At 56.2% G+C, this 94,631-nt stretch carries 89 protein-coding genes and 1 rRNA gene (1 of these 90 only partly in view); 44 read left to right on the top strand and 46 right to left on the bottom strand.

From position 1 onward, the window contains the following. The 4 genes from rrf to BJ887_RS22965 all read left to right on the top strand — a co-directional run. Positions 1–88, top strand: a 5S ribosomal RNA gene (gene rrf, locus BJ887_RS22980); the annotation flags it as partial. Between the two features lie 134 nt (positions 89–222). After that, positions 223–1,251 carry a UDP-N-acetylmuramate dehydrogenase gene (gene murB / locus BJ887_RS22975; protein WP_050737721.1) on the top strand — a complete coding sequence of 343 codons (1,029 nt, stop codon included), beginning with the start codon at positions 223–225 and terminating at the stop codon, positions 1,249–1,251. Then, positions 1,248–2,210, top strand: coding sequence for a bifunctional biotin--[acetyl-CoA-carboxylase] ligase/biotin operon repressor BirA (gene birA / locus BJ887_RS22970; protein ID WP_121340495.1), 963 nt, complete (start codon positions 1,248–1,250; stop codon positions 2,208–2,210). Before murB ends, birA begins: the two co-directional genes overlap by 4 nt. Positions 2,211–2,216: 6 nt before the next feature. Continuing rightward, the gene (locus BJ887_RS22965; protein WP_121340494.1) at positions 2,217–3,212 is read left to right on the top strand and encodes a glycosyl hydrolase family 8; all 996 of its coding nucleotides are present in this window, start codon (positions 2,217–2,219) and stop codon (positions 3,210–3,212) included. A 44-nt stretch (positions 3,213–3,256) separates the two neighbouring features. Here the strand turns inward: BJ887_RS22965 and bcsG are convergent, their stop codons facing one another. From bcsG to bcsE, 3 genes are read right to left on the bottom strand one after another with little or no spacing between them, the layout of a single operon-like run. Next, positions 3,257–4,936, bottom strand: coding sequence for a cellulose biosynthesis protein BcsG (gene bcsG / locus BJ887_RS22960; RefSeq protein ID WP_020884479.1), 1,680 nt, complete (start codon positions 4,934–4,936; stop codon positions 3,257–3,259). Beyond that, entirely contained in the window at positions 4,929–5,126 is a 198-nt protein-coding gene (bcsF, locus tag BJ887_RS22955) for a cellulose biosynthesis protein BcsF (protein WP_025202797.1), read from the bottom strand. Before bcsF ends, bcsG begins: the two co-directional genes overlap by 8 nt. Next, entirely contained in the window at positions 5,120–6,682 is a 1,563-nt protein-coding gene (gene bcsE, locus BJ887_RS22950; protein ID WP_020884480.1) for a cellulose biosynthesis c-di-GMP-binding protein BcsE, read from the bottom strand. The genes bcsF and bcsE overlap by 7 nt, the downstream gene beginning before the upstream one ends. Positions 6,683–6,855: 173 nt before the next feature. On the opposite strand from bcsE, the gene bcsR reads away from it, so the two are divergent. The 9 genes from bcsR to BJ887_RS22905 all read left to right on the top strand — a co-directional run bounded on the left by bcsR (position 6,856) and on the right by BJ887_RS22905 (position 22,720). After that, positions 6,856–7,044: a cellulose biosynthesis protein BcsR gene (bcsR, locus tag BJ887_RS22945; protein WP_020884481.1), complete on the top strand. Its 189-nt coding sequence runs from the start codon at positions 6,856–6,858 to the stop codon at positions 7,042–7,044. Positions 7,045–7,055: 11 nt separating this feature from the next. Beyond that, on the top strand, positions 7,056–7,808 hold the full coding sequence (gene bcsQ / locus BJ887_RS22940; RefSeq protein ID WP_025202798.1) for a cellulose biosynthesis protein BcsQ: 753 nt from the start codon (positions 7,056–7,058) through the stop codon (positions 7,806–7,808). Next, positions 7,805–10,420, top strand: coding sequence for a UDP-forming cellulose synthase catalytic subunit (bcsA, locus tag BJ887_RS22935; protein WP_025202799.1), 2,616 nt, complete (start codon positions 7,805–7,807; stop codon positions 10,418–10,420). Before bcsQ ends, bcsA begins: the two co-directional genes overlap by 4 nt. 10 nt (positions 10,421–10,430) lie before the next feature. Further along, on the top strand, positions 10,431–12,851 hold the full coding sequence (gene bcsB / locus BJ887_RS22930; RefSeq protein ID WP_121340493.1) for a cellulose biosynthesis cyclic di-GMP-binding regulatory protein BcsB: 2,421 nt from the start codon (positions 10,431–10,433) through the stop codon (positions 12,849–12,851). Between the two features lie 6 nt (positions 12,852–12,857). Next, positions 12,858–13,964 (top strand): cellulose synthase complex periplasmic endoglucanase BcsZ, encoded by a 1,107-nt coding sequence (bcsZ, locus tag BJ887_RS22925; RefSeq protein WP_020884485.1) that lies wholly within the window; start codon positions 12,858–12,860, stop codon positions 13,962–13,964. Then, positions 13,946–17,428, top strand: coding sequence for a cellulose synthase complex outer membrane protein BcsC (gene bcsC, locus BJ887_RS22920; RefSeq protein WP_121340492.1), 3,483 nt, complete (start codon positions 13,946–13,948; stop codon positions 17,426–17,428). Before bcsZ ends, bcsC begins: the two co-directional genes overlap by 19 nt. 119 nt (positions 17,429–17,547) lie before the next feature. Beyond that, positions 17,548–19,554, top strand: coding sequence for a biofilm formation regulator HmsP (gene hmsP, locus BJ887_RS22915; protein WP_025202803.1), 2,007 nt, complete (start codon positions 17,548–17,550; stop codon positions 19,552–19,554). 159 nt (positions 19,555–19,713) lie between these two features. Further along, complete coding sequence (locus BJ887_RS22910) at positions 19,714–21,000, top strand: dicarboxylate/amino acid:cation symporter (RefSeq protein WP_014172087.1); 1,287 nt, start codon at positions 19,714–19,716, stop codon at positions 20,998–21,000. 226 nt (positions 21,001–21,226) lie between these two features. After that, on the top strand, positions 21,227–22,720 hold the full coding sequence (locus BJ887_RS22905) for a pitrilysin family protein (RefSeq protein ID WP_121340491.1): 1,494 nt from the start codon (positions 21,227–21,229) through the stop codon (positions 22,718–22,720). 45 nt (positions 22,721–22,765) lie between these two features. On the opposite strand, the gene BJ887_RS22900 is transcribed toward BJ887_RS22905, so the two are convergent. Then, complete coding sequence (locus BJ887_RS22900) at positions 22,766–23,695, bottom strand: sugar kinase (protein WP_032679197.1); 930 nt, start codon at positions 23,693–23,695, stop codon at positions 22,766–22,768. A 228-nt stretch (positions 23,696–23,923) separates the two neighbouring features. Here BJ887_RS22900 and pdeH point away from each other — a divergent pair, with 228 nt between their 5' ends. Both pdeH and BJ887_RS22890 read left to right on the top strand, forming a co-directional pair. Further along, positions 23,924–24,697: a cyclic-guanylate-specific phosphodiesterase gene (gene pdeH, locus BJ887_RS22895; protein ID WP_020884490.1), complete on the top strand. Its 774-nt coding sequence runs from the start codon at positions 23,924–23,926 to the stop codon at positions 24,695–24,697. Positions 24,698–24,762: 65 nt separating this feature from the next. After that, on the top strand, positions 24,763–26,805 hold the full coding sequence (locus BJ887_RS22890; RefSeq protein WP_121340490.1) for an AsmA family protein: 2,043 nt from the start codon (positions 24,763–24,765) through the stop codon (positions 26,803–26,805). A gap of 60 nt (positions 26,806–26,865) precedes the next feature. Here BJ887_RS22890 and BJ887_RS22885 read toward each other — a convergent pair whose 3' ends face one another. The 3 genes from BJ887_RS22885 to BJ887_RS22875 all read right to left on the bottom strand — a co-directional run bounded on the left by BJ887_RS22885 (position 26,866) and on the right by BJ887_RS22875 (position 30,425). Then, complete coding sequence (locus BJ887_RS22885; protein WP_014172082.1) at positions 26,866–28,188, bottom strand: MFS transporter; 1,323 nt, start codon at positions 28,186–28,188, stop codon at positions 26,866–26,868. A 261-nt stretch (positions 28,189–28,449) separates the two neighbouring features. After that, positions 28,450–29,475: an inner membrane protein YhjD gene (yhjD, locus tag BJ887_RS22880; protein WP_020884492.1), complete on the bottom strand. Its 1,026-nt coding sequence runs from the start codon at positions 29,473–29,475 to the stop codon at positions 28,450–28,452. A 50-nt stretch (positions 29,476–29,525) separates the two neighbouring features. Further along, a complete protein-coding gene (locus BJ887_RS22875; RefSeq protein ID WP_014172080.1) occupies positions 29,526–30,425 on the bottom strand; it encodes a LysR family transcriptional regulator in 900 nt (299 codons plus the stop codon). Positions 30,426–30,544: 119 nt separating this feature from the next. Here BJ887_RS22875 and BJ887_RS22870 point away from each other — a divergent pair, with 119 nt between their 5' ends. Then, complete coding sequence (locus BJ887_RS22870; protein ID WP_121340489.1) at positions 30,545–31,303, top strand: SDR family NAD(P)-dependent oxidoreductase; 759 nt, start codon at positions 30,545–30,547, stop codon at positions 31,301–31,303. A 173-nt stretch (positions 31,304–31,476) separates the two neighbouring features. Beyond that, positions 31,477–32,079 carry a response regulator transcription factor gene (locus BJ887_RS22865; protein ID WP_041162899.1) on the top strand — a complete coding sequence of 201 codons (603 nt, stop codon included), beginning with the start codon at positions 31,477–31,479 and terminating at the stop codon, positions 32,077–32,079. On the opposite strand, the gene BJ887_RS22860 is transcribed toward BJ887_RS22865, so the two are convergent. Together BJ887_RS22860 and BJ887_RS22855 are read right to left on the bottom strand one after the other, a co-directional pair. Further along, positions 32,058–32,396 carry a lysozyme gene (locus BJ887_RS22860; RefSeq protein WP_014172077.1) on the bottom strand — a complete coding sequence of 113 codons (339 nt, stop codon included), beginning with the start codon at positions 32,394–32,396 and terminating at the stop codon, positions 32,058–32,060. The genes BJ887_RS22865 and BJ887_RS22860 overlap by 22 nt on opposite strands. 71 nt (positions 32,397–32,467) lie before the next feature. Further along, positions 32,468–33,007 carry a GNAT family N-acetyltransferase gene (locus tag BJ887_RS22855; RefSeq protein ID WP_047742644.1) on the bottom strand — a complete coding sequence of 180 codons (540 nt, stop codon included), beginning with the start codon at positions 33,005–33,007 and terminating at the stop codon, positions 32,468–32,470. A 148-nt stretch (positions 33,008–33,155) separates the two neighbouring features. Between BJ887_RS22855 and BJ887_RS22850 the strand changes: the two genes are divergently transcribed. Beyond that, the gene (locus BJ887_RS22850; RefSeq protein ID WP_121340488.1) at positions 33,156–34,745 is read left to right on the top strand and encodes an STY4199 family HEPN domain-containing protein; all 1,590 of its coding nucleotides are present in this window, start codon (positions 33,156–33,158) and stop codon (positions 34,743–34,745) included. Between the two features lie 60 nt (positions 34,746–34,805). Here the strand turns inward: BJ887_RS22850 and BJ887_RS22845 are convergent, their stop codons facing one another. From BJ887_RS22845 to BJ887_RS22835, 3 genes are all read right to left on the bottom strand, one after another. Then, positions 34,806–36,455 (bottom strand): alpha,alpha-trehalase, encoded by a 1,650-nt coding sequence (locus BJ887_RS22845; RefSeq protein ID WP_020884498.1) that lies wholly within the window; start codon positions 36,453–36,455, stop codon positions 34,806–34,808. Positions 36,456–36,726: 271 nt separating this feature from the next. Beyond that, a complete protein-coding gene (gene gorA / locus BJ887_RS22840) occupies positions 36,727–38,079 on the bottom strand; it encodes a glutathione-disulfide reductase (RefSeq protein ID WP_032680113.1) in 1,353 nt (450 codons plus the stop codon). A 71-nt stretch (positions 38,080–38,150) separates the two neighbouring features. Continuing rightward, the gene (locus BJ887_RS22835) at positions 38,151–38,993 is read right to left on the bottom strand and encodes a 23S rRNA (adenine(2030)-N(6))-methyltransferase RlmJ (RefSeq protein ID WP_020884500.1); all 843 of its coding nucleotides are present in this window, start codon (positions 38,991–38,993) and stop codon (positions 38,151–38,153) included. A gap of 214 nt (positions 38,994–39,207) precedes the next feature. Between BJ887_RS22835 and prlC the strand changes: the two genes are divergently transcribed. Both prlC and rsmJ read left to right on the top strand, forming a co-directional pair. After that, entirely contained in the window at positions 39,208–41,250 is a 2,043-nt protein-coding gene (prlC, locus tag BJ887_RS22830; RefSeq protein WP_032680115.1) for an oligopeptidase A, read from the top strand. A 7-nt stretch (positions 41,251–41,257) separates the two neighbouring features. Further along, positions 41,258–42,019, top strand: a complete 762-nt coding sequence (rsmJ, locus tag BJ887_RS22825; RefSeq protein ID WP_121340487.1) for a 16S rRNA (guanine(1516)-N(2))-methyltransferase RsmJ — start codon at positions 41,258–41,260, stop codon at positions 42,017–42,019. 86 nt (positions 42,020–42,105) lie between these two features. Here rsmJ and uspA read toward each other — a convergent pair whose 3' ends face one another. Beyond that, a complete protein-coding gene (gene uspA / locus BJ887_RS22820; protein WP_003861223.1) occupies positions 42,106–42,543 on the bottom strand; it encodes a universal stress protein UspA in 438 nt (145 codons plus the stop codon). A 283-nt stretch (positions 42,544–42,826) separates the two neighbouring features. On the opposite strand from uspA, the gene uspB reads away from it, so the two are divergent. Then, positions 42,827–43,162, top strand: coding sequence for a universal stress protein UspB (gene uspB, locus BJ887_RS22815; RefSeq protein ID WP_003861224.1), 336 nt, complete (start codon positions 42,827–42,829; stop codon positions 43,160–43,162). A gap of 54 nt (positions 43,163–43,216) precedes the next feature. On the opposite strand, the gene pitA is transcribed toward uspB, so the two are convergent. Then, positions 43,217–44,716, bottom strand: a complete 1,500-nt coding sequence (gene pitA / locus BJ887_RS22810) for an inorganic phosphate transporter PitA (protein ID WP_121340486.1) — start codon at positions 44,714–44,716, stop codon at positions 43,217–43,219. Between the two features lie 229 nt (positions 44,717–44,945). Here pitA and BJ887_RS22805 point away from each other — a divergent pair, with 229 nt between their 5' ends. After that, positions 44,946–46,142 (top strand): NAD(P)/FAD-dependent oxidoreductase, encoded by a 1,197-nt coding sequence (locus tag BJ887_RS22805; protein WP_121340497.1) that lies wholly within the window; start codon positions 44,946–44,948, stop codon positions 46,140–46,142. A 32-nt stretch (positions 46,143–46,174) separates the two neighbouring features. Here the strand turns inward: BJ887_RS22805 and BJ887_RS22800 are convergent, their stop codons facing one another. Next, complete coding sequence (locus BJ887_RS22800) at positions 46,175–47,113, bottom strand: NAD(P)-dependent oxidoreductase (protein ID WP_025202817.1); 939 nt, start codon at positions 47,111–47,113, stop codon at positions 46,175–46,177. Further along, positions 47,113–47,805: an RraA family protein gene (locus BJ887_RS22795; RefSeq protein ID WP_025202818.1), complete on the bottom strand. Its 693-nt coding sequence runs from the start codon at positions 47,803–47,805 to the stop codon at positions 47,113–47,115. The genes BJ887_RS22800 and BJ887_RS22795 overlap by 1 nt, the downstream gene beginning before the upstream one ends. Before the next feature lie 169 nt (positions 47,806–47,974). On the opposite strand from BJ887_RS22795, the gene BJ887_RS22790 reads away from it, so the two are divergent. Continuing rightward, entirely contained in the window at positions 47,975–48,712 is a 738-nt protein-coding gene (locus BJ887_RS22790; protein ID WP_020884507.1) for an IclR family transcriptional regulator, read from the top strand. A gap of 37 nt (positions 48,713–48,749) precedes the next feature. Here BJ887_RS22790 and BJ887_RS22785 read toward each other — a convergent pair whose 3' ends face one another. Then, a complete protein-coding gene (locus tag BJ887_RS22785) occupies positions 48,750–50,084 on the bottom strand; it encodes an MFS transporter (RefSeq protein WP_014172063.1) in 1,335 nt (444 codons plus the stop codon). A gap of 334 nt (positions 50,085–50,418) precedes the next feature. Between BJ887_RS22785 and BJ887_RS22780 the strand changes: the two genes are divergently transcribed. Both BJ887_RS22780 and BJ887_RS22775 read left to right on the top strand, forming a co-directional pair. Further along, positions 50,419–50,817: a potassium channel family protein gene (locus tag BJ887_RS22780; protein WP_032680118.1), complete on the top strand. Its 399-nt coding sequence runs from the start codon at positions 50,419–50,421 to the stop codon at positions 50,815–50,817. A 165-nt stretch (positions 50,818–50,982) separates the two neighbouring features. Beyond that, positions 50,983–52,011, top strand: a complete 1,029-nt coding sequence (locus tag BJ887_RS22775) for a TerC/Alx family metal homeostasis membrane protein (protein ID WP_025202820.1) — start codon at positions 50,983–50,985, stop codon at positions 52,009–52,011. A gap of 45 nt (positions 52,012–52,056) precedes the next feature. Here the strand turns inward: BJ887_RS22775 and BJ887_RS22770 are convergent, their stop codons facing one another. Next, a complete protein-coding gene (locus BJ887_RS22770; RefSeq protein ID WP_014172059.1) occupies positions 52,057–52,719 on the bottom strand; it encodes an HAD family hydrolase in 663 nt (220 codons plus the stop codon). Positions 52,720–52,959: 240 nt separating this feature from the next. Between BJ887_RS22770 and BJ887_RS22765 the strand changes: the two genes are divergently transcribed. Then, complete coding sequence (locus BJ887_RS22765; protein WP_020884511.1) at positions 52,960–53,487, top strand: NlpC/P60 family protein; 528 nt, start codon at positions 52,960–52,962, stop codon at positions 53,485–53,487. A 4-nt stretch (positions 53,488–53,491) separates the two neighbouring features. Here BJ887_RS22765 and BJ887_RS22760 read toward each other — a convergent pair whose 3' ends face one another. Next, positions 53,492–54,286 carry an SDR family NAD(P)-dependent oxidoreductase gene (locus BJ887_RS22760; protein WP_025202822.1) on the bottom strand — a complete coding sequence of 265 codons (795 nt, stop codon included), beginning with the start codon at positions 54,284–54,286 and terminating at the stop codon, positions 53,492–53,494. Positions 54,287–54,319: 33 nt separating this feature from the next. After that, positions 54,320–55,201, bottom strand: a complete 882-nt coding sequence (locus BJ887_RS22755; protein WP_020884513.1) for a LysR family transcriptional regulator — start codon at positions 55,199–55,201, stop codon at positions 54,320–54,322. Positions 55,202–55,300: 99 nt separating this feature from the next. Here BJ887_RS22755 and BJ887_RS22750 point away from each other — a divergent pair, with 99 nt between their 5' ends. The 8 genes from BJ887_RS22750 to arnF all read left to right on the top strand — a co-directional run bounded on the left by BJ887_RS22750 (position 55,301) and on the right by arnF (position 63,519). Then, positions 55,301–55,807: a phenolic acid decarboxylase gene (locus tag BJ887_RS22750; protein ID WP_020884514.1), complete on the top strand. Its 507-nt coding sequence runs from the start codon at positions 55,301–55,303 to the stop codon at positions 55,805–55,807. 321 nt (positions 55,808–56,128) lie between these two features. After that, entirely contained in the window at positions 56,129–57,268 is a 1,140-nt protein-coding gene (gene arnB, locus BJ887_RS22745; RefSeq protein WP_121340485.1) for a UDP-4-amino-4-deoxy-L-arabinose aminotransferase, read from the top strand. Between the two features lies 1 nt (position 57,269). Then, entirely contained in the window at positions 57,270–58,253 is a 984-nt protein-coding gene (gene arnC, locus BJ887_RS22740) for an undecaprenyl-phosphate 4-deoxy-4-formamido-L-arabinose transferase (protein WP_020884516.1), read from the top strand. Continuing rightward, positions 58,250–60,232 (top strand): bifunctional UDP-4-amino-4-deoxy-L-arabinose formyltransferase/UDP-glucuronic acid oxidase ArnA, encoded by a 1,983-nt coding sequence (gene arnA, locus BJ887_RS22735; RefSeq protein ID WP_121340484.1) that lies wholly within the window; start codon positions 58,250–58,252, stop codon positions 60,230–60,232. Before arnC ends, arnA begins: the two co-directional genes overlap by 4 nt. After that, positions 60,229–61,131 (top strand): 4-deoxy-4-formamido-L-arabinose-phosphoundecaprenol deformylase, encoded by a 903-nt coding sequence (gene arnD, locus BJ887_RS22730; protein WP_020884517.1) that lies wholly within the window; start codon positions 60,229–60,231, stop codon positions 61,129–61,131. The genes arnA and arnD overlap by 4 nt, the downstream gene beginning before the upstream one ends. Next, on the top strand, positions 61,128–62,783 hold the full coding sequence (gene arnT, locus BJ887_RS22725; RefSeq protein WP_040018253.1) for a lipid IV(A) 4-amino-4-deoxy-L-arabinosyltransferase: 1,656 nt from the start codon (positions 61,128–61,130) through the stop codon (positions 62,781–62,783). The genes arnD and arnT overlap by 4 nt, the downstream gene beginning before the upstream one ends. Next, complete coding sequence (gene arnE, locus BJ887_RS22720) at positions 62,780–63,118, top strand: 4-amino-4-deoxy-L-arabinose-phosphoundecaprenol flippase subunit ArnE (protein WP_014172049.1); 339 nt, start codon at positions 62,780–62,782, stop codon at positions 63,116–63,118. Before arnT ends, arnE begins: the two co-directional genes overlap by 4 nt. Then, a complete protein-coding gene (gene arnF / locus BJ887_RS22715) occupies positions 63,115–63,519 on the top strand; it encodes a 4-amino-4-deoxy-L-arabinose-phosphoundecaprenol flippase subunit ArnF (protein WP_032679158.1) in 405 nt (134 codons plus the stop codon). Before arnE ends, arnF begins: the two co-directional genes overlap by 4 nt. Here the strand turns inward: arnF and acpT are convergent. The 20 genes from acpT to BJ887_RS22615 all read right to left on the bottom strand — a co-directional run bounded on the left by acpT (position 63,476) and on the right by BJ887_RS22615 (position 80,529). Next, entirely contained in the window at positions 63,476–64,069 is a 594-nt protein-coding gene (acpT, locus tag BJ887_RS22710; protein WP_014172047.1) for a 4'-phosphopantetheinyl transferase AcpT, read from the bottom strand. The two genes, arnF and acpT, sit on opposite strands and share 44 nt — an antisense overlap. Positions 64,070–64,071: 2 nt before the next feature. Continuing rightward, positions 64,072–65,301, bottom strand: a complete 1,230-nt coding sequence (locus tag BJ887_RS22705) for a beta-ketoacyl-ACP synthase (RefSeq protein ID WP_014172046.1) — start codon at positions 65,299–65,301, stop codon at positions 64,072–64,074. Continuing rightward, positions 65,298–66,029, bottom strand: a complete 732-nt coding sequence (locus BJ887_RS22700) for a 3-ketoacyl-ACP reductase FabG2 (protein WP_014172045.1) — start codon at positions 66,027–66,029, stop codon at positions 65,298–65,300. The genes BJ887_RS22705 and BJ887_RS22700 overlap by 4 nt, the downstream gene beginning before the upstream one ends. After that, positions 66,026–66,499 carry a hypothetical protein gene (locus tag BJ887_RS22695; protein ID WP_020884522.1) on the bottom strand — a complete coding sequence of 158 codons (474 nt, stop codon included), beginning with the start codon at positions 66,497–66,499 and terminating at the stop codon, positions 66,026–66,028. Before BJ887_RS22695 ends, BJ887_RS22700 begins: the two co-directional genes overlap by 4 nt. Then, positions 66,496–67,665 carry a beta-ketoacyl-[acyl-carrier-protein] synthase family protein gene (locus tag BJ887_RS22690; protein ID WP_047355831.1) on the bottom strand — a complete coding sequence of 390 codons (1,170 nt, stop codon included), beginning with the start codon at positions 67,663–67,665 and terminating at the stop codon, positions 66,496–66,498. The genes BJ887_RS22695 and BJ887_RS22690 overlap by 4 nt, the downstream gene beginning before the upstream one ends. A gap of 1 nt (position 67,666) precedes the next feature. Then, on the bottom strand, positions 67,667–68,245 hold the full coding sequence (locus BJ887_RS22685) for a DUF3261 domain-containing protein (RefSeq protein ID WP_014172042.1): 579 nt from the start codon (positions 68,243–68,245) through the stop codon (positions 67,667–67,669). Then, positions 68,242–70,566, bottom strand: coding sequence for an MMPL family transporter (locus tag BJ887_RS22680; RefSeq protein WP_121340483.1), 2,325 nt, complete (start codon positions 70,564–70,566; stop codon positions 68,242–68,244). Before BJ887_RS22680 ends, BJ887_RS22685 begins: the two co-directional genes overlap by 4 nt. Next, on the bottom strand, positions 70,535–71,140 hold the full coding sequence (locus BJ887_RS22675; protein ID WP_025202832.1) for an outer membrane lipoprotein carrier protein LolA: 606 nt from the start codon (positions 71,138–71,140) through the stop codon (positions 70,535–70,537). Before BJ887_RS22675 ends, BJ887_RS22680 begins: the two co-directional genes overlap by 32 nt. Next, complete coding sequence (locus BJ887_RS22670) at positions 71,137–71,559, bottom strand: thioesterase family protein (protein ID WP_014172038.1); 423 nt, start codon at positions 71,557–71,559, stop codon at positions 71,137–71,139. The genes BJ887_RS22675 and BJ887_RS22670 overlap by 4 nt, the downstream gene beginning before the upstream one ends. A 3-nt stretch (positions 71,560–71,562) precedes the next feature. Further along, positions 71,563–73,254: a glycosyltransferase gene (locus tag BJ887_RS22665; protein WP_014172037.1), complete on the bottom strand. Its 1,692-nt coding sequence runs from the start codon at positions 73,252–73,254 to the stop codon at positions 71,563–71,565. Beyond that, positions 73,245–73,598 (bottom strand): beta-hydroxyacyl-ACP dehydratase, encoded by a 354-nt coding sequence (locus tag BJ887_RS22660; protein ID WP_020884527.1) that lies wholly within the window; start codon positions 73,596–73,598, stop codon positions 73,245–73,247. The genes BJ887_RS22665 and BJ887_RS22660 overlap by 10 nt, the downstream gene beginning before the upstream one ends. Further along, positions 73,585–74,946: an AMP-binding protein gene (locus BJ887_RS22655; protein WP_121340482.1), complete on the bottom strand. Its 1,362-nt coding sequence runs from the start codon at positions 74,944–74,946 to the stop codon at positions 73,585–73,587. Before BJ887_RS22655 ends, BJ887_RS22660 begins: the two co-directional genes overlap by 14 nt. Continuing rightward, positions 74,939–75,526, bottom strand: a complete 588-nt coding sequence (locus BJ887_RS22650; protein WP_121340481.1) for a hypothetical protein — start codon at positions 75,524–75,526, stop codon at positions 74,939–74,941. Before BJ887_RS22650 ends, BJ887_RS22655 begins: the two co-directional genes overlap by 8 nt. Before the next feature lie 6 nt (positions 75,527–75,532). Further along, positions 75,533–75,784 carry an acyl carrier protein gene (locus BJ887_RS22645; protein WP_014172033.1) on the bottom strand — a complete coding sequence of 84 codons (252 nt, stop codon included), beginning with the start codon at positions 75,782–75,784 and terminating at the stop codon, positions 75,533–75,535. Between the two features lie 13 nt (positions 75,785–75,797). Continuing rightward, positions 75,798–76,055 carry a phosphopantetheine-binding protein gene (locus tag BJ887_RS22640; protein ID WP_020884530.1) on the bottom strand — a complete coding sequence of 86 codons (258 nt, stop codon included), beginning with the start codon at positions 76,053–76,055 and terminating at the stop codon, positions 75,798–75,800. Beyond that, positions 76,036–76,851, bottom strand: coding sequence for a 1-acyl-sn-glycerol-3-phosphate acyltransferase (locus BJ887_RS22635; protein WP_025202835.1), 816 nt, complete (start codon positions 76,849–76,851; stop codon positions 76,036–76,038). The genes BJ887_RS22640 and BJ887_RS22635 overlap by 20 nt, the downstream gene beginning before the upstream one ends. Continuing rightward, positions 76,848–77,570, bottom strand: coding sequence for a beta-ketoacyl synthase chain length factor (locus BJ887_RS22630; protein WP_121340480.1), 723 nt, complete (start codon positions 77,568–77,570; stop codon positions 76,848–76,850). Before BJ887_RS22630 ends, BJ887_RS22635 begins: the two co-directional genes overlap by 4 nt. Before the next feature lie 64 nt (positions 77,571–77,634). Then, positions 77,635–78,699, bottom strand: a complete 1,065-nt coding sequence (locus tag BJ887_RS22625) for a methyltransferase (protein ID WP_014172029.1) — start codon at positions 78,697–78,699, stop codon at positions 77,635–77,637. Between the two features lie 67 nt (positions 78,700–78,766). Then, positions 78,767–79,156: a hypothetical protein gene (locus BJ887_RS22620; protein ID WP_020884534.1), complete on the bottom strand. Its 390-nt coding sequence runs from the start codon at positions 79,154–79,156 to the stop codon at positions 78,767–78,769. Positions 79,157–79,479: 323 nt separating this feature from the next. Next, positions 79,480–80,529, bottom strand: a complete 1,050-nt coding sequence (locus BJ887_RS22615) for an AI-2E family transporter (protein WP_014172027.1) — start codon at positions 80,527–80,529, stop codon at positions 79,480–79,482. A 144-nt stretch (positions 80,530–80,673) separates the two neighbouring features. Here BJ887_RS22615 and BJ887_RS22610 point away from each other — a divergent pair, with 144 nt between their 5' ends. Then, positions 80,674–81,891 carry an MFS transporter gene (locus BJ887_RS22610; protein WP_121340479.1) on the top strand — a complete coding sequence of 406 codons (1,218 nt, stop codon included), beginning with the start codon at positions 80,674–80,676 and terminating at the stop codon, positions 81,889–81,891. A 4-nt stretch (positions 81,892–81,895) separates the two neighbouring features. Here the strand turns inward: BJ887_RS22610 and BJ887_RS22605 are convergent, their stop codons facing one another. Both BJ887_RS22605 and BJ887_RS22600 read right to left on the bottom strand, forming a co-directional pair. Beyond that, positions 81,896–82,453 carry a DcrB family lipoprotein gene (locus tag BJ887_RS22605; RefSeq protein ID WP_014172025.1) on the bottom strand — a complete coding sequence of 186 codons (558 nt, stop codon included), beginning with the start codon at positions 82,451–82,453 and terminating at the stop codon, positions 81,896–81,898. 72 nt (positions 82,454–82,525) lie between these two features. Further along, complete coding sequence (locus tag BJ887_RS22600) at positions 82,526–83,191, bottom strand: 7-cyano-7-deazaguanine/7-aminomethyl-7-deazaguanine transporter (protein ID WP_020884536.1); 666 nt, start codon at positions 83,189–83,191, stop codon at positions 82,526–82,528. Between the two features lie 166 nt (positions 83,192–83,357). On the opposite strand from BJ887_RS22600, the gene tusA reads away from it, so the two are divergent. The 4 genes from tusA to BJ887_RS22580 all read left to right on the top strand — a co-directional run bounded on the left by tusA (position 83,358) and on the right by BJ887_RS22580 (position 86,581). After that, positions 83,358–83,600 (top strand): sulfurtransferase TusA, encoded by a 243-nt coding sequence (tusA, locus tag BJ887_RS22595; protein WP_020884537.1) that lies wholly within the window; start codon positions 83,358–83,360, stop codon positions 83,598–83,600. Positions 83,601–83,791: 191 nt separating this feature from the next. Then, the gene (locus BJ887_RS22590) at positions 83,792–84,763 is read left to right on the top strand and encodes a TRAP transporter substrate-binding protein (RefSeq protein ID WP_014172022.1); all 972 of its coding nucleotides are present in this window, start codon (positions 83,792–83,794) and stop codon (positions 84,761–84,763) included. Between the two features lie 11 nt (positions 84,764–84,774). Further along, positions 84,775–85,284, top strand: a complete 510-nt coding sequence (locus tag BJ887_RS22585; protein WP_121340478.1) for a TRAP transporter small permease — start codon at positions 84,775–84,777, stop codon at positions 85,282–85,284. A gap of 10 nt (positions 85,285–85,294) precedes the next feature. After that, positions 85,295–86,581, top strand: a complete 1,287-nt coding sequence (locus BJ887_RS22580) for a TRAP transporter large permease (RefSeq protein ID WP_014172020.1) — start codon at positions 85,295–85,297, stop codon at positions 86,579–86,581. Positions 86,582–86,623: 42 nt separating this feature from the next. Here the strand turns inward: BJ887_RS22580 and zntA are convergent, their stop codons facing one another. Both zntA and BJ887_RS22570 read right to left on the bottom strand, forming a co-directional pair. Beyond that, positions 86,624–88,810, bottom strand: coding sequence for a Zn(II)/Cd(II)/Pb(II) translocating P-type ATPase ZntA (zntA, locus tag BJ887_RS22575; protein ID WP_121340477.1), 2,187 nt, complete (start codon positions 88,808–88,810; stop codon positions 86,624–86,626). A gap of 76 nt (positions 88,811–88,886) precedes the next feature. Further along, entirely contained in the window at positions 88,887–89,513 is a 627-nt protein-coding gene (locus tag BJ887_RS22570) for a lysoplasmalogenase (RefSeq protein WP_014172018.1), read from the bottom strand. A gap of 129 nt (positions 89,514–89,642) precedes the next feature. On the opposite strand from BJ887_RS22570, the gene BJ887_RS22565 reads away from it, so the two are divergent. Beyond that, the gene (locus BJ887_RS22565; protein ID WP_121340476.1) at positions 89,643–90,002 is read left to right on the top strand and encodes a DUF2500 domain-containing protein; all 360 of its coding nucleotides are present in this window, start codon (positions 89,643–89,645) and stop codon (positions 90,000–90,002) included. A 47-nt stretch (positions 90,003–90,049) separates the two neighbouring features. Here BJ887_RS22565 and BJ887_RS22560 read toward each other — a convergent pair whose 3' ends face one another. Beyond that, positions 90,050–90,331, bottom strand: coding sequence for a DUF1145 family protein (locus BJ887_RS22560; RefSeq protein ID WP_014172016.1), 282 nt, complete (start codon positions 90,329–90,331; stop codon positions 90,050–90,052). After that, positions 90,315–90,917: a 16S rRNA (guanine(966)-N(2))-methyltransferase gene (gene rsmD, locus BJ887_RS22555; protein ID WP_020884541.1), complete on the bottom strand. Its 603-nt coding sequence runs from the start codon at positions 90,915–90,917 to the stop codon at positions 90,315–90,317. The genes BJ887_RS22560 and rsmD overlap by 17 nt, the downstream gene beginning before the upstream one ends. A 127-nt stretch (positions 90,918–91,044) precedes the next feature. Here rsmD and ftsY point away from each other — a divergent pair, with 127 nt between their 5' ends. The 4 genes from ftsY to rpoH all read left to right on the top strand — a co-directional run. Continuing rightward, positions 91,045–92,511 carry a signal recognition particle-docking protein FtsY gene (ftsY, locus tag BJ887_RS22550; RefSeq protein ID WP_044857784.1) on the top strand — a complete coding sequence of 489 codons (1,467 nt, stop codon included), beginning with the start codon at positions 91,045–91,047 and terminating at the stop codon, positions 92,509–92,511. A gap of 2 nt (positions 92,512–92,513) precedes the next feature. Next, positions 92,514–93,179 carry a cell division ATP-binding protein FtsE gene (gene ftsE / locus BJ887_RS22545; RefSeq protein WP_121340475.1) on the top strand — a complete coding sequence of 222 codons (666 nt, stop codon included), beginning with the start codon at positions 92,514–92,516 and terminating at the stop codon, positions 93,177–93,179. After that, on the top strand, positions 93,172–94,227 hold the full coding sequence (gene ftsX, locus BJ887_RS22540; RefSeq protein WP_014172012.1) for a permease-like cell division protein FtsX: 1,056 nt from the start codon (positions 93,172–93,174) through the stop codon (positions 94,225–94,227). Before ftsE ends, ftsX begins: the two co-directional genes overlap by 8 nt. A gap of 251 nt (positions 94,228–94,478) precedes the next feature. Next, positions 94,479–94,631 carry the beginning of an RNA polymerase sigma factor RpoH gene (gene rpoH, locus BJ887_RS22535; protein WP_014172011.1) on the top strand. Its footprint extends 705 nt past the window's final position, so the window shows 153 of its 858 coding nt (coding positions 1–153); its start codon is at positions 94,479–94,481; its stop codon lies off the right edge, out of view.

The raw sequence follows: 94,631 nt of genomic DNA, 5'->3' as shown, positions 1-94,631 counted from the left end.
CTGACCCCATGCCGAACTCAGAAGTGAAACGCCGTAGCGCCGATGGTAGTGTGGGGTCTCCCCATGCGAGAGTAGGGAACTGCCAGGCATCAAATAAGTGAAGAGGCCATCCGAAAGGATGGCCTTTTTGCGTTTTTATCCCTTCCTCGTTGCTCTAAACTAATCACCTATCCCCCCGTATATACGGTAAACTATCCCGGTTTTTGTCTCAGGATAGCGTCTATGAATCACTCCCTTAAGCCCTGGAATACCTTTGGCATTCAACGTAATGCTAATAAAATTGTACGTGCCGATACTGCACAGCAGCTGCTGGATGCCTGGCAAAGCGCAACAGAACAAGACGAACCTGTACTGATTCTGGGCGAAGGAAGTAATGTCCTGTTTCTCGATGATTTTGCGGGAACGGTGATCGTTAACCGCATCATGGGAATTGATGTGGAAGAGCGCGCCGATAGCTGGCATCTGCACGTTGGCGCCGGTGAAAACTGGCATCATCTGGTGCAATACACCCTGGACAAAGGGATGCCAGGACTGGAAAACCTTGCCCTTATCCCTGGCTGCGCCGGATCATCCCCCATTCAAAATATCGGTGCCTATGGCATCGAACTGAAACACGTTTGTGAATACGTCGATTGTATTGAGCTGGCGACCGGCGCGGCTCAGCGTTTAACCGCTGAACAGTGCCGTTTTGGCTACCGTGACAGTATTTTCAAGCATGAATATCAGGATCGCTACGTGATTGTCGCCGTAGGCCTGCGTCTGGCAAAAAACTGGCAGCCGGTGCTGACCTACGGTGATTTAACGCGTCTCGATCCCGAAACGGCGACTGCCCGTGACGTCTTTGACTCGGTGTGCCATATGCGCACGACCAAACTTCCTGATCCTAAAGTGAATGGAAATGCGGGAAGCTTCTTCAAAAACCCGGTTATCAGCAGCGAAAACGCACAAGCGTTTCTTGCAGGTTGGCCTGCCGCACCCCATTACCCACAGGCGGATGGTAGCGTGAAGCTGGCCGCGGGCTGGCTTATCGATCAATGTCAGTTAAAAGGCGCCTCCGTGGGCGGTGCGGCCGTTCATCGCCAGCAGGCTCTGGTGCTGATTAATCAAAACGATGCGACCAGCGAGGATGTTGTCCAGTTGGCCCATCACGTCCGTCAGCAAGTGGGCGAAAAATTTAACGTCTGGCTGGAGCCAGAGGTCCGCTTCATTGGCCGTACGGGTGAAGTGAATGCCGTGGAGGTTATCGCGTGAAGGACAATACTATCCCTTTAACCCTGATAAGCATTCTTGCCGACGGTGAATTCCATTCCGGCGAGCAGCTGGGTGAACACCTGGGCATGAGCCGTGCCGCCATTAACAAGCATATCCAGACCCTCCGCGACTGGGGTGTCGATGTCTTTACGGTACCCGGAAAAGGCTACAGCCTGCCGGAGCCGATTCAGCTGCTGAATGAAGCGCTGATCCGCAGCCAGGTAGGGCAGGGCAATGTTGCGGTCTTGCCGGTGATCGATTCGACCAACCAGTACCTTATGGATCGACTCAGCGAATTATCTTCCGGGGATGCCTGTGTAGCCGAGTACCAGCAGGCCGGGCGTGGCCGTCGAGGCCGCAAGTGGTTTTCGCCATTTGGTGCCAACCTCTATCTCTCCATGTACTGGCGTCTGGAGCAGGGTCCCGCTGCTGCTGTTGGCCTGAGTCTGGTCATCGGGATTGTGATGGCAGAAGTGCTGCACGATCTGGGCGCTGATAAGGTGCGGGTGAAATGGCCAAACGATCTTTATCTGAACGATCGTAAACTTGCCGGTATTCTCGTTGAATTAACGGGTAAAACAGGCGACGCGGCGCAAATTGTCATTGGTGCAGGCCTCAATATGGTGATGCGCAATGTACAAAATGACGTGGTGAATCAGGCGTGGACCAACCTGCAGGAAGCGGGGATCACCATCGATCGCAACACCCTTGCCGTGCGTATGATTAAAGAATTACGCAGTTCGCTTTCGCTCTTTGAACAAGAGGGGCTGGCATCCTTCCTGTCCCGTTGGGAAAAGCTGGATAACTTTATTAACCGTCCGGTGAAATTGCTGATTGGTGATAAAGAGATCTACGGTATTTCCCGCGGCATCGACGCACAGGGCGCGTTGCTCCTGGAGCAGGATGGCGTGATCAAACCCTGGGTGGGCGGTGAGATTTCACTGCGCAGCGCGGAATAACCCATTATGCGAAAACCCGCATGCGCCGCTCTGGCCGTCATGATGAGTTTACTGTTCTCCCCCCTTTCTCAGGCGGGCCAGGCCTGGGAGAGTTACAAAGCACGCTTCTTTACGCCGGAAGGGCGGATTGTCGATACCGGCAACGGCAATGTTTCGCATACTGAAGGCCAGGGCTTCGCCATGCTGATGGCGGTGGCTAACGACGATAAAGCCACGTTCCATAAGCTCTGGAAATGGACTGACGGTACGTTAAAGAACAAAGAAAATGGTCTGTTTTACTGGCGTTATAACCCTGCCGAGTCCAACCCGATTGCTGACAAAAATAACGCCGCCGATGGCGATGTCCTGATTGCCTGGGCGCTGTTGAAAGCGGATACGCGCTGGCATGACAAACAGTACAGCGCCGCATCGGATGCGATAACGAAAGCACTCATTAGCCACACCGTGACCCGTTATGCGGGTTACCGCGTGATGCTGCCCGGCGTCCAGGGGTTTACCCTCGACGGTGAGATCGTGCTTAACCCCTCTTATTTCGTCTTCCCGGCCTGGCAGGCCTTTGCCAGCCGCAGCCATTCGCCGGTCTGGGGCAAGTTGATTCAGGATGGCCATCGCTTGCTGGCAAAAATGGGATCGGGTAAAGCCAGACTTCCCACGGACTGGGTCTCACTGGGCTCTACGGGCACGCTGTCCCCGGCCAAAGCCTGGCCGCCACGGATGAGCTATGACGCGATCCGCATTCCACTTTACCTGGCCTGGTCTGATAAGAAGAGCCCGCTGTTAACGCCGTGGCGAGCCTGGTTCGGTCAGTTCCCCCGCGAAAAAACTCCCGCATGGGTAAACGTGACGACCAATGAATATGCGCCTTACATGATGGAAGGGGGGCTGCTGGCGGTACGTGATTTAACGATGGGACAGCCATCCGGAGAACCCGAGATCACTGCAAAGGATGATTACTACTCCGCAAGCCTGAAAATGCTTGTATGGCTTGCTGAGCAGTCATAACGGAACGGGTGAGCCCTCTCCCCTGGGGGAGAGGGAAATGCGGTTTACTGCGGATAAGGCACCCAGTCTCCACCGTTCAGGCGAACGTACGGTTTGTTCTGATACTGAATCACGACCGCGTTCGCGTTCTCAGAGACTTCGGCAGTTTGCGGCAGGTTACTGGTGAGCTGATCCCAGTTCACGCTGTCTTCCACAAACAGTTTGCCGTCAACCGCGCGGGCAACCAGTTCTGAAATGGCCAGATAGCTGGTTGGCTGAGCGATCTCAATCGGTGCGCCCTGATGAGGTGCCTTCATACCAAAGAATTTAATGCCTGCCGGTACGTTGGTAATAGACGGGCTAGGGATATCACGCAGACCTGACACCTGCATTCTGTCGCCTTTCAGCGCGGCGCCGTGTTCAGGTACCACAACCACCATCACTTTACGGCCCGATTTATCCAGCTCCGTAAAGAACGCGTCCAGTTCATCGAAGAATTTCTGCGCACGAACTTTATAATCTGCCGTTTTGCTCACGCCAGGGAAGTGGTTACCATCGTGAAGCGGCAGCGTGTTGTAGAACGTTGCACTGCGCGGATTACTGTCTTTTTCGATGGTCTTCAGCCAGCGTTGCAGCACGGCGGTATCGTCATAAACAGGTGAACCGTCAAAGCCCAGCAGAGTGACCGGCAGTCCGGTTTGATCCATCAGCTGTGCCTGCATACCACCCTGTTCGCGCACCTCTTTCAGGAAGTTACCGAACTGGCCGTTATGTCCCAGCATCAGATGCTGCGTGAAGCCCAGTTTTGAGAGGTTATCGAACAGATAACACTGGTTGCCGGCGGGTTGATACAGGTTCTTATGCGATGTCTGACCGCAGCTTGCACGAAGCAGGCGAATTGCCGCCGGGCCGCTGTACGAGGTGGCAGAGTTAAAGTCTTTAAACTGGATATCGAAATGGGACCACAGCGGGTGAGACATCAAACCCGCGGCATCGACGTCAGCCCAGGAGAGTGAACAGATGTTGATCACCAGCAGCTCAAACGGCTGAGCATCCGCCGGCAGGGCTTCCGGGAATTTGGTCTGACGTTTATCTTCCGCGGTATAGAAGCTGGAGAGCCAGGCGTTCAGGTTAGTGGACGTCGGCGGTGCGGTCTGCGTCGGGATATCGCCGACCACAGGCGTATCACCTGCCGTCGTGACGGTTGCCGCTGCACTTCCCCCGGTAGTGGTCACCGTGGTCGTGGGTTGACCCGCGGGCCACAGGGAGAAGTCTGGACCTGCAAGCGTCAGCACGTTCAGCCAGATCATAATGGCGACGACAAATACCGTGACGCGGATCCATTGTGACAGGAACAGCCAGGCTACCAGCAGCACAAAGACGGCACCTATCATTTGCCAGTTAATAAAGCGCTCGGTCAGGTCAAGGACATAGCTGGCGCTAAACCCTGCCACCTGCGAACCCTGACTCATAATGCTGTCCGGTCCCGGCAGCCAGGTGTCATGCCAGAACAGAGCAAAGCCGACAGGGATAGCAATCCAGTGACGCAAGCGATGCAGCCTGATATTGGGCAAAGGCATCAGCAGGAAAGCCATAAACACCAGGTTGAGCAGGGGATGGAAATTCAGATAGCCTGCCCACAGCAGACCAAACTTCACCAGAAAGTAGAAGTTCCAGCCGGAAAGGCCGCGCCAGTATTGCCAGAGCGGCGATGGTGACGAAGCGGTATAGGTAGAATTAGTCATGTTTTCGGTCTGCCTTGACGTGTGATGCCCGTGTCAGTGTTCCGGCTGGTTTTACATAGCGAGGTTTTACAAACAGCACTCTGGCCGTATCGCGGATACGGCGTATGGAATGGCGTGCATAGTAGCCAAGCGGGAAAAAGATCAGCGCACAGAATACGACCAGTTGAATGATATCGCTGATATTCATGATGGTGCGTTCTCCCCATTCTCAGTTAACAGGCGAAGGGGTTCCGGTATTCGCCGCCAGACGTGTCCGTCATGTCGGGCGTTGAGAATCGGTTTGGCATCGCTCTTCACGGTGAGCGGTTTCGCCCATTGTTCAGGCTCGAGGGCGCGCATCTGCACCAGCTCTGCACTGATAGAATTATCTTCGAACCAGATCATACGGTTCGAGAAAATATCCCCGGTTGGCAGGGGGAAGATATGGTTAAGGGCGGTATCAAGATCGTTTATCCGGCAGAAGGACAAGAACAGCACCAGGCGGTTGTCGCCGATGGTCATGATGTCTCCTGTGCGGTTCGGACGACATAACGTGAGCGCCTGTTCAACGCGGATACCCGGTACCGGGCGCAGGGCAACCATCACCCCTTTCCCGTCTGCAGGAAGCAGCGTGTTGCTCATCATGTTGCCGACGGCGTCGCAGAAGGTATCCCATTTCTGGTATCCGCGCAGCTTCATCGGCTGCGTCATGGAGAGCAGGGTGGAGATATCTTCCGGTACGTGACGGTTGAACTGCTGGCCCTGAACGCTTTCGAGAAGCGTCAGGCAGCGTGATAACGGCGCATTCCACGGAATCACCATATTGGCACCGCAGCCCAGAAGCAGGCGCTCATCCGTGGCGCGAAGGCTGGTGTTATTTTCGCGCACCACTATTTTTAAGGCGCTTCCGCGCTGGCGACGTAAGGTGTGGATCTGTCGCGCCAGCGTTTCAATCTGGTTATTTTGCATGAGCGAAAAAACAATGGTTGCTGCCTGGGTTGTGCGAGCTTCATTAAAAAGCGCTTCGTTAGAATCAAACAACGACCAATTTTCCGAGAGCGCAGGCGCCCCCTCTAAAACGGCAATATGGCTCAGGATTCGTTTTTCATCGCTGCGCGGTTGCACCACGGTTTCTTCCTGCTGCGCCAGGTGCCATTCGCCCTCAATATGTTTAAGGGTGAGCTGTTGTCTGGCGCTTACGCCTTTTTCATTACACCAGAACGCAATATCGTAGAGATAGCTGTCTGCCTGGTTCCGAAGACTCGCCAGACCAAACAGGGAGCGATATTCGCCCATTAAAAGGGAAAACAGTTTGTCGTTATTACTGCCAGGATTGACTATCAATAGCGTGCAATTTTGAAATTTTGCCCATTTATTGATTTTTTCCAGCCAGGGCAGTAGTTTTTCAGCAGGGATATTTTGCAGGGCGTTATTTGAGCATTTCAGAATCACCAGATAGTGATCCGGATCAATAGAGCACTGAATGTCGCGGGACAAAAAGTATAGACTATCGGCCTCCGCAGGCATGGAAAATAATCGCACCGTCTGCGGACCGCGATCGTTTTCAAGGGTGATAATTTTCTTTGGCTCTTCGCCCATGCTCACGACGGCCACGCGGGAATCCTTGCCCTGAGCGGCAATTGTCTTGTTTACCAGACTGATAGCATCTTCATTACGATCCGTATTAATCCACCAGACTCCTCCGACTGGCATGTGGCTCAATTCGTCCCATAATGACTGGATGCCAATAGAAAATATGGAGTCCACGGTGTCCCTCTTTTCGTTTAATTTCTCTGTATCTCAGTTTACTAGCGAAAGCGTAGAAATAAACCTAACATTGAAATTAAAGAACATCAGATTTAGCATGTAAATGAAATTTGATAGGGCAGGAAGCCTCGCTACTTCTGATTGTGCGATTTTACTCAAAGGGATGGAATAGAATGGATAATAACGAACCCGGCACCCCAGTCGACTCTACCCTGGGTTACACATTCCAGAACGACTTTCTGGCGCTGACGCAGGCGTTTTCATTACCTGAAATAGATTACACCGACATTTCCCAGCGGGAACAGTTGGCCGCGGCTATTAAACGTTGGCCGCTATTAGCTGAATTTGCCCAACAACAATAAGGGAGCCATTGATGGCCATACTAGGATTACAGGGCGTCCGTGGTGGAGTAGGTACAACATCCGTTACCGCGGCGCTGGCGTGGTCATTACAGCTTTTAGGTGAATCGGTATTGGTGATTGACGCCTGTGCCGATAATTTGCTGCGCATGTCGTTTAATGTCGACTTTACGCGTACAGAGGGTTGGGCTCGCGCGCTGCTTGATGATAAAGACTGGCGCGATGCGGGTATGCGTTATACCTCGCAGCTTGATGTACTGCCCTTTGGCCAATTGACCACTACCGAGCGTGAAAATGAAGCTGCCTATCAGCGTCTGTTTTCCCAGTTCACCGTCGCGCTGCAGGAGCTGAAAGAAAAAGGCCATTATAAGTGGATCCTTCTGGATCTGCCGCACGGCGCCGGCACGCTGACCCGACAGCTTATGGCGCAGTGCGATCGCGTGCTGTCGATTGTGAACGTCGACGCGAATTGCCATATCCGTCTGCATCAGCAAGGGTTGCCTGAAAATGGTCATATCCTGATTAACGATTTACGCATTGGCAGCCAGATCCAGGACGATCTGTATCAGGTTTGGCTGCAAAGCCAGCGCCGTCTGCTGCCGATTGTTATCCATCGTGATGAGGGCATGGCGGAATGCCTTGCCTCCAAACAGCCACTCGGTGAATACCGCAGCGATTCCCTGGCGGCAGAAGAGATCCTGACGCTGGCGAACTGGTGTCTGCTGCACTTTGCCAAAGGGGCAGAGCCTGCAGGGAGTTCTGTATGAGCCGTCTCGCCAGCTGGTTACTCATCCCGCCGGTCAGTTCGCGTCTGAGCGAACATTACCGGCATTTTCGCCGGCACGGAGCTTCGGCATTCAGCGCCGCGCTCGGCTGCTTCTGGATGATTCTGGCCTGGACGTTCATTCCCCTCGAACACCCGCGCTGGCAGCGCATTCGTGCGCAGCACAGTGAGTTATATCCGCATATTCATCCCGACCGCCCGCGACCGTTGGATCCGGCGCGTTATATCATTCAGGCTGTCTGGCTGGTGGCCACGTCGTCCCGCTCAGAAAACAAAGCGCCGCGCTGGCGCAGCTTCTCCCGCGTGCAACATTTACGTGAGCGCTATCACCAGTGGCTGGACAGTTTGCCTGACCGCGTGGGTGATAAGACCAGCCATCTGGATAACCATAAAGAGCTCGGGCATCTGCACCCGGGCTTGCGGCGTTTTATACTCGGCGTAATCGTCGTTTTCTCGCTCATTCTGGCCCTGGTCTGTATTACGCAGCCCTTTAACCCTCTGGCGCAGTTCACCTTCCTGATCCTGCTGTGGGGCGTGGCATTGCTGGTGCGCCGTATCCCGGGACGCTTCTCCGCCCTGATGCTGATAGTGCTGTCGCTGACCGTCTCCTGTCGCTACATCTGGTGGCGTTACACCTCAACGCTCAACTGGGATGACCCTGTCAGCCTGGTGTGCGGTCTGGTTCTGCTGTTTGCGGAAACGTACGCCTGGGTTGTACTGGTGCTGGGGTATTTCCAGGTCATCTGGCCGCTCAACCGTCAGCCGGTTCCGCTGCCAAAAGACACGTCACAATGGCCGTCTGTCGATCTCTTCGTGCCGACCTACAACGAAGACCTGAGCGTGGTAAAAAACACGATTTACGCCGCGCTGGGTATCGACTGGCCGAAAGATAAACTCAAAATCTGGGTCCTGGATGACGGCGGCCGCCCGGCGTTCCGCCAGTTCGCGGAAGAGGTGGGTGTCGAGTACATCGCCCGTACCACGCATGAACACGCCAAGGCCGGGAACATCAACAACGCCCTCAAATATGCCAAAGGTGAGTTTGTCTCAATCTTTGACTGCGACCACGTGCCGACGCGCTCGTTCCTGCAGATGACGATGGGCTGGTTCCTGAAGGAGAAAGAGCTGGCGATGATGCAGACGCCGCACCACTTCTTCTCGCCAGATCCATTTGAACGTAACCTTGGCCGTTTCCGTAAAACCCCTAACGAAGGCACGCTGTTCTATGGCCTGGTGCAGGACGGGAACGACATGTGGGATGCGACCTTCTTCTGCGGTTCCTGTGCGGTTATCCGTCGTAAACCGCTGGATGAGATCGGTGGCATTGCCGTCGAAACGGTCACCGAAGATGCGCATACCTCGCTGCGCCTGCACCGTCGGGGCTACACCTCCGCGTATATGCGTATTCCGCAGGCCGCGGGTCTGGCAACGGAATCTCTCTCGGCGCACATCGGCCAGCGTATTCGCTGGGCGCGCGGCATGGTGCAGATTTTCCGTCTCGATAACCCCCTGATTGGGAAAGGGCTGAAACTCGCGCAGCGTCTGTGCTACGTCAACGCCATGTTCCACTTCCTGTCCGGTATCCCGCGCCTCATCTTCCTGACCGCGCCGCTGGCGTTCCTGCTTCTTCACGCCTATATCATCTACGCGCCTGCGCTGATGATTGCGCTGTTTGTTCTGCCGCACATGATCCACGCGAGCCTGACGAACTCGAAGATTCAGGGTAAATACCGCCATTCGTTCTGGAGTGAAATCTACGAAACGGTGCTGGCCTGGTACATCGCGCCGCCGACGATGGTGGCGCTGATCAACCCGCATAAAGGTAAATTCAACGTCACCGCGAAAGGCGGTCTGGTGGAAGAGGAGTATGTCGACTGGGTCATCTCCCGGCCGTACATCTTCCTGGTGTTGCTGAATATCGTGGGCGTGATTGCCGGTATCTGGCGCTACTTCTACGGCCCGGAAAACGAGATCCTGACCGTGTTCGTGAGTATGGCATGGGTGTTCTACAACCTGATTATCCTCGGCGGCGCGGTTGCGGTGTCGGTGGAGAGCAAACAGGTCCGCCGTGCGCATCGCGTGGAAATCTGCATGCCTGCGGCAATCGCCCGTGAAGATGGTCACCTCTTCTCCTGTACCGTGCACGACTTCTCAGACGGTGGTCTGGGGATAAAAATCAACGGTCAGGCGAAGGTGCTGGAAGGGCAGAAGGTTAACCTGCTGCTGAAGCGCGGCCAGCAGGAGTACGTCTTCCCGACGCAGGTGGTGCGTGTAGCCGGTAATGAAGTCGGTCTGCAGCTGATGCCGCTGACGAAAAAACAACATATTGATTTTGTGCAGTGTACGTTTGCCCGCGCGGACACGTGGGCTCTCTGGCAGGACAGCTTCCCGGAAGATAAACCTCTGGAAAGCCTGCTGGATATTCTGAAGCTGGGGTTCCGTGGCTATCGTCACCTTGCAGAATTTGCCCCGTCGTCGGTGAAATTAATTTTCCGGTCCCTTACTTCGCTGGTTTCCTGGATCGTATCGTTCGTTCCTCGTCGTCCCGAGCGGGATGAGGCGAAGCAGGCGGACCCGGTTATGGCTCAACAATGATGATAACGCGATGAAAACTAAACTTTCCTGGTTATGTGCAGTGGCAATGGGGGTAAGTGCACTCCCCACAACGATGGCTAACGCAGCACCCGATAACGCAGCGGCAACGCCTGCTCCGACGGTGCCTGTGGTCGCCCAGGCGACCGATCCGGTTATCACCGCGGCACCCGGTCAAACGGAAAACGTCATTCCGAACCAGCCTACGGACGGCAACACCCTGCCGGCAGACAGCAATGTCGTCGGTCAGGTGATGCCGGGCGTACAGGGAGCAAACGCGCCTATTGTCGCGGATGATGCCCCGTCACGGGACGTGAAGCTGAGCTTTGCGCAGATTGCGCCGCCGCCGGGCAGCATGGTGCTGCGTGGTATTAACCCTAACGGCGGCATTGAGTTCGGTATGCGCAGCGATGAGGTTGTCTCTCACGCCATGCTGAACCTTGAATACACGCCATCGCCGTCGCTGTTGCCGGTACAGTCTCAACTGAAGGTTTACCTGAATGATGAGCTGATGGACGTCCTGCCCGTCACGAAAGAGCAACTGGGTAAGAAAACACAGGCCCAGGTGCCAATTAACCCCCTTTTCATCACCGACTTTAACCGCATACGTCTTGAGTTTGTCGGTCACTACCGTGACGTCTGTGAGAACCCTGCCAGCAATACCCTGTGGGTAGACGTAGGACGCAACTCTTCGCTGCAGATGACCTACCAGTCGCTGGCGCTGAAAAACGACCTCTCGTCGTTCCCGGTTCCGTTCTTTGATCCGCGTGATAATCGTCAGTTAGTGCTGCCAATGGTGTTTGCGGCGTCTCCGGACGTCACCGAGCAGCTGGCGGCCACCATTGTGGCATCGTGGTTTGGTTCACGTTCCGGCTGGCGCGGGCAGAACTTCCCGGTGATGTACGACAAAATGCCGGACAGAAACGCGATCGTGTTTGCGACCAACGCGAAACGTCCTGCCTTCCTGCGCGATCACCCGGACGTAAAAGCGCCGACCATTGAGATGATGAGCCACCCGGATAACCCGTACGTGAAGCTGCTGGTGGTCTTCGGGCGTGATGATAAAGACCTGGTGCAGGCGGCCAAGGGCATTGCCCAGGGTAACGTTCTGTTCCGTGGAAACAGCGTGGTGGTGGATGAGGTTAAACCGCTGCTGCCGCGTAAACCTTATGATGCACCAAACTGGGTGCGTACTGACCGTGCCGTCACGTTTGGCGAATTGAAAACGTATGAAGAACAGCTGCAGGCGACGGGGCTTGAGCCAGCCCCGATTAGTCTGTCACTGAATCTGCCGCCAGACCTGTACCTGCTGCGCACCAACGGTATTGATATCAATCTGAGCTACCGTTACACCGCGCCGGCAACCAAAGACAGCTCGCGCATGGATATCAGCCTGAACAACCAGTTCCTGCAATCTTTCAGTCTGACAAGCACGCAGGATACTAACCGACTGATGCTCCGTCTGCCGGTGTTGCAGGGGCTGCTGGACGGGAAAACGGACGTCTCTATTCCGGCGCTGAAGCTTGGGGCGATCAACCAGCTGCGCTTTGATTTCCAGTACATGAACCCGATGCCCGGCGGCTCGGTGGATAACTGCATCACCTTCCAGCAAGTACAGAACCACGTTGTGATTGGGGATGAGTCAACCATCGACTTCTCGAAGTATTATCACTTCCTTGCCATGCCGGACCTGCGTGCATTTGCCAATGCCAGCTTCCCGTTCAGCCGTATGGCCGACCTCTCTGAATCCATTGTCGTCATGCCAAAAGCGCCAAATGAGGGCCAGGTGACGACCCTGCTGGACACCATGGCGTCCGTGGGTGCGCAGACCGGATTACCGGCAATTAACGTCACGTTGACTGACGATGGTAGCCAGATCCAGAACAAAGACGCGGACATCATGGTGATCGGTAACATCCCGGATAAGCTGAAGGATGACAAGCGTATCGATCTGCTGGTCAAAGCAGCCCAGTCCTGGGTTAACACGCCACTGCGTCAGACCGAGTTCCCGAGCATTATGCCGGATATTAACGATCGTCAGGCCAGCGTGCAGACAACCGTTACGTCTCAGGGACCAATGGCCGCGGTGGTTGGCTTCCAGTCACCTTACAACGAGCAGCGTAGCGTAGTGGCGCTCCTGGCGGACAGCCCGCGTGGGTATGCGTTACTCAACAGCGCGATGAACGACAGCGGCAAACGTGCCGCGATGTATGGTTCGGTGGCGGTGATCCGCGAGTCTGGGGTCAATAGCCTGCGCGTGGGCGATGTGTACTACGTGGGCCATCTGCCGTGGTTCGAGCGTCTGTGGTATGCGCTGGCTAACCATCCGGTTCTGCTGGCTATCCTGGCCGCCGTCAGCGTGGTGTTGCTGGCGTGGGTGCTGTGGCGTCTGCTGCGTATCATCAGCCGTCGTCGCCTTAACCCGGATGAGTAACAGGTGATGAAAGCGTTTCGCTGGTGTGTGTTAGCAGCGTTGATGCTGGCGGCGATCCCTCTTCGCGCCGCCTGCACCTGGCCTGCCTGGGAGCAGTTTAAAAAGGATTACATCAGTGAGAGCGGGCGTGTCATTGATCCCAGCGACACGCGCAAAATCACCACGTCGGAAGGGCAAAGCTATGCGTTGTTCTTTGCCCTGGCCGCGAACGATCGCAAAGCCTTTGATCAATTGCTGACGTGGACGCGCGACAACCTGGCCGGGGGCAATCTGAACGATAATTTGCCCGCCTGGCTATGGGGTCAGAAAGACCACGACAACTGGGCGATAATCGATACCAACTCCGCCTCGGATGCTGATGTCTGGATTGCCTGGTCACTGCTTGAGGCGGGTCGGTTGTGGAAACATCCGGACTATACCCGCACGGGTAAGGCGCTCCTTAAACGCATTGCCCATGAGGAAGTGGTGAAAGTACCGGGACTCGGCTCCATGCTGCTGCCCGGGAAGGTCGGTTTTGCGGAGGAGAAAGCCTGGCGCTTTAACCCCAGCTATCTTCCTCCGCAGATAGCGAGCTATTTCACGCGCTTTGGTGCCCCGTGGACGACCCTTCGTGAAACCAATCTGCGCTTGTTGCTGGAAACGGCGCCAAAGGGGTTTTCGCCGGACTGGGTGCAGTATCAGAAAAACAGAGGCTGGCATTTGCAGCAGGATAAATCGCTGGTGGGCGGCTACGACGCCATCCGCGTCTACCTCTGGGTCGGAATGATGAGTGACAAAGACGCCCAGAAAGCCCGGTTGCTTACGCGCTTCCGGCCGATGGCGACAATGACAACGAAACACGGTGTACCGCCGGAAAAAGTGGATGTGGCGAGCGGGAAGCCTGCGGGCAAGGGGCCGGTCGGCTTTTCCGCTGCGATGCTGCCTTTTTTACAGCAGCGTGATGCGCAGGCGGTACAGCGCCAGCGCGTTGCAGATAATTTTCCCGATAATAATGCCTATTACAGCTACGTACTGACTCTCTTCGGGCAAGGATGGGATCAGCATCGTTTTCGCTTCACCGCTCAAGGTGAATTAATACCGGACTGGGGCCAGGAATGCGCAACTTCACAGTAAATCTTCTCAGTTTATCGCTTAGCCTGGCACTGATGCCGCTGGCTCAGGCCGCTAACTCCCCGCAGCAGCAACAGCTGCTGCAACAGGTGCGGCTGGGTGAATCGACGCAGCGTGAGGATTTGGTTCGTCAGTCGCTCTACCGCCTTGAGCTGATTGACCCGAACAACCCTGACGTCATTGCGGCGCGCTTTCGTTACCTGCTTCGTCAGGGTGATAACGCCGGTGCGCAAAAAGAGCTGGATCGTCTGAAAGGGATCGCGCCGGGCTCCAGTGCGTATCAGTCCTCGCGCAATACGATGCTGCTTTCTACGCCTGAAGGCCGTCAGCAGTTACAGCAGGCCCGGTTACTGGCTACAACGGGGCATACTCAGGAGGCCATCGCGGCCTATGACAAGCTTTTTGACGGTAATCCGCCGGGCGGTGACGTGGCGACGGAATACTGGAATGTTGTGGCGAAAGATCCTGCCCGCCGTAGCGTCGCCATTAACCAGCTGAAGAAAATTAACGCCAGCAGCCCGGGCAATACGCAGCTGCAGGGCACGCTGGCACAGCTGCTGTTCCAGACCGGTCGTCGCGATGAAGGCTTTGCGGTGTTGCAGGAGATGGCCAAATCCAGCAATGGCCGCAGCCAGGCATCTGATATGTGGTATGAGCAGATCAAAGATCAGCCTGTCAGCAACGCCAGCGTCAGCGCGCTGCAAAAATACCTGAGCGTCTTCAGCGACGGCGACAGCGTAGCGGCGGCGCGTACTCAACTTGATACGCAGCAAAAACAGCTCGCCGATCCAACCTTCCGTGCGAAAGCACAAGGGCTGGCGGCGGTGGATGCCGGGCAGGGCGATAAGGCGGTGGCGGATCTGCAAAAAGCGGTCAGCGCAAATCATGCCGACAGCGAAGCCGTGGGCGCGCTTGGACAGGCGTACTCTCAGAAAGGCGATCGCGCCCGTGCGGTGGCGCAGTTTGAAAAGGCGATCGCCCTCGATCCGCAGAGCGATAACCGCGGTAAATGGGACAGTTTGCTGAAAGTTAACCGCTACTGGCTGCTGATCCAGCAGGGTGATACCGCCCTGAAAGCGAACAATACGGCGCAGGCGGAACGTTATTACCAGCAGGCGCGTGCCCTCGACAATACCGACAGTTATGCGGTGCTGGGGCTGGGAGATGCCGCGGCGGCGCGTAAAGACACGGCTGCGGCGGAACGTTATTACCGTCAGGCGCTGCGTATGGACAGCGGTAACAGCAATGCCGTTCGTGGCCTTGCCAATGTTTATCGTGCGCAGTCCCCGGAAAAGGCCTCGCAGTTTATCCAGTCGCTCTCTGCCAGCCAGCGCCGAAGCATTGATGACATTGAACGTAGCCTGACCAACGAGCAGCTGTCAGCCCAGGCGGAACAGCTGGAAAACCAGGGCCAATACGCTCAGGCGGCGGAAATTCAGCGTCGTCGTCTGGCACTCTCTCCGGGCGACGTCTGGATAACCTACCGTCTGTCGCGCGATCTCTATAGCGCGGGCCAGCGCAGCCAGGCGGATAACCTGATGCGCCAGCTTGCCAGCCAGAAACCGTCCGATCCGGAACAGGTGTATGCCAGTGGGCTGTATCTCTCCGGAAACGATCAGGACCGGGCCGCGCTCACGCATCTGGAGACGCTTCCGCGCAGCCAGTGGAACGCCAATATTAAGGAGCTTGCCGACCGCCTGCAGAGTAACCAGACGCTGGAAACGGCAAACCGACTGCGCGACAGCGGCAAAGAGCAGGAGGCGGAAAACCTCCTTCGCCAGCAGCCGTCCTCTACCCGTATCGACTTAACCCTTGCGGATTGGGCGCAGCAGCGTGGCGATCTGGAGGCCGCGAAAACGGCTTATAACACCGTGCTGGAGCGTGAACCGCAGAACGAAGATGCGATCCTCGGTCTGACCGAAGTGTATAGCGCCCAGGGCAACAAAGAGGCAGCCCGTGCCGCGCTGGCAAAACTGCCTGCCGCGCAAAACGGAGAGCCGCTGTCGCTCAATATGCAGCGCCGGATCGCGATGGCGCAGGCAGGCCTTGGGGATTCCGCCGCCGCAGAGCAGACGTTCAGCAAGATTATTCCTCAGGCGAAATCACAGCCTGCATCTATGGAAAACGCGCTGGTATTACGTGATGCCGCCCGTTTCCAGACGCAAAATGGTCAGCCTCAGCAGGCACTGGAAACGTATAAAGATGCGATGGTGTCGTCAGGTGTTACGACGACACGTCCGGCTGACAATGACAGCTTTACCCGCCTGACGCGTAACGACGAAAAAGACGACTGGCTGAAACGCGGCGTGCGTAGCGACGCCGGTGATTTGTACCGTCAGCAGGATGTTAACGTCACGCTGCAGCATGATTACTGGGGCTCCAGCGGCACCGGCGGCTATTCCGATCTTAAAGCGCATACCACCATGTTACAGGCGGATGCACCACTGGCGGATGGCCGTATGTTCCTGCGTAGCGATTTGGTCAATATGGATGCCGGGTCCTTTTCCACCGATAACGGTACCTACGATCCGAAATGGGGCACTTGTGCCGAAACGCCGTGTAGTGGCAACACGCATCAGTCAGCAAATGGCGCGAGTATTGCCGTGGGCTGGCAGAACAAAACCTGGGCGTGGGATATTGGTACCACGCCGATGGGCTTTGACGTTGTCGACGTAGTCGGTGGTGTAAGCTACAGCAGTGACCTGGGGCCAATCGGTTATACCGTTAACGCCCATCGTCGCCCGATCTCCAGCTCTCTGCTCGCCTTTGCCGGGCAAAAAGATACCAACACCGGCACCACCTGGGGCGGCGTGCGCGCAACCGGCGGTGGCGCGAGCATCAGTTATGACAAAGGTGAGGCGCACGGCGTCTGGTCGAGCCTGAATGCGGAAACGCTGACGGGTAAAAATGTGGAAGATAACTGGCGCGTCCGCTGGATGACCGGTTACTACTACAAGCTCATCAATAAAAACAATGAGCGTCTGACCGTCGGCGTGAGCAACATGCTCTGGCACTACGATAAAGATCTGAGTGGTTATACCCTGGGTCAGGGCGGTTACTACAGCCCGCAGGAGTATGTCTCCTTCGCGTTGCCTGTCACCTGGCGTAAACGTACCGAGAACTGGTCCTGGGAGCTGGGCGGATCGGTGTCATGGTCTCATTCTAAAACTAACGACGTGATGCGCTATCCCATTCAGGGACTGATTCCGACCGATGAGCCCGGTCGCTACACCGACAGAGGCGAAATGGAAACCGGCAGCAGCTCCTCAGGCACGGGTTATACCGCACGGGCCATTATCGAGCGCCGGGTCACGTCCAACTGGTTTGTGGGCCTCGGTGTGGATATTCAGGAAGCAAAAGATTATACCCCAAGCCACGCACTGCTTTATGTACGCTACTCTGCTGCAGGCTGGCAGGGCAATATGGACTTACCGCCGCAGCCGCTGATCCCTTACGCGGACTGGTAATCGGATTTAACTTAATCCATTTGTAAGTCTCTCTTAAAAGTACAGCAATCGGGTATACTCAGGCGCACCAGGTTTACACCCTGGTGCGCCCTGCGCTTCGAGTTTTGTGGAGAGTCATTTTGCGTGTCAGCCGTTCCTTAACTATCAAACAGATGGCGATGGTTTCTGCCGTCACAATGCTGTTTGTACTCCTTTTTTGCGTAATTTTGCTGTTTCATTCCGTACAGCAGAATCGCTATAACACGGCTTCGCAATTAGAAAGTATTGCCCGCTCGGTGCGTGGCCCGCTCTCTGCCTCTATTTTGAAAGGGGATATTCCCGAAGCGGAAACCATTTTAAAACGCATTCAGCCTGCCGGTGTCGTGAGCCGCGCAGACGTGGTGTTACCCAATCAGTTTCAGGCGCTGCGGATGAGTTTTATCCCCGAGCGCCCGGTCCCCATGATGGTGATGCGGCTGTTTGAACTGCCGGTGCAGATTTCGCTGCCGGTCTATTCGCTTGAGCGTCCCGCGAATCCGCAGCCGTTGGCCTACCTTGTTCTGCAGGCAGACTCGTACCGCATGTACAAGTTCGTCATGAGCTGGGTTGTCACGTTAGTGACCACTTGCTTACTTATGACGCTTATTCTGAGCGTGGCGCTGACCTGGTGTATTAACCGTCTGATTGTGCATCCGCTACGCCGGATTGCCCGGGAGTTGAACACGCTTTCACCGCAGGACCAGGTGGGGCATCAGCTTCCGCTGCCGCGTCTTCATCATGATGACGAGATTGGTATGCTGGTACGCAGCTATAACCTCAACCAGCAGCGGATGCAGCGCCAGCAGGATGAGCTGAACAGCAGCGCCACGCGCTTCCCGGTGTCGGAGCTGCCCAATAAAGCCTTCCTGATGGCGATGCTGGAACAGACTGTCGCCCGCCAGCAAACCACCGCGCTGATGGTGATCGCCTGTGAAACCCTGCAGGACACCGCCGGCGTGCTCAAAGAGAACCAGCGTGAAATGCTGCTCCTGACGCTGGTGGAGAAAGTGAAGTCCGTGCTGGCCCCGCGCATGGTGCTGACCCAGGTCAGCGGGTATGACCTGGTGGTAATTGCCAACGGCGTGAAAGAGCCGTGGCATGCGATCACGTTAGGTCAGCAAGTACTCACTGTCATTAATGAGCGGCTGCCCATTCAGGGCATCCAGCTTCGTCCAAGCGCCAGTATCGGTATTGCGATGTACTACGGTGACTTAACGGCGGAACAGCTTTACCGTCGTGCTTTCTCGGCGGCGTTTACCGCCCGGCGCAAAGGGAAAAATCAGATCCAGTTCTTCGACCCGGAACAGATGGAAAGGGCGCAGCAGCGCCTGACGGAAGAGAGCGACATTTTGACCGCGCTGGATAACCGTCAGTTTGCCCTCTGGCTCCAGCCGCAGGTGAATTTGCTGACGGGCGAGGTGATCAGCGCGGAAGCGCTGCTGCGCGTGCAGCAGCCGGATGGTTCATGGGAATTGCCGGAAGGGCTCATTGAGCGCATTGAATCCTGTGGCCTGATGGTCACCGTCGGTTACTGGGTGCTGGAGGAGTCGTGCCGACAGCTTGCTGCCTGGCAGGAACGAGGCGTGACGCTCCCGCTGTCGGTCAACTTGTCCGCCCTGCAGCTGATGCATCCGACCATGGTGTCTGAGATGCTGGAGCTGATCCATCGTTACCGGATCAAGCCTGATACGCTAACGCTGGAAGTCACGGAAAGCCGGCGTATTGACGATCCTAATGAGGCGGTCGCGATTCTGAAACCGCTGCGTAATGCCGGTATACGCATCGCGCTGGACGATTTCGGTATGGGCTATGCCGGGCTGCGTCAGCTCCAGCATATGAAAACCCTGCCGGTGGATGTGCTGAAAATCGACAAAGCCTTTGTTGAAGGGTTGCCGGAAGACAGCAGCATGGTCCAGGCCATTATCCAGCTGGCCCGCAGCCTGAAACTGCAGCTGATTGCCGAAGGGATTGAGACAGACGCGCAGCGCACCTGGCTGGCTGAAGCGGGCGTGGAGGGCGGACAGGGCTTCCTGTTTGCACCGGCTGTTCCATCGGATGTCTTTGAACAACGCTACCTTTCCGGTGGGGACAATAGCGCAAACGTGTAATTTTGTTGCTGGCTTGTGCGAGCCAGCTCAAAGTTCTTAACATTTGTGTTTCAAATTTGAACTGGGTTTATTTCTGTCCTGTTATACGGGTGTTATTTTAGAGCCGCAGGTTAACCATAACCTTACAAAGCCTGTGGTTTTTCTTCCCAAGGACACCCTATGAAAACCTCACTCTTCAAAAGTCTCTATTTTCAGGTCCTGACAGCCATCGCAATCGGTATTTTGCTTGGTCACTATTACCCTGAACTTGGCGCACAAATGAAACCGCTTGGCGACGCATTCGTTAAGCTCATCAAAATGGTCATCGCCCCGGTGATCTTCTGTACCGTCGTGACGGGCATCGCTGGCATGGAAAGCATGAAGGCGGTAGGCCGTACCGGTGCAGTGGCGCTTCTCTATTTCGAAGTGGTCAGTACCCTTGCGCTGATTATTGGTCTTATCATCGTGAACGTGGTGCAGCCCGGCGCGGGGATGAACGTTGACCCGTCGACGCTGGATGCCAAAGCGGTCGCGGTGTATGCCGATCAGGCGAAAGACCAGGGGGTAGTGGCCTTCCTGCTGGACGTTATCCCAGGCAGCGTCATTGGTGCATTTGCCAGCGGCAACATTCTGCAGGTGCTGCTGTTTGCCGTCATGTTTGGCTTTGCCCTGCACCGTCTGGGCAACAAAGGCCAGCTGATCTTTAACGTCATCGAAAGCTTCTCGCAGGTCATCTTCGGCATCATCAATATGATCATGCGCCTGGCGCCTATTGGGGCCTTCGGTGCGATGGCATTCACCATCGGTAAGTACGGCGTGGGTACCCTGGTGCAGCTGGGCCAGCTCATCATCTGCTTCTATATCACCTGTATTCTGTTCGTGGTGGTGGTGCTGGGCTCAATCGCCCGCGCGGCAGGGTTCAGCATTTTCAAATTTATCCGTTATATCCGCGAAGAGCTGCTGATTGTTCTGGGGACCTCTTCATCCGAATCGGCCCTGCCGCGCATGCTCGATAAGATGGAAAAGCTGGGCTGCCGTAAATCGGTGGTGGGGCTGGTCATCCCGACGGGCTACTCCTTCAACCTTGATGGCACCTCGATATACCTGACAATGGCGGCCGTGTTTATCGCTCAGGCGACCAATAGCCATATGGACATTTTCCATCAGGTTACCCTGCTGGTGGTGCTCCTGCTCTCGTCTAAAGGGGCCGCAGGTGTTACTGGCAGTGGCTTTATCGTGCTGGCGGCCACCATTTCCGCGGTCGGACACCTGCCGGTGGCGGGTCTGGCGCTGATTCTCGGTATTGACCGCTTTATGTCTGAAGCCCGTGCCTTAACCAACCTCGTAGGTAACGGTGTGGCAACGGTAGTCGTGGCAAAATGGGTGAAAGAGCTGGATCACAAAAAGCTCGACGATACGTTAAATAATCGCCAGTCAGACAGCAAAACTCCTGGTTTATCCTCTTAATATTGTCACAAATGCCCGCATTCCCTTGTCGGGATGCGGGCTCCTGCGCATAATAACTGTTCGTACCTGTCATAATTCGACAAGATTTTTTTTGGGTATATTTCACTTCTGACCGTGACGTTTTGTAGAACACGCGGTCTAATCGACGTGTTTTCATCGTCATCTTTTAGAGTGAAACGCGTCGCGAGACACTCTCTTTAACCAGGAATGTTGATCAGGGGTTCACATGCAGGGCACAAAAATTCGACTCTTAACCGGCGGTTTGCTGATGATGGCAGCAGCCAGTTATGTGCAGGCAGATGCGCTCCAGCCAGACCCGGCCTGGCAACAAGGGACACTAGCGAACGGTTTTCAGTGGCAGGTTTTAGCCACCCCACAACGTCCAAGTGACCGTGTTGAAATCCGTCTGTCTGTTAATACCGGCTCCCTCACGGAAAGCACTCAGCAAACCGGTTTTAGCCATTTTATTCCCCGACTGGCGCTCACGCAGAGCGGCAGTTTACAAGCAGTTCAGGTGCGTTCGCTCTGGCAACAGGCCATTGATCCGAAACGCCCGCTTCCTCCGGCTGTGGTCTCGTATGACTACACCATGTTCAACCTGAGCCTGCCAAATAACCGTAACGACCTGCTCAAAGAAGCCCTTACGTATCTCGCCGATGCGTCGGGCAATCTGGCGATTACGCCGGAAACCGTTAACTATGCGCTGAGCAACAGTGACATGGTTGCCACCTGGCCTGTGGACACCAAAGAGGGCTGGTGGCGTTACCGACTGAAGGGTTCAACGCTGCTTGGGCATGATCCGGCCGAGCCGCTGAAACAGCCGGTGGACGCTGAGCAGGTAAAATCGTTCTACCAGAAATGGTACACCCCGGACGCGATGACGCTTATCGTGGTGGGGAATGTGGACAGCCGTGCGGTGGTGGAGCAGATCAACAAAGCGTTTGGCGAACTGAAAGGCAAACGCGAAACACCGGCCCCTGTCCCAACGCTCTCTCCGCTGCGCGCAGAGCCTGTCAGCATTATGACGGATACCGTTCGTCAGGACCGCCTCTCCGTCATGTGGGATAACGCCTGGCAGCCAATCCGTGAGTCAGCGGCGCTGCTGCGCTACTGGCGTGCCGATCTGGCACGTGAAGCGCTGTTCTGGCACGTTCAGCAGACGCTCAGCAAGAATAACGTGAAGAATATCGGTCTCGGCTTTGACTGCCGCGTGCTGTTCCAGCGTGCACAGTGTGCCATTAACGTTGAATCGCCGGGCGATAAGCTGAATGCGAATCTGGGCGTGGTGGCAAAAGAGCTGGCAAAAGTGCGCAAAGAGGGCCTGTCGGAAGACGAGTTCAATGCGCTGGTCGCGCAGAAAAAACTTGAGCTGCAGAAGCTGTTTGCAACGTATGCCCGCGCCGATACCGACATTCTGATCAGCCAGCGTATTCGCTCACTGCAGAATCAGGTGGTGGATATCGCGCCGGAGCAGTACCAGAAGCTTCGTCAGGACTTCCTGGAGGGGTTGACCGTCGATATGTTGAATCAGGACTTACGTCAGCAGCTGTCGCAGGAAATGGCGTTGATTCTTCTGCAGCCGAAAGGCGAGCCGGAATATGACATGAAGGAACTTCAGTCGACCTGGAATACCATTATGGCCTCCGCGCCGCAGCCATCGCAGGCTGCTACGGCAGATGATTTGCACCAGGACGCAACGGATATCCCGCAGGGGCAGTAATGCCCCTCATCCAGAACCCTCTCCCTGTCGGAGAGGGTTTTGTTTTTACTGTGGCATTGCCTCACGCGGAATAATTGCCCCGCGATACTGGATCACGGTGCTCGCCGTCAGGTGTCCACGCTGGGCCGCCGCTTCAGGCGTCCCGCCCGTCAAACGCACCGCCAGATAGCCCGCACTGAATGAATCACCCGCCGCCGTCGTATCAATCACTTTCTCTTTCGGCAATGTCACCGCAGGAACGTCGATGACGGCTTCACCTGCGATGGCGACCAGACATGAATCAGCCCCGCGCTTAATCACCACTTCACTTACGCCGGCGGCCTGCGTACGCGCAATCACCTCATCAACGGGTTTCTCACCCCACAGCGCATCTTCATCATCAAGCGTCAGGAAGGCGATATCGGTGCATTGCAGTATCTGCTGATAAACCTGCTGCGTCTCTTCACGGCTGGCCCACAGGCGCGGACGGTAGTTATTATCGAAAATAACCTTGCCGCCATTGGCGCGGCATTCACGCAGTAACGACAGCAGCTTTTCACGGCTGGCTGAGCTTAAAATAGCCAGGCTAATCCCGCTCAGATAAAGATAATCAAAGGTGGCTAACGCTTCGCAGATGGCAGCCGCATCGTCGCTCTCCAGCCAGAATTTGGCCGCGGCTTCGTTACGCCAGTAGTAGAAGGTCCGCTCGCCGGTATCGTCGGTTTCAATGTAGTAAAGCCCCGGCAGGCGGTTTTCCATACGCTGTATCAGCGAGGTGTCCACCTGCTCACTCTGCCAGGCTTCCAGCATTTGCTGGCTGAAACTGTCCGTCCCCAGGGCGGTGACGTAGTTCACGGTAAGGGCCTCAGGGGCAACCTGACGGGCAATATAAACGGAGGTGTTTAACGTATCGCCACCAAAACCGCGGCTGACTTCCGCGCCTTTTTGTGACAGCTCAATCATGCATTCGCCAATCACGGCAATTTTCTTGGTCATAGTCGTGAACCTGAACAGAGTAATTTTCGGTAGTGTGCGCTGAGTGAATTATGCGGTCAACTATATTAAAACGACGTTCCATTATTTTATTTGAGCCAGCGCGTGTTCCTGTTAATTTCTGCCCGCTTAATTTCATTTTCCGGGTGAATTGAACATAAAGTTCTCAATTGCCGGGCCGATAACCCTTTGACGAGTCCAGAAAGGCCATCCAACAACAGGACATCTGAAATGAAGTCAGAGCAGGTTATCCAGCGGCTGAGCACTACGCCCGAGGCAAGTATTGAGAACTTGCAGGAGCATCGCTACTGGCTGCAATGTGAGCGTGCGTACACCTATCAGCCGATCTACCGAACGGACGGTCGACTGATGGCTATTGAAATTTTGACCGTCGTGACGCACCCGTCAAACCCCTCACAGCGTATCGCACCGGACCGCTATTTTGCCGAAGTTGCCGTGCGCCAGCGCCTGGATGTGCTGGAAGAACAGCTCCGTATGCTGGCAACCAAACAGGCCTTTTTCGAACAGCACGCCATCCTCGCCTCGGTCAACGTCGATGGACCCACCCTGCTGGCGCTGCGCCAGAACGCGAAATTACAGGAGCTGATCGCCTCCTTACCGTGGATGCGCTTTGAGCTGGTGGAGCATGTTCGTCTGCCACAGGACTCATCATTTGCCTCGATGTGCGAATTCGGCCCGCTGTGGCTGGATGACTTTGGCACCGGGATGGCGAACTTCTCTGCCCTCAGCGAAGTGCGTTACGACTACATTAAAGTGGCCCGCGACCTGTTCATTATGCTGCGCCAGACCCCGGAAGGGCGGAATCTGTTTACGCTGTTATTACAGCTGATGAACCGCTACTGCCAGGGCGTGATAGTGGAAGGCGTGGAAACGCTGGAAGAGTGGCGTGATGTGCAAAATTCTCCCGCGGCGGCGGCACAAGGCTATTTCCTCTCTCGTCCGGTCCCAATGGATACCCTCGATTCCGTGATAACGATCCTCTGATCTGCCCGCTTCCCTTTGTCTGAACTATAGTTTTACAGGTAAGGTCATCAGGAAAGGGGATAACAATGACAAAAACAACCAGGGTAATCTCCTGGACAGCAGGGATTTTATTGTTGTTGATCGTGGTCGCCGTCGTCATTATCGCGACGTTTGACTGGAACCGCCTTAAGCCGACCATCAACCAGAAAGTCTCCACCGAACTCAATCGCCCCTTCGCCATACGCGGCGATCTCGGGGTGGTGTGGGAACGTCAGAAAGAGGAGACCGGCTGGCGAAGCTGGATCCCCTGGCCGCATGTCCACGCCGACGACATCATTCTCGGCAACCCGCCGGATATTCCTGACGTGACAATGGTGCATCTGCCCCGCGTAGAAGCCACGCTGGCCCCGTTAGCGCTACTGACCAAAACGGTTTACCTGCCGTGGATCAAGCTTCAGCAGCCCGATGCGCGTCTGATCCGCCTTTCCGAAAAGAACAACAACTGGACGTTTGATCTCGCCAGCAGCGACGAAAAAGATCCCAATGCGCAGCCCTCATCATGGTCATTCCGTCTCGACAATATTCTCTTCGATCGCGGGCGGATCGCCATCGACGACAAGGTTAGCAAGGCTGATATTGAGATCCTGGTCGATCCGTTGGGCAAACCGCTGCCGTTTAGCGAAGTGACCGGCGCAAAAGCGAAGGGCGATAATGCCAAAGCCGGGGATTATGTTTTCGGCCTGAAGGCCGAAGGGCGCTACAAAGGGCAGCCCCTGACCGGCACTGGCAAAATTGGCGGCATGCTGGCGCTTCGAAGCGACTCGACGCCGTTTCCTGTGCAGGCGGATTTCCGCTCCGGGAACACGCGGGTGGCCTTCACCGGGACCGTCAACGATCCTATGAACATGGGGGGCGTTGATCTGCGGCTGAAGTTTGCCGGTGATTCGCTGGGTGAACTGTATGAACTCACTGGCGTCCTGCTGCCAGATACGCCACCGTTTGAGACGGACGGGCATCTGGTGGCAAAAATCGACACGGAAAAATCGTCGATATTTGATTATCGCGATTTCAATGGCCGTATTGGCGACAGCGATATCCATGGCTCGTTGACCTACACCACCGGAAAACCGCGTCCGAAACTGGAAGGCGATGTGGAGTCTCGCCAGCTGCGGCTGGCCGATTTGGGGCCGCTAATCGGGATTGATTCCGGTAAAGGCACGAAATCAAAAGAGGTGAAGAAAGATCGCCAGCCGGCGGGGAAAGTCCTGCCTTACGATCGCTTTGAGACCGATAAGTGGGACGTAATGGATGCGGATGTTCGCTTTAAAGGGGGCAAAATCGAACATGGCAGTACGCTGCCGATCAGCAATCTTTCGACCCATATCCTGCTTAAAAATGCCGATTTACGCCTGCAGCCGCTGAAGTTTGGTATGGCGGGTGGGACCCTCTCATCGAACATTCACCTCGAAGGCGATAAAAAGCCGATGCAGGGGCGTGCCGATATCAAGGCCCGCCGGCTCAAACTGAAAGAGCTGATGCCGAACGTGGAATTGATGCAGAAAACCCTCGGTGAAATGAACGGCGATGCGGATATCCGCGGCGTGGGGAATTCCGTGGCTGCACTGCTCGGGAGCAGTAACGGTAACCTGAAGCTTCTGATGAACGACGGGCTGGTGAGCCGCAACCTGATGGAGATCCTGGGGCTGAACGTCGGGAACTACGTCATCGGGCAAATATTCGGTGATGATGAGGTGAGGGTGAACTGTGCGGCGGCCAACCTGGATCTGGTCAACGGCGTGGCGCGCCCGCAAATTTTTGCCTTCGATACAGAGAACGCGGTCATCAACGTGACCGGCACCGCCAGTATGGCCTCCGAGCAGCTTGATTTAACCATCGATCCGGAAAGTAAGGGGATTCGTATCATCACCCTGCGTTCGCCGCTCTACGTGCGTGGGACCTTTAAAAATCCGCAGGCGGGTGTGAAACCCGGTCCGCTGATTGCGCGCGGCGCGGTGGCGGCAGCACTCGCGACGCTGGTTACGCCAGCGGCGGCGCTGTTGGCGTTAATTTCGCCGTCAGAAGGGGATGCGAATCAGTGCCGGAACATTTTGTCGCAGATGAAAAAATAACGTGCGGCTTTCGGGACCTTTACCCTCTCCCTGGGGGAGAGGGTATCAGGCCGCGGTGAATTACAGAGACTGGTGCTTCGTCTCGTGGGTCAGCAGCAGGGCTATCAGCGTCAGCGCTGCCATGGCGGCCAGGTAAACGCCCACGTAGAACAGACCATAATTTGCCTGCAGCCAGGTGGCGATATAAGGCGCAACGGACGCACCCAGAATAGAGGCAACGTTATAGGAGAACGACGCGCCGGTATAACGCACTTCCGTCGGGAACAGCTCTGGCAGCAGCGCGCCCATCGGGCCGAAGGTCAGGCCCATCAGGCTCAGACCAATGAGCAGGTACGCCATGACCAGCGCAGGGCTACCTGAACCCAGCAGCGGCGGGAAGACGAACAGGGCAAACAGAATGATCAGCGTGGTGATAACAATCATGCTTGAGCGACGACCAAACTTATCCGCCAGCAGGCCGGCAATCGGCACCATGACGCCAAACCCAATGACCGCCATCATCAACATCCACAGCACTTCGTTACGCGGCAGGCCGAGCCCAACCGGCGCGGCGGCGGTGCTGAACGTCATTGAGTAGACCGTCATGATATAGAACAGCGTGTAGGTCGCGAGCATGATAAACGTGCCCAGTACCGTCACGCGGACGTGTTTAGTCAGCAGCGTACCCAGCGGCACTTTTACCTGTTTTTTCGCGGCGGCAACTTTAGCGAAAACCGGCGTTTCGTGAAGCGACACGCGGACATACAGGCCAATCAGCACCAGCACGGCGGAGAAGACGAACGGAATACGCCAGCCCCAGCTCATGAACTGTTCGTCCGTCAGCAGCCAGGAGAGCAGCAGGAAAGTCCCGTTCGCAAAGAAGAAGCCAATCGGTGCGCCAAGCTGCGGGAATGAACCGTACAGCGCGCGTTTGCGTGCCGGTGCGTTCTCCGTGGCCAGCAGCGCCGCACCCCCCCATTCACCGCCCAGCCCCAGACCCTGACCAAAACGCGCCAGCGCCAGCAGCATCGGGGCCAGAATACCAATGGTTTCGTAGGTAGGCAGCAAGCCGATAGCGACGGTGGAGATCCCCATCGTCAGCAGCGAGGCCACCAGCGTGACCTTACGGCCGATGCGATCGCCGAAGTGTCCAAACAGGGCAGAGCCAATCGGACGCGCAACAAACGCGATCGCAAAGGTAGCCAGAGACTGCAGCGTGGCTGCCGTCGGGTCACCCTGCGGGAAGAAAATATGCGGAAAGACAATGACCGCTGCGGTGGCATAAATGTAAAAGTCGAAGAACTCAATGGCGGTGCCAATCAGCGAGGCGACGACAACTTTGTTTCGCGAGTTAACCGGCGCGGTTTCCGCGCCGGAGTCGAGTGTTGTGGCTGTTGCTTGCATAATATTTTCTTATTTTTAGTCGGACGAAAGGCCATATTACGCACAGCAAAAGCGACATTTCAATCTGTAACAAAGCCGCGCACTGGTGATAAAAGCAACAAAAAGCGGATAATGTTCAGGCCAGACAAAACACTTCTATGAAATGCTTCACAGTTTTCAAATATCAGCTGATAAAACTGGTTTTTGGTTAAATAAAAGTTACGGACTGGATTTATATGCTGAAATGATGAATCGGGCTGAAGTTTCAGCCCGGGAGAGACGTTATCGGTGTGTTTTACCCGGCATGCGCGGGTCGTCTTTGTACTCGGCGGTGGCAATCCATGCCGCGCAGAACAAGGTCAGGCGGGCGAAGAAGTAGAAGAACGCCATCAGCCCCAGCACCGAGCCAAACGCCGCGCCAGAAGGGGATTTCACCAGCGATGGCAGAGTGTAAGTCATCACAATTTTGATCACTTCAAAGCCTATCGCCGCAATCAATGTGCCGCGGATCAGCGCCTTCTTACGCGGACGATGGCGGGGCAAGCGCCAGAAGATCCAGAAGAACAGCAGATAGTTGGCGAAGATGGAAATAGCCAGTCCAATGCCGCGCCACGCGGGCTTCAGCCACTCGATGTAATCCAGATAGAGCGCAGAGATAATCATCTGCTGCGCCGAACCGGCGACAGAGGTGATGGAGAGCGTCACAATCAGCGCGACGAGCAGGCCAATCAGCGAAACAAAGTCGCGAAGATACTTAACCCAGATTTTCTCCTGGTCCTGAGGCTTACGCTCCCACACCTCGCGCGACTGGGCACGAATGGCCTCGCGGAGGTTGCCCATCCAGTTAATCCCGGAGTAAAGGGCAATCAACAGACCGACGATACCGACCGTCGTACGTTGCTGTACGGCGGTATTAATGGTGTTTTTGAGCGTGGTGGCGAGGGTCGGATCACTGACGTTATTCAGGATTTTATTGAAGATATCCTGCAGCAGCGTTGGGTGTGACGCGAGCACAAAACCGGCTGCGGCAAAGGACACCATCAGGATCGGGATCATCGATAAAAAAGAGAAATAGGTGATGGCAGCCCCAAACTGGTTACCCATGCGGTCATTAAACCGCTCTGTCGCGCGTATCAGGTGCGCAATCATGGGGAACTGCTGTATCCGCTCTGCCAGGCTGGTGACAGTCCCCAGCGCTTTGCTGGCGGTGCCTGGCATTTTTACTTCTTCAGGCCCGGTTTCCATCTTCTGGATGGGTTCGTAATCTAAATGTTGGGTAGGTCGTTGCGGGTTGTTTTCCGGCGTCACGCGACTTTTCCTTTTCGTTTGGCTGGATGTTATTGAATTATAGCTTGCGACTAATCCACGTAAGCTTTTGTGAGTGCAGTAAGCCACTCCATAAACAGATGTACCCGACGGGAGAGGTTGCGCCGGTGGGGATAAATCAGCGATACCGGCATCGGTTCCGCCCGGTACTGCGGGAGAACTTCAATCAACTTCCTGGTGCGCAGAGCGTCACGCACGCCAACGCGCGGCACCTGGATAATACCCAGTCCGGCGATGCAGGCCGCCTGATACGTTTCTGTGCTGTTGACGGTCAAAACCCCGCCCGTCTTCACCCACTGCGTCGACGTGCCGTTATAAAACTCAAAGCCCTGGGGACGTGTTCCCAGCGTGGCGGCGTAGTGAATGACGGCGTGTGAACCCAAATCTTCCAGCGTTTCCGGATAGCCAAAACGCGTGACATAATCCGGGCTGGCGCAGTTAATCACCGACAGCTTGCCCAGCGGGCGGGCGATAAGTCCCGAGTCTTTGAGCGCGCCGACGCGTACCACACAATCAAACCCTTCACGAATAACATCCACCAGGCGATCGCTGCTGCTAAGTTCCAGCTCGATGCCCGGATATTGCTGCAGAAAAGCAGGCAGTTTGGGGATGACTAAATTTCGAGCAACGCTGACGGGCATATCCACGCGTAACCGACCGCTGATGGTGGAGGGGTCATGCTGGAACATACCGTCCAGTTCATCCAGGTTTGTCAGAAGATCTTTTGCCCGCTCGTAATACACCATGCCGTCCTGCGTCAGGCTTACGCGACGCGTGGTTCGGTGCAATAGCTGGGTTCCCAGTCGGTTTTCCAGCGCCTGAATTTGCCGCGAAACACTGCCTTTCGGCAGCGTCAGTGACTCCGCCGCCCGGGAAAAACTCTCCAGTTCCGCGACACGAACAAACAGCTGCATTGCGTGAATTTTATCCATAGACGAAGCTCATTGTTGTTGCAATTGAAACAGTGAAGCGCTCTGCGACATCTTTATTGATCTTCTATCACCTAATAAGCTCTTTCTCAATCTCCACGACAGTCAAAACGAGGTTTCTTATGTCTGAACGTATTGCATTAGTCACAGGTGGTAGCCGTGGTCTGGGTAAAAACGCGGCCTTAAAGCTGGCAGCAGACGGAACGGGAATTATCCTGACCTATAACCGAAGCCAACAGGACGCGCTGGATGTTGTGCGCGAAATTCAGCAAAAAGGCGTTAACGCGGCCGCATTGCAGCTCAACGTCGGAGATGTTGCCAGTTTCGACCTTTTTGCCGCTCAGCTTCAGGAAATCCTTAATACCGTATGGCAGCGTGAAACCTTTGATTATTTATTAAACAACGCCGGGACGGGCTTGTACGCGCCCTATGCCGAGACAACGGAAGCCCAGTTTGATGAGGCGCTGAATATCCATTTCAAAGGGCCTTTTTTCCTGACGCAGCGTTTGCTTCCCTTGCTGAACGACGGTGGGCGGATCCTGAACGTCTCCAGCGGGCTAGCCCGTTTTACGCAACCCGGTTCCGGCACCTATGCGGCAATGAAAGGGGCGATGGAAGTGCTGACCCGCTACCAGGCGAAAGAGCTGGGCGCGCGCGGTATCTCCGTCAATATCATTGCTCCCGGTGCGATAGAAACCGACTTTGGCGGCGGACGCGTGCGTGACAACGCGCAGCTTAACCAGATGCTGGCATCGCAGACGGCGCTCGGGCGCGTAGGGCTGCCGGATGATATCGGTGATGCCATTGCGGCGCTGCTCAGCGATAAACTGGGCTGGATGAATGCGCAGCGTATTGAAGTATCAGGCGGTATGTTCCTGTGATGCCTTCGCTTAAGGGGATGGAACCTCTTAAGGAAATCCTCAAATTGAATGTGTCCAGATAATGGGAGATATAAATAACACTGGTGGATTTGTAACGTCTCCGTTCATTGAGTTTTTTCTTAAATAATGCCTCTGTAGAATCTCCCTTCGCGACTCTCAGAGGGAGAAAAACGATGCGGGTAATTATGTTTGACAGGCAGTCCCTGTTTATTCACGGAGCGATACACAGTCTTCAGAAATTAATTCCGGAAATAAATATTACGGGAAGCTGTCAGGCAGAAGATTTACGGGCGCAAATTTCAGCGTCACCCTCGGCTATCGTCATGATTGACGGGAATTTAATTGAGGATGAGGGGATCGCCTGGTTGGAAGCGATCATGCAGCGTTTTCCGACGATACGCGTGGTAATGGTTCTGGCTAAAAAAGAGGCCCGATGGGTTGAACAATTGCTGCAGCGAAACGTGATGGCCATTGTTCCCCGCAATGCGCACCCGGAGCGCTTTTCCGCGGTGCTGGATTCGGTCTCCCGAGGAATGGTGTGCTTCCCCGGTGAGTGGGTGAGGCAACCGTCGGCGCCGCAGGCGTTATTATCCTTAAGCGAACGCCAGCGCGAAGTCCTGAAATTACTGGCGGCGGGGGAGTCCAACAAAGAGATCGGACGCAATCTCAACATCAGCGCCGCCACGGTGAAAGCGCACCTGGAAGCGCTTTTCCGCCGCCTGGAGGTGAAAAACAGAACCCAGGCCGCGATGTACTATACCCGGGCGACGGCCTGAAGAATTGCGGTCGGGAGTGAGGTCGTCTCACCGAAACTGAGCATCATTAACACCAGCGCGTCGTGCTGCTGTTGGGTTAACGGGCGTTTAAATTTTTCCCGCAGCAGCGTTTCGCACAGCTGAATATCATCGTGAAGTAAATATTCAGCCTGTAGCGGCGTGATAAGACGCTGAAAACATTCGCCCTGGCGAATAACATGGCCATAGCCAATAACCCATAAACCGTTTTCATCACGATATTTCTCCAGAGAAAGCCCCTGGTGTTTTTTTATTAACGCAATGGCGGCAGAAGATATCTTCAGCGCATGACCTTTCATATTCGTTTCCTCTTAATGGCAATATTGTAGAGGAAACGACACGCGCAAAATATCCGCCAAATGGCTATAGATCAGGAATGATTGCTGAGATATTCCTGCTTCAATAAACCGAACAGCCAGTCATTATGCCATTGTCCGCCAAGGTAATAACTCTCGCGTAACTCGCCCTCCAGACGAAAGCCCGTTTTTTCCAGCAGGCGTCTGGAGGCGATATTCCCCGCCGTGACGGTGGCGGTGAGGCGGCGTATGCCGCCCTGATGAAAGGCGTAACCGCACAGCGCCTGCAGCGATTCGAAGCCGTAGCCTTTCCCCTGGGCCGCAGGTGCAAAAAGAAAACCCACTTCCGCGCAATCGTCATCGCGATGAATATAACCGGTGACGCCGAGCGGTACGCCGGAGGTGGCGTCACGCACAACGAGGCAAAGCCAGTGCGCGCTGCCCGGCGTCCAGGGCGTCAGACGAGATTCGAACGCCTCGCGGATCGCCTCCACGGGGCGATCTTCCGCGACAAAACGCATCACCTCGGGGTCGTGCTGTAACGCCAGGAAAAAGGTCCAGTCAAGGTCTTGCAGCGGCGAACAGATAAGACGCGATGTCGTTAAGACAGGCATTCAGATTCTCCTGAAACATTTAAAATGATTTTCGTGGTGTCACTTTATTTCAACAGAAAGTCAGGTATGGTTAACCTCGTATAAATAAAAAGAAAAACGGCCATTACGGGCCCATTCTGGTTGTCTTCGTTGTCGCTTAAGGAAAACAATGACTCTCAGCACAGCACACCCTATCCGCGAACAGTTCGAACACTGTCTGGCGGTTATTCGCCAGGCCTCGGTTGAAATTTTACTTCTCCTGAATGTACATGTTTCTGAGGGAAAAGATCCACGCTGGTTTCTGGAACAACTGGACAGCGCGCGTTTAGGCCTGGGGGGCTGGAATGCGGTTGCGAAGACGCTCAATTTGAATGACGCGGAGATGTCCGAATTCACGCTACAATTGCGTCTGCTTCAGCAGCGTGTTCCTCAGTACGAAAGCGGTCAGGATGTCAGTGAAAACCAGCTGATTGCCGCGATGCGGTTTGTGACCACCCTGGAGCACCTTCGTTTGCAGCAGCCTCTTCTGACCTACAGCACCGAAGTGGCGCCTGGCAGTGAACTCCAGCAACAACAGGCGCACAAGCAGGTGCGTACAATTGAGTTGATGATAAAAGGGCTCATCCAGCAGGCCTGGCCCGATCAGGTGCGGCTGAATAACCATCTTAAAACTCTGTTTAACGCGGACCGCGTGCGGCGCTGGCTGAAGCTTGGTGACATCAATGATGTGCTGAGCGGCATGATGTTCAGTGAGCTGGCACAGATGCTGGTGGATAAAAAAGAGTTCAGCCGCTACTACGCCTCGCTGTTTAACGATCCGTCAATGCTCACGCTGATGGTGGAACCGCGGAAAACCCTGCAAACCTTCCTCGATGATATTCGGCAAATCCGTAACAATATTACCGTGCAGAAAGCGTTAAGTTCGGCGCAAATCCAGCTGCTGGATAACTACTACACGCAGATCACCCGACCGGTTCAACGTGCTTTTGAAGAGGGGAGAACCCGCGTCAACCCGGCCGGACTGATGGCTGTGGATGCCAGCGAGCTGCATGCTTTCTGGGAAAAGGCGCAGAAAATGGATCGTGTGACCGGCGGGGATCTCTTTGAGGTTCGTGACACGATTGAAAAACCGACCCAGCGCGCACCGCGCACGCCAGAACAGCGTGAGCAGCTTATTTCCGGCGCGTTATGGGGGGCGGTTGGCGTGATGGTGATTGCCATTGTGGCGGGCGGCTTCTGGCTGGTAACCAGCAGTAAACCCCAGCCTGCAGCCGGGAACGTTGCAGAAACGGCCCAGCCTCAGGAGATGCGCGAAACCCCGTCCTCGCGCGAGACGCTGTCGCGCATGGGCGTGACCTGGGACGAGAATAATTTCCGCTCGGCGATTAACCGCAATGATACCCGGGTGGCACTGCTGTTTTTGCAGGGAGGGATGGACTGGAAGCTCTCCTGGACGGAAGAGGCGATGTCGGCTGACTATGACGACGTTCTGGAGCTGATGTTGCGCTACCGACAGAACATGGTGGAACAGAAGCCGTGCCGGCGCTTTATCAACACGCTAAGCCATGCCATGTCGAATGGCGAGTCCCTGACGTCAATGCGTAAACAGTATCTGAAAGCGTTTTGCACCGTGCCTGCCGTGGTGAAGCGCCAGCAGCATGATCTGGATATGGCGACGCGTCGGGCACAGTCACAGCCGGATGCCACCACAAAAAAATGGCAGTCCATCCAGACCGCCATTTATGAAGTGATTCGTTAATCCTGTCTTCTCCCTCTCCCGGCAGGAGAGGGATGGATACGGGCATCAGACCACAGAAGGTCACGGCTCCCCATACAACCCTATCAACCGCCGTACCACGCCGTTAGTCCAGCCGAAGCCATCCTGCAGCGGGTACTCACCCCCGCCCCCTTCGCGCGGCGTACTGCTGGCGATGTGATATTTCTCAATCAGCTTATGGTGAGCTTTATAGAAATGATTCACCGTCTGCAGCCAGCTCCAGGCAATCTCATCGCCCAGCGAGTCATTGCCGTACTGTTTGAAGCCCTGAATCGCCATCCACTGCAGCGGCGCCCAGCCGTTGGGTTTATCCCACTGCTCGCCGGTCTCGTACTCGGTGGCCAGAATCCCGCCCGGCGTCAGCAGACGTGCTTTTACCGCATCCGACAAGCGTTCAGCCTGCTCGTGGGTCGCCATGCCAACGTACAGCGGCACAATGCTCGCCGCTGAGAACAGCGCCATGACCTCGCGGCGCCAGTCGTAGTCACGGTAACAGCCATTCTCGTCATCCCACAGATACCGGTTCACCGCGGCGCGGCGATCGCTGGCTTTCTGGCGGAACAGTTCCGCGGTCTCTTTATCCCCTTTCGATGCCGAAATATTGGCGATCGCGCTTTCCAGCTTGAACAGGAACGCGTTCAAATCGATAGGAATAAACTGCGTGGTGCGGATGCTGGCAAGTCGGCCAGGCTCCCGCAGCCAGCGCGAGGAGTAATCCCAGCCGGAGGCCGCGCCTGCGCGCAAATCGCGATAAACCTCATTCGGCGGACGACCAGAGTGACGGGCGGTTTCCACATCCTCAATCCATGATTCATCACGCGGCGTGTCACGGTCGTCCCAGTAGCGGTTTAACAGCGAGCCATCCGGCATACGCACCGCGCTGCGATAGGCCTGATTAAGCAGCAGCGATTCCGCCCCGTCCATCCAGAAGGCATGCTCCATTTTGAGGTGTTCAAGGTAGCGCTTTGCACCGCGCACACCATCCTCTTCAAACAGCTCTACCATCAGGGCAAATACCGGCGGCTGGGAGCGGCTGAGATAATAGGTACGGTTACCGTTCGGGATATGGCCGTAGCGTTCAATCAACCACGCGAAGTTATCCGCCATACATTTCAGCAGATCGTTACGTCCGCTCTCTGCCAGACCCAGCATGGAGAAGTAGGAATCCCAGTAATAGGTCTCGCTAAAACGCCCGCCGGGCACGATATAGGCCTGCGGCAGCGCCAGCAGAGAAGACCAGGGGATGTGGTCCTGCGGCTCGCGCGTCAGCACGGGCCACAGGCTGTCAATGTGCTCTTTTAGCGACAGGCCGGGGTCGGAGACATATTCCGTGGTATAGGTCTCTGGCAGCCAGAAGTGGTTCTCCACGAACCGGCGCAGGTCGAAATCCCGGTGGCGCCTGACCTTGCGATAGCGGATCAGAATATCCAGAGGATCCATCTTCGGGGCACAGTCGGGGAAGGTTTTGCTGTCCGCAAACAGCCGTGTCGACTGCACGTGCTCGAACAGTTCCAGATAGCGATCGGCGGGCGTCAGAGCATCAGAGGCGGGTAGCCCCTCAATCATTTCGGGTTCCGGCTCCGCCTCAATCATTTCATCCAGTTTTAACTCGCAGGGATCGGTCTCGTAGCGCAGCTCTTCTGCAATCTCGAACTCGATGTTCTCGGCAGCCTGTAGTTTCTGGTTGAACATGGCGATAAGGACCTCCGGTTGTGTGTTCAAAATAACAGTTTTTTCCGGGCGTCTTATAAGCGTAGACATTCGCTTCGGTGTTGGCTGAGGGAAATGTGCGGTTGATCACGTTTTTAAGCGCGGGGTATTTGCGGAGTTAAAACAGTAATTCGCTGAAAAATAAAGGCTAAAAGGGATTTTTAGACAGATTTATGGGGCAAATAATTCAGAGCATTCGTTGTGCAACCATTTATGTCTGAAACAAACGCCCCTCCGCAGAGGGGCATTTTGCTTAACGCATGGTGACAAATTCCTCGGCCGCTGTCGGGTGGATCGCAACGGTGTTATCGAAGTCTTTCTTGGTGGCACCCATTTTTAGCGCCACGGCGAAGCCCTGCAGGATCTCGTCCATGCCAAAGCCAATGCCGTGGATACCGACAATCTTCTCTTCCGGACCCACGCAGACCAGCTTCATGCGGCATGGCTGACGGTGAGAGGTGACGGCGGTATACATCGCGGTGAACGCGGATTTATACACTTTCACCTGGTCGTCGCCATACTGCTCGCGCGCCTGAGGTTCTGTTAAGCCCACTGTGCCGATTGGCGGGTGGCTGAAGACCACGGTCGGAATGTTACTGTAGTCCAGATGCTCTTCCGGTTTGTTGTTAAACAGACGCTCAGAGAGGCGACGGCCTGCGGCAACCGCAACCGGCGTCAGTTCGACCGCACCGGTGTTATCGCCCACCGCGTAAATGCCCGGAACGCTGGTGTTCTGGAATTTATCGACAACGATATACCCTTTCTCATCGGTTTTAACGCCCGTCGCCGCCAGGTTGAAGTTGTCGTTAGCCGGTTCACGACCAATCGCCCAGATCAGGCAATCCACGGTCTGGCTACGGCCATCTTCCAGCTCAAGCGTCAGGCTACCGTCTGCATTTTTCACGACCGCTTTTGGCACGGCGTGGGTGTGCAGCGTTGGGCCTTCGGTATTCATCACTTCGACCAGCGTATCGACGATCAGCGGGTCAAAGTTGCGCAGCGGCGCGTGTTTACGCACGAACAGGTGCGTTTCTGCGCCCAGGCCATTAATCACACCGGCCAGTTCTACGGCGATGTATCCCGCGCCCACCACGGCAACACGTTCTGGCAGAGCAGGCAGCTCGAAGAAACCGTCGGAGTCGATACCGTATTCCACACCGGGAATATCCGGGTGGCTCGGACGCCCGCCGGTCGCGATCAGGATGTGATCGGCAGTGATCGTCTCACCGTTAACTTCGATCGTCTTCGCATCAACAAAGCGCGCAAAACCATGAATAACATCGACGTTGTTCTTGCCCAGCACATTGTCGTACGAGGTATGAATACGGTCGATATAGGCTGTACGGCTGGCGATCAGCTTGTTCCAGTCAAAGTTATTGATGGTGGTGTCAAAGCCGTAATCCGGGCCATACATATGGATTGCTTCACGGATTTGGGCCGCATGCCACATCACTTTCTTCGGTACACAACCCACGTTGACGCAGGTGCCGCCCAGCGCTTTGGCTTCGATCAGCGCACATTTCTGGCCATACATGGCCGCGCGGTTGATGGAGGCGATGCCGCCGCTGCCGCCGCCGATTGCGATGTAGTCATAATGCTTAGTCATAGCTTTTATCCTTAATCGTGAATTGCCGCGATTGTATACCTGAAATCAATAGTTTCCACCGATGACTGCGATTACTCCGGCACGATCCAACTGACGGTGGCATGGCCCGTTCCGGCCGGCACCAGCGTCTTGTGCAGCCACGGCAGCACGTTGTTCATCTGCGCTTCGAGCTTCCATGGCGGGTTAATCACAATCATGCCGGAAGCGGTCATGCCGCGCTGGTCGCTGTCCGGGCGTACGGCCAGTTCAATTTGCAGAATTTTGCGGATACCGGTCGCTTCCAGGTCTTTGATCATGCGTTTAATTTGCGCACGCAGCACCACCGGATACCACAGGGCATAGGTGCCCGTCGCAAAGCGTTTGTAGCCGTCGTTAATACCGCTCACTACCGCCTGATAGTCGGTTTTGATCTCATAAGGCGGGTCGATCAGCACCAGACCGCGACGGGATACCGGCGGCAGTTTGGCCTTCAGCTGCTGGTAGCCATCCGCCTTTTCCACACGGGCGCGGCTGTCTTTCTGGAATTCAGAACGCAGCAGCGGGAAGTCGCTTGGGTGCAGCTCGGTCAGTTGAAGGCTGTCCTGCTCGCGCAGCAGCTGGCGGGCAATCAACGGCGAGCCAGGGTAGTAGCGCAGCTGGCCGTTGCGGTTAAAATGATTCACCACACCAATGTAGGGCTCCAGCTCTGCCGGCAGGTCGTCCTGCTGCCAGATGCGGGCGATCCCTTCCAGGTATTCCCCGGTGCGTTCGGCATGTTCGCCGCTCAGCTGATAACGTCCCGCGCCCGCGTGGGTGTCCAGATAGAGAAACGGTTTATCTTTCTCTTTAAGTGATTCAATAATCAGGCTCTGAACGGTGTGTTTAAGGACGTCGGCGTGGTTGCCTGCGTGAAAGCTGTGGCGATAACTGAGCATGAATGATTGTGTTCCAGGTAGTAAACGTAGGCCTGATAAGCGTAGCGCCATCGGGCAAAAATAGAGCGTATCGCCACAGTATACAGAAAAGTTTATCCTGCCGCGAAAGCGCAACGTCTGGCATTGAAATCCTCTACACTTATCCCCATTCTAGATCGCATATGCACAGCGCCGGATGCGCGCTTCATTCATCTTATTCAACAGGACAGCGTTTATGACCAATCCATTACTGACGCCTTTTTCGTTGCCACCGTTTTCTAAAATCCGCCCTGAGCATGTGGTTCCAGCCGTAACACAGGCGCTGGACAACTGCCGAGCGGCGGTAGAAAGCGTGGTGGCGCAGGGCGCGCCGTACACCTGGGAAAATCTGTGTCAGCCGCTGGCCGAAGTGGATGACGTGCTGGGACGCCTCTTCTCCCCGGTAAGCCATCTGAATTCAGTGAAAAACAGCCCGGAACTCCGTGAAGCGTATGAACAAACCCTGCCGTTGCTCTCTGAGTACAGCACCTGGGTTGGTCAACACGAGGGGTTGTACAAAGCCTATCGCGACCTGCGCGATGGCGACCACTATGCCGAACTCAACACCGCGCAGAAAAAATCGGTCGATAACGCTCTGCGTGATTTCGAACTCTCCGGTATTGGTTTGCCGAAAGAGAAACAGACCCGTTACGGTGAAATTGCGGCCCGTCTGTCTGAGCTGGGCAACCAGTACAGCAACAACGTGCTGGACGCGACCATGGGCTGGACGAAGCTGATTACCGACGAAGCCGAGCTGGCCGGTATGCCGGAAAGCGCGCTGGCGGCGGCGAAAGCGCAGGCCGAAGCGAAAGAGCAGGAAGGCTTCCTCTTAACCCTGGACATCCCGAGCTACCTGCCGGTCATGACCTACTGCGACAATCAGGCGCTGCGCGAAGAGATGTACCGTGCTTACAGCACCCGCGCTTCCGATCAGGGCCCGAATGCCGGTAAGTGGGATAACAGCCCGGTGATGGCTGAAATCCTCGCGCTGCGTCACGAGCTGGCACAGCTGCTGGGCTTTGAGAGCTACGCTTCCAAATCCCTCGCCACCAAAATGGCGGAAAATCCACAGCAGGTCCTCGATTTCCTGACTGACCTGGCGAAACGTGCGCGTCCGCAGGGCGAGAAAGAGCTGGCACAGCTGCGCGCCTTCGCGAAAGCGGAATACGGTGTCGACGAGCTGCAGCCGTGGGATATCGCCTGGTACAGTGAAAAACAGAAACAGCACCTTTACAGCATCAGCGATGAGCAGCTGCGTCCTTACTTCCCGGAAAACAAAGCCGTTAACGGTCTGTTTGAAGTGGTTAAACGCATTTACGGGATCACCGCCAAAGAACGTACCGACATCGACGTCTGGCATCCGGACGTGCGCTTCTTCGAACTGTATGACGAGAAGAACGAGCTGCGCGGGAGCTTCTACCTGGATCTGTACGCTCGCGAGAACAAACGCGGCGGTGCATGGATGGATGATTGCGTCGGGCAGATGCGTAAAGCGGACGGTTCCCTGCAGAAGCCGGTGGCGTACCTGACCTGTAACTTCAACCGTCCGGTGAATGGCAAACCTGCGCTGTTTACCCATGACGAAGTGATTACCCTGTTCCACGAATTCGGTCACGGCCTGCACCATATGCTGACCCGTATTGAAACCGCAGGCGTTGCCGGTATCAGCGGTGTGCCATGGGATGCGGTCGAACTGCCAAGCCAGTTTATGGAAAACTGGTGCTGGGAGCCGGACGCGCTGGCGTTCATCTCCGGCCATTACGAAACCGGCGAACCGCTGCCGAAAGAACTGCTGGATAAAATGCTGGCGGCGAAAAACTACCAGGCGGCGATGTTTATCCTGCGCCAGCTGGAGTTCGGCCTGTTCGACTTCCGTCTGCACGCCGAGTTTAGTCCGGAGCAGGGGGCGAAAATCCTCGAGACGCTGGCCGAGATCAAAAAGCAGGTCGCCGTTATTCCTGGCCCAACCTGGGGCCGCTTCCCGCACGCGTTCAGCCATATCTTCGCGGGCGGCTATGCGGCAGGCTATTACAGCTACCTGTGGGCCGACGTGCTGGCGGCGGATGCGTTCTCTCGCTTTGAAGAAGAGGGCATTTTCAACCGTGAAACCGGCCAGTCGTTCCTTGATAACATCCTGACGCGCGGCGGTTCTGAAGAGCCAATGGTGCTGTTCAAACGCTTCCGTGGCCGCGAGCCGCAGCTGGATGCGATGCTTGAGCACTACGGGATTAAAGGCTAACCGTTACGTGAAGATCTGTTTAGTCGATGAAACAGGCGCCGGAGACGGCGCCTTATCTGTTCTGGCCGCCCGCTGGGGGCTGGAGCATGATGATGAAAACCTGATGGCGCTGGTGATGACGCCGGCGCATCTGGAATTACGTAAGCGTGACGAACCCAGGCTCGGCGGGATATTTGTCGATTTTGTGGGGGGCGCCATGGCGCACCGGCGCAAGTTCGGCGGCGGTCGCGGTGAAGCGGTTGCCAAAGCGGTTGGCGTCAAAGGAAGCTATCTTCCGGACGTGGTGGATGCCACGGCGGGTTTAGGGCGCGATGCGTTTGTGCTGGCCTCGGTAGGGTGTCACGTGCGGATGCTGGAGCGCAATCCGGTCGTGGCCGCGCTGCTCGACGACGGGCTGACGCGCGGCTATGCCGACCCGGAGATTGGACCGTGGCTGCAGGCACGCTTGCAGTTGATTCACGCCTCCAGCCTGACGGCGCTGACCGATATCACTCCGCGTCCGCAGGTGGTCTATCTCGACCCGATGTTCCCGCATAAGCAGAAAAGCGCGCTGGTGAAGAAGGAGATGCGGGTGTTCCAGTCGCTGGTCGGGCCGGATTTAGACGCGGATGGTTTGCTGGCGCCTGCTCGTCAGCTAGCCACGAAGCGCGTGGTGGTGAAACGTCCGGACTATGCGCCGCCGCTGGCGGACGTGGCGACGGCCAATGCGGTGGTTACCAAAGGGCACCGGTTTGATATTTATTCGGGGACGACGGAACAGGAAGGTTAGGGTGTGCGGTTTAATGCCGTCACCCCAACCCGCGCTGGAAAGAGGCTCGAACGGTTCCCTCTCCCTTTGGGAGAGGGAAAGCAGACTTACTCGTCTTCTTCGTCACGCAGTGGAACAATCAGCATATCCACATGAACGGTGTTAATCAGCTGACGCGCTGAAGACATCAGTTTGCTCCAGAAGTCCTGGTGGTGACCACAAACGACCAGGTCCATATCGTATTTCTTAATCGCATCAACCAGCACCTGACCCAGATCGCCGCTGCCGCTTAAGGTTTCGGTGATAGGGTAGCCCGCGTTGGTGGACAGTTCGCTCAGGGCGTGGTGTGTCTCTTCAGAGATGCGTTTCTGCATATCACCGAGATTGACGTCAATCAGACCGGTATAGAGGTCGGAGTAATTCACATCAACGTGGATAAGAGAAACTTTCGCGTTGTAAGGGCGTGCCATGGATACCGCTTTATCAACCAGCACTTTACTCTCCGGAGAGAGGTCTACCGCGATGAGAATGTGTTTGTAAGCCATAGTGTTACTCCTTCCTTAAGTTATCGATGACTAAATGGAAAAGCCGTCGTCTGATGCTTTCATTACGGCCCAGTAAAACATATTTTTCAAGCTTTGGTGTTGATAACGATTAACCTTGTGGCAAAAAAATTAACGGATCTCCTACACTATTTAATGAGCCGTTCGGATATTAAAACGCGAACCGGATCGACTTTTGTTCATTCTTTCACTGAACTGTCTGTCAGGGCACTGGAGTGCGGTAGCTCAGAGGCCTTGCTTCGTGGGCGTACGCCGGGGAGGATGTATGATTAGCACCGTCGCATTGTTTTGGGCGTTATGCGTGGTTTGCATAGTGAATATGGCGCGCTACTTCTCATCGTTACGTGCGCTGTTAGTGGTACTTCGTGGTTGCGATCCGTTGCTTTATCAGTATGTGGACGGTGGAGGGTTCTTCACCTCGCACGGACAGCCCAGCAAGCAGATGCGTCTGGTAGGGTATATCTATTACCAGCGCTATCGCGATCACCACGATGAAGAGTTTATTCGCCGTTGCGAGCGTCTTCGCCGTCAGTTCATTTTAACCAGCGCCCTGTGTGGTCTGGTTGTGGTCAGCATGATTGCCTTGATGATTTGGCACTGAGCATAAAAAAAGCGGGTCAGTTTCCTGACCCGCTTTTTTATCGCGTTCTGCCGATTAGATAAGCTTCAGCGAAATCCAGTACAACCCACCCGACAGCAGGATAGAGGCCGGAAGGGTAAATACCCAGGCCATCAGAATGTTGGTCACGGTTTTGCGTTGCAGACCGCCGCCGTCAACAATCATGGTCCCTGCCACGGAAGAGGAGAGTACGTGGGTGGTCGAAACTGGCATACCGGTATAGCTCGCCAGACCGATTGAAACCGCCGCCGTCATCTGCGCGGACATACCCTGCGCATACGTCATGCCTTTCTTACCGATCTTCTCGCCGATGGTGGTCGCCACACGACGCCAGCCAATCATCGTACCGATACCGAGAGCCAGTGCGACAGCCATGATGATCCAGATTGGCGCGTACTCAATAGTATTGAGCATATCGCCTTTCAGTTTCTTCAGCAGACGCTGGTCGTCAGCATTCACTTCTGGCAGCTTCGCCACTTTATCCGTGACATCAGAGATGCACAGCATAATGCGACGCAGTTGACCACGTTGCTCAACGGACAGTTTGTCGTAGCTTTCGATATTACCCAGCATGCCTTTGGCACGTTCCAGCGCGTTAATCGCGTTTGCCGGATGGCAGTGGAATTCGCCCGGCGCAGTGGTAGCGCCTGCTTCAGGAGAAGGGATCAACTGGTCAACGCCGGTTGCCTTCTTCAGCAGCTCAGGGTGTTGCTGGAAATAGATTTCAACGTTGTTCACCGCATCACGGGTACGGGTGATTTCGTAACCGGAGGCGTTCATGTTAACCACGAATCCCGCCGGTGCGACGCCAATCAGTACCAGCATTACCAGACCAATGCCTTTCTGACCGTCGTTCGCGCCGTGAGAGAAGGCAACGCCGATAGCGGAAAGGATCAGGGCAATCCGCGTCCAGAATGGCGGCTTTTTCTTGCCGTCTTTCTTCTCACGCTCTGCCGGCGTCAGGTGAATACGGGAGCGTTTTTTCGTATTGCTCCAGTAACGACGCAGGATGAAAATTAATCCGCCTGCGACCACCAGACCCACGATAGGGGAGACAATCAGTGAGGCGAAAATTCCCAGCACTTTCGGGATGTTTAACGCATCAACAACCGAGGTACCGGTCATGAGGGCATTCGTTAACCCAATACCGATAATCGCGCCGATGAGGGTGTGAGAACTGGATGCAGGCAGGCCGAAATACCAGGTACCGAGGTTCCAGATAATTGCAGCAAGCAGCATTGAGAACACCATAGCGAGGCCATGGCCAGAACTAACGTTGAGAAGCAGATCCGTTGGCAACATATGCACGATCGCATATGCAACGCTCAGTCCACCCAGAAGAACACCAAAAAAGTTAAATACCGCCGCCATAACAACCGCAAGCTGCGATCGCATTGCGCGAGTGTAGATAACCGTTGCTACTGCGTTTGCAGTGTCGTGGAAGCCGTTGATCGCTTCGTAAAACAGTACAAAAACCAGAGCAAGCAATAATAAAAGCCCGGTATGTAAATCCAGGCCAGTAAACAAATGTAGCATAGGACGTTACGCCATTTTGAGGACATGAACGCGGCGCATTATCCAGGACAAATGCGCGGCGGGCAAAGTGAAATATAGCTTTTTTTTGATATAACTTCGGCTTTGTTGGCGTTAGGTAAAGAAATATATTTTATATTTCAAGTATATGACTGATATCTCGGTTAATTACGCTGGTGTGACCACAGAGGAAACTTTACAATCCGCGGCAGTTAACGAAGAGGATTTTGACGTGGAAAGGTTTGATGCCGTGGTAATTGGCGCCGGTGCGGCGGGTATGTTTTGTGCGGCGATGGCCGGACAGGCGGGTCGTCGCGTGCTGTTGCTGGATAACGGTAAAAAGCCAGGACGTAAAATTCTGATGTCCGGTGGCGGGCGCTGCAACTTTACAAATCTCTACGTCGAACCCGCAGCTTATCTGAGCCAGAACCGTCATTTTTGCAAATCGGCCCTGGCGCGTTACACCCAGTGGGACTTTATCGACCTGGTGGGTAAGCACGGTATCGCATGGCATGAGAAGACGCTGGGCCAGCTGTTCTGTGATGACTCCGCCCAGCAGATTGTCGATATGCTGGTGGCCGAGTGCGAGAAGGGCGGCGTGGTGATGCGCCTGCGCACGGAAGTGCTGGAGGTGTCCCGCGATGAGCAGGGCTACACGCTGCAGTTAAACGGGGAAAGCGTCAGCGCCGATAACCTGGTGATTGCCAGCGGTGGCCTCTCCATGCCGGGGCTCGGTGCTTCACCATTCGGCTACAAGGTTGCCGAACAGTTTGGCCTGAACGTGCTGCCCACCCGTGCGGGGCTGGTACCGTTCACCCTGCATAAGCCCCTGCTGGAACAGCTCCAGACGCTTTCTGGCGTCTCGGTTCCGTCGGTCATTACGGCTGAAGACGGTACGGTGTTCCGTGAAAATCTGCTGTTTACCCACCGTGGTCTTTCCGGCCCGGCGGTACTGCAAATCTCCAGCTACTGGCAGCCGGGGGAGTTTGTCACGGTTAACCTGCTACCCGATTGCGACCTGGAGGCTTTCCTCAACGAGCAACGCGCGGCGCACCCGAATCAAAGCCTGAAAAACACGCTGGCCATGCAGTTGCCAAAACGTCTGGTGGAATGTTTGCAGGTGCTGGGGCAGATCCCGGATGTGTCGCTCAAGCAGCTTAACAGCCGCGAACAGGCGGTGCTGGTTGAGACGCTGACAGCCTGGCGGGTGCAGCCCAACGGCACCGAAGGCTACCGCACGGCGGAAGTGACGCTTGGCGGGGTCGACACCCATGAACTCTCCTCACGCACCATGGAAGCGCGCAACGTGCCGGGGCTCTATTTTATTGGTGAGGTGATGGATGTGACCGGCTGGCTCGGCGGATACAATTTCCAGTGGGCATGGGCAAGTGCCTGGGCGTGTGCTCAGGCGCTGGCAGAAGACAAGTGACATAAGAGCACTGCCACTCGTCACAGTTGGCTTTACGGGCTGACGGTGGTTACGTCTGTTACAGCAAGAATATTGCTCGCAGCCACGGTCCCCATCTTGATATATGACGCTGCGGTAACGCCGCCAATATGCGGTGAAATAACCACGTTTTCTACGGACTGCCAGAGGTGCGGCGCCGTCAGCGGCTCGTGGGTAAAGCTGTCCAGCGCTGCGCTGTGCAGCGTGCCATCCCTGAGCGCCGCCAGTAACGATTCATCGTCGATCAGTCCGCCGCGTGCCGTATTTACCAGAATTGCGTTCCGCTTGCAGTGTGCGAGCGTCTGGCTATTGATCATCCCCCGATTCTCATCGGTCAGCGGACAGTGCAAAGAGATGACATCGGAACGGGAAAGAAGTCCTTTCAGCGTTTCTGCGCGTTCGCACAGGGCAGGCATGGACTTAGCATAGGGATCGTAAGCCAGCACCTTCATGCCGAATGCGTGGCCAATATGTGCCACACGCGAGCCGATAGCACCCAATCCGATGAGCCCTAATGTTAAGCCCTCCAGTTCAATGGATTTATGCGTTGCCTTATCCCAGTGCCCGTCTCGCAGGCGCTTGTCCAGAGGTACCACCGACTTTGCGCAGGCGAGGATCTGCGCCCAGGTATGTTCAGCCACTGCCGCCGCGTTTGCACCTGGCGCAGCGCGGACGGCGATGTTGCGCTCGGCCGCTGCCGTCTGGTCTATCACATCGATCCCGCTTCCGTGCTTGGAAATAACCTGCAGAGCGGGGGCGGCATCCATGACTTTCGCGGTAATCTTGCCGTAACGTACCAGAATCGCCACAGGATTGTGTCGTTCACACAGCGCGATCAGTTCATCTTCTGTGGGCTGGCGGCCCGCAAACACCACCTCAAAGCCCTGCAACATCACCATGGCCTGCTCCGCCAGGTCGCTTCCAGTAACCAGAACTACGTCTTTGCCCCCCATCACAGCGTCTCCCCGTCATCTAACATACCTGCCTTACGAAGCGCGTCATCAAGCCAGTGTGGACGTAAATCGCCTTCACGGATGGCGGCAAGGCGTCGGGTCTCCATCTCCAGCTTTCCTTTTGCCAGCGCGATAACTTCCTGAACCTCATCGCGCGGGATGACTACCACGCCGTCGATATCCGCGACAACCAGATCCCCGGCCTGAACCGTCGCCCCGGCGACTGAAATGGGATGATTAACCCGACCAGAAATTAGCTTTGTCGGGCCGCAGGGATTCAGACCGGCAGAAAAGACAGGGTAGTGACCTTTGCTCAAGGTATCGGCGTCTCGTACAGCGCCGTCAATAATAATGCCCGCAATGCCGCTCGCCTGAGCCTGAGTGGCCATGATTTCCCCAAGCAGTGCGCAGCTCAGGTCGCCTTTGCCATCGACGATCAGGACATCGCCGGGCTGCGCCACCGCCATCGCGGCATGAATCGCCAGATTATCACCCGGACGGACTTCAACGGTGATGGCCGGACCCGCAACGGACATGTGTGGAGCCAGCGGTTTGATGCGGCCATGAAGCGTACCGCGGCGACCGGCCACGTCGGCCAGAATAGCGGCCTGATACTCGGCAGCCCGGCGAACGTCCTCGGCAGAAACGCGATCAAACTGGCGATTAATCGGTTTTTTTTCAGTAACGGACATGAATGCCTCCATATTGTTTTACTAAGTACAATGCAGGTGTACAGTGCAAAACAACTATAGCGGTGTTGCTTTCCTTTTAGCCAGACCCAAGATGGCGTTTGTGATGTAAACACGAAGTGACTCACAAAATTTGAGGTACACTCACTGCCGGGCTAACAAGGAGATAATGATGGGGAATGAAGGCGTTGTAGCGGTTGAAAAAGCGCTGGCTTTACTGGATTGCTTCCGTCCTGGAGATGAGAGCCTGACGCTGACCGCGCTGGCACAGCTATCGGGTTATCACAAAACCACGGTTTACCGCTTGATGAATTCTCTTGAACGGATGAATTACGTCGTCAGGCATGAAGACGGCAATTATGCGCTCGGCCCACGTCTGCTTTACCTCGGCAAGCTGTATGAACAATCTTTCCATCTTTCCCGAGTGGTTCAGCCAGAGCTTCAGGCCTTATCCCTGGCGTCTCAGGAGAGTGCCAGCTGGTATGTGCTGGAGGGAGGGCAGCGGCTTTGCCTGTTTCGCGCTGAAGCGTCGCATGGCCTGCGACACAGCAATCTTCCCGGTAGCCAGTTTCCGCTCGATAATTCGGCCATCAGTAAGGTATTACGCCATTGGGGGCTCAATGAGAGCCTGCCGGAGGGAGACGCTGAACTCCCATTCTACACGTCAGGCGCACGCGATCCCCACACCGCTGCGTTTGCGATGCCTGTCTTCGGCGTTCACGACAAGCTGGTTGCGGCGTTAGCCCTGACCGGCCCCATCTCACGGCTGACGGAAGATCGTCGTGAGAAGGAGATAGGTCAGTTGATGAAGGCGGCAGCAAGCCGTCTGTCGCAGAAAATGGGAGCCAGTAAGCTCTTCTGTCAGCAGTTTTTTGGGGAGACGAGCGATACGGCGGAAGAACATCTTTAAATGCAGAAGCGGGACAATTGTCCCGCTTCTGTCAACGCTAATGCGTGACCTGTTTTTCGTGTAGCTGAGCGTTGCGGGCCTGTCGGCCCATAATGAGCACCGCTATCCCCCCGGCCACGCACAGCGCGGCCAGCGGAAGCATCGCCAGCGTGTAGCTGCCCGTACGCTCATTGATAATGCCGTACGCGTTTACCATCACCGCCCCGCCTATCAGGTTTGCGATGGCACCAATCGCGGCCAGTCCCGCCGCCGCTGAGGTACTGCTCATCCAACCGGACGCCAGCGCCCAGAAAGGCCCTTTCATTGAATAGGCGCCTATCAGCATAATGCTGAGGATAACGATCGTGGCAGACAGCGAAACGCTCACAAAGGCGGCGAACACGCCGGCGGCAATTATGAATAGCGTGAGTGCGGTATGCCAGCGGCGTTCGTTGGTACGATCGGAATTCCGTCCCCATACAATCATGAGAACAGATGCCAGACCGTAAGGAATGGCGTTAAGCAGACCTGTCTCAAGATTATCGAGATGGAAGGATTTCAGCAGTTGAGGAGACCAGACGCTGATGGTGGTACCCGCGGACGATGCACCCGCGTAAATCAGCGCCATCAGCCAGATTTGGCGATGCTTTAGCAACTGCCAGGTGGTCTGGTGTCCGATATTCTTTTGCTGATTGCGCTCGGTTTCCAGCGTGGTTTCCAGCCATTGTTTCTGTTCACTGCTAAGCCAGCTCGCCTGATGAGGGCGATCCCGGAGAATAAACCAGGCTGCAATACCCAGCAGCACCGCCGGCAAGCCTTCAATAATGAACAGCAGATGCCAGCCGCGAAGACCCAGCCAGCCATCCAGTGACAGTATCAACCCGGAAAGCGGGGAGCCAATGAAGTTAGCGAGTGGGATGGCGACCATAAAGGACGCAATAATGCGTGCGCGGTAGCGGGACGGGATCCACCAGGTCAGATACAGCACGACGCCCGGGAAGAAGCCCGCTTCTGCAGCACCGAGAAGAAAACGGACGATATAGAGCGACGTGGTGTTCTGCACCAGGGACATACACATGGAGACGATGCCCCAACTGATCATAATGCGCGGGATCCACAGACGGGCGCCGACTTTCTGCATGGCCAGGTTGCTGGGTACTTCAAACAGAAAATAGGCCACGAAATAAAGACTGCTGGCGAAGCCAAATGCAGCTTTGCTGAGGCCAAGATCCTCATTCATCTGCAGCGAAGCCATGCCGATATTCCCGCGATCGATAATGGAGACCAGGTAACTGACAATCAGAAACGGGAGAATACGCCAGATCACCTTCCGCATCGTCTCTCTTTCTATGTCCTCGGTGGCGGTAGCACCGTTACGTAAATGTTCTGTCATTGTGTCCTCGCAGGGTATGTTCTTTGTTTTATTAGGTACAACTGAGTTTTATTAAACAAAACCACTATAGCGACGGCGCGTTCTTTTTATCCAGTTAATGGAAGGTTTAAATGATGTAAATAAGAGGTGACTCACAGATAGTGCGCTCCAGATATATCGCTCACAGCAGTCGAACCAGCCGCAAAGAGGAGACTCTAAAAGGGTGATAATCACGCAGCGCAATTATTGCACCAACTTTTTTCCTCCGATCCACTAAGCTTCGACCAGGCCAGACAGCTCCAGGTGCCCCGCTGCGTTCGTGGGGTCATTTTTCTTCCCGGTCAGAGCACCTTTCATGCAGCTACTCAGCATCATTATTTTGCTTACCCTTACGGTGGTCATCCATTCGCTGTGGATGTTTTGCGTTTTAAAATTCATTAACTTAGAGGTCGGCTCTGCGGTGCGTGTGGTTTTGCGTAACGTCGGGATCGTTATCTCCATGATCTTCGCCCATCTTCTTGAAGCCGGTCTCTTCGCCGGGTTTTATTTTGTTATTGATGCATTTAACGACTGGAACACCAGCTTCTACTTTTCGCTGGTCAGTTACGCCACGGTGGGATACGGCGATGTCACGTTGCCTCAGCACTGGCGGCTGATTGGGGGTGTGGAAGGCCTGGTCGGCGCCTTGATGGTGGGCTGGTCAGTGGCGGTTCTGGTGGCCGTACTGCAGCGTTTGCGCGGCATGAGCGCCTAAACGGCAGATGCGCGACCCCATGGAGTGCGGTAAAGTACCTCTCTTTGCCGGGCCTGGAAGGCCGCGGCTTTAAGGGTTAAAGGCTGGTAAACAGCCTGCCCCTTTCCGTTCCTGGTTTACGCCAGTTTGCATGGTGTTGTGTTTTGTCTGCCAAAAGGGTTGTGTATGTCTGCTGCTCATCTCGGTTTCCCGACTGAAACCGTTGTTGTCTTTGTAGTGATGGCCGTCGGGGCGATGTTTATCGACCTCTTTATGCACCGTCACGATAAACCGATCTCGCTGAAAAGCGCTGCCATGTGGTCCCTCTTCTGGGTCATGATGGCCATGGCTTTCGCCGGGTTCCTGTATGTTCACCACGGCGCAGAGATGGCAAGCCTGTTCCTCACCGGTTACGCGCTGGAAGAGGTGCTCTCCGTCGATAACCTGTTTGTGATGATGGCGATTTTTGCCTGGTTCGGCGTGCCGGATAAATATCGTCACCGCGTCCTCTACTGGGGCGTGCTCGGGGCGATTGTTTTCCGCGGTATCTTTGTGGCCATCGGGACCAGCCTGTTGAGTCTGGGGCCTTACGTCGAGGTTATCTTCGCGCTGGTCGTCGGCTGGACGGCGGTGATGATGCTCAGACGTAATGAAGAGAGTGACGAGGTTGAAGATTACTCCGGCCATCTGGCTTACCGTCTGGTGAAACGCTTCTATCCTGTCTGGCCTAAAATCAGCAGCAATGCCTTTATTCTGACCCAGAAAGAGGTGGACGCGGAGCTGGAGAAACCTGAAAACCAGGACGTAACGGTTGGACGCGTGAAGAAGGCGAAACGCTACGCAACGCCGCTGCTGCTTTGCGTGGCGGTCGTGGAACTCTCTGATGTGATGTTCGCGTTTGACTCCGTGCCGGCCATTATTGCCGTCAGCCGTGAGCCGCTTATTATTTACAGCGCAATGATGTTCGCCATCCTCGGCTTGCGTACGCTCTACTTCGTGCTGGAAGCGCTGAAGCAGTATCTGGTGCATCTGGAGAAAGCGGTGGTGCTGCTGCTGTTCTTCGTGGCGTTCAAGCTCGGATTAAATGCCACCGATCACTTCTGGCACCACGGTTACAGCATTGGTGCCACGGCAAGCCTGTTTGTGGTGCTTGGCGTGCTGGCGCTGGGGATTATCACCAGCGTGATGTTCCCGGGTAAGAAAGAAGCCCATTAAAAGCAAAACGGCAACCTTTGGTTGCCGTTTTCGGGTAGACAGTGTCTAACACTTAATCGGTGAATGTCGACGCTTGCGCGGTGGATGGAAGTGCCGCCAGTGTGCATCCTGCGCCGCCGCCAGCAGTTCATGGTCGCCGCGGGTATCGCCCCACGCGCGCAGGTGGTAGCTATTCAGATCGCCATACACTTTTTCCAGCCTCGCCACCTTCTGGGCACAGCGGCAGTTGTTGCCGGTGATACGCCCGGTCAGCTTGCCGTCTTTCACTTCCAGCTGTGTGCCAATCAGCTTAATCCCCAGCTTGTCAGCCCACGGCTGGAGCACCAGCGCCGGAGAGGCGGAGCAGATGGTCACTTCCGCACCGGAATTCACCTCCGCGGCGACGGCCAGTACGCCGGCAGGGCGCATCAGCTTGTCCCAGTATTTTTCGCAAAACGCTTCCGCCTGCTGGCGTAGCCAGTGTTCATCCACGCCCGTCAGGAACGTTTTAATCAGCACTTCCTTCAGCTCATCGCGCGTCAGCTTACGACGCACGCAGTGCAGCGTGGGTAAGGCCATACGCACCAGGCGGCCCGCGAAGTAACGTTTACCAAAGGCAAAACGCAGGAAAGGGATAAAGCTGTCGTGGTGCGTCAGTGTTCCATCAAAGTCGAAGACGGAGAGCACGTTGGATTTGGCCACGGCCTCGTCGGCAATCATATTGGTCATAAATACGTCTTAGCTAAAATACACATTCTGTTGATTAGTTTACCTGCTTTACCCTGTCTGTCCTTCTGTCTTGAGCATTTTTTTCGCGATCTTGCGATCGGAAAGTGAGTCCATTTTTGGTCTCAATAATAATTGGTTGAAAAGCGAGCTGTCTATATTATCGCCACATTGAGCGCTATTTCGGGGGAACGTTGGCCCCCACCGGTAAGGAAAATATTCACTCACTGAATCTATTTTGATATGACGTTTAGATCGCTTATTTCAATCCTCTCGTTAAGTCTGGCTTCGTTTTCGGCATTGAGTTTTCAACTGCCGGCGTCAATGCTGTCAATGAACCGTGAGCTCGCCCTTTCTCCGGCAAAATCCGCGCTGCTGCACCAGGAAACAGGACCACTGCGTACCCGGATCCTTGATCAATACCAGAAGTGGAAAGGCACCCACTATCAGTGGGGCGGGACCACGCATCGGGGCGTGGACTGCTCCGCGCTGATGCAGCATCTGTTCAGCGATGCGGCGCACCTTAATCTGCCGCGCACGACGGGCGAACAGATCCATCGCGGCGTGAAGGTGGCGCAATACCGTCTGAAGGCGGGGGATTTGGTCTTCTTTCAGACCGGTCCAGACCGAAGGCACGTGGGCGTGTACATCGGCAATAGCCAGTTTATTCATGCCTCACGCAGCCAGGGCGTAACCGTTTCAACCCTGACTGATGACTACTGGCAGGCGCACTATATTACTGCCCGACGGGTCACAGACCGTTCTGTCTGAGGGATCAGATGATGTCATCCACCACGCCGCCATCGACGCGCAGTGCCGCGCCCGAGGTGGCGGAGGCCTGGGGCGAGCAGACATACACCACCATATTGGCGACTTCTTCCACCGTCGCGGCACGCTGGATAACCGAGCTCGGGCGGTGAGTCATCACAAACTCTTTCGCCAGTTCCTCCAGCGATTTGCCGGTTCTCTCGATCTCGTCTTTCATCATGCCGGCAAAACCGTCTGAAAGGGTGGGACCGGGCAATACGCTGTTCACCGTGACACCGCTTCCCGCCACGAACTTCGCCAGCCCGCGAGCGAGCGACAGCTGCGCCGTTTTGGTCACGCCATAGTGGATCATGTCCGCTGGAATATTGCAGGCCGACTCGGACGAAATAAACACCACGCGTCCCCAGCCTTTCTGCACCATACCCGGCAGCAGCGCACGGGAGATACGCACGCCGGACATCACGTTTGTCTGCCAGTAACGCTCCCAGGTGTCATCGTCGGTGCCATAAAAATCCTGCTGGCCGTAAATGCCGGCATTGTTGACCAGGATGTCGACGTGGGTCGCCACGTTCAGCAGCGATTCCACCCCTTCAGCCGTGCTGAGGTCGGCAATCGCAGCGCGTACCTGCACCCCAGGCACAACCTGTTGTAGCTGCTGGATACCTTTATTCACAGACTCCGTGCTACGGCCATTGATGATCACTTCCGCACCGCTTTCAGCCAGCCCTCGGGCTATGGCGAAGCCGATCCCGCCGGTAGAGGCGGTCACCAGCGCGACTTTCCCCGTAAAATCGATCTTCATCATCTGCTCCTTATCGTGTTTAACGTTCGGACCTTAAAGCGTAGCAGGTGAGGATGGCGGCTCCTGGCTAAAAAGGCGCAGCAGGGTCTCAACCTGTTCATCCAGCGGGCCGAGGGAGCGTTTCACAATCAGGTGCAGCGGCGTAGCCCGGCGTGCGCCATGGCTAAGCGGCAGGCGTTTGAGCACCCCCAGATCAAGCTGGGTCTGAATACGCTCCTCTGGCAGCCAGCCATAGCCGACCTGAGACATCACCGCCTCTATGGCTGCATCAATGGTGGAAAAGGTCCACGACTCGCCGGCCGCACGCGCGGCGGTCTGGCTGTCGGCTATCTGAATGAGCGGCCACGGGCGCAGCATATCGTCGTTAAGCGGCGCGTCGAGGCTAAAGAGGGGATGTTGATGATGCGCCACGGCAACAAAGTCGATATTCATCAGCCATTCGCCAAGACCGGTTATGTCCTGGCGGCGGGTTAACACCATCACGTCGGCTTCATCATTAATGACATCGGTGCGGCTATTTTCCAGCACTTCGGTGAGGCGGACCTGCGTTTGCGGATACAGCTGCTGGAACTGACGCAAAATAGCAAACAGGCGTCGGCGCGGGAAAATGCTGTCCACCACCAGATCTAACCGCGTGCGCATTCCGTTACGCAGGCTTGCCGCACGGGTCTCAACATAGGCGAAGGCTTTCAGCAACGGTTTAACCTGGTTGAGCAGGAGTTCGCCGGCCGGGGTCAAGACAGCCCGCCGCCCCTCAGGCACCAGCAGCGCCACGCCCAGCCGCTCCTGCAGCAGCGACAGGTTATAGCTGACCGAGGACTGGCTGCGGTTGGTCTCTTCCGCTGCTTTGGCAAAGCTGCCTGCCTCGACCACTCTTTCCAGTAATGACCATTGTTCAAGCGTCGTCTTATGCATGATTAATCTAAAATTTGGATGAATTTGATTCAAACATAGCGTTATTCATTCATTTTTTGAAGGGGTACGATCGTCTCATCAAAACAAAGGAGACACATTATGAACACCTTCGACAAACATGACTTAAGCGGCTTCGTCGGCAAACACCTTGTATATACCTATGATAATGGCTGGAACTACGAGATTTATGTCAAAAACGAAACCACCCTTGATTACCGTATTCACAGCGGGATTGTGGCGAACCGTTGGGTGAAAGATCAGCAGGCTTATATTGTTCGCGTAGGGGAGAGCATCTATAAAATTTCCTGGACAGAACCAACCGGTACCGACGTGAGCCTGATTGCAAACCTGGGTGACAAACTGTTCCACGGCACCATCTTCTTCCCGCGTTGGGTGATCAACAATCCAGAAAAAACCGTCTGCTTCCAGAACGATCATATTCCATTGATGAATGCGTATCGTGATGCGGGCCCGGCATACCCCACTGAAGTCATTGATGAATTTGCGACGATCACCTTTGTTCGCGACTGTGGGGCGAATAATGAAAGCGTTATTGCCTGTGCGGCGAGCGAGTTACCAAAAAACTTTCCTGATAATTTAAAATAAGCGCGACAATTAACTAAAAAGAAAAGTTCCCGGCTATTTCTTCTTTTAAAAGAAATAGCCGGGATTTTTTTGTTTGTTGATGTTATGTTTAAAAAATTGCAGGCAAAGGTCGAGTTTGATCACACAATAAATAATTCATAATAATTTAACTCTTTGTATTTTAAGTGGTTAATGGCTGGATAAAGTGAATGGAATGTCTTTCTTAATTTTTCCCTAAGAAATGTTAGCTACCTTGATATAAGTTTATGGTTCGTTGAAATAAACGAGCCGGCATTTGGTTAATATCAAAAGCGTGCCATTCTTATTTCAAGGAAATTAATGATGAGTGATTTTTTGCCTTTTTCCCGGCCGTCCATGGGTAGCGAGGAATTAGCGGCGTTGCAGGAGGTATTAACCTCCGGCTGGATCACCACAGGACCGAAAAATCAGGCGCTTGAAGAGGCATTCTGTCAGCTAACCGGGAATCAACATGCGATTGCCGTCAGCTCAGCGACCGCGGGAATGCATGTCACGCTGATGGCGCTGGGTATTGGTCCAGGCGATGAAGTGATCACCCCCTCCCTGACCTGGGTATCCACACTGAATATGATTGTGCTGCTGGGCGCAACCCCGGTGATGATTGATGTTGACCGGGATACGTTGATGGTCATGCCGGATGCGATCGACGCCGCCATTACGCCGCGTACAAAAGCGATTGTTCCGGTTCATTATGCCGGCGCGCCGTGTGACATCGACGCCATTCGCGCCATCGGGGAACGTCACGGTATTCCGGTCATTGAAGATGCGGCGCATGCAGCCGGCACGTACTACCACTCGCGTCACGTGGGCTGGCAGGGCACCGCGATTTTCTCATTCCACGCCATTAAAAACATGACCTGCGCCGAAGGCGGGTTAGTGGTCACGGACGATGCGCAACTGGCGCAGCGGATCCGTAGCCTGAAATTCCACGGTCTGGGTGTGGACGCCTACGACCGCCAGACGCACGGTCGTGCGCCGCAGGCAGAAGTTATCACGCCCGGCTTCAAATACAACCTGGCGGATATCAACGCCGCGCTGGCGCTGGTGCAGTTGGGCAAACTGAAAGAGGCCAACGCACGACGTCATGACATTGCTGAACGCTATCTTCGCGAGCTTGCCGATACGCCGTTCCAGCCGCTGCGTATTCCTTCATGGTCGCACGTCCACGCCTGGCATCTGTTCATCATTCGCGTGGATGAAGCCCGTTGCGGGATTTCTCGCGACAACCTGATGGCAGCCCTGAAGGAAAAAGGCATTGGCACCGGCCTGCATTTCCGCGCGGCGCACACGCAAAAATACTACCGCGAGCGTTTTCCTGATGTATCGCTCCCGAATTCTGAATGGAATAGCGCGCGTATTTGTTCTCTCCCCCTTTTCCCGGACATGACTCATGACGACACAACCCGCGTCATTACCGCGCTCCATCAGCTTGCAGGAAATTGATATGTTCAGCGCACCGCCTGTACAAAAAGTTTCTGTGGTTATCCCCGTTTACAACGAACAGGAGAGCCTGCCCGAACTGATCAGCCGCACGACGGCCGCCTGCGACACGCTCGGCAAAGCCTATGAAATACTGCTGGTGGATGATGGCAGTAGCGATAATTCCGCGCTGATGCTGACCGAAGCCGCGCAGGCCGAGGGCAGCCATATTGTTGCCGTGCTGCTTAACCGTAACTACGGTCAGCACTCCGCCATTATGGCCGGGTTCAGCCATGTGACGGGCGATCTGATTATTACGCTTGATGCCGATCTGCAAAACCCGCCGGAAGAGATCCCGCGTCTGGTTGCAAAGGCCGATGAAGGGTACGACGTGGTCGGCACGGTGCGGCAAAACCGTCAGGACAGCCTGTTCCGTAAGCTGGCTTCCCGCACAATCAACCGTCTGATCCAGCGGACCACCGGCAAAGCGATGGGCGATTATGGCTGCATGCTGCGCGCCTACCGCCGCCATATTGTCGACGCCATGCTGCACTGCCATGAACGCAGCACGTTTATTCCCATTCTCGCGAACACCTTTGCCCGTAAGGCGACGGAAATCCCGGTACTGCACGCCGAGCGCGAGCACGGGGAGTCGAAGTACAGCTTTATGCGTCTCATCAACCTGATGTACGACCTTATCACCTGCCTGACCACCACGCCGCTGCGCCTGTTGAGCGTTTTCGGCAGCATCATTGCCGTGTTCGGCTTCGCGCTCTCTGTGCTGCTGGTGTTACTCCGCCTGATCTACGGTCCCCAGTGGGCGGCGGAAGGGGTCTTCATGCTCTTTGCCGTGCTGTTTATGTTCATCGGCGCCCAGTTTGTCGGGATGGGTCTGCTCGGGGAATACATTGGCCGTATTTATAACGATGTTCGCGCACGTCCGCGCTACTTTATTCAACGTGTTGTCCGCCAGGAACACAAAGCATCTCAAGAGGAAATTCACCCATGAAAGCTGTTGTCTTTGCCTATCACGATATGGGGTGTGCGGGCACGCTGGCCCTGCTGGAAGCGGGCTATGAAATCGCTGCAATCTTCACGCATCCGGACACGGCCGGAGAGAATAACTTCTTTGGCTCGGTGGCGCGTATCGCCGCAGAGCGCGGTATTCCGGTTTACGCCCCGGACGATGTCAACCATCCGCTGTGGGTGGACCGCATCCGGGCGCTCGCGCCTGATGCCATCTTCTCGTTCTATTATCGCAACCTGATTTGCGATGAGATTTTAAGTCTGGCCGCAAAAGGGGCATTTAATCTTCACGGCTCTTTGCTGCCCGCCTACCGTGGCCGCGCACCGCTGAACTGGGTGCTGGTGAACGGCGAAACGGAAACTGGCGTCACTCTGCACCGTATGGTGCACCGCGCAGATGCCGGTGCCATCATCGCGCAGCAGCGCGTGGCTATCGACGCGGATGAAACTGCGCTGCAGCTTCATCAGAAGCTCTGCACCGTAGCGCAAAGCCTGCTACGTGATGTGTTGCCAGCGGTCCTTAACGGCACCTTCAGCGAGACCGCGCAGGATGAGAGCAAGGCGAGCTGTTTTGGCCGTCGCCGGCCAGAAGATGGTCGCCTGGACTGGAACAAGCCGGCTCGTCAGTTGCACAACCTGGTGCGTGCCGTCACCGACCCCTGGCCGGGGGCGTACAGCTTTGCCGGCGTGAGTAAGTTTATCGTCTGGAAATCCCGCGTACGCGACGACATTCCTGCCGCCAAACCGGGCACCGTTGTCTCGGCTTCCCCGCTGATTGTCAGCTGCGGCGAACAGGCGCTGGAGATCGTTACCGGGCAAACCGATAACGGCGTTTATGTTCAGGGCGCGCAGCTGGCTCAGTCTCTGGGGCTGGTCACTGGCGCACTGATCACCAGCGCACCGGTCGTGGCCATCAAACGCCGCACCCGCGTGCTGATCCTTGGCGTCAATGGCTTTATCGGCAACCACCTGACCGAGCGTCTGCTGAAAGACGATAACTACGAAATTTATGGTCTGGATATCGGTGCCGATGCCATCAGTCGTTTCCTCGACAACCCGCGTTTCCACTTTGTGGAAGGGGATATCAGCATTCACTCCGAGTGGATTGAATATCACATTAAAAAATGTGACGTGGTGCTGCCGCTGGTGGCTATTGCCACGCCGATTGAGTACACCCGTAACCCGCTGCGCGTGTTCGAGCTGGACTTCGAAGAGAACCTGAAGATCATCCGCGACTGTGTGAAATACGACAAGCGCATCATCTTCCCGTCAACTTCTGAAGTGTACGGCATGTGTACTGACAAAAACTTCGACGAAGATACCTCTAACCTGGTCGTCGGGCCGATCAACAAGCAGCGCTGGATTTATTCCGTCTCCAAGCAGCTGCTCGACCGCGTGATCTGGGCCTACGGTGAGAAAGCGGGTCTGCGCTTTACGCTGTTCCGTCCGTTTAACTGGATGGGGCCACGTCTGGATAACCTTAACGCGGCGCGTATCGGCAGCTCACGTGCCATCACCCAGCTGATCCTGAACCTGGTGGAAGGCTCGCCCATCAAGCTTATCGAAGGCGGTAAACAAAAACGCTGCTTTACGGATATCAGCGACGGTATCGAGGCGCTGTTCCGCATCATCGAAAACAAAGAGGGTCGCTGCAACGGAGAGATCATCAACATCGGTAACCCGGATAACGAAGCGAGCATTCGCGAGCTGGCTGAGATGCTGCTGGCAAGCTTTGAACGTCATCCGCTGCGCGATCGCTTCCCGCCGTTTGCCGGTTTCCGTGAAGTGGAAAGCAGCAGCTACTACGGTAAAGGTTATCAGGACGTTGAGCACCGGAAACCCAGCATTCGTAATGCGAAACGCTGCCTGAACTGGACACCGACGGTGAAGATGGATCAGACCATTGATGAAACGCTCGATTTCTTCCTGCGCACCGTGGAGCTGTCGGAACAGGTCTCATGAGAAAAGTCGGTTTACGCATTGATGTCGACACCTTCAGGGGGACGCGTGATGGCGTACCCAAACTGCTGGAACTGCTGAGCAAGCACAACGTGCGCTCATCCATTTTCTTCAGCGTGGGGCCTGACAATATGGGACGTCATTTATGGCGTCTGGTTAAACCGGCATTTCTGTTCAAAATGCTGCGCTCACGCGCAGCCTCTCTCTACGGCTGGGATATTTTGCTGGCCGGAACCGCATGGCCCGGCAGGCGCATTGGCGCGGGTAATGAAGCCGTTATCCGCGACGCGGCGCAGCACCATGAGGTTGGACTGCATGCCTGGGATCACCATGCCTGGCAGGCCTGGGCTGGCGTCTGGGATATTCCACGCCTGTCGCGTGAAGTTGAGCGCGGCATGCTGGAGCTGGAGGCCATTACCGGCCAGACGATTCGCTGCTCCGCCGTGGCAGGATGGCGTGCCGACCAACGCGTGGTGAAAGCCAAAGAACCCTTCGCGTTTCGCTACAACAGCGATTGCCGCGGCACCGGGCCTTTTTTGCCGCTCATCGGGGAGAATCGCCTGGGGACGGTGCAAATCCCGGTCACGCTTCCCACCTGGGATGAAGTGGTTGGGCGCGAGGTCAGTGCAGGAGGGTTCAATCGCTATATTCTGGACTGCATTCATCGCGACACCGGTACGCCCGTCTACACCATCCACGCGGAAGTGGAAGGGATTGCGTATCAGCATGATTTCGATGCACTGTTGACGATGGCCGCTCAGGAGGGCATTCAGTTTTGTCCATTGAGCGAATTGCTGCCAGAGGATCTTAGCGTCCTGCCCGTGGGCAAAATTGTGCGTAATGAACTGGCTGGCCGGGAAGGCTGGCTTGGCTATCAACAAACCGTGAGTCCGGTATCATGAAAGCAGCCCGTTATGGCTTAGCGCTTCTCGCACTGTTTATCGTTTACTACCTCATTCCGATTGATATCCGCATGCTGTGGCAGCCTGATGAAACGCGCTATGCGGAAATCAGCCGCGAAATGCTGGCGTCTGGAGACTGGATTGTCCCGCATTTTCTGGGGCTGCGTTACTTTGAAAAGCCGATTGCGGGCTACTGGATCAACAGTATCGGGCAACTGCTGTTTGGGCATACTAACTTTGCCGTGCGCGCCGGCGCCATATTCTCAACCGGGTTGACGGCTCTGCTGGTGATCTGGATGGCGTGGCGCCTGTGGCGGGATAAGCGCGTTGCCATTTTCTCCGGCCTTATCTTCCTGACCCTGTTCCTGGTGTATGGCATTGGTACGTACGCCGTGCTGGATCCCATCATTACCCTGTGGCTGGTGGCCGCTATGTGCAGCTTCTGGCTGGCCTCGCAGGCTGAAACCGTGGCCGGAAAAGCGGGTGGCTACGTGCTGCTCGGGCTTGCCTGCGGCATGGGGGTGATGACCAAAGGATTCCTGGCGCTGGCGGTGCCGGTAATAGGCGTGCTGCCGTGGGTGATTGCGCAGAAGCGCTGGAAAGAGGTGCTGATCTTTGGCTGGCTGGCCATCGTGAGCTGTGTGCTGATCGTCCTGCCCTGGGCGCTGGCCATTGCGCACCGAGAGCCTGATTTCTGGCGCTACTTCTTCTGGGTTGAGCATATTCAGCGCTTTGCCCAGAGCGATGCTCAGCACAAAGCGCCGTTCTGGTACTACCTGCCGTTCCTGCTGGCCGGCAGTCTGCCGTGGCTGGCGCTGTTGCCCGGCGCGTTTCGGCTGGGCTGGCGCGAAAGAGACAACACGGGCGGTGGCTTTTATCTGCTTGGATGGGTCGTGATGCCGCTGCTGTTCTTCAGCATTGCCAAAGGCAAACTGCCAACCTACATCCTGCCGTGTTTTGCTCCGCTGGCTATCCTGATGGCGCGCTATGCCTGCATCGCGGCGGACAAAGGGGCCAGAGCGTTACGCATTAACGGCGGGATTAACCTGGCGTTTGGTGTGATTGGCGTGGTGGCGGCGCTGGTGGTCTCGCCGTGGGGGGTTGCTAAGCATCCGGTCTGGACATCCGTTGAGCTGTATAAAGTCTTCTGCGCGGTGCTGGCGTTTCTCGTCTGGGCGGCTGTCGGCTGGTTTACCGTGCGGCAAAGCGCGCAGCGCTGGTGGCTGGCGGCGTTGTGTCCTGCTGGCGTGGCGCTGCTGATTGGGTTTGCCATTCCTAACCTGGTGGTGGATTCCAAACAGCCGCAGTCGCTGGTGGATACCATCCGTGACCCGCTTCAGAGCAGCCGGTTTGTGCTGGCGAACAATGTTGGCGTGGCCTCCGGGCTGGCGTGGGAGCTTAAGCGTAATGACATCATTCTGTTTGGTCAGAGCGGCGAGCTGAGCTACGGGCTAGCGTACCCGGATGTGAAAGACCGGTTTGTCGAGAAAGATAATTTTGCGCAGTGGCTGGCAACGCATCGCCAGCAGGGGGGCGTGTCACTGGTGATCCTGCTGTCAAAACACGACGATATTAAGCGGGCTCATCTGCCAGAACCGGACAGCCTGTATATTCAGGGCCGTCTGGCCTGGCTGCAGTATTTACCGCAATGACGACCTGGCTCTGGTTGATACTGGCAAGCCTGCTGACCTGCGCAGGGCAGCTGTGTCAGAAGCAGGCCACCCGTCCGGCGAAAGCCGGGCGGCGTGGCGCGCATATTATGCTGTGGCTGGGCCTGGCATTGCTGGCGCTGGGCAGCGGCATGCTGGTCTGGCTGGTGGTCCTGCAGCGCCTGCCTGTCGGCGTTGCCTACCCTATGCTGAGCCTCAATTTTGTCTGGGTGACCCTGGCGGCGAAAGCATTCTGGCATGAAAAAGTCGCGTTGCATCACTGGCTGGGCGTCGGGTTCATCATCATCGGCATTGTTATCCTCGGAGGAAGCCTGTGAGAGGAACATTCTGGGCGTTATGCAGCGTAATGCTGGTCAGCGCGGCGCAGCTGCTGCTGCGCTATGCCATGCAGGCCCTGCCACCAGTCAGCGAGCTTGATGCGTTTGTCTCCGCGCTCTGGCACTTCTCATCCGGTACTGGCGCGCTGCTGCTGGGACTCATGGGGTATATAGCCTCGATGGGCTGCTGGTATCTGGCGTTGCATCGCATGGCGCTCAGCAAAGCGTATGCCTTGCTGAGCCTCAGTTACATTCTGGTGTGGGCCGCGGCCATTTTGTTGCCCGGCTGGAACGAACACTTTTCCTGGCACGGGCTGGCGGGGGTCGGGATGATTATTCTCGGCGTGCTGGTGATTTTTATGCCACGGACATCCCGTGGTGAGCAATCGTCCCGGCGGTGAGGGTATAAGGCGTTGAGGTGCAGACGGCAAGACTGAGCGAGCCGAACTGGAGCTGGCTTACCGAATGCGTCTGCGACGTGCTGTCGATGCTGACAATCTGCCAGGCGCTGCCGCCTCGCTGCTTCACGATGGCCTCTTTACGCGTCCAGATCCCCCAGAAAGCAGAAAGCTTTGTCTCCGGGTCTTCGCGCTCCAGCTCCGCATGTTCCGCCACGCTGAAGACGGCGTTAGCCAGCGCCTGCCAGTTTTCACGTGGGCGGATAACTTCGATATCACACCCCACTTCGCCTTCGTCGCTCAGCAGCAGCGCGATATTATCGCCGCTGTGACTCAGGTTAAACCAGAAGGGCTGCGCATCCACGAAGGTCGGCTTCCCTTGCTCACCATAGACGATCTCGGGTAACGGAGAAGGAGAAAGCGTTTTGGCGAGCAGGGTTCTCCCCGCCAGCCAGGATGCATTTCGTGCACCCGCAGGTGCCATATGTGCAAGCGTCGACGCCAGCGGGTCTGCGCTCAGGGTGGAGATCTTTCCCAGTATAAACTGGTACATAGTTACGCCCAGCGTTTGATGATTATCGACGTGTTGATGCCGCCAAATGCGAAGTTATTGCTTTGCAGATACTCGCAGTCAATCTGACGGGCTTCACCCATAATATAATCTAAAGCACCACATTGCTCATCCGGTTGTCTTAAATTGAGCGTCGGGGCAAACCAGCCCTCACGCATCATCTGCAGACTCATCCAGGCTTCCAGTGCCCCACAGGCGCCTAACGTGTGGCCAAAATAGCTCTTCAGCGACGAAATTGGCACGTTGTCGCCAAAGATGGCGGCGGTGGCCTGGCTTTCGGCGATATCACCGCGATCGGTGGCGGTACCGTGCGCGGAGATGTACCCCATGTCCCGCGCGCTTAACCCTGCTAACGCCAGCGACTGCTCCATACAAATTTGCATGGTTTCTCGCTGTGGCTGGGTGATATGGGCTGCATCACAGTTGGTGGCGAAGCCAACGATCTCGCCATAGATGGTTGCACCGCGTGCTCTGGCATGCTCAAGCTCTTCCAGAATCAGGGTGCCTGCGCCTTCCCCAATGACCAGACCATCACGCTGCGTATCAAATGGCGAAGGGGTGGTTTTCGGCGCATCGTTGCGCTGGCTGGTCGCGAATAAGGTGTCAAATACCGCCGCCTCTGACGGACAAAGCTCCTCTGCTCCGCCTGCGACCATCACGGTCTGATAACCGTGACGAATGGCTTCCCAGGCGTAGCCAATGGCCTGACTGCCCGACGTACAGGCACTCGACGTCGGGATAACGCGACCCCGAAGACCAAAGAACAGGCCGGTATTCACCGCGGTCGTGTGCGGCATCATCTGCACATAGGTCGTACCGGTGATGTTGTGGGTGTGTTTTTCGGTGAGCATGGTGGCGAATTCGCTGACTGGCCCGGTACTGCCTGTGGAGGAGCCATAGGCGATACCGGTTTGGCCATTCGTGAGCACCGCCTCGCCAATCAGCCCCGCCTGCTCCAGCGCCAGCTCGGTGGCGCGGGTCGACATCAACGACACGCGGCCCATGGCGCGAATACGCTTGCGGGTATAGTGTTCCGGCAGGGTGAAATCATCAATCGGCGCGCCCAGCAGGGTGTGCAGGCCATCGTAAACCTGCCACTCCGGCATTTTGCGTACCGCGTTGTCATACGCCAGCAGCCTGCGGGAAACGGATTGCCAGTCCTCGCCGAAGGCGGTAACGCCGCCCATACCGGTAATCACCACGCGACGCGTCATAGCATTCCTCCGTTGATGGAAATGACCTGGCGGGTAACGTAGCCTGCAATATCTGACATCAGATAGCTGGCAAGTCCTGCAACCTCTTCGGCCTGGCCCATCCGTTTCATGGGAATGATGGACATTGCCTCTTTCAGCGCAGCCTCTTCCATTTCAATCATGCCGGTATCAATCAGCCCCGGCGCAATGCAGTTCACGGTGATTTTGCGTTTTGCCAGCTCAATTGCCAGTGCTTTGGTCGCGCCAATAATGCCCGCTTTTGCCGCGCTGTAGTTCACCTGACCGCGGTTGCCCATCATGCCGGACACGGAGGATAAGGTGATAATGCGCCCCCCTTTTCGGGTGGCGATCATCGGCATAATGCAGGGTTGAATAACGTTATAAAAACTGTCGAGGTTGGTATGAATGACGCTGTCCCAGTCGTCTTCGCTGAGGGCCGGAAACGCACCGTCGCGGGTGATACCGGCATTACTGACCACGCCATACCATGCGCCGTGGGCCTCGATATTCTGCTCCAGCACGTCACGGCACTGTTCGCGGTTACCTGCATCGAAAGAGAGCAGGCGACCCTGACCGCCCGCCTGTGTGATGGTATCCAGCGTCGCCTGCGCGCCTGCGGCGTCACGGTGGTAATGTACGCCTACGGTAAACCCATCAGCGGCAAGCTGGCAGGCGATGGCACGACCAATGCCTTTGCTGGCCCCGGTGACCAGTACGGAACGACTCATGCGTGAGATCCCTGATTAAAAAGCGATGTTAATTCTTCTGCGCTCGGCTGGAAGGTATTGACCCGGCCCGTGGCCAGCGTCTCCTCACCTGAGGAGATCGTACATTCAAAACTGCCGAAGCGTTCATCCTGCATCAGCAGTCTGACGGTGATGTCCAGCGTCGCGTCTTTTGCGAAATGTCCACTGGCGCAGACCAACTCGCGCGCACCCAGCACCATGCCCAACGCAATATGATCTTGCCCTTTCTGCTGGCGATGCCAGCCTGACCAGACGCCAACGGTCTGCGCCATCAGTTCGAGCGCGTACCAGCCAGGCAAATCGCCCTCGGCATTCAAAAAGGGCGCCAGTACGCTTTGGCCGTTGACCGCGACACGGCATACGGCGGAATCGTCGGTGACGCGTTCAACGGATCCCAGCAGCATCATTGGCGCATCGTGCGGCAGATAGTCGACGGGTGATAAGTAGCTCATGACACTCTCCCCAGCAGGATGCTGGCGTTGTTGCCACCAAACGCGAACGAGTTAGATAAAATGACCGGTTTTTTCAGCGCGGTGCTCTGGTGCAGCACGCCGCACGGCGACAGCGTTTCGTCCGGCGCGTAGCGGGCGAAATCCTGTGGGGGTAACGGCAGGTCACGCGTCAGAATAAGCCAGCTCAACGCCGCTTCGGTGATACCGGCAGCGCCCAGCGTATGGCCGGTAAGGTGTTTGGTAGAACTGCAGGGCACGTTTTCTCCAAAGAGGTCGTGTACCACGTGTGATTCAATCTGATCGTTGAGCGGTGTGGCGGTGCCGTGCAGGTTGATATAGCCAATATCCTCCGGCTGCAGACCCGCGTCATTGAGCGCCTGGGTAATGGCGCGAATGGCGCCTTCACCCTGCGGATGCGGCGCCGAAATATGGTAAGCATCGCTGGACTCGCCTGTTCCCAGCAGCGCGACCCCGGCGGGCTCACGGGTCAACACCATCAGCGCAGCGGCTTCACCAATGGTGATACCCCGACGGTCGCGGCCAAACGGCTCGCAGAGCGTTGGAGAAAGCGATTCCAGACTGTGAAAGCCATTGACGGGCATCCGGCTCAGGGTATCTGCGCCGCCAACAATGGCAATATCCACCAGCCCGGCGTCAATCAGACGCCGGCCGCTGATAATTGCCCGCGCGCTGGAGGAGCAGGCGGTCGAGAGGGTATATGCCGGGCCCTCGAGCTGTAACCAGTTTGCCAGAAAGCGGGACGGATCGCCCAGCTCCTGTTGCGGATACTGCCACCGGGTGCTGGCTTCGCCGTTGAGCGTTAATCGTACGTGCTCATCCCCTTCATCGAGGCCGGAGGTGCTGGTACCCAAAACCACGGCCACGCGGTCGCGGCCGACCCGGGCAATCGCGTCGTCAACGGCGGATTGAATCTGTGCCAGCGCGGCCAGCAGCAGCTGGTTATTGCGGGTGCGGTGCGCGGACAGGGTATCCGGAATGGACGGCAACTCGCCTTCCACGCCGCCCAGCACGGCATCGGGCGCATCCTGCAACCAGCCGGACCGACAATGCATGCCGGGGGCTACACCCGCCGTCAGGTTAGCGGCAATCTCATCCAGCGAGTTACCCAGCGCGTTGACCATGCCAACAGCAGAAATGTAAATCATCTCAGTCACCCAGATATTGAATGGTGATGTGGTAGTTAAAGACGTGTTGCTCGATGCTGATTGGCACGCGCTTGCCTTTGCGTTGCAGGTAGACAATGTCAGTCACCAGCTTGCCGCTGGCATTGCGTAGCTCGCGCCGATCGCCCTTGTCTTTAAGCGTCCAGCCCTTTGGCAGTTGTGGCTGCCAGGCGCTGAGTGGCCAGTGGCTGAGCATCACATCGGCCAGTACCTGGCTGGCGGGAGGCAGCTGCGGCACAACGATCGACTGTTCGGTGTGGATCCCGGTGTCGTCGTAAGTCGCCAGGAACAGACGGATACCGACGGAAGAGAGCCCGGCAAGCGTCACTTTGTGATCATCCGCGTTGAGCATGACCAGCAGGGACTGCGTTTGTCCGTTGAAGGTTCCAGTCAGCAGCTGCTGCGAACTGACCGCCGGGGTAATACCGGGCGGCGGCAGCGTCACTCGGGTTCCTGGCTGAAGCCAGGCCTGCGGACGTGTCCCTTCAGTATCGGTCGAATGGCTACAGCCTGCCAGCAGCAGCGTCGCGACCAGCGCGGCTGCGCGGTAAAAAGCATTCATTTTCGTTTTCTCTCTTTCTTAACAGGCATCGCCAGCGGCGCCAGCAGGAAGGCGGTAAAAATGCCGCTCACCAGCACAATACCGAAGCTGCTGATGGCCTGCGTGGCGCTGAACACGAGCATGCCTAACGTCAGCAGCGTGGTCATCATCGCCAGCGTGATGGCCAGCATCGACGTCAGCGGCGTACCGCGCGGGTTGCCGAAAAACAGCGTGTAGTTAATGCCAATGCCGAGCACCAGGACCAGCGCCAGCAGTGAAAACAGATTTACCGGATGCCCCGTGACGGCCAGCGCGGCCAGCCCGCAGCTGAGCGACAGCACGGACGGGACCAGACTGATAAGCCCTTTTCGCCAGCCGAGGCGTACCATCGCCCCGCAGGCAATCACCGCCAGCGCGACAAACAAGAGTCCCGTTAACAGCGTGCGGTAGAGCTCAAACAGGCTGTCAAAACTGGCCTTGCGATCGACCCAGACGACGCCCGCATGACGGGCGGCTACTTCGCTGAGTGCGGCGCTGTTCCGGGCGTTGTCCACCGGCACTAACACACCGCTTTCGCCGTCAGGCAGGGTCAGCCACAGCAGACGCCAGCCTTCGCTGGCCGGGCTGGCGAGCCACGCCTCCACGCTCACGGGCATGGCATTCAGATTCGGTGTGACGGTGCTCAGCCCCGCGTTTCGCAGCGCGTTCGTTATGGCCGGCGCGGCCTGCTGCAACAGCAGCAGATCGCTTTTCTGGCGCGCCAGCGAATTTAAGGGCAGGGTCCGCCAGCGGGTAATATCCCCCGCTTTTTGGGCCTGGGCTAACGCCGGGGTAAAGGCTTCCAGTCGTTCCAGCGTTTGCTGCGGCGATGCGCCATACACCACAAACCATTTCTGATCGACACCTTGCCCGGTCAGGGCGGTAATGGTTTTCTCCTGCGCCAGAATGTCTTTGGGCAGCGCCTGTAGCTGGGCGATATCGTCGTTGACCTTCAGGGTGGCAAGCCCGGCAGCCGAGACCAGCGCCAGTACCACAGGCAGGCCCACAGAGAGTTTTTTAGTGCGTCGCCAGGCGGCCAGCCAGCGCAACATCAGGACCATAAACGGAACCGGACGCACCGGCAAACCACGACACAGCCAGGGATGCCAGAAAATCACCGTCAGACAGGAGGCGCTCAGCCCCACCGCGGCAAACACCGCCATCTGGCGGATCCCGGGGAAGGGGGCCAGCATCATAATCAGGTAGGCGGCAACGGTCGTCAGCAGCGCCAGAAGCAGCGCATTACGCACTTTGGCCAGGCTTTGCCACGGGGAATGTTCTGCGCCGTGCACCATGCGTTCGGTCAGGTAATAGAGCGTGTAATCCGCTGAAATTCCGATGATGCTCATGCTCATCACCAGCGTCATCAGATGCAGTTCGCCAAACAGCAGCAGCGTCACCACCGTGCCCGCCAGCGCACCTGTGGCAATGGAAATCAGACACAGCAGCAGGGGTTTCAGGGAACGAAACACTGCCAGGATCAGCAGGATAACCCCAAGGATCGTGACGATGCCCAGCGTGGAGATGTCCCGTTTTGCCTGCTGGCTGGCGTAATCACTGTAAAACACGGTACCGCGTGAGAGCAGCTGCGCCTGCGGAAAGCGTGTTTTCAGCGTCTCCTGCAGGGCGGTAAGGGTGGTTACCAGCTGATGGGTTTGCTGCATATCAAACGATGAGCCCGCCAGCTCACCGTGCAGCATATACCAGTAATTTCCACTGGCATCCTGGGTGACCAGCCAGCCGTCCATCAGCCGTAGCTTCTGGCTGTTTTGCGCCAGCGCCAGCTGCGAGCCGCGCATCAGCATCAGGGGATCGTTTTGCAACTCTTTGCCACTTACGCCGGAAAAGGCCGAGTAGAGCTGGGATAAAATCCACTGCGCCTGCGCCTCACCGCCGTTTTGCAGGCGGGCCCGGGTGGCTGAATCAATCAGGCCGTTGCGATGCTGCCAGAAGAACTCGCCCCAGGCCTTTTGCCCGGCGGCGTCCATCGGGCCTTTAACCTCCCTGAGCGAATGGCTGTTTTTCAACAGATCCAGCCACTGCTGCGCCACCCGCGGATCGGGTTCTTTACCGGGACTGACCAGCCAGACAAGCTGGCGGTCAAGACGCTGCATAAACGCGTCGTTGAGTGCCGGCGGGATTGCCCCGAGCGTCTGCTTCGGCAGCATAGCCAGTACGCTGCTGTTCAGGCGCGCGCCGGGCAGCAGCGACAGCAACACGCCCAACAGAATCAGGCATACCGTCGCCCACAGCAGCGCCGGGCGCAGGGATTTACGGTGCGGCAAAGCGTTGGCGTTCGTCATCGGTCAGGCTGGCGGGCGTCAGTGTGTGGCGGGAAAGGACGATATCGGTACGATCGCCCTGCTTATCGTTGAGGCGAATCGTCTCAAGGTAGGTCGCGCCGCCCAGATCGAGGGTAGCGAAAATTTTGTCCAGCGGTGTCGTTGTGGGGGTCAGCACCAGCGACCAGCGGCCTTCGCCGAGATCGCGAAAATCGATGCGGAAGTTCTCTTCCAGCACCTTGCGGTCGGCCTGGAACAGCGCCCGCAGCAGGTGGTTGAACTGGAACATCTGCGGGTTATTGTCGGCGGTAATGGTCTGCGGAGGCTGGCCGTTGATCGTCTGGATCATCCGTTTATCATCCAGCAACAACGTCATGGGGAAAGGCGCTTTTTGATCCCACAGAAGGCCGCTGTCGCGTGCGATCAACATTTCGCCCTGCGAGCGCAGCGGCTGCGGCAGATCCTTAATCGTCCGGACCTGTTCGAAATGCGCGCGCACGACAGGTTGCCCGGTAAACCGCTGCTGCAGCTCATCCAGCGTTACGGCGCTCACCAGCGGGCTGATCATCAGTGCCAGCACAGGCAACCATCTCATGGCGTAACTCCCATTCGTTCAAATAATATAGCCGGGCTGACAAAGCACATTTCACGGCTGGCTTCTTCGACGGCCACCTGGATGGTATAGCCGGTGGTGGTGCGTTTACCGGTTTGCGCGTCGAAAATTTGATAGGCGATGCGCAGACGGTTTTCATACTCTTCGATGTGCGCGCGTACACGGATGCGCTGCTCAAAGGTCACCGCATCGCGGTATTTCACCCGGGTATCGACTACCGGCCAGACATAGCCTGACGCCTTCATCTGGCGATAACCGTAGTTAAACTGGTTGAGCAGCGCCTCGCGGGCAATCTCAAAGTAGCGGAAATAGTTGCCGTGCCAGACCACGCCCATCATATCGACATCGTGGAACGGAACGGTGATTTCTACTTCGGTCGTAAAGCGGGGATCGGTCAGCACCCTTTACTCCTTCTCTTTGGCATCCGGCAGGTGCCAGAAATCGAAAAAATTAAACCAGTCGAGCGGTGACATTAAGGCGTAATGCTCAAGCCGCTGTGCATAGCGATCGACGGCCTGTTGCAGCGCCTGCTGGCGCTCCCCGCGTGGCAGAAGCAGCGGGTCGGCAAACGGTTCGCAGTGTATCGTGAGCGCACCCTGCTGACGCAGGGCGTAAATCAGCACCACCGGGCAGCGCAGAATGGAGGCGAGAATAAACGGCCCTTGCGGGAACGGGGCGGGCTGTCCCATAAATGAACTCCAGATCACCCGCCAGTCGCCACCGCGCTGTGGCGTGACCGCTATGCGATCGCCCACAATGGCAACCCACTCACCGCGCTCAAGCTTCTCTTTGATGGCGATAGCAGTATCCGGGCCAATGTCCGTCACGGGCATCAGGTTAACCCCCGCCTGGGGGGCCATCTCGGTCATGATCTGTTTAAAGCGCTGCGCGTTATCGCTAAAGACCAGCGCGTTGATGACTTTGCTGCCTTCCAGCTGAGCCAGTGCCCGGCAGGCTTCCACATCGCCAAGATGCGACGCGAGCAGCAGTTTGCCTTGCGATGCGTCAGCATCCAGCACGTCATACGCACCGGGAGCAAAGACCACGTCACGATGAAACTTCAGTTCGCCGCGCCAGCTGGCGACTTTATCCAGCATGGCGTTACCGAAGCGCATAAAATGGAAAAAGCTGTTAAGGCGTGGCGGAACAGGCATGTTCCGCTGCGTCAGCACCTGCTTCACTCGTGCTGTCCACTGCTGTGAAGCCTGTCGCGCCGGTCGGGCCGTAAGCCAGTACACCCCGATAACCGGCCACAGCAGCACGGTAAAGGCCCGGCGGCCAAACAGCTGCCAGACGCGCAGCATCAGGCGCATTCCCCACAGGCCCTTCACCTCGTCCTGCTGCGCCCAGTGCTGGCGGCGACGACGAAACAGCAGGGCGGGAATGCGGGGCAGCATGCCGAAGAACAGCCGGGTATGCATCAGCGAGATCCGCACGTTGTCTTTGAGCGCGTCGAAATGGGATAACCCGTCCGGCGGATAGGTAACGCGGGTCGGCAGAAAATAGCTGGTATTGCCCTGCCAGTAGAGACGGACCATCACTTCGGTGTCAAAGTCCATACGTTTACCAAGCGATACGCGTGCGGCCAGCTGCAGCGTGGGCGAGACCGGGTAGACCCGAAAACCGCACATGCTGTCTTTAAGTTGCAGGGACAGGGTTTCAATCCATACCCAGACGTGCGTTATCCAGCGACCGTAGAGGCGGGAGCGCGGAATGGAATCATCGTAAATGGGCTGGCCAGAAATCAGCGCCTCCGGGTGACGCTCAGCCAGAGCCAGCATTTTGGGGATATCCTCAATAGCATGCTGGCCGTCGGCATCCACCTGTACGGCGTGGGTATAGCCCGCGCGGGCAGACTCTTCCAGCCCCTTAATGACCGCGGCACCTTTACCTGCGTTTTGCGCCAGACGTACCAGCGTAACCTGGGGCTGCCCGGCGGCCAGACGCTCCAGAATACGGCGCGTCTGCTCGTCACTTCCGTCATCGACCACCAGGCAGGGCAAGCCGAACGGCGCCAGCCGCGACAGTACCTTTGCCATCATCGCGCCATGGTTGTAGCACGGGATCAGCACGCAGGGGCGGAAGGTTACTGACACAGGCGAATCTTCCCGCTGCTGGCAGTATGGCGATCGTCACCGGCATGGCGCTGGTAGCTGAAGGTCAGTATCTGACGTTCAGCATGCCAGTTAAGGACCAGCGTGACCGTGGTATCTGGCAGCAGAGGGGCCTGGAATTTCACATTTTGGATGCTGTGAAAACGGTAACCCGGTGCCAGCAGCGTGGTGGCGTAGTGCATGACCCAGTCAATCTGTGCCACACCTGGCAGCAACGGCTGTACGGCAAAATGCCCCTGGAACCAGAACAGGGAGGGGTCAAGATGCAAAACGATTTCCAGGTGCTGCGGCTGTGCCTGGTGGCGTTCGATTTCATGAATTTTCATGAAACAACTCCTGTAACTGCGCATAGACACGCTTGTTCATACTGTTTACCGGCATCTCATCGATAATGCGCCAGTAGCGGGGGACGGCGACCGGCTCAAGCCAGGGCCGCAGGGCGCGGCGCCAGGCCAGTTCCTGCGTTTTTTTGCCCTGCTGATGCCAGCGCTGACGGGTCTTCTCATCCAGAACCAGCAGGACACCTATACCCTGACGACCTCCGCGGGTAACCGGTAATGCTGCGGCTTCACATATGCCCTCAAGCTCCAGCAGGCGACGTTCAATCTCGTTCAGTGAGATACGCTTTTCTTCGATTTTGACCACCCGACCACGACGTCCGGCAATGCTAAAAAAACCGTTACTGTCGAAGTGCAGGATATCGTCCAGCTGTAACCCTGCGGCTTCGTGAATGAGCGGGGAGGTCACGCGGCAGATTTCCCCTTCACTCTGGAACACCACACCGGGGAAGGCGAACCAGGGTACGCTGTCCGCCTGACGGTGCCGCCAGGCGAGGATCCCGGTTTCGGTGCTGCCATAGATTTCATCCGGCCAGACGTTAAGCCAGCCATGGGTCTCCGTGACATCGCACCAGGGCAGCATTCCCCCAGCGGAGATCAGCATCACGACGGGAGGGGCAGTCAGCTCGGTATCCAGCCGTTTCAGGAACGCCGGACTGCTGATAAAAAGGTACTGCCTGTCGTGAGGGAGTGCCGCCAGCTGCTCAGCGTAATAAAGCATGGCGGCGTGCAGCGGAAACCCCATCGCCATTGGCAACATGATGCGGAACGTCAGGCCATAGAGATGTTGTGGTACGACCGAGGCCACAATGCTGCAGCCCGCCAGGCGTTCGCCAAAACGGTTCGCCAGCAGGCATGCTTCACGGTCCAGGCTGGTGATGTGCTTAATGACCCGGCGTGGGGTGCCCGTGGAGCCCGAGGTAAAGAGTTCAACAAAGCGCGCGTCGTCAATGACGGGCAACGGTGCCCATTGGCGCGCGCTCTGAGGGGAGGAGGTCACCACAATGACCTTTCCCTGAATATCCAGCGTCTGATCGCTCAGGACACCGCTAAACAGCGACTGCTGTTCGTCGAGCAGAGAGACCCGGCTATGGCCTGGAATGACCGGGGTTTTACCGGCATGCAGTGAGGCCAGCAGCGCAACAATAAACAGGTAGCTGTTTTCAAAGCACAGCGCCCAGCGTTCACCTTCCTGCTGTCGCAATGCTTCTACCAGCAAGGTGACATCGTGGCGCAACTCACCCAGCGTCCAGGTGCGATCGTCAAGCCAGGCGATCGGCGTGTCGTCAGGGCGTGGAGCATTTAACCACTGGCCCAGCGGGAGGGGGTTATTCATCGAACTTCTCTTTTTTCATCACCCGTTGACGCACCAGCCACTCTGTCGCCATCAGCGTGCCCATCAGAAAATAAGCCACCATACCGTTCCACACTGTCCAGACATGCATATCGCCGTGTAGCACGGTAAACAGGGCTATCGCACCGTTACCGAGGAAAAACCCGCACCACACCAGCGTCACCTTACGGGTATATCGCACACCCGCCGGAGGCAAATTCGGTTCACGCAGACGTGCCAGCCGTTCAACCAGCGGCATGGTTGTCCACAGTGAGCCGCCAAACACGGCCAGCATCACGAGATTAACCACCACCGGATAGAGCAGCAGCCACTGATGCGCTTTCAGCAGATAGCTCGCCGCGCAGAGCGCCAGGCCTGCCAGCGCAATGCACTGCACCACATACCGCATCGGGCCTGCGTTTCGCCGCGCCTGATGCAGACGCAGCACCAGCACCAGGGCCATCAGCGGCAACAGCCAGTGCAGACCGTTGTGCGTCAGCCCCAATCCAATCAGGAATGGCCACGCCAGCAACACGACTCCCGTCAGGAGTGGGATCGCCGGAAACGCTCGTCCTCCAGGCACGGTGGTTTACTCGTCGCGCAAAAGCTGAGCGACAGCGTCAACCACATCCTGCACGGTACGGACAGATTTGAAGGTTTCCGGTTTGATTTTCGTCCCCGTTTTCTTCTGCAGGTGAACAATCATGTCCACTGCATCGATACTGTCCAGATCCAGATCTTCGTACAGGCGAGCCTCAGGCGTGATTTCCTGTGGGTCGAGTTCAAACAGCGTAGCCAGGAGTTCGCAGACTTCCTGATAAATGGTTTCTTGTTCAGTCATAACGGATCACATCTCAGGCGCGTTGAGCGTTGATAAAAGAAGCCAGCGTGGCGACGGAAAAGAAGTGCTGACGCATCTCTTCGCTTTCGGCAGACAGCACCACGCCATACTGGTTTTTCACGGCCAGGCCAAGTTCGAGGGCGTCGATAGAGTCGAGACCCAGTCCATCACCAAACAGCGCAGCATCGGTATCGATATCCTCCGCGGTAAGCTCGTCCAGATTCAGCGTGGTGATGATGAGATTTTTAATTTCAAGATGAAGCGCTTGCATCATTAATTCCTGACAAAGATTGAAGGCCTGATGTTAATCGATGCTGCAGATGCCGGTTTAACTGCCTTGCCGCCAGTGCCGGTTCTTGTGTCTTTGCATCGTAAAAAGCGTCGATATTCACGCGATCGCGAACATCTACGGTGAAAACAGGTTTTACGGGCGGTACGTCGTACCAATGACTTTTTTTATCCAGCAGAGGTTCGCTGCAGTGGATCACCACGATGCGCAGGTCGCTGTGGCAGCGCACGGCAATATTTGCCGCGCCGCGCTGGAGGGAGATTGCCTCTCCCGACCGGGTTCGTGTGCCTTCCGGGAAAATTAACAGCGTGTCGCCCTGGGCCAGACGCTGCTGGCTTGCACTGAGGAGCGTTTCCGCTTCGCTGTTAATCAGGTAATCCGCTGCGCGAATGACGCCGCTGACAAAGGGGTTGCGGAGCAACGCACTTTTCACCAGACAGTCGGTTTCGGGCATGACTGACGCCAGGATCACGTAATCAATCAGCGTCGGGTGATTGGCCACCACCAGACAACCGCGATCCCCGCGAAGGGCGTCAAGATTGTGAATGCGATAGTCCAGTACCCCGGTGCCACGGGCGACATGTAAGAAAAAGCGGAAGCTGGCCGCGATACTGCGACGCGCCAGGCGACGGCGTCTGGCGCGGTCGCGCTGAACCAGCAACAGCAGGTTGAACCACACCAGCGACAGCAGCAGCCCGCCCGTGCCAAACAGCACGAAGCAGAAGCCGGTCATCATCAGACGCCATAACCAGTTGATACGGGCAGTCAGGCGGCTCATTCGCGTGTCCATTGCCACAGCAGACGTTCGCCTGAAACCACAAACTGCCGTTCATCGCGGAGGTAATGTTGCAGGAACATCAGGCTCTGCGGCAGGGGAGGTTCTTCACCCGTGCTGCCGCTGCGGGTTTCGCACTGCAGTGTGCTCCCGGCTTCAATCACCAGGGCCAGCGCGTAGGGCCAGGTGGGCATCTGCGGCGGTAAACCCGGATGATAAAAATCGGGCAGGGCGCCGTCAAAATCGACCAGCAAGACGCGGGAATAGCCCGCCTGAAGCAGGCTTAACACTTCACATAATGCCTGCTGGAAGGTGTCCAGCCCGGCAGAAACAGAAGACGAGACGATGGGGTGTCGCGCAGCGATCGTCAGGTTGCCCACCGCCGAATTGTGCACGGACATGGCAAAGTCTGTCGGCGAGACGGCCTGACCGGTCGCCAGGGAGTGCAGGATGCGGAAATTACGCTCCAGTTCGCCATGACGGCTGGAATAGACAACGGCATCAATCGCGTGGCGGCGAAGCAGGGTGAGTCCGAGGTCTACCGCCAGCTTACTGCCCGAGTTGAGGCGGCGCGCGGTCATCATCGGCAGTTCGGTAAGCTTAGGCAGCGGCGCAGCCGGGTCGAGGGTAAGGTGCTGGCGTGACCACGCCTGCCACTCTGCGGCATCACTCAGGCCTGGCGCTCTTGCCTGCCAGTCAATTATGTTCAGTGAAAATTTCATCTACGCGCGTCCGCGGAAAACCATCATTAAAAGACAGGCAAGCCTGCCGGGCAGTTCAACTGCTCTATTGTTCAATTTTTTGACAAATCAATAGGGTATGACCTACCCCAAGGTTGTCCAGCCGCTGTTCTACGTGGAAACCGGCCCGCTCCAGGTAGTGATAAAATTTCTCTACACTGTAAAACCGGCTGTTGCCGTTCGCCATACAGGTGAAATAAAGCGAGGTAGCATTCAGGCTGAATGAGGCGGCTTCAAATTTTTGGGCATCCCAGAACAGTTCCATGATGCACAGTCGCGCGCCGGGCTTCATAACCTGTGCAACGCGAGTCAACATGGCGACAATCTGGTCCGGAGAGAAACAATCCAGGAACTGGCTCATCCACCAGATATCGGCTTCACCCGGCAATGTCGCATGACTAAGCATATCGACAGCATGGAAGCCAATGCGATGAGATAAACCTGCTTTTTCGATGTTTTCCTGCGCCAGCGTTATCTGCTGTGGCAGGTCAAGGATCGTCACGGCAACATTGTCGTCATAGCGGCAGCAGCGTAACGCCCATTTACCCGTATTTCCGCCCACATCGTACAATTTTGTCGGCGAGCTTGCGAATATATATGGCAGCGCCGCGTCGAAAGCGGCATCAGAATAGTAATGATCAAAAGCGAACCAGCTCTCTTTTGCCTGCGCGGGTAATTGTGATAATGCCGGATAGATGGTTGGCCAGTTGCCAAACACGGATAATCCCGCCGGTTTTTCTTCCTGCAGGGCATCGGCCAGATGGAATAATCCCTGGTAACAAACATCCTGCGTGAAATCCATATTCACGCGAGTCATGGTGTCATGCAATAAGAAATGGCCCACCTTTGCCAGGAAATAGCGCCCTTCTTTACAGGTAACGATCCGTCCGCTTAATCCCATATCCAGCAATACGCTTACGCTATAACTGCTCAGGGTACTGTTTTCGGTTATTTCCTCGAGACTTGCCCCTGTTTTCCCTTTTTTATCCAGCCAGGAAAGCACGCCCGAATTACGCAGACAACGCGCGGTCTGAAACAGCATCGGCGCAAAAGCGATGCGTTGCGCTTCGGTAATGGCGTCCAGCGCGTTGAGGGTGTCCTTTTCGTACATGCGTGCGTAACCTTATGAGGCCGAGAAAAACGTTATCGGGCCATGTCGGCCCGACATGAGGAAAATATTACAGCGCGGCGCCTGCAGAGAGGTTCATCTGAATATCGTGGTCGAGGTTATGAACCCAGCGGTTATAGTTCTTGTGGATTTTACCGTCGGCGGCTTTCAGGTTCATACTGCTTTCGTAATTAATTGAATAGCTTGTCGCAGAATAAGGAATACGGATTTCGACCGAATGGTCGCGTGCCTGCAGACGGCCTTTAATTACGCCCGGGCCCGCTTCGCTCATGATCCAGTCGCGCTTCTGGCCTGCTTTCAGAATGGCGGTTTTCACCTGCTCAGCGGTGTGGCCCGTACTGACAGTAGCGTGAACCTGATCGATTGGGGCGGTACGCGCGCAACCGGCCAGTGCGCCGACGACAGCAACAGCAGCAAACCATTTAATGATCTTTTTCATCAACAACTCCGTATCAATAATAACAATTTAAATCAGTAATTTTAAAAAATTATATTTTGGCGGAGTATTATCGCTAATGAAGATAATTTTTGTCGATATAAACGTGGGTATTTATTTTACGTGAGGGGAGGTGTAATACATTGAAAATAAAGGGTGAGAATTATATGCCGTGTAATTTGCGTTAAATAAATATTTGCATGACGATTCATTTATTAGGGCAAGATAAATAACGCGAAATCCTCCTTAACGAAAATGAAAATTACCGCGCGGTGAGCGTCGCGGTAATTTTCGGTGTGTTGCACAGTTACGCGCTGTGGGACCCGTTATCCCGGCAGGCGGCTTTTCGGTCGCCCGGGACCCAACAGGATCGCCAGTTTGCTGCCACCTTTGGTGGTTTCCATCCAGATCTTACACACGCTGGTCAGCGGGACTGACAGTAACATCCCGACCGGTCCCAGCAGCCATCCCCAGATCAGCAACGACAAGAACACCACCAGCGTCGACATTCCGAGACGGTGGCCCATCATGCGCGGCTCAAGGATATTGCCCAGTACCATATGCACGACCAGGAACAGCGCCCCCACCAGCATGCATTCGTAAAAGCCATTGAACAGAAACGCCTGAATCATCGGCGGCACAGCGGAAAGCACCGCGCCGATGTTGGGTACGTAGTTCAGCAGAAACGCCAGTACGCCCCACATCAGCGCGAACTGCACGCCCATCAGCATCAGTCCCAGCCAGACAATCACCCCGGTCCAGACGCTTAACAGCGTTTTCAGGGCCAGATATTTGGACACGCCCTTCAGGGCGCGGTGTAAACCCGCAATATGAATTTGTGGGTTATTCAGCGCAAAGCGCAGCTTATAAGGAACATGGCGGACCTCGAACAACATAAACACCACCGTCATCACCAGCAGCAGGATGCTGGCCATCGCGCCGGAAAGGCCGGTCATCAGGGTGGTGGCGTAGGTCATGACCTTCTCTGAATCCATGCGGCGTAACATCCGCTCGGGTGAGATATGCAGGTTAAGAAAAGGCATCATCTCCTGAAGCGAAACGATCTTACGCGTCAGCTCTTTGTTGTACTGCGGGAGCATGGTGGAGAATTCACTGAGCGACGCCGCGAGCACGCCGAAAAGCGCCGTCAGGGCAATCATCATCACGATGACCACGATAGTAATGGCCACCGGACGGCTGATGCCCCGGCGCAAAAACCAGGTCACCAGCGGATTAAGCACAATGGCAAAAAAGAGCGCCAGCAGGAGCTGGACAATGATGTCTGCGGCAGCATGGATACCTGCAAGGATAACCACCAGGCAGGCGAGTTTTAATAAGATGTGAAGTCCTGCTTTGTCGGACTGGTTCGGTATCATGCGGGTTCCTTAATGTGATAGCCCGTTAAGTGTAGTGCCCGGTGGCCGCTTCGTCTGGAGCCGATAATCTGAAAGTCAGTGCTGATTTTCTTATCCTGCCGTGGTAATAGTGAAACACTGTTGTAAAAATTCAGGTTAAACCCCATGCCAGAGCATGCCGCCGAACCGGCGCTGAGCGGATTGCGCCTCAATCTGCGCATTGTTTCCGTTGTGATTTTTAACTTCGCCAGTTATCTGACGATTGGCCTGCCGCTGGCGGTGTTGCCGGGCTATGTCCATGACGTCATGGGTTTTAGCGCATTCTGGGCGGGGCTGGTCATCAGCCTGCAGTATTTCGCCACGCTCCTGAGCCGCCCGCATGCCGGGCGCTATGCGGATCTGTTTGGGCCAAAGCGCATCGTCATTGTGGGGCTCTGCGGCTGTTTTCTGAGTGGTCTGGGCTACCTGCTGGCCGCCACCACCAGCCACTGGCCGCTGGTCAGCCTGGCGCTGCTCTGTCTGGGGCGTGTGATTCTGGGTATTGGACAAAGTCTGGCGGGTACCGGTTCGACGCTGTGGGGCGTGGGTGTGGTGGGCGCGTCCCATATTGGCCGGGTGATCTCCTGGAACGGTATCGTCACCTACGGCGCGATGGCGCTGGGCGCACCGCTGGGGGTGATCTGTTATGCCTATGGCGGGCTATCCGGGCTGGCTATCACCATTATGGTCGTCGCGCTGCTCGCGATTCTGTTTGCCCTGCCGCGCCCGAAGGTGAAGGCCAGCAAAGGCAAGCCACTGCCGTTCAGGGCGGTGCTGGGGCGCGTCTGGCCTTATGGTATGGCGCTGGCGCTGGCAACCACCGGCTTCGGCGTGATCGCCACGTTCATCACTCTCTTCTATGACGCCAAAGGCTGGGACGGCGCAGCCTTTGCCCTGACGCTGTTTAGCTGTGCGTTTGTCGGCGCGCGTTTGCTCTTCCCGAACGGTATCAACCGTCTGGGGGGACTGAATGTGGCGTTGATCTGCTTTGCGGTAGAGATTGTCGGGCTGGTGTTGACCGGGATTGCCACCGCACCGTGGATGGCGAAAATGGGCGTTTTCCTCGCCGGCGCTGGCTTTTCGCTGGTCTTCCCGGCACTCGGCGTGGTCGCGGTAAAAGCCGTGCCGCAGCAGAACCAGGGGGCGGCGCTGGCGACCTACACGGTGTTTATGGACATGTCGCTGGGCATTACCGGGCCGCTGGCGGGGCTGGTGATGGCGTGGGCAGGGGTTCCGGTAATCTATCTTGCCGCGGCAGGTCTCGTGGTTATCGCATTGATGCTGACATGGCGGCTAAAAAAATGGCCCCCGGTGCAGGCACCGGAGGCCACGTCATCATCGTGAAGAATTACTGGATCACGATGGTGTTAATGATGTTTTCAGCAGCCGTCTGCGCTTTCTGCTGATTTTCCGCCGGCAGGGTGATCTGCAGGGTCAGCAGTTTATTATCGACCTTGCCAAGCACCACGGAAGAGTAAGCGGTCTGGCCTTTTGCTGAAATGATGCTGTCCAGCTGTTGCAGCGTATGGCCTTTCAGTTCGATAGATTTATTGGTCACGACCTGCAGCTGCGGATCGCGGCTGCGCTGCTGATCTTCCAGACGTTTGGTCATGACGGCCAGGTCTTCGCTGGTGTCGTCGCCCACAATCACAATGACGGCTTTCTGCCCGGTTGCATCGGAGTAAACGTGCATATTGTTCGCCTGGGTACCCAGCTTGCCGCTCTGGTCAGTCATATCTGCCGGCAGAGAGAAACTGAGTTTACCGTCCAGCAGACTCACCGGCTGACCGGTGGCGTTGCTCTCTGCAGACGCGCCCTGAGCAGGCGTTTTCGTGTCGCTGTTATCACAGGCTGCAAGGCCCACAACCAGCAGGCCAATCCCGACATATTTAACCAGATTGCGCATTAACTTCTTCCTTTCGATAAACGGCCATAACGGCTGATTGGCTCATCTTATCACAACTGATAAAGCGAACCCTTAACCAGCCTGCAATGCTGTGATTTCAGATTTATCTGCGAGTCTTTTCAGCAGCATATTCAGCAGGACGCCGTACATCGGCAGGAAGAACACAATGCTGATAAGCACCTTGAAGCAGTAGTCCACAAGGGCGATTTCCATCCAGTGCTGGGCCATAAATGCATCCGGGCTACGCCAGAATGCGATAAAGAAGAAGGCCAGCGTGTCGCTGACGTTGCCGAACAGCGTGGACGCCGTGGGTGCCATCCACCAGCGATGATTTTGACGCAGGCGGTTAAACACGTGAACGTCGAGGATCTGCCCCAGCGCGTAGGCCATAAAGCTGGCGGAGGCGATACGGGCGACAAACAGGTTGAAGTGCGTTAACGCCTCGAACCCCTGCCAGCTTCCCATATAAAACAGGGAAGAGATCACGTACGAAATGAACAGCGCCGGCAGCATGACCGCAAAAATAATGCGGCGAGCCAGCGGTGCGCCGAAAATACGCACGGTCAAATCAGTGGCGAGAAAAATAAACGGGAAACTGAACGCGCCCCACGTGGTATGAAAACCAAAGATGGAGATCGGGAGTTGCACCAGATAGTTGCTGGAGGTAATCACCAGCAAATGAAAAAGCGAAAGCCAGAACAACGCTTTAACGCGCTGCGAATCTGAAAACTGCATCATGTTGTAACCTTTTTATACGTTGGGGTGAGGGAACCCAATAAAAACCGCAGCATGATACTGCTTTGGCCGGACATTGCAATGGTTAGTTTTTACGCAATCGTTAACCTGGTTGCATTGCCGACGATGGGGCGTAAACTACAGCCGTTTTTACCTGACCGAGAAGAACATGACCGATCTGTTTTCCAGCCCAGACCACACCCTTGATGCTCAGGGCCTTCGCTGCCCGGAGCCGGTAATGATGGTACGTAAAACCGTGCGCAACATGCAGACCGGTGAGACGCTGTTGATCATCGCCGACGACCCCGCCACCACCCGCGACATTCCCGGTTTTTGTACCTTTATGGAACATGAGCTGGTGGCACAGCAGACCGAAACGCTGCCGTACCGGTATGTGATCCGTAAGGGGTAAATGCGGCCTGATGGCCTCACCCCGACCCTCTCCCACCGGGAGAGGGAGAAAACCTTTCTAAACCATCGTTTCAAAATTTCACGCTTTTGTGAGGCGCTTCACCTCCGCTTTTCCGGCCGTAGTCTAGTTTTTAAGCGTACAAAAATAAAACACTGTTTTAACGCTTATCTCACTACCCTGGAGTTGACCCGATGAAAACGACCCTCAAGCCGTTACTGGCCGCCCTGTGCCTCTCCGCTTTTGCCTGCTCTGTCGCTGCGCAAACCATCAAAGCCGCCGATGTGCACCCTGAAGGCTACCCGAACGTGGTGGCGGTTCAGCAAATGGGTGAAAAACTCAAACAACAAACCGATGGCAAGCTGGAGATTAAGGTTTTCCCCGGCGGCGTGCTGGGGGATGAAAAACAGATGATTGAGCAGGCGCAGATGGGGGCGATCGATATGATCCGCGTCTCGATGGCGCCGGTGGCGGCCATCCTGCCCGATATCGAAGTCTTCACGCTGCCCTACGTTTTCCGCGATGAAGACCACATGCACAAAGTGATCGACGGGGATATCGGCAAGCAAATTGGCGATAAGCTGACCGCCAACCCGAAATCACGACTGGTGTTCCTCGGCTGGATGGACTCCGGCACCCGCAACCTGATCACCAAAGATCCGATTGTTAAACCCGACGATCTGAAAGGGAAGAAAATCCGCGTACAGGGCAGTCCGGTGGCGCTGGCGACGCTGAAAGATATGGGTGCTAACGCGGTGGCAATGGGGGTGAGCGAAGTTTACAGCGGGATGCAAACTGGCGTGATTGACGGCGCGGAGAATAATCCACCGACCTATGTCGCGCATAACTATATGCCGGTCGCCAAAAACTACACCCTCAGCGGCCACTTTATCACCCCGGAAATGCTGCTCTACTCAAAAGTGAAGTGGGACAAACTCAGCGCCGACGAGCAGAAAAAGATCCTGACCCTGGCCCGTGAAGCCCAGTTTGAACAACGTAAGTTGTGGGAAGCCTATAACGCCCAGGCGCTGGAAAAAATGAAGGCTGGCGGGGTGCAGTTCCACGAGATCGACAAAACGGTATTTATCAAAGCCACAGAGCCGGTGCGCGCCCAGTATGGCGAAAAGCATCAGGATCTGATGAAAGCCATCGCTGACGTCAAGTAACCGGAGTACGTATGTCCGAACTCTATCTGAAGTGGATGGACCGTCTCTACCTGCTGGCGATGGCCGTGGCGGGCATCTCACTGATGGTGATGACGATTGTGATCCCCATCGGCATCTTTTCGCGCTATGTGCTTAACCGCGGTGAATCCTGGCCGGAGCCGGTTGCCATCATCTGCATGGTGACCTTCACCTTTATCGGCGCGGCGGTCAGCTACCGTGCCGGTTCGCACATTGCGGTGAATATGCTCACCGACCGGCTGCCCGGGTCGTTAAAAACCGTCTGCGCACGGGCCGTTGATCTGCTGATGCTGCTGATCGCTGGCCTGATGTTCTGGTACAGCTACTGGCTGTGCGTCGAACTCTGGGAGCAACCGGTCGCCGAATTTCCGGTCCTGACCTCCGGCGAGAGCTATCTGCCGCTGCCGGTGGGCTCTGCCGTTCTGATCCTGTTTGTGATTGAGCGCCTGCTGTTTGGCTCGCAGGAAAACCGTCCCGTCGTGCTGATCGGCAATCACAGTTAAGGGGTGAACAATGGATGCATTCGTTTTGTTATTCACCCTCGCCATTTTGCTGGCGCTGGGGATGCCGGTGGCCTTTGCCGTCGGGCTAAGCGCCGTCGCGGGCGCGTTGTGGATAGATTTACCTCTCGAGGCGCTGATGATTCAGATAACCAGCGGGGTGAATAAATTCACGCTGCTGGCGATCCCCTTCTTTATTCTCGCGGGTGCGATTATGGCGGAAGGGGGGATTGCCCGACGGCTGGTCAATTTCGCCTACGTGTTTGTTGGCTTTATTCGCGGTGGGCTGTCGCTGGTGAATATTGTGGCCTCCACGTTCTTCGGCGCGATTTCCGGCTCGTCGGTGGCGGATACGGCCTCCATTGGCAGCGTAATGATCCCGGAGATGGAGAAGAAGGGCTATCCACGCGATTATGCGGCGGCGGTGACCGCCAGCGGATCGGTACAGGCGATTTTGATCCCGCCCAGCCACAACTCGGTAATTTATTCCCTCGCGGCAGGCGGAACGGTCTCTATCGCGACGCTGTTTATCGCGGGGGTGCTGCCAGGGCTGCTGCTCGGCGTAAGCCTGATGGCAATGTGTCTGGGCTTTGCCCGCAAACGTGGCTACCCGAAAGGGGAAAAAATTCCCTTTAAGCAGGCGCTGAAAATCACGCTGGACGCGCTGTGGGGGCTGATGACCGTGGTGATTATTCTCGGCGGGATACTGTCCGGGATATTTACCGCAACGGAATCCGCTGCCGTGGCCTGTCTGTGGGCGTTCTTTGTCACCATGTTTATCTACCGCGACTACAAGTGGAACGAGCTGCCGAAGCTGATGTGCAGGACGGTGAAAACCGTCACCATCGTGATGATACTGATTGGCTTTGCGGCGGCGTTTGGCGCGGTGATGACCTACATGCAGCTCCCGAGCCGTATCACCGAGTTCTTCACCTCGCTCTCCGATAACAAGTACGTGATCCTGATGTATCTCAACATCATGCTGCTGCTGATCGGCACGTTAATGGACATGGCACCGATCATTCTGATCCTGACGCCAGTGCTGTTGCCGGTGACCAATTCGCTGGGCATCGATCCGGTGCATTTTGGGATGATCATGATGGTGAACCTGGGGATCGGGCTGATTACGCCGCCGGTCGGTTCGGTGCTGTTTGTGGCGAGCGCGGTAAGTAAACAGAAAATCGAGCATGTGGTTCGCGCCATGCTGCCGTTTTACGGCATGCTGCTGGTGGTGCTGGCGATGGTGACGTACATCCCGGCCATCTCGCTGTGGCTGCCGCGCGTGTTAGGGATGCAGTGACGCCGTTTTCCGCCCTCTCCCGGTGGGAGAGGGCATCTCGTGTTATTGTCGACGTAATAAGCGGAGCGCGTTCGCCGTCACCAGTACCGTCGCGCCGGTATCCGCCAGCACCGCCAGCCACAGGCCGGTTATACCGAGCAGCGTGGTGACCAGGAAAATTCCCTTCAGACCCAGCGCAATCCCGATGTTCTGACGGATATTGGCCCGCGTGGCGCGCGCCAGAGCAATCATCTGCGCCAGCCCGGTCAGGCGGTTGTGGGTGAGTGCCGCGTCGGCGGTTTCCAGCGCCACGTCGGTGCCGCTGCCCATTGCAATGCCAATGGTGGCGGCTTTCATCGCCGGGGCATCGTTGATTCCGTCACCCACCATTGCCAGTGGTGCATGGTTGTTCAGTTCCGTTACGGCGCGCACTTTATCCGCAGGCAATAACCCGGCTTTAAACGCCAGCCCCAGCTCACCGGCAATCGCTGCCGCGGCTCGCGGGTTATCCCCGGTGAGGATCACCCCCTGCACGCCCAGTTGATGCAGCGCGGCGACGGCGTCTTTTGCATCGTCACGCAGCGTGTCACGCAGTGCCAGCATCCCTATCGCCACGCCGTTTTGCACCACCATCACCACGGTTTGCCCGGCCTGTTCCAGCGCCTGGACTGGCTGGCTCAGCCCGTCCGCCGGAAACGTATTCGCGGCAACGATCAGGACGTTATTCCCTTCAACGTCGGCTTCAATTCCGGACCCGACCAGCGCCCGCTGTGCGGTGGCGGCAGGGATGTCCAGCCCACGCGACTGCGCTTCGCGGACTATTGCCTGTGCCAGCGGGTGGGTGGAGCCTTGTTCGACGGCAGCGGCCAGGGTGAGCAGCGTATTTTCACTACCCCCCTGAGGATAAATGCCCGTGACCTGCGGTTTACCCACCGTCAGCGTACCGGTTTTATCGAAGGCGATATGTTGCACCTGGCTCAGCTGCTCCAGCGCCGCACCGCCTTTAATCAGCGCTCCACGACGCGCCGCGGCCGCCAGGCCGGAGGTAATGGCCGCCGGCGTGGAGATCACCAGCGCGCACGGGCAACCAATCAGCAGCAACGTCAGACCTTTATAAACCCAGCCCTCCCAGGCTGCGCCCAGGAATAACGGTGGAATAATTGTCACCAGCAGGGCGACCAGCATGATGGCGGGGGTGTAGATCCGGCTGAAGCGATCGATAAAGCGCTCAACGGGGGCGCGACGCTCCTCGGCCTCTTCAATCAGCTTCAGAATGCGGTCGATGGCGCTCTCACCCGGTCCGGAGAGGACCGTGAGTTGCACCAGACGATCGACGCTGGTGGCGCCTGCAGGCACTTTCTCGCCCGCTGAGCGTTCAACCGGAATCGACTCGCCGGTGAGGGCACTTTCATCGAAACTCGCCGTGGCGGTAAGCAATTCACCGTCCGCAGGCAGACGCCCGCCGGCGGCGACCTCAATCACATCACCCGGGCGCAGCGTGTTAATTGCCACCGTCTGGCGTTCGCTGCCCGTCACCCGCGTTGCGGTTTCCGGTTTCAGCGCCATCAGCGCGCTGACCCCTTTCCGTGCCCGACTCGCCGCCCAGCCCTCAAGGCGCTCGCCAATTAAGAACAGCAACAGCACCATGGCCGCTTCCGCCGTCGCGCCAATAAACAACGCGCCGATCGCTGCCACGCTCATCAGCGTTTCGATGGCGAACCAGCTTCCGCTTTTCATCAGCCGCACGGCCTGACGGGCAATCGGGAACAGTCCGACAAGCGTCGTGGCGATGAACGCCAGGTTACCGAACGGGTGGTTAAATTGCTCCAGACCCCAGCTCAGGGCCATCATGATGATAAGGGTGATAATGGGCAGGTTTTCTCGCAGGGCTGACGTCTTTTCGACAGGTGCGGTTTCGCTGCGCAGGCTGTAACCGGCCTTACTGACGGCGGCTTCAACCAGCGTGCTGATGTCATTATCGGCGCTGACCAGCAGCTTCTCGGTGGCGAAGAGCACCTGGACGTGGCTGACGCCGGGGACCTGTTTTACCGCGTTTTCGACTTTACGGGCGCAGGCCGCGCAGTCCATACCGTTGACCACCCAGCTGTAGCGGTTTGCGCTTTCCGGGAGCGGCAGCGTGTTTTGCGTTTCGCATGCGCCGTCGCAGCAGCAGTCGTCCTTCGCGGGAACGGGGCTGAGCTTAAGTGCCGAGAATTGTGGAACTTTTTTAGGTGTTTCTGGAGTCGACATGGCAGTCTCCGGTAATGATAATTTTCTCATTAACCGCAGCATACACTCTGGAGTCGACTCCAGAGTCAAGGCTTATTTAGATATACAGTGAACGCACAATCAGGAAGTGACCGGCAAAGTAGCAGGCGGCGGCAATCGCGTTATCCGCACGGAAGCGGCGACGATAGTGGCTGCCCAGCCAGACGATATTCCCGAGTAACAGCAGCGTGGCACCAAAGAACGCGGACATTGCCGGTGCCGTCGGACGGAAGAACCACAGTTCACCCGCCAGCCATACCATCACCAGCGTCATGGCGATAAAGGTGCAGACAGGCAAGCGCATCTCTTCCAGACGCGTCCAGATCACCGCGATCAGCAGCGCGCCAATGACCAGCAGCACCAGCGGTAGCGGCCAGAAGAAGGAGAGCGTCATCTGGCTGGCGAAGTAAATGGTATAAAGCAGATGCGACAGGAAAAATGCCCCAACGGCATACAGCAGGCGCTGTCGCGGCAGCAGGGTTAAGGCATCACCAATCAGGGACGCACACAGACCGGCAAGAACCAGATAGCTGACGGCGTTAAACATGGGCGCTTGCCAGGCAAGCAGCAGGAGTAACAACAGCGTGACGGGTTTAAACAACCATCGCTGCCAGGCAGGGCCGCGATAGGATGCATCGACGTAAAGCCATGCGGAAAAACAGACAGCGATAAATGACCAAAGCATATTAACTCCCTGTAACTGTTGAGTCTGAATAATCAGTTTCTTCTTCAGTGTAGTGATGGGGGCAGGCGTTTGGCAATGCCGGGGAAGGCAAGGTATCCTGAATTCCGTATAATCTGATGGGATTTTTGAATGAGCAAGATGCCGCTTTTTTTCGTTATCGTGGTGGCGATTATCGTCATTGCCGCCTCCTTTCGTTTCGTGCAGCAGCGCCGTGAGAAGGCGGACAACGATGCCGCGCCGTTGATGCAAAAACGCGTGGTGGTAAGCAATAAACGCGAGAAAGCCCTCAATGACCGACGCTCGCGCCAGCAGCAGGTTACGCCGGCGGGAGCCACCATGCGCTATGAAGCGAGCTTTAAGCCGGAAACCGGCGGGCTGGAGATAACCTACCGTCTGGAGGCGCAGCAGTACCATCAACTGACGGTGGGAGAAAAAGGGATGCTGAGTTACAAAGGGTCGCGGTTTGAAGGGTTTACGCCAGATCGGTAATGTTCCCTCTCCCGCAGGGAGAGGGGTAGGCTGAGGCTTGAGGCGCCTTACTTCTTCGCCTGGGCCTTAAATTTCTTCATCCACACCAGCAGTTCAAATACGCCAAAAATAAACACGCGCAGCTGCTGCCAGCCGGTCATCTGCGGACCGTCTTTTGGCAGGCCGTTTTTCAGCATCACCATCTGCAGGGCGTGCATGAAGGTGGTAAAGATAAAGGCCACGTTCACAAAGATGTTCATCGGGCGCGGGAACGGGTGCACCAGATTGAGGAGCAGAAATGCCCAGACGCCCAGCATCAACAAACGTCCCACATTAATCAGTACTGGCATTGGATTCTCCTTGTGCCTGACGGTGATACAGACGATAAGCGACCTGACCTGCCACTTTTTCTCGGTGCAGATCCCAGTGAACCGGGACCGGCGGTAAACCATTTTCGACTTCGCTTTCGACGTAGATTAACGCGTCATCCGCCAGCCAGCCGTTGTTTTCCAGCAGGGATAACGTCTCTTCCAGCAGCCCCTTGCGGAACGGCGGGTCGACAAACACCACGTTGTGCGGCGTGCCCTTTTGCGCGAGGAAGCTCAGTGTGTTGGTATTCACTACTTTGGCATTGGTCGCTTTCAGCGTTGCCAGATTTTGCTGCAACGTCTGCGCAACGCCGCGCTCCATCTCCAGCAGCGTGGCGCTGGCGGCATAGCGCGACAGCGCCTCCAGACCCAGCGCGCCGCTGCCCGCGAAGCAGTCAAGGCAGTGGGCATCCACCATTGAGGGAGCCAGCCAGTTAAACAGCGTTTCGCGTACGCGGTCCGTGGTTGGGCGTAGTCCGGGGCTATCCGGCACCGGTAATTTCCGGCCTCGCCACTGGCCGCCGATAATACGAATTTGACCGGCTGGGGCGCGGTTGGGTTTCTTCATCTCTGGAAAGCTCTGTTAACAATTGGCCTGCGATTGCGGGCGGTGATGTCAATTAAGTAAAGTGTTAGACTATTTCATCATTTTTTTAGCTTCCATGTATATAGCGCCGCGAGGAGTGTAGTCGCAGATGGCAAAACAAAAAAAACGTGGCTTCTTTTCCTGGCTGGGCTTCGGTGAAAAAGAGCAAGAAACAGAGCAGAAAACCGAAGAACAACAAGCCGTTGAAGAGCAGTCTCAGCCTGAAACGCCGGTAGAAACTGCCGCCGTTGTCGACGCGGAAGAGCACGCGCACAGCAAAGAAGAGACCGAAGCCTTTGCTGAAGAGGTGGTGGAAGTTACCGAACAGGTTCAGGAAAGCGAGAAGCCAGAACCCGTTGTGGTAGAAGACGTTATCGATACGCCGCAGGCGATTATCGAGCATGAAACGTTGCCGCTGCCGGAAGAGGTGAAAGCCGAAGAGGTTTCAGCGCAGGAGTGGCAGGCCGAGGCAGAAACCGTCGAAATTGTTGAGGCGGTGGAAGAAGAAGCACAAGACGAGCCAGCGCTTACCGACGAAGAGCTGGAAGCCCAGGCGCTGGCGGCAGACGCGGCGGAAGAAGCGGTTATCGTCGTGCCGGTGGAAGCGCAACCAGAGCAGGGTGAAGAGGTTGCTCAGGAGCAGGAAAAACCCACCAAAGAAGGTTTCTTCGCCCGCCTGAAGCGTAGCCTGCTCAAAACCAAAGAAAACTTAGGTTCCGGATTTATCAGTCTGTTCCGCGGCAAGAAGATCGACGACGATCTCTTTGAAGAGCTGGAAGAGCAACTGCTGATCGCCGACGTTGGGGTGGAAACAACCCGTAAGATCATCGCCAGTCTGACCGAAGGGGCGAGCCGCAAGGCGCTGCGTGACGCCGAAGCGCTGTACGGTCTGCTGAAAGACGAGATGGGCGAAATCCTCGCAAAAGTTGACGAACCGCTTAATATTGAAGGCAAAACGCCATTTGTTATTCTGATGGTTGGCGTGAACGGTGTGGGGAAAACCACCACCATCGGCAAGCTGGCGCGACAGTTTGAGCAGCAGGGCAAATCGGTAATGCTGGCGGCAGGTGATACCTTCCGTGCGGCGGCGGTTGAGCAGCTGCAGGTCTGGGGCCAGCGTAACAACATCCCGGTGATTGCGCAGCATACCGGTGCGGATTCCGCCTCCGTTATCTTTGACGCTATTCAGGCGGCGAAGTCGCGTAACGTGGATGTGCTGATTGCCGATACCGCAGGGCGTTTGCAGAACAAAGCGCACCTGATGGAAGAGTTGAAGAAAATCGTCCGCGTCATGAAGAAGCTGGACGAAGAGGCACCGCATGAAATTATGCTGACCATTGATGCCAGCACCGGACAGAACGCCATCAGCCAGGCGAAGCTGTTCCATGAAGCGGTAGGGCTGACCGGGATCACGCTGACCAAACTGGACGGCACCGCGAAAGGCGGGGTGATCTTCTCCGTGGCCGATCAGTTCAATATTCCTATCCGTTACATCGGTGTGGGCGAGCGTATTGAGGATTTACGTCCGTTTAAAGCGGACGACTTTATTGAGGCACTATTTGCCCGAGAGGACTAACAATGATTCGCTTTGAACACGTCAGCAAGGCCTATCTCGGTGGGAGACAAGCGCTGCAGGGGGTGACATTCCACCTGCAGCCAGGCGAGATGGCATTCCTGACCGGCCATTCCGGCGCGGGGAAAAGTACCCTGCTCAAGCTTATCTGTGGGATCGAGCGGCCGAGCGCCGGGAAAATCTGGTTCAGCGGCCATGATATTAGCCGTCTGAAAAAACGTGAGGTGCCGTTCCTGCGTCGTCAGATTGGCATGATTTTCCAGGACCACCACCTGCTGATGGATCGCACCGTTTTCGATAACGTGGCCATTCCGCTGATTATTGCCGGTGCCAGCTATGATGATATCCGTCGTCGCGTCTCTGCGGCGCTGGATAAAGTCGGGCTGCTGGACAAAGCGAAGAACTTCCCGATCCAGCTGTCTGGCGGTGAACAGCAGCGTGTGGGGATTGCCCGTGCGGTGGTGAACAAACCTGCGGTACTGCTGGCGGATGAACCGACCGGTAACCTGGACGACGCCCTGTCAGAAGGGATTTTGCGTCTGTTTGAGGAATTTAACCGCGTTGGGGTGACGGTATTGATGGCGACGCACGACATCGGGCTGATTTCCCGTCGTTCGTACCGCATGCTGACCCTGAGCGACGGTCATTTGCACGGAGGCCTCGGTGAATAAGCGTGATGCAATAAACCAGATTCGGCAGTTCGGAAACCGGTTTGACCGCTTCCGTAAGCCGCAGGGCGGCGGTGACGGCAATCGTAATGCGCCAAAGCGTGCGAAAGCGGCGCCTAAGCCGAACTCCCGCAAAACCAACGTGTTCAACGAGCAGGTGCGTTATGCCTTCCACGGTGCGCTGCAGGACCTGAAAAGCAAACCGCTGGCGACGTTCCTGACGGTGATGGTGATTGCCATCTCCCTGACGCTGCCAAGCGTCTGCTACATGGTCTATAAAAACGTTAACCAGGCGGCGTCGCAGTACTATCCTTCTCCGCAGATCACGGTCTATCTGGATAAGGCGCTCGACGATAACGCAGCGGCGCAGGTTGTGGGGCAAATCCAGGCCGAACAGGGCGTAGAGAAAGTGAATTATCTCTCTCGTGAAGAAGCCCTGGGTGAGTTCCGTAACTGGTCAGGCTTTGGCGGTGCGCTGGACATGCTTGAAGAGAACCCCCTCCCGGCCGTGGCGGTGGTGATCCCGAAACTCGATTTCCAGGGGACCGATTCGCTCAACACCCTGCGTGACCGCATCACCCGTATCAACGGGATTGATGAAGTGCGCATGGATGACAGCTGGTTTGCGCGTCTTGCTGCGCTGACCGGGCTGGTAGGGCGCGTGGCGGCGATGATTGGTGTGCTGATGGTGGCGGCGGTCTTCCTCGTCATCGGTAACAGCGTGCGCCTGAGCATTTTCGCGCGTCGCGACACCATCAACGTGCAGAAACTGATTGGTGCGACGGATGGCTTCATCCTGCGTCCGTTCCTGTACGGCGGCGCATTGCTCGGTTTTTCCGGCGCATTTCTTTCACTGATATTGTCAGAAATTTTGGTGATGCGGCTGTCCTCTGCCGTAACCGAGGTGGCGCAGGTTTTCGGAACGAAGTTTGATATCAGCGGCTTAGGGTTCGATGAGTGCCTGTTACTGCTGCTGGTGTGCTCGATGATCGGCTGGGTGGCAGCATGGCTGGCAACCGTGCAACATTTACGTCACTTTACTCCCGACTAATAAAAGCGTGATATAATCTTTCCCTGCACCGAGATGTTCGCTCTGCAGGGAAAGCGTCCCTGTTGTCTCTTCCCCTGTTATCATCTCCATGTCACAATTTGTGCGTAATTTATTCACCGTTGCACCTGGAACTTGTGGATAAAATCACTGTCTGATAAAAGAGTGAATGCTAATCTCGTGGCTCAAACGCTTTGGCATGGTTGTTGCCTGATGGGGACAGCCTGGACCAGAAGAAACATTGAGAGGAATGAATGACCAAAGAAATGCAAACTTTAGCTTTAGCCCCTGTTGGTAACCTGGAATCTTATATCCGGGCTGCGAACACCTGGCCGATGTTAACGGCCGAGGAAGAAAAGGAGCTTGCTGAAAAGCTGCATTACCAGGGCGATCTGGAAGCAGCGAAA

It is taken from the genome of Enterobacter sp. WPR_3_1, from assembly GCF_003635055.1.
In the GTDB taxonomy this organism is placed as follows: Bacteria; Pseudomonadota; Gammaproteobacteria; order Enterobacterales; family Enterobacteriaceae; genus Enterobacter; species Enterobacter ludwigii.
The sequence above is the reverse complement of the archived record's forward strand: the minus strand, read 5'-3'. Positions and strand labels throughout refer to the sequence as shown.

Coding starts and splice junctions, on each gene's coding strand:
- bcsB (WP_121340493.1), top strand. CDS start 10,431: ATGAAAACTAAACTTTCCTGGTTATGTGCAGTGGCAATGGGGGTAAGT.
- BJ887_RS22560 (WP_014172016.1), bottom strand. CDS start 90,331: ATGCCAGTACTGATTAATGTGGGACGTTTGTTGATGCTGGGCGTCTGG.
- BJ887_RS22585 (WP_121340478.1), top strand. CDS start 84,775: ATGTCCGAACTCTATCTGAAGTGGATGGACCGTCTCTACCTGCTGGCG.
- BJ887_RS22750 (WP_020884514.1), top strand. CDS start 55,301: ATGAACACCTTCGACAAACATGACTTAAGCGGCTTCGTCGGCAAACAC.
- BJ887_RS22860 (WP_014172077.1), bottom strand. CDS start 32,396: ATGAAAGGTCATGCGCTGAAGATATCTTCTGCCGCCATTGCGTTAATA.
- BJ887_RS22635 (WP_025202835.1), bottom strand. CDS start 76,851: ATGAGCCGCCTGACTGCCCGTATCAACTGGTTATGGCGTCTGATGATG.
- BJ887_RS22680 (WP_121340483.1), bottom strand. CDS start 70,566: ATGACGAACGCCAACGCTTTGCCGCACCGTAAATCCCTGCGCCCGGCG.
- BJ887_RS22630 (WP_121340480.1), bottom strand. CDS start 77,570: ATGAAATTTTCACTGAACATAATTGACTGGCAGGCAAGAGCGCCAGGC.
- ftsE (WP_121340475.1), top strand. CDS start 92,514: ATGATTCGCTTTGAACACGTCAGCAAGGCCTATCTCGGTGGGAGACAA.
- gorA (WP_032680113.1), bottom strand. CDS start 38,079: ATGACTAAGCATTATGACTACATCGCAATCGGCGGCGGCAGCGGCGGC.
- BJ887_RS22855 (WP_047742644.1), bottom strand. CDS start 33,007: ATGCCTGTCTTAACGACATCGCGTCTTATCTGTTCGCCGCTGCAAGAC.
- bcsR (WP_020884481.1), top strand. CDS start 6,856: ATGGATAATAACGAACCCGGCACCCCAGTCGACTCTACCCTGGGTTAC.
- BJ887_RS22965 (WP_121340494.1), top strand. CDS start 2,217: ATGCGAAAACCCGCATGCGCCGCTCTGGCCGTCATGATGAGTTTACTG.
- uspB (WP_003861224.1), top strand. CDS start 42,827: ATGATTAGCACCGTCGCATTGTTTTGGGCGTTATGCGTGGTTTGCATA.
- bcsA (WP_025202799.1), top strand. CDS start 7,805: ATGAGCCGTCTCGCCAGCTGGTTACTCATCCCGCCGGTCAGTTCGCGT.
- BJ887_RS22845 (WP_020884498.1), bottom strand. CDS start 36,455: ATGTTCAACCAGAAACTACAGGCTGCCGAGAACATCGAGTTCGAGATT.
- BJ887_RS22610 (WP_121340479.1), top strand. CDS start 80,674: ATGCCAGAGCATGCCGCCGAACCGGCGCTGAGCGGATTGCGCCTCAAT.
- BJ887_RS22765 (WP_020884511.1), top strand. CDS start 52,960: ATGACGTTTAGATCGCTTATTTCAATCCTCTCGTTAAGTCTGGCTTCG.
- BJ887_RS22785 (WP_014172063.1), bottom strand. CDS start 50,084: ATGACAGAACATTTACGTAACGGTGCTACCGCCACCGAGGACATAGAA.
- BJ887_RS22590 (WP_014172022.1), top strand. CDS start 83,792: ATGAAAACGACCCTCAAGCCGTTACTGGCCGCCCTGTGCCTCTCCGCT.
- arnE (WP_014172049.1), top strand. CDS start 62,780: ATGACGACCTGGCTCTGGTTGATACTGGCAAGCCTGCTGACCTGCGCA.
- BJ887_RS22600 (WP_020884536.1), bottom strand. CDS start 83,191: ATGATGCAGTTTTCAGATTCGCAGCGCGTTAAAGCGTTGTTCTGGCTT.
- BJ887_RS22870 (WP_121340489.1), top strand. CDS start 30,545: ATGTCTGAACGTATTGCATTAGTCACAGGTGGTAGCCGTGGTCTGGGT.
- BJ887_RS22705 (WP_014172046.1), bottom strand. CDS start 65,301: ATGACGCGTCGCGTGGTGATTACCGGTATGGGCGGCGTTACCGCCTTC.
- BJ887_RS22605 (WP_014172025.1), bottom strand. CDS start 82,453: ATGCGCAATCTGGTTAAATATGTCGGGATTGGCCTGCTGGTTGTGGGC.
- pitA (WP_121340486.1), bottom strand. CDS start 44,716: ATGCTACATTTGTTTACTGGCCTGGATTTACATACCGGGCTTTTATTA.
- BJ887_RS22615 (WP_014172027.1), bottom strand. CDS start 80,529: ATGATACCGAACCAGTCCGACAAAGCAGGACTTCACATCTTATTAAAA.
- BJ887_RS22850 (WP_121340488.1), top strand. CDS start 33,156: ATGACTCTCAGCACAGCACACCCTATCCGCGAACAGTTCGAACACTGT.
- bcsZ (WP_020884485.1), top strand. CDS start 12,858: ATGAAAGCGTTTCGCTGGTGTGTGTTAGCAGCGTTGATGCTGGCGGCG.
- prlC (WP_032680115.1), top strand. CDS start 39,208: ATGACCAATCCATTACTGACGCCTTTTTCGTTGCCACCGTTTTCTAAA.
- uspA (WP_003861223.1), bottom strand. CDS start 42,543: ATGGCTTACAAACACATTCTCATCGCGGTAGACCTCTCTCCGGAGAGT.
- BJ887_RS22790 (WP_020884507.1), top strand. CDS start 47,975: ATGGGGAATGAAGGCGTTGTAGCGGTTGAAAAAGCGCTGGCTTTACTG.
- BJ887_RS22865 (WP_041162899.1), top strand. CDS start 31,477: ATGCGGGTAATTATGTTTGACAGGCAGTCCCTGTTTATTCACGGAGCG.
- BJ887_RS22905 (WP_121340491.1), top strand. CDS start 21,227: ATGCAGGGCACAAAAATTCGACTCTTAACCGGCGGTTTGCTGATGATG.
- BJ887_RS22795 (WP_025202818.1), bottom strand. CDS start 47,805: ATGTCCGTTACTGAAAAAAAACCGATTAATCGCCAGTTTGATCGCGTT.
- arnB (WP_121340485.1), top strand. CDS start 56,129: ATGAGTGATTTTTTGCCTTTTTCCCGGCCGTCCATGGGTAGCGAGGAA.
- BJ887_RS22580 (WP_014172020.1), top strand. CDS start 85,295: ATGGATGCATTCGTTTTGTTATTCACCCTCGCCATTTTGCTGGCGCTG.
- BJ887_RS22565 (WP_121340476.1), top strand. CDS start 89,643: ATGAGCAAGATGCCGCTTTTTTTCGTTATCGTGGTGGCGATTATCGTC.
- BJ887_RS22780 (WP_032680118.1), top strand. CDS start 50,419: ATGCAGCTACTCAGCATCATTATTTTGCTTACCCTTACGGTGGTCATC.
- BJ887_RS22675 (WP_025202832.1), bottom strand. CDS start 71,140: ATGAGATGGTTGCCTGTGCTGGCACTGATGATCAGCCCGCTGGTGAGC.
- BJ887_RS22760 (WP_025202822.1), bottom strand. CDS start 54,286: ATGAAGATCGATTTTACGGGGAAAGTCGCGCTGGTGACCGCCTCTACC.
- BJ887_RS22685 (WP_014172042.1), bottom strand. CDS start 68,245: ATGAATGCTTTTTACCGCGCAGCCGCGCTGGTCGCGACGCTGCTGCTG.
- BJ887_RS22625 (WP_014172029.1), bottom strand. CDS start 78,699: ATGTACGAAAAGGACACCCTCAACGCGCTGGACGCCATTACCGAAGCG.
- BJ887_RS22640 (WP_020884530.1), bottom strand. CDS start 76,055: ATGCAAGCGCTTCATCTTGAAATTAAAAATCTCATCATCACCACGCTG.
- BJ887_RS22800 (WP_025202817.1), bottom strand. CDS start 47,113: ATGGGGGGCAAAGACGTAGTTCTGGTTACTGGAAGCGACCTGGCGGAG.
- arnA (WP_121340484.1), top strand. CDS start 58,250: ATGAAAGCTGTTGTCTTTGCCTATCACGATATGGGGTGTGCGGGCACG.
- BJ887_RS22700 (WP_014172045.1), bottom strand. CDS start 66,029: ATGAGTCGTTCCGTACTGGTCACCGGGGCCAGCAAAGGCATTGGTCGT.
- BJ887_RS22620 (WP_020884534.1), bottom strand. CDS start 79,156: ATGAAAAAGATCATTAAATGGTTTGCTGCTGTTGCTGTCGTCGGCGCA.
- arnD (WP_020884517.1), top strand. CDS start 60,229: ATGAGAAAAGTCGGTTTACGCATTGATGTCGACACCTTCAGGGGGACG.
- BJ887_RS22910 (WP_014172087.1), top strand. CDS start 19,714: ATGAAAACCTCACTCTTCAAAAGTCTCTATTTTCAGGTCCTGACAGCC.
- BJ887_RS22695 (WP_020884522.1), bottom strand. CDS start 66,499: ATGAGCTACTTATCACCCGTCGACTATCTGCCGCACGATGCGCCAATG.
- bcsG (WP_020884479.1), bottom strand. CDS start 4,936: ATGACTAATTCTACCTATACCGCTTCGTCACCATCGCCGCTCTGGCAA.
- zntA (WP_121340477.1), bottom strand. CDS start 88,810: ATGTCGACTCCAGAAACACCTAAAAAAGTTCCACAATTCTCGGCACTT.
- BJ887_RS22660 (WP_020884527.1), bottom strand. CDS start 73,598: ATGAAAATTCATGAAATCGAACGCCACCAGGCACAGCCGCAGCACCTG.
- bcsQ (WP_025202798.1), top strand. CDS start 7,056: ATGGCCATACTAGGATTACAGGGCGTCCGTGGTGGAGTAGGTACAACA.
- arnT (WP_040018253.1), top strand. CDS start 61,128: ATGAAAGCAGCCCGTTATGGCTTAGCGCTTCTCGCACTGTTTATCGTT.
- murB (WP_050737721.1), top strand. CDS start 223: ATGAATCACTCCCTTAAGCCCTGGAATACCTTTGGCATTCAACGTAAT.
- BJ887_RS22885 (WP_014172082.1), bottom strand. CDS start 28,188: ATGCAAGCAACAGCCACAACACTCGACTCCGGCGCGGAAACCGCGCCG.
- BJ887_RS22690 (WP_047355831.1), bottom strand. CDS start 67,665: ATGATTTACATTTCTGCTGTTGGCATGGTCAACGCGCTGGGTAACTCG.
- BJ887_RS22835 (WP_020884500.1), bottom strand. CDS start 38,993: ATGCTCAGTTATCGCCACAGCTTTCACGCAGGCAACCACGCCGACGTC.
- ftsY (WP_044857784.1), top strand. CDS start 91,045: ATGGCAAAACAAAAAAAACGTGGCTTCTTTTCCTGGCTGGGCTTCGGT.
- arnC (WP_020884516.1), top strand. CDS start 57,270: ATGTTCAGCGCACCGCCTGTACAAAAAGTTTCTGTGGTTATCCCCGTT.
- BJ887_RS22875 (WP_014172080.1), bottom strand. CDS start 30,425: ATGGATAAAATTCACGCAATGCAGCTGTTTGTTCGTGTCGCGGAACTG.
- tusA (WP_020884537.1), top strand. CDS start 83,358: ATGACCGATCTGTTTTCCAGCCCAGACCACACCCTTGATGCTCAGGGC.
- BJ887_RS22900 (WP_032679197.1), bottom strand. CDS start 23,695: ATGACCAAGAAAATTGCCGTGATTGGCGAATGCATGATTGAGCTGTCA.
- BJ887_RS22645 (WP_014172033.1), bottom strand. CDS start 75,784: ATGACTGAACAAGAAACCATTTATCAGGAAGTCTGCGAACTCCTGGCT.
- BJ887_RS22890 (WP_121340490.1), top strand. CDS start 24,763: ATGACAAAAACAACCAGGGTAATCTCCTGGACAGCAGGGATTTTATTG.
- BJ887_RS22570 (WP_014172018.1), bottom strand. CDS start 89,513: ATGCTTTGGTCATTTATCGCTGTCTGTTTTTCCGCATGGCTTTACGTC.
- bcsC (WP_121340492.1), top strand. CDS start 13,946: ATGCGCAACTTCACAGTAAATCTTCTCAGTTTATCGCTTAGCCTGGCA.
- BJ887_RS22770 (WP_014172059.1), bottom strand. CDS start 52,719: ATGACCAATATGATTGCCGACGAGGCCGTGGCCAAATCCAACGTGCTC.
- acpT (WP_014172047.1), bottom strand. CDS start 64,069: ATGTACCAGTTTATACTGGGAAAGATCTCCACCCTGAGCGCAGACCCG.
- BJ887_RS22755 (WP_020884513.1), bottom strand. CDS start 55,201: ATGCATAAGACGACGCTTGAACAATGGTCATTACTGGAAAGAGTGGTC.
- pdeH (WP_020884490.1), top strand. CDS start 23,924: ATGAAGTCAGAGCAGGTTATCCAGCGGCTGAGCACTACGCCCGAGGCA.
- rsmD (WP_020884541.1), bottom strand. CDS start 90,917: ATGAAGAAACCCAACCGCGCCCCAGCCGGTCAAATTCGTATTATCGGC.
- BJ887_RS22655 (WP_121340482.1), bottom strand. CDS start 74,946: ATGAATAACCCCCTCCCGCTGGGCCAGTGGTTAAATGCTCCACGCCCT.
- BJ887_RS22775 (WP_025202820.1), top strand. CDS start 50,983: ATGTCTGCTGCTCATCTCGGTTTCCCGACTGAAACCGTTGTTGTCTTT.